101 protein-coding genes, 1 tRNA gene, 1 other RNA gene, 4 pseudogenes and 1 riboswitch (2 of these 108 only partly in view) are annotated in these 114,372 nt (G+C 56.8%); of the genes and pseudogenes, 49 read left to right on the forward strand and 58 right to left on the reverse strand.

Annotated features, from left to right (window positions below; translation table 11 throughout):
* A protein-coding gene (locus BN3796_RS04085; RefSeq protein ID WP_061707114.1) for a penicillin-binding protein activator crosses the window boundary here: on the reverse strand, positions 1–1,499 show its 5' portion. It extends 667 nt beyond the left edge of the window; only the first 1,499 of its 2,166 coding nucleotides appear in the window; its start codon is at positions 1,497–1,499; its stop codon lies beyond the left edge, outside the window.
* A 62-nt stretch (positions 1,500–1,561) separates the two neighbouring features.
* Here BN3796_RS04085 and rsmI point away from each other — a divergent pair, with 62 nt between their 5' ends.
* The gene (rsmI, locus tag BN3796_RS04090; RefSeq protein WP_061707115.1) at positions 1,562–2,425 is read left to right on the forward strand and encodes a 16S rRNA (cytidine(1402)-2'-O)-methyltransferase; all 864 of its coding nucleotides are present in this window, start codon (positions 1,562–1,564) and stop codon (positions 2,423–2,425) included.
* A 10-nt stretch (positions 2,426–2,435) separates the two neighbouring features.
* Positions 2,436–2,611, forward strand: a pseudogene (locus BN3796_RS21150) (Fic family protein); the annotation flags it as partial.
* A gap of 75 nt (positions 2,612–2,686) precedes the next feature.
* Here BN3796_RS21150 and BN3796_RS04095 read toward each other — a convergent pair.
* The 8 genes from BN3796_RS04095 to garD all read right to left on the reverse strand — a co-directional run bounded on the left by BN3796_RS04095 (position 2,687) and on the right by garD (position 10,741).
* Positions 2,687–3,460 carry a DeoR/GlpR family DNA-binding transcription regulator gene (locus BN3796_RS04095; protein WP_061707116.1) on the reverse strand — a complete coding sequence of 258 codons (774 nt, stop codon included), beginning with the start codon at positions 3,458–3,460 and terminating at the stop codon, positions 2,687–2,689.
* 110 nt (positions 3,461–3,570) lie between these two features.
* Positions 3,571–4,614 carry a galactitol-1-phosphate 5-dehydrogenase gene (gene gatD, locus BN3796_RS04100; protein ID WP_061707117.1) on the reverse strand — a complete coding sequence of 348 codons (1,044 nt, stop codon included), beginning with the start codon at positions 4,612–4,614 and terminating at the stop codon, positions 3,571–3,573.
* A 42-nt stretch (positions 4,615–4,656) separates the two neighbouring features.
* Positions 4,657–6,030, reverse strand: coding sequence for a galactitol-specific PTS transporter subunit IIC (locus BN3796_RS04105; protein WP_061707118.1), 1,374 nt, complete (start codon positions 6,028–6,030; stop codon positions 4,657–4,659).
* 4 nt (positions 6,031–6,034) lie between these two features.
* Positions 6,035–6,319: a PTS galactitol transporter subunit IIB gene (gene gatB / locus BN3796_RS04110; RefSeq protein ID WP_061707119.1), complete on the reverse strand. Its 285-nt coding sequence runs from the start codon at positions 6,317–6,319 to the stop codon at positions 6,035–6,037.
* Positions 6,320–6,345: 26 nt separating this feature from the next.
* Entirely contained in the window at positions 6,346–6,813 is a 468-nt protein-coding gene (gene gatA / locus BN3796_RS04115; RefSeq protein ID WP_061707120.1) for a PTS galactitol transporter subunit IIA, read from the reverse strand.
* A 13-nt stretch (positions 6,814–6,826) separates the two neighbouring features.
* Positions 6,827–8,098 (reverse strand): tagatose-bisphosphate aldolase subunit GatZ, encoded by a 1,272-nt coding sequence (gatZ, locus tag BN3796_RS04120; protein WP_061707548.1) that lies wholly within the window; start codon positions 8,096–8,098, stop codon positions 6,827–6,829.
* A gap of 40 nt (positions 8,099–8,138) precedes the next feature.
* On the reverse strand, positions 8,139–8,993 hold the full coding sequence (locus BN3796_RS04125) for a tagatose bisphosphate family class II aldolase (protein ID WP_061707121.1): 855 nt from the start codon (positions 8,991–8,993) through the stop codon (positions 8,139–8,141).
* A 176-nt stretch (positions 8,994–9,169) separates the two neighbouring features.
* Positions 9,170–10,741 (reverse strand): galactarate dehydratase, encoded by a 1,572-nt coding sequence (gene garD, locus BN3796_RS04130; RefSeq protein WP_061707122.1) that lies wholly within the window; start codon positions 10,739–10,741, stop codon positions 9,170–9,172.
* 397 nt (positions 10,742–11,138) lie between these two features.
* On the opposite strand from garD, the gene BN3796_RS04135 reads away from it, so the two are divergent.
* From BN3796_RS04135 to BN3796_RS04165, 7 genes are all read left to right on the forward strand, one after another.
* The gene (locus BN3796_RS04135) at positions 11,139–12,473 is read left to right on the forward strand and encodes an MFS transporter (RefSeq protein WP_061707123.1); all 1,335 of its coding nucleotides are present in this window, start codon (positions 11,139–11,141) and stop codon (positions 12,471–12,473) included.
* 15 nt (positions 12,474–12,488) lie between these two features.
* Positions 12,489–13,259, forward strand: a complete 771-nt coding sequence (gene garL / locus BN3796_RS04140) for a 2-dehydro-3-deoxyglucarate aldolase (RefSeq protein WP_061707124.1) — start codon at positions 12,489–12,491, stop codon at positions 13,257–13,259.
* A gap of 23 nt (positions 13,260–13,282) precedes the next feature.
* Positions 13,283–14,173: a 2-hydroxy-3-oxopropionate reductase gene (gene garR, locus BN3796_RS04145; RefSeq protein ID WP_061707125.1), complete on the forward strand. Its 891-nt coding sequence runs from the start codon at positions 13,283–13,285 to the stop codon at positions 14,171–14,173.
* Positions 14,174–14,233: 60 nt separating this feature from the next.
* Positions 14,234–15,379 (forward strand): glycerate 2-kinase, encoded by a 1,146-nt coding sequence (garK, locus tag BN3796_RS04150; RefSeq protein ID WP_061707126.1) that lies wholly within the window; start codon positions 14,234–14,236, stop codon positions 15,377–15,379.
* 32 nt (positions 15,380–15,411) lie between these two features.
* Positions 15,412–15,789: RNase P RNA component class A (gene rnpB, locus BN3796_RS04155), an RNA gene on the forward strand.
* A gap of 309 nt (positions 15,790–16,098) precedes the next feature.
* Positions 16,099–17,427, forward strand: a complete 1,329-nt coding sequence (locus BN3796_RS04160) for an SLC5/6 family protein (RefSeq protein WP_061707127.1) — start codon at positions 16,099–16,101, stop codon at positions 17,425–17,427.
* Positions 17,428–17,448: 21 nt separating this feature from the next.
* On the forward strand, positions 17,449–18,753 hold the full coding sequence (locus BN3796_RS04165) for an L-cysteine desulfidase family protein (RefSeq protein ID WP_061707128.1): 1,305 nt from the start codon (positions 17,449–17,451) through the stop codon (positions 18,751–18,753).
* 81 nt (positions 18,754–18,834) lie between these two features.
* Here BN3796_RS04165 and BN3796_RS04170 read toward each other — a convergent pair whose 3' ends face one another.
* Positions 18,835–19,977, reverse strand: a complete 1,143-nt coding sequence (locus tag BN3796_RS04170; protein ID WP_061706824.1) for an IS481 family transposase — start codon at positions 19,975–19,977, stop codon at positions 18,835–18,837.
* Between the two features lie 404 nt (positions 19,978–20,381).
* A complete protein-coding gene (locus BN3796_RS04175) occupies positions 20,382–21,080 on the reverse strand; it encodes a pirin family protein (RefSeq protein WP_061707129.1) in 699 nt (232 codons plus the stop codon).
* Positions 21,081–21,185: 105 nt separating this feature from the next.
* On the opposite strand from BN3796_RS04175, the gene BN3796_RS04180 reads away from it, so the two are divergent.
* Positions 21,186–22,085 (forward strand): LysR family transcriptional regulator, encoded by a 900-nt coding sequence (locus BN3796_RS04180; protein ID WP_061707130.1) that lies wholly within the window; start codon positions 21,186–21,188, stop codon positions 22,083–22,085.
* A gap of 29 nt (positions 22,086–22,114) precedes the next feature.
* Here the strand turns inward: BN3796_RS04180 and BN3796_RS04185 are convergent, their stop codons facing one another.
* The 11 genes from BN3796_RS04185 to BN3796_RS04235 all read right to left on the reverse strand — a co-directional run bounded on the left by BN3796_RS04185 (position 22,115) and on the right by BN3796_RS04235 (position 29,447).
* Positions 22,115–22,480 carry a DUF805 domain-containing protein gene (locus BN3796_RS04185; RefSeq protein ID WP_061707131.1) on the reverse strand — a complete coding sequence of 122 codons (366 nt, stop codon included), beginning with the start codon at positions 22,478–22,480 and terminating at the stop codon, positions 22,115–22,117.
* Between the two features lie 106 nt (positions 22,481–22,586).
* The gene (locus BN3796_RS04190; protein WP_061707132.1) at positions 22,587–23,573 is read right to left on the reverse strand and encodes a glutathione S-transferase family protein; all 987 of its coding nucleotides are present in this window, start codon (positions 23,571–23,573) and stop codon (positions 22,587–22,589) included.
* 70 nt (positions 23,574–23,643) lie between these two features.
* A complete protein-coding gene (locus BN3796_RS04195; protein ID WP_061707133.1) occupies positions 23,644–24,036 on the reverse strand; it encodes a DoxX family protein in 393 nt (130 codons plus the stop codon).
* A 208-nt stretch (positions 24,037–24,244) separates the two neighbouring features.
* Positions 24,245–24,541, reverse strand: coding sequence for a YqjK-like family protein (locus BN3796_RS04200; RefSeq protein WP_061707134.1), 297 nt, complete (start codon positions 24,539–24,541; stop codon positions 24,245–24,247).
* Entirely contained in the window at positions 24,538–24,936 is a 399-nt protein-coding gene (locus tag BN3796_RS04205; RefSeq protein WP_061707135.1) for a phage holin family protein, read from the reverse strand. The genes BN3796_RS04200 and BN3796_RS04205 overlap by 4 nt, the downstream gene beginning before the upstream one ends.
* A 2-nt stretch (positions 24,937–24,938) precedes the next feature.
* Positions 24,939–25,244 (reverse strand): DUF883 family protein, encoded by a 306-nt coding sequence (locus BN3796_RS04210; RefSeq protein WP_061707136.1) that lies wholly within the window; start codon positions 25,242–25,244, stop codon positions 24,939–24,941.
* A 29-nt stretch (positions 25,245–25,273) separates the two neighbouring features.
* The gene (locus BN3796_RS04215; RefSeq protein WP_061707549.1) at positions 25,274–25,642 is read right to left on the reverse strand and encodes a DUF1090 domain-containing protein; all 369 of its coding nucleotides are present in this window, start codon (positions 25,640–25,642) and stop codon (positions 25,274–25,276) included.
* Between the two features lie 151 nt (positions 25,643–25,793).
* Positions 25,794–26,177 carry an EnvZ/OmpR regulon moderator MzrA gene (gene mzrA / locus BN3796_RS04220; protein ID WP_061707137.1) on the reverse strand — a complete coding sequence of 128 codons (384 nt, stop codon included), beginning with the start codon at positions 26,175–26,177 and terminating at the stop codon, positions 25,794–25,796.
* Positions 26,177–26,839, reverse strand: coding sequence for a DedA family general envelope maintenance protein YqjA (gene yqjA / locus BN3796_RS04225; RefSeq protein ID WP_061707138.1), 663 nt, complete (start codon positions 26,837–26,839; stop codon positions 26,177–26,179). Before yqjA ends, mzrA begins: the two co-directional genes overlap by 1 nt.
* Positions 26,840–27,178: 339 nt before the next feature.
* The gene (gene exuR, locus BN3796_RS04230; RefSeq protein ID WP_061707139.1) at positions 27,179–27,955 is read right to left on the reverse strand and encodes a transcriptional regulator ExuR; all 777 of its coding nucleotides are present in this window, start codon (positions 27,953–27,955) and stop codon (positions 27,179–27,181) included.
* Positions 27,956–28,148: 193 nt separating this feature from the next.
* The gene (locus tag BN3796_RS04235) at positions 28,149–29,447 is read right to left on the reverse strand and encodes an MFS transporter (RefSeq protein WP_061707140.1); all 1,299 of its coding nucleotides are present in this window, start codon (positions 29,445–29,447) and stop codon (positions 28,149–28,151) included.
* 473 nt (positions 29,448–29,920) lie between these two features.
* On the opposite strand from BN3796_RS04235, the gene uxaC reads away from it, so the two are divergent.
* Together uxaC and BN3796_RS04245 are read left to right on the forward strand one after the other, a co-directional pair.
* Complete coding sequence (uxaC, locus tag BN3796_RS04240; RefSeq protein ID WP_061707141.1) at positions 29,921–31,333, forward strand: glucuronate isomerase; 1,413 nt, start codon at positions 29,921–29,923, stop codon at positions 31,331–31,333.
* A gap of 17 nt (positions 31,334–31,350) precedes the next feature.
* A complete protein-coding gene (locus BN3796_RS04245) occupies positions 31,351–32,838 on the forward strand; it encodes a UxaA family hydrolase (protein WP_061707142.1) in 1,488 nt (495 codons plus the stop codon).
* A 123-nt stretch (positions 32,839–32,961) separates the two neighbouring features.
* Here BN3796_RS04245 and sstT read toward each other — a convergent pair whose 3' ends face one another.
* From sstT to BN3796_RS04265, 4 genes are all read right to left on the reverse strand, one after another.
* Positions 32,962–34,203, reverse strand: coding sequence for a serine/threonine transporter SstT (gene sstT, locus BN3796_RS04250; RefSeq protein WP_061707143.1), 1,242 nt, complete (start codon positions 34,201–34,203; stop codon positions 32,962–32,964).
* A 296-nt stretch (positions 34,204–34,499) separates the two neighbouring features.
* On the reverse strand, positions 34,500–35,468 hold the full coding sequence (locus BN3796_RS04255) for a TerC family protein (RefSeq protein ID WP_061707144.1): 969 nt from the start codon (positions 35,466–35,468) through the stop codon (positions 34,500–34,502).
* Between the two features lie 274 nt (positions 35,469–35,742).
* The gene (locus BN3796_RS04260) at positions 35,743–36,741 is read right to left on the reverse strand and encodes a Gfo/Idh/MocA family protein (RefSeq protein ID WP_061707145.1); all 999 of its coding nucleotides are present in this window, start codon (positions 36,739–36,741) and stop codon (positions 35,743–35,745) included.
* A 69-nt stretch (positions 36,742–36,810) separates the two neighbouring features.
* Positions 36,811–37,314 carry a M48 metallopeptidase family protein gene (locus BN3796_RS04265; RefSeq protein WP_061707146.1) on the reverse strand — a complete coding sequence of 168 codons (504 nt, stop codon included), beginning with the start codon at positions 37,312–37,314 and terminating at the stop codon, positions 36,811–36,813.
* Positions 37,315–37,522: 208 nt separating this feature from the next.
* Here BN3796_RS04265 and rlmG point away from each other — a divergent pair, with 208 nt between their 5' ends.
* Positions 37,523–38,659, forward strand: a complete 1,137-nt coding sequence (gene rlmG, locus BN3796_RS04270) for a 23S rRNA (guanine(1835)-N(2))-methyltransferase RlmG (RefSeq protein WP_061707147.1) — start codon at positions 37,523–37,525, stop codon at positions 38,657–38,659.
* 120 nt (positions 38,660–38,779) lie between these two features.
* Here rlmG and BN3796_RS04275 read toward each other — a convergent pair whose 3' ends face one another.
* The 3 genes from BN3796_RS04275 to lsrR form a co-directional block, all read right to left on the reverse strand.
* Entirely contained in the window at positions 38,780–40,801 is a 2,022-nt protein-coding gene (locus tag BN3796_RS04275; RefSeq protein ID WP_061707148.1) for an oxidoreductase, read from the reverse strand.
* A gap of 598 nt (positions 40,802–41,399) precedes the next feature.
* Positions 41,400–42,986, reverse strand: a complete 1,587-nt coding sequence (gene lsrK / locus BN3796_RS04280) for an autoinducer-2 kinase (protein ID WP_061707149.1) — start codon at positions 42,984–42,986, stop codon at positions 41,400–41,402.
* A 36-nt stretch (positions 42,987–43,022) separates the two neighbouring features.
* Positions 43,023–43,991, reverse strand: a complete 969-nt coding sequence (gene lsrR / locus BN3796_RS04285; RefSeq protein WP_061707150.1) for a transcriptional regulator LsrR — start codon at positions 43,989–43,991, stop codon at positions 43,023–43,025.
* Between the two features lie 215 nt (positions 43,992–44,206).
* Between lsrR and lsrA the strand changes: the two genes are divergently transcribed.
* Genes lsrA through lsrG form a run of 6 tightly spaced genes read left to right on the forward strand, consistent with a single transcriptional unit; the run spans position 44,207 to position 49,893 of the window.
* Entirely contained in the window at positions 44,207–45,694 is a 1,488-nt protein-coding gene (lsrA, locus tag BN3796_RS04290; RefSeq protein WP_061707151.1) for an autoinducer 2 ABC transporter ATP-binding protein LsrA, read from the forward strand.
* Entirely contained in the window at positions 45,691–46,722 is a 1,032-nt protein-coding gene (gene lsrC / locus BN3796_RS04295) for an autoinducer 2 ABC transporter permease LsrC (protein ID WP_061707152.1), read from the forward strand. Before lsrA ends, lsrC begins: the two co-directional genes overlap by 4 nt.
* Positions 46,723–47,706, forward strand: coding sequence for an autoinducer 2 ABC transporter permease LsrD (lsrD, locus tag BN3796_RS04300; protein ID WP_061707153.1), 984 nt, complete (start codon positions 46,723–46,725; stop codon positions 47,704–47,706).
* Entirely contained in the window at positions 47,703–48,704 is a 1,002-nt protein-coding gene (lsrB, locus tag BN3796_RS04305; protein WP_061707154.1) for an autoinducer 2 ABC transporter substrate-binding protein LsrB, read from the forward strand. The genes lsrD and lsrB overlap by 4 nt, the downstream gene beginning before the upstream one ends.
* Positions 48,705–48,715: 11 nt before the next feature.
* Positions 48,716–49,603 carry a 3-hydroxy-5-phosphonooxypentane-2,4-dione thiolase gene (lsrF, locus tag BN3796_RS04310; protein WP_061707155.1) on the forward strand — a complete coding sequence of 296 codons (888 nt, stop codon included), beginning with the start codon at positions 48,716–48,718 and terminating at the stop codon, positions 49,601–49,603.
* Complete coding sequence (gene lsrG / locus BN3796_RS04315) at positions 49,600–49,893, forward strand: (4S)-4-hydroxy-5-phosphonooxypentane-2,3-dione isomerase (protein WP_061707156.1); 294 nt, start codon at positions 49,600–49,602, stop codon at positions 49,891–49,893. The genes lsrF and lsrG overlap by 4 nt, the downstream gene beginning before the upstream one ends.
* A gap of 137 nt (positions 49,894–50,030) precedes the next feature.
* On the opposite strand, the gene BN3796_RS04320 is transcribed toward lsrG, so the two are convergent.
* The gene (locus BN3796_RS04320; protein WP_061707157.1) at positions 50,031–50,720 is read right to left on the reverse strand and encodes a B3/B4 domain-containing protein; all 690 of its coding nucleotides are present in this window, start codon (positions 50,718–50,720) and stop codon (positions 50,031–50,033) included.
* A gap of 42 nt (positions 50,721–50,762) precedes the next feature.
* Between BN3796_RS04320 and BN3796_RS04325 the strand changes: the two genes are divergently transcribed.
* On the forward strand, positions 50,763–51,365 hold the full coding sequence (locus BN3796_RS04325; protein WP_061707158.1) for a helix-turn-helix domain-containing protein: 603 nt from the start codon (positions 50,763–50,765) through the stop codon (positions 51,363–51,365).
* Between the two features lie 71 nt (positions 51,366–51,436).
* Here BN3796_RS04325 and ygjG read toward each other — a convergent pair whose 3' ends face one another.
* On the reverse strand, positions 51,437–52,816 hold the full coding sequence (gene ygjG / locus BN3796_RS04330) for a putrescine aminotransferase (protein ID WP_061707159.1): 1,380 nt from the start codon (positions 52,814–52,816) through the stop codon (positions 51,437–51,439).
* A 433-nt stretch (positions 52,817–53,249) separates the two neighbouring features.
* Here ygjG and BN3796_RS04335 point away from each other — a divergent pair, with 433 nt between their 5' ends.
* Positions 53,250–54,770: a methyl-accepting chemotaxis protein gene (locus tag BN3796_RS04335; RefSeq protein WP_061707160.1), complete on the forward strand. Its 1,521-nt coding sequence runs from the start codon at positions 53,250–53,252 to the stop codon at positions 54,768–54,770.
* Between the two features lie 23 nt (positions 54,771–54,793).
* On the opposite strand, the gene BN3796_RS04340 is transcribed toward BN3796_RS04335, so the two are convergent.
* Positions 54,794–55,327 (reverse strand): PadR family transcriptional regulator, encoded by a 534-nt coding sequence (locus BN3796_RS04340; RefSeq protein WP_061707161.1) that lies wholly within the window; start codon positions 55,325–55,327, stop codon positions 54,794–54,796.
* Between the two features lie 225 nt (positions 55,328–55,552).
* On the opposite strand from BN3796_RS04340, the gene BN3796_RS04345 reads away from it, so the two are divergent.
* Complete coding sequence (locus tag BN3796_RS04345) at positions 55,553–56,308, forward strand: siderophore-interacting protein (RefSeq protein WP_061707162.1); 756 nt, start codon at positions 55,553–55,555, stop codon at positions 56,306–56,308.
* Here BN3796_RS04345 and BN3796_RS04350 read toward each other — a convergent pair whose 3' ends face one another.
* Positions 56,309–57,478 carry a DNA repair protein gene (locus BN3796_RS04350; protein ID WP_061707163.1) on the reverse strand — a complete coding sequence of 390 codons (1,170 nt, stop codon included), beginning with the start codon at positions 57,476–57,478 and terminating at the stop codon, positions 56,309–56,311.
* Positions 57,479–57,846: 368 nt separating this feature from the next.
* Here BN3796_RS04350 and BN3796_RS04355 point away from each other — a divergent pair.
* The 5 genes and pseudogenes from BN3796_RS04355 to BN3796_RS04370 form a co-directional block, all read left to right on the forward strand.
* Positions 57,847–59,372, forward strand: a pseudogene (locus tag BN3796_RS04355) (hemagglutinin repeat-containing protein); the annotation flags it as partial.
* A 308-nt stretch (positions 59,373–59,680) separates the two neighbouring features.
* Positions 59,681–59,806 (forward strand): hypothetical protein, encoded by a 126-nt coding sequence (locus tag BN3796_RS21075; RefSeq protein WP_262360309.1) that lies wholly within the window; start codon positions 59,681–59,683, stop codon positions 59,804–59,806.
* Between the two features lie 474 nt (positions 59,807–60,280).
* Positions 60,281–61,543, forward strand: a complete 1,263-nt coding sequence (locus BN3796_RS04360; protein ID WP_061707164.1) for a tetratricopeptide repeat protein — start codon at positions 60,281–60,283, stop codon at positions 61,541–61,543.
* 350 nt (positions 61,544–61,893) lie between these two features.
* Positions 61,894–62,193 carry a hypothetical protein gene (locus tag BN3796_RS04365; RefSeq protein ID WP_061707165.1) on the forward strand — a complete coding sequence of 100 codons (300 nt, stop codon included), beginning with the start codon at positions 61,894–61,896 and terminating at the stop codon, positions 62,191–62,193.
* A gap of 69 nt (positions 62,194–62,262) precedes the next feature.
* Positions 62,263–62,619, forward strand: coding sequence for a hypothetical protein (locus tag BN3796_RS04370; RefSeq protein WP_061707166.1), 357 nt, complete (start codon positions 62,263–62,265; stop codon positions 62,617–62,619).
* A gap of 27 nt (positions 62,620–62,646) precedes the next feature.
* Here the strand turns inward: BN3796_RS04370 and BN3796_RS04375 are convergent, their stop codons facing one another.
* Positions 62,647–63,375 (reverse strand): nuclease-related domain-containing protein, encoded by a 729-nt coding sequence (locus BN3796_RS04375; protein ID WP_061707167.1) that lies wholly within the window; start codon positions 63,373–63,375, stop codon positions 62,647–62,649.
* 18 nt (positions 63,376–63,393) lie between these two features.
* Here BN3796_RS04375 and BN3796_RS04380 point away from each other — a divergent pair.
* Both BN3796_RS04380 and BN3796_RS04385 read left to right on the forward strand, forming a co-directional pair.
* Positions 63,394–65,790 (forward strand): annotated as a pseudogene (locus BN3796_RS04380) (hemagglutinin repeat-containing protein); the annotation flags it as partial.
* Positions 65,791–66,174 carry a hypothetical protein gene (locus tag BN3796_RS04385; protein WP_061707168.1) on the forward strand — a complete coding sequence of 128 codons (384 nt, stop codon included), beginning with the start codon at positions 65,791–65,793 and terminating at the stop codon, positions 66,172–66,174.
* A 75-nt stretch (positions 66,175–66,249) separates the two neighbouring features.
* Here BN3796_RS04385 and BN3796_RS19935 read toward each other — a convergent pair.
* From BN3796_RS19935 to BN3796_RS04405, 3 genes and pseudogenes are all read right to left on the reverse strand, one after another.
* Positions 66,250–66,459: pseudogene (locus tag BN3796_RS19935) on the reverse strand (SymE family type I addiction module toxin); the annotation flags it as partial.
* Between the two features lie 18 nt (positions 66,460–66,477).
* Positions 66,478–67,589, reverse strand: a protein-coding gene (locus BN3796_RS04390; protein ID WP_148381728.1) for an IS3-like element ISEcl10 family transposase whose coding sequence is annotated in 2 segments (ribosomal slippage) — positions 66,478–67,328 and positions 67,328–67,589 — 1,113 coding nt in all. Because the reading frame shifts where the segments join, the coding sequence is not laid out codon by codon here.
* 301 nt (positions 67,590–67,890) lie between these two features.
* Positions 67,891–67,966, reverse strand: a tRNA-Ile gene (locus BN3796_RS04405).
* Positions 67,967–68,090: 124 nt separating this feature from the next.
* Between BN3796_RS04405 and mug the strand changes: the two genes are divergently transcribed.
* Complete coding sequence (gene mug, locus BN3796_RS04410; protein WP_061707169.1) at positions 68,091–68,597, forward strand: G/U mismatch-specific DNA glycosylase; 507 nt, start codon at positions 68,091–68,093, stop codon at positions 68,595–68,597.
* An 86-nt stretch (positions 68,598–68,683) separates the two neighbouring features.
* Here mug and rpoD read toward each other — a convergent pair whose 3' ends face one another.
* The 3 genes from rpoD to rpsU all read right to left on the reverse strand — a co-directional run bounded on the left by rpoD (position 68,684) and on the right by rpsU (position 73,051).
* A complete protein-coding gene (rpoD, locus tag BN3796_RS04415; protein WP_262360313.1) occupies positions 68,684–70,561 on the reverse strand; it encodes an RNA polymerase sigma factor RpoD in 1,878 nt (625 codons plus the stop codon).
* Positions 70,562–70,799: 238 nt separating this feature from the next.
* Entirely contained in the window at positions 70,800–72,545 is a 1,746-nt protein-coding gene (dnaG, locus tag BN3796_RS04420; RefSeq protein WP_061707171.1) for a DNA primase, read from the reverse strand.
* 290 nt (positions 72,546–72,835) lie between these two features.
* Positions 72,836–73,051 (reverse strand): 30S ribosomal protein S21, encoded by a 216-nt coding sequence (rpsU, locus tag BN3796_RS04425; RefSeq protein ID WP_001144069.1) that lies wholly within the window; start codon positions 73,049–73,051, stop codon positions 72,836–72,838.
* A 237-nt stretch (positions 73,052–73,288) separates the two neighbouring features.
* Here rpsU and tsaD point away from each other — a divergent pair, with 237 nt between their 5' ends.
* Both tsaD and BN3796_RS04435 read left to right on the forward strand, forming a co-directional pair.
* The gene (tsaD, locus tag BN3796_RS04430; RefSeq protein ID WP_061707172.1) at positions 73,289–74,302 is read left to right on the forward strand and encodes a tRNA (adenosine(37)-N6)-threonylcarbamoyltransferase complex transferase subunit TsaD; all 1,014 of its coding nucleotides are present in this window, start codon (positions 73,289–73,291) and stop codon (positions 74,300–74,302) included.
* Between the two features lie 296 nt (positions 74,303–74,598).
* Entirely contained in the window at positions 74,599–76,569 is a 1,971-nt protein-coding gene (locus BN3796_RS04435; RefSeq protein ID WP_061707173.1) for a S8 family peptidase, read from the forward strand.
* A 29-nt stretch (positions 76,570–76,598) separates the two neighbouring features.
* On the opposite strand, the gene plsY is transcribed toward BN3796_RS04435, so the two are convergent.
* Positions 76,599–77,207: a glycerol-3-phosphate 1-O-acyltransferase PlsY gene (gene plsY / locus BN3796_RS04440; RefSeq protein ID WP_061707174.1), complete on the reverse strand. Its 609-nt coding sequence runs from the start codon at positions 77,205–77,207 to the stop codon at positions 76,599–76,601.
* Positions 77,208–77,314: 107 nt separating this feature from the next.
* Here plsY and folB point away from each other — a divergent pair, with 107 nt between their 5' ends.
* Both folB and bacA read left to right on the forward strand, forming a co-directional pair.
* The gene (gene folB, locus BN3796_RS04445; protein ID WP_061707175.1) at positions 77,315–77,683 is read left to right on the forward strand and encodes a bifunctional dihydroneopterin aldolase/7,8-dihydroneopterin epimerase; all 369 of its coding nucleotides are present in this window, start codon (positions 77,315–77,317) and stop codon (positions 77,681–77,683) included.
* 106 nt (positions 77,684–77,789) lie between these two features.
* Positions 77,790–78,611, forward strand: a complete 822-nt coding sequence (gene bacA, locus BN3796_RS04450; RefSeq protein ID WP_061707176.1) for an undecaprenyl-diphosphate phosphatase — start codon at positions 77,790–77,792, stop codon at positions 78,609–78,611.
* Positions 78,612–78,621: 10 nt separating this feature from the next.
* On the opposite strand, the gene BN3796_RS04455 is transcribed toward bacA, so the two are convergent.
* Together BN3796_RS04455 and BN3796_RS04460 are read right to left on the reverse strand one after the other, a co-directional pair.
* Complete coding sequence (locus BN3796_RS04455; protein ID WP_061707177.1) at positions 78,622–79,863, reverse strand: multifunctional CCA addition/repair protein; 1,242 nt, start codon at positions 79,861–79,863, stop codon at positions 78,622–78,624.
* Positions 79,864–79,922: 59 nt separating this feature from the next.
* Entirely contained in the window at positions 79,923–80,543 is a 621-nt protein-coding gene (locus BN3796_RS04460) for a TIGR04211 family SH3 domain-containing protein (RefSeq protein WP_061707178.1), read from the reverse strand.
* Positions 80,544–80,779: 236 nt separating this feature from the next.
* On the opposite strand from BN3796_RS04460, the gene BN3796_RS04465 reads away from it, so the two are divergent.
* From BN3796_RS04465 to hldE, 3 genes are read left to right on the forward strand one after another with little or no spacing between them, the layout of a single operon-like run.
* Positions 80,780–82,081 (forward strand): CYTH domain-containing protein, encoded by a 1,302-nt coding sequence (locus BN3796_RS04465; RefSeq protein ID WP_061707179.1) that lies wholly within the window; start codon positions 80,780–80,782, stop codon positions 82,079–82,081.
* Between the two features lie 15 nt (positions 82,082–82,096).
* Positions 82,097–84,952, forward strand: a complete 2,856-nt coding sequence (glnE, locus tag BN3796_RS04470; protein ID WP_061707180.1) for a bifunctional [glutamate--ammonia ligase]-adenylyl-L-tyrosine phosphorylase/[glutamate--ammonia-ligase] adenylyltransferase — start codon at positions 82,097–82,099, stop codon at positions 84,950–84,952.
* 40 nt (positions 84,953–84,992) lie between these two features.
* The gene (hldE, locus tag BN3796_RS04475) at positions 84,993–86,423 is read left to right on the forward strand and encodes a bifunctional D-glycero-beta-D-manno-heptose-7-phosphate kinase/D-glycero-beta-D-manno-heptose 1-phosphate adenylyltransferase HldE (RefSeq protein ID WP_061707181.1); all 1,431 of its coding nucleotides are present in this window, start codon (positions 84,993–84,995) and stop codon (positions 86,421–86,423) included.
* 109 nt (positions 86,424–86,532) lie between these two features.
* On the opposite strand, the gene ubiK is transcribed toward hldE, so the two are convergent.
* Positions 86,533–86,847, reverse strand: coding sequence for a ubiquinone biosynthesis accessory factor UbiK (gene ubiK, locus BN3796_RS04480; protein ID WP_061707182.1), 315 nt, complete (start codon positions 86,845–86,847; stop codon positions 86,533–86,535).
* Between the two features lie 121 nt (positions 86,848–86,968).
* Positions 86,969–87,120, forward strand: a riboswitch (FMN riboswitch).
* A gap of 101 nt (positions 87,121–87,221) precedes the next feature.
* Here ubiK and ribB point away from each other — a divergent pair.
* Complete coding sequence (ribB, locus tag BN3796_RS04485) at positions 87,222–87,875, forward strand: 3,4-dihydroxy-2-butanone-4-phosphate synthase (protein ID WP_061707183.1); 654 nt, start codon at positions 87,222–87,224, stop codon at positions 87,873–87,875.
* A gap of 68 nt (positions 87,876–87,943) precedes the next feature.
* Here the strand turns inward: ribB and BN3796_RS04490 are convergent, their stop codons facing one another.
* The 4 genes from BN3796_RS04490 to BN3796_RS04505 all read right to left on the reverse strand — a co-directional run bounded on the left by BN3796_RS04490 (position 87,944) and on the right by BN3796_RS04505 (position 92,939).
* Positions 87,944–89,005: a fimbrial protein gene (locus tag BN3796_RS04490; protein ID WP_061707184.1), complete on the reverse strand. Its 1,062-nt coding sequence runs from the start codon at positions 89,003–89,005 to the stop codon at positions 87,944–87,946.
* 2 nt (positions 89,006–89,007) lie between these two features.
* Complete coding sequence (locus BN3796_RS04495) at positions 89,008–89,742, reverse strand: fimbrial biogenesis chaperone (RefSeq protein WP_061707185.1); 735 nt, start codon at positions 89,740–89,742, stop codon at positions 89,008–89,010.
* A 15-nt stretch (positions 89,743–89,757) separates the two neighbouring features.
* Positions 89,758–92,280: a fimbria/pilus outer membrane usher protein gene (locus BN3796_RS04500; RefSeq protein WP_061707186.1), complete on the reverse strand. Its 2,523-nt coding sequence runs from the start codon at positions 92,278–92,280 to the stop codon at positions 89,758–89,760.
* An 83-nt stretch (positions 92,281–92,363) separates the two neighbouring features.
* Entirely contained in the window at positions 92,364–92,939 is a 576-nt protein-coding gene (locus BN3796_RS04505; protein WP_061707187.1) for a fimbrial-like protein, read from the reverse strand.
* A gap of 705 nt (positions 92,940–93,644) precedes the next feature.
* Here BN3796_RS04505 and ygiD point away from each other — a divergent pair.
* Positions 93,645–94,433, forward strand: a complete 789-nt coding sequence (ygiD, locus tag BN3796_RS04510; RefSeq protein ID WP_061707188.1) for a 4,5-DOPA-extradiol-dioxygenase — start codon at positions 93,645–93,647, stop codon at positions 94,431–94,433.
* A gap of 82 nt (positions 94,434–94,515) precedes the next feature.
* On the opposite strand, the gene BN3796_RS04515 is transcribed toward ygiD, so the two are convergent.
* The 3 genes from BN3796_RS04515 to tolC all read right to left on the reverse strand — a co-directional run bounded on the left by BN3796_RS04515 (position 94,516) and on the right by tolC (position 98,030).
* On the reverse strand, positions 94,516–95,676 hold the full coding sequence (locus BN3796_RS04515; protein WP_061707189.1) for a glutathionylspermidine synthase family protein: 1,161 nt from the start codon (positions 95,674–95,676) through the stop codon (positions 94,516–94,518).
* Between the two features lie 2 nt (positions 95,677–95,678).
* The gene (locus BN3796_RS04520) at positions 95,679–96,344 is read right to left on the reverse strand and encodes a DUF1190 family protein (protein WP_061707190.1); all 666 of its coding nucleotides are present in this window, start codon (positions 96,342–96,344) and stop codon (positions 95,679–95,681) included.
* 192 nt (positions 96,345–96,536) lie between these two features.
* A complete protein-coding gene (tolC, locus tag BN3796_RS04525; protein WP_061707191.1) occupies positions 96,537–98,030 on the reverse strand; it encodes an outer membrane channel protein TolC in 1,494 nt (497 codons plus the stop codon).
* 205 nt (positions 98,031–98,235) lie between these two features.
* Here tolC and nudF point away from each other — a divergent pair, with 205 nt between their 5' ends.
* The 5 genes from nudF to parE are packed head-to-tail and all read left to right on the forward strand — an operon-like array spanning position 98,236 to position 102,644.
* Positions 98,236–98,868, forward strand: coding sequence for an ADP-ribose diphosphatase (nudF, locus tag BN3796_RS04530; RefSeq protein ID WP_061707192.1), 633 nt, complete (start codon positions 98,236–98,238; stop codon positions 98,866–98,868).
* The gene (locus BN3796_RS04535) at positions 98,865–99,287 is read left to right on the forward strand and encodes a DUF1249 family protein (protein WP_061707193.1); all 423 of its coding nucleotides are present in this window, start codon (positions 98,865–98,867) and stop codon (positions 99,285–99,287) included. The genes nudF and BN3796_RS04535 overlap by 4 nt, the downstream gene beginning before the upstream one ends.
* A 27-nt stretch (positions 99,288–99,314) precedes the next feature.
* A complete protein-coding gene (cpdA, locus tag BN3796_RS04540; protein WP_061707194.1) occupies positions 99,315–100,142 on the forward strand; it encodes a 3',5'-cyclic-AMP phosphodiesterase in 828 nt (275 codons plus the stop codon).
* Positions 100,142–100,723, forward strand: coding sequence for an esterase YqiA (yqiA, locus tag BN3796_RS04545; protein ID WP_061707195.1), 582 nt, complete (start codon positions 100,142–100,144; stop codon positions 100,721–100,723). Before cpdA ends, yqiA begins: the two co-directional genes overlap by 1 nt.
* Before the next feature lie 28 nt (positions 100,724–100,751).
* Positions 100,752–102,644 carry a DNA topoisomerase IV subunit B gene (gene parE / locus BN3796_RS04550; RefSeq protein WP_061707196.1) on the forward strand — a complete coding sequence of 631 codons (1,893 nt, stop codon included), beginning with the start codon at positions 100,752–100,754 and terminating at the stop codon, positions 102,642–102,644.
* A 111-nt stretch (positions 102,645–102,755) separates the two neighbouring features.
* Here the strand turns inward: parE and BN3796_RS04555 are convergent, their stop codons facing one another.
* Positions 102,756–103,595, reverse strand: coding sequence for a helix-turn-helix transcriptional regulator (locus BN3796_RS04555; protein ID WP_061707197.1), 840 nt, complete (start codon positions 103,593–103,595; stop codon positions 102,756–102,758).
* A gap of 166 nt (positions 103,596–103,761) precedes the next feature.
* On the opposite strand from BN3796_RS04555, the gene BN3796_RS04560 reads away from it, so the two are divergent.
* From BN3796_RS04560 to BN3796_RS04570, 3 genes are read left to right on the forward strand one after another with little or no spacing between them, the layout of a single operon-like run.
* Positions 103,762–105,579, forward strand: a complete 1,818-nt coding sequence (locus tag BN3796_RS04560) for a DUF2264 domain-containing protein (protein WP_061707198.1) — start codon at positions 103,762–103,764, stop codon at positions 105,577–105,579.
* 32 nt (positions 105,580–105,611) lie between these two features.
* The gene (locus BN3796_RS04565; RefSeq protein WP_061707199.1) at positions 105,612–106,871 is read left to right on the forward strand and encodes an oligosaccharide MFS transporter; all 1,260 of its coding nucleotides are present in this window, start codon (positions 105,612–105,614) and stop codon (positions 106,869–106,871) included.
* A 26-nt stretch (positions 106,872–106,897) separates the two neighbouring features.
* Positions 106,898–108,085, forward strand: coding sequence for a glycoside hydrolase family 88 protein (locus BN3796_RS04570; protein ID WP_061707200.1), 1,188 nt, complete (start codon positions 106,898–106,900; stop codon positions 108,083–108,085).
* A 16-nt stretch (positions 108,086–108,101) separates the two neighbouring features.
* On the opposite strand, the gene BN3796_RS04575 is transcribed toward BN3796_RS04570, so the two are convergent.
* From BN3796_RS04575 to qseB, 6 genes are all read right to left on the reverse strand, one after another.
* Positions 108,102–108,629 carry a hypothetical protein gene (locus tag BN3796_RS04575; protein ID WP_061707201.1) on the reverse strand — a complete coding sequence of 176 codons (528 nt, stop codon included), beginning with the start codon at positions 108,627–108,629 and terminating at the stop codon, positions 108,102–108,104.
* A gap of 22 nt (positions 108,630–108,651) precedes the next feature.
* Complete coding sequence (gene lysM, locus BN3796_RS04580; protein WP_061707202.1) at positions 108,652–109,092, reverse strand: peptidoglycan-binding protein LysM; 441 nt, start codon at positions 109,090–109,092, stop codon at positions 108,652–108,654.
* Between the two features lie 90 nt (positions 109,093–109,182).
* Entirely contained in the window at positions 109,183–109,497 is a 315-nt protein-coding gene (locus BN3796_RS04585; protein WP_061707203.1) for a putative quinol monooxygenase, read from the reverse strand.
* Between the two features lie 30 nt (positions 109,498–109,527).
* Complete coding sequence (locus BN3796_RS04590; RefSeq protein WP_061707204.1) at positions 109,528–110,109, reverse strand: NAD(P)H-dependent oxidoreductase; 582 nt, start codon at positions 110,107–110,109, stop codon at positions 109,528–109,530.
* A gap of 91 nt (positions 110,110–110,200) precedes the next feature.
* Complete coding sequence (qseC, locus tag BN3796_RS04595; RefSeq protein ID WP_061707205.1) at positions 110,201–111,562, reverse strand: quorum sensing histidine kinase QseC; 1,362 nt, start codon at positions 111,560–111,562, stop codon at positions 110,201–110,203.
* Positions 111,559–112,218, reverse strand: coding sequence for a quorum sensing response regulator transcription factor QseB (qseB, locus tag BN3796_RS04600; protein ID WP_061707206.1), 660 nt, complete (start codon positions 112,216–112,218; stop codon positions 111,559–111,561). The genes qseC and qseB overlap by 4 nt, the downstream gene beginning before the upstream one ends.
* 139 nt (positions 112,219–112,357) lie before the next feature.
* Between qseB and BN3796_RS04605 the strand changes: the two genes are divergently transcribed.
* Both BN3796_RS04605 and parC read left to right on the forward strand, forming a co-directional pair.
* Positions 112,358–112,765 carry a YgiW/YdeI family stress tolerance OB fold protein gene (locus tag BN3796_RS04605; protein ID WP_061707550.1) on the forward strand — a complete coding sequence of 136 codons (408 nt, stop codon included), beginning with the start codon at positions 112,358–112,360 and terminating at the stop codon, positions 112,763–112,765.
* A gap of 118 nt (positions 112,766–112,883) precedes the next feature.
* Positions 112,884–114,372, forward strand: partial view of a DNA topoisomerase IV subunit A gene (gene parC / locus BN3796_RS04610; protein WP_061707207.1) — the 5' portion only. 770 nt of this gene lie beyond the right edge of the window; only the first 1,489 of its 2,259 coding nucleotides appear in the window; its start codon is at positions 112,884–112,886; the stop codon falls past the right edge of the window.

The following is a 114,372-nucleotide window of genomic DNA, read 5'->3' on the forward strand; positions in this document are numbered from 1 at the left end:
TCGCCAAAGGAACTGCGCGGGATCAGCAACAGCGGAGCCTGTTTACCCTGATCGTGGATATGACGCGCCGCATCGCGGGCCTCATCCTCCGGGGAGAGGGCAAAATAGCAGATATTCGCCCGGTTCTGCACCTGCTCCGGCTGGTTAAGCGCCAGCACGTTTAGCGAGGTGTTGCTTTTCATCAGCGCTTCTACGTTATTTTTCAGCAGCGGGCCGACCACAATGCTGGCGCCATCCTGCTGCACCTGCGCCAGTATCTGATCGAGCGGCTGAGCGCTGGTGTCATAGATCTTCAGCTCGGCGCCCGGGCTGGCGGCGGTAACTGCCTGTGCAGGCGCTACGGACGGCTGGGAGGGCGCTGGCGTTACGGCATCGCCTGGCTGCGTCGCTGGCGCTGGCGCGGCAGGAGCGGTAGCCTCCGCTGGAGCAGCTGGAGCAGCTGGAGCAGCTGGAGCAGCTGGAGCAGCTGGAGCAGCAGCAGGCGGTGTGGTTGGGGCAGTAACCGGATTCTGGCGAGTCCCTTCCGGCGACTGGGCGGTCGTCAGATCGGCGGTTTCTGCGGCCGAGGGGCTTACCACGTCGTTGACGTTAGCCGCCTGCGCGGCCTGCTCCGGCACGGCGCTACCCGCGACGGCGGCGGTGCCGTTTTTCGCCGCTTCAAAGCCCTGGCGGATAGTACGGCCAAAGACCGCAGCCTGGCCATTTAGCGGCAGAAGTAGCGCGATTCTGGCTGTCGAGGCTGGCTTAAAGTTTTGCACGTTCGCCAGCTGCGACGGCAGCATCTTCGCTCCGGGGTTTTGCGGATAACGGGTGCGCCAGTCGCTAATCCCCGCCTTCAGCATCGCCGGATCGTTGCGGTTGTTGAACCACATCTGTTGAAGATCGATCCAGCCCTGCAGTACGTTTTCGTCGGCGTTAATGACCAGCGCCTGCGCTTGCGCCTGGGTCATGCCAGAGAGGGCCTGCCAGGTGGCGTCGATATTTTTCTGTTTCTCCGCGCCGCTCAGCAGCGGCTCCTGGGCAACCAGGGCGCGCAGCAGCGTCAGGGAAGGGCGACCCTGTTCAGCGGTAATACCCGCCTGCCAGAATCGCGCCTGCTGGTTTTTATCCAGCGCGCTGAGATCGATATCCCCAAGGGCTTTTTTGGCGCCAGCATAATCTTTCTGCGCAATTTTCAGCTCGGCATCCAGCAGCGACCGTTCACGCCGCTGGGTGTCGGTGAGATCCTGAGGTAGCTGGTTAAACAGCTCAGAAGCCTGCTGGGTTTTGCCCTCCTGGATGAGTGCACGAATGGCGAGTAATTGCCAGTTGATCCTGGTATCATCGGAACTCTGCGACATCTGTTGCAGATAAAAGCCCGAATCAGCCTGTGCCGACCCCTGCATATGGGCTGTGCTTTGGTCGGGCGCCTGGGTGCCGCAGCCGGCGAAAATCAGGGCTGCCAGCACAAGGGGAAGGCTGCGCGTGGCTTTTTTTCGTAGAAACGTTAAGGGTACCATACTGTATCCAGTGATATTTTTTACGCAATGCTCAATATTAAATCGGCAATACGGACGAAACAATGAAACAACACGAAACGGCAGAGAATTCTCAGGGCCAGCTTTATATTGTACCTACTCCTATCGGGAATTTGTCTGATATTACCCAACGTGCGCTTACCGTATTGCAAGAGGTTGATTTAATTGCCGCTGAAGATACCCGCCACACCGGTCTGCTGCTTCAGCATTTCGCTATTAACGCCCGTCTTTTCGCCCTGCACGATCACAATGAGCAACAAAAAGCCGAAACGCTGGTGGCGAAGCTAAAAGAAGGAGTGAACATCGCGCTGGTTTCCGATGCGGGTACGCCGCTGATCAACGATCCGGGCTATCATCTGGTGCGCACCTGCCGTGAAGCGGGCATCCGCGTGGTGCCGCTGCCGGGGCCGTGTGCTGCGATTGCCGCATTAAGCGCGGCGGGGCTGCCGTCCGATCGTTTCTGCTACGAAGGTTTTCTGCCCGCCAAATCGAAAGGCCGTCGCGACGTGCTTAAAGAACTGGAAGCGGAGCCGCGCACGCTTATTTTCTATGAATCCACGCACCGCCTGCTGGAAAGTCTGGAAGATATGGTGACCGTCTGGGGACCCTCCCGCTACGTGGTGCTGGCGCGCGAGCTGACCAAAACCTGGGAAACCATCCATGGTGCGCCGGTGGGCGAACTGCTGGCCTGGGTCAAGGAAGATGAGAACCGCCGTAAGGGGGAGATGGTGCTAATTGTCGAAGGCCATAAGGCGGAAGATGACGCGTTACCTGCCGATGCCCTGCGTACCCTGGCGCTGCTGCAGGCGGAACTGCCGCTCAAAAAAGCCGCCGCGCTTGCTGCCGAAATCCACGGCGTGAAGAAAAACGCCCTGTATAAGCACGCGCTGGAGCAGCAGGGGGAGTAAGAGACAGAAGCCGCTACCAGGCACCTTTCATCTCCAGCAGGCACGTTATTACCAGATTTTAGGGCAGTCGGGTTTATGCTGCAAAATATGGCCGATGCGCTGCGGGAAGGGATTCACGCGTCGTCTGTAGTGTCAGAATATATGTCGGAAGAAATGTCGGAAAAGGAAAACGCTCTTCTTGCGCTTACCCGGCCTGCAAATTACGAAAGCCAGGGGCATGCCCGATAAGCGAAGCGCTATCGGGCGATTTGAGCCAGGCAGTTAAACAACAATCAGCTCAACCGGCGTTTGATGGAGCGCTTTCCTGTCTTTCTCGACGATCCCGTCATCCGTAATCACGCAATCAATCTTCTCCATCGGCAGTACCTGGTTAAACCCACGACGGTTGAATTTGCTGGCATCCAGCACGGCGATCACTTTATGTGCGGCAGCCGCCATCACGCTGCTGATGGAGTAACCTTCATTGAAGGTGGTAATACCGTTGGTCGCGTCGATACCATCCGCGCCGACGAACATCAGGTCTGCGCTTATTCCGGTAAGCGAGCGCTCGGCGATGGTGCCATGCATGGAGTGGGTTTTGTGACGTACCGTACCGCCGCACACCACCAGCGTAATGTCTTTGTTTTCGGCGAGGGCGAATGCCGCAGGCAGACTGTTGGTGATGACCGTGATATTGGCTCTTTTGGTCAGCGCTTCGGCAATCAGCATGGTCGTGCTACCGCTGTCCAGGATGATGGTCATTCCTTCTTCAATCATCGCCACCGCGGCCTGGGCGATACGTTTTTTCGGGTCGCTGGCGAGCTGGTAACGATCTTCCAGCGTCACCTCCTGGTTTTCACTTTCCGCAAGGTTGCTGCCGGGCTTTGCCGCGCCGCCGTGAAAGCGTGTGACTAACCCCTTTTCCTCCAGCAGGCGCAGATCGGTGCGAATTGTCACTTCAGAGATACCAAACAAATTCGAAAGGTCCAGCACCATTGCGCTGCCCTGTGCGTTGACCAGGTCAACGATTTTATTTCTTCGCTCAAAAGAGTTCATATTGATTAGCCTGACAATTAACTGCCCCTATTCTAATCGAAGGTAAGCGAAAGAGGTAAGGCAATATTCGAAAGTAACTGTGAGCCAGCTCAGGTTGCTGGCTCGTAAAGTTAATCGAGGCGCAGCAATATCTTACCCTGCATGGGAGCGCCCTTCAGCGCCTGAACGGCGCGGGCAAAACTGTCGCAGTCTCCCGTATGGGCGATTAACGGGGAGAGTGTAAATTTCTTCTGTGCCAGCAGGCGGGTGGCGGTTTCCCACTCTTCGCCCGGCCACGGCGCGGAGTAATTCATCCAGCTGCCGAGCAGCGTTAGCTCTTTACGCAGGATCTGGCCGAAGGTGGCCGCGGGGAGGTGCAGGTCATGATGTAGCGTTCCCACCAGCGCCAGCTGCGCGCGGGGACCGGCGATAGTGATGGCCAGCGCGACGGTCTGCGGTGTTCCCGCCGTTTCTAACACCAACTGATCGAAGCGGCTCTCTTCCAGCATAGCGGCCATCTGCGCCACGTCTGACGTTTTGCTGTTAAGTATCCGCGTGGCTCCCAGCCTTTTTGCCAGCGTGAGTCGTTCGTCGTTGATATCGATTGCCGTGACGCTGCGGGCGCCCAGCGCGAGCGCCGACTGCATCGCCAGCAGCCCGATGGTACCTGCGCCGACGATTACCACGTTTTTGTCAGTACACCCTCCGGCGAGATGGAACGCATGCAGCCCGACAGTAATCGGTTCGATAAATGCCCCGTCCGTAATGGTCATTTCCGCTGGCAGGCGGAACAGGTTGGCGCGTTTTACCACGATAAATTCCGCATTGCCGCCATCGCTGCGGGAACCGACAAACTGATAGCGCTTGCAGAGTGAATAAAAGCCTTTTTCACACTCCGGGCAGGAAAAGCAGGGAAGTAGCGGAACGCACGCCACGGCGTCGCCGGGGCGGAGATCGGTCACATCCGCGCCGCAGGCTTCAACGTAGCCGCTAAATTCATGACCGAGCGTGATGGGGTAATAATGCGCGCCGTTGTTAAAAATTCGCGGGATATCCGAGCCGCACAGCCCGGAACAGACGACGCGCACCTGCACATCATCTGCGGCCTGGATCTGAGGAACAGGACGTTCTTCAACGCGCACGCTGCCTTCAGCGTGAATAACCACTGATTTCATTTTAGACTCCAGAGAAAGAAGGGGAGCCTGGCTCCCCTGTTGTCAGGAAAGAGGCTGGCTTTGCTGCGTGACGGCCAGTTTTTCTGCCGCCACAAAAGTGCGCGCCCGGCGCCAGGTGAGCAGGACGCCCGTAACGTAGATGGCGGCAATGACGATAAAGCCGACAACGTTTTGCCAGGTGAACAGCTCAATCAGCAGCCAGGTCACCGGGGAACCTCCCTGGTCCATGGAAGCGACCAGGCCACCCGCCTTCAGCGCGCCGGCATTCTGCGCAAGCTGGGTATGCAGCCCGATTGTCTGGGTCGCTATCCACAGCGTCATTCCCATAATGATGACCCCGGAAATCAGCGTGCGGAACAGGTTACCCTGATGCACCGCGACCGCCATCGCCACAAAGAAGCCGATGGTGGCAAGGTCGCCAAAGGGCAGCACCTTGTTGCCCGGCACCAGGACGGCAATCAGAATGGTTAAGGGGATAAAAATCAGGCTGGCGGAGACCACCGCGGTATGACCAAGCAGCAGCGCCGGATCAAGACCGATTAAAAACTCCTGGCCGCCAAATTTAGCCTGCAGGCGTTTACGCGCCTGTTTTGCGATTGGCGTCAGGCCATCCATGATCGGTTTGATGACGCGCGGCATAAGGAGCATGACCGCAGCGGTTTTCACCGCAAGCTGCAGGACGCCTTTGGCGTCGTAACCCGCCAGCAGGCCGATAACCAGACCCATAATAAAGCCGACGGTAACCGGTTCGCCGAATGGACCGAAGCGTTTTTGCACGTCGTCAGCGCTGAAATGGATACGGTTCAGGCCCGGAATTTTTTCGATAATCGTATCGACAAGCACCGCCACGGGGCCAAGGTAGGCGGAGGATCCGTGCGGAATAGCGATCCCCTCCAGGCCAAAAAATTCGCGGGTATCTTTAGCAAACCAGTCGCCCAGCTTATAGACGAAGGCGGCATGAACGACGACGCCCAGAATGCCGATCCAGTAAGAGCCGGTGGCCAGATGGAGCATCGCCCCGGTAAAGGTCATATGCCAGATATTCCAGATATCGACATTCACCACCCGTGTCGTCCGGGTGATCAGCATGACGATGTTCACCCCGATGGCAACGGGAATGGCGACCAGCGCAATCTGCGACGCCCAGGTCATGGGGGAGGAGCCCGGCCAGCCGACGTCAACCACCTGAAGGTTAATCTGGAACTGTTCCGCCATCGCTTTCGCTGCCGGACCGATGGAGTCGAGCATCAGGCCGATCACCAGCCCAATCCCGACGAAGCCAATGCCGATGTGCAGCCCTGACTTAAAGCAATCGCCCAGCTTCATCCCCAGCAACTTTGAGAAAATAATGATGACGATGGGCAGCATTACGGTAGGTCCCAGATCGAGGATATACCGCATGATTTCGGTAAACATAGCGTTATCCCTCGAGAATGGTCAGGATTTTTTGCTGCAGGGCTTCGATACCCACGCCCGAAACAAAGGGCATGCCATGTACGACGGGGATATCACCAAAGGCGCGATCGACCTTAGCGGTGGTGCAGATCAGGTCGGCACCATCCATATAGGTCTCAATTTCCGTCACCCGGCACTGCACGAGGTCGAGATCGATGTGGTGCGTTTCACACAGCTCTTTAATCTCTTCTGCCGCCATCGTGGAGGTAGCAACGGCTCCGCCGCAGGCGACAATCACTTTACGTTTCATAGGGTACTCCTGTTATTATCAGTGACTTAGATGGCTTGAGCGTAAGACTCCGGCTCAAGGATCGTATCCCGGAAGTACGCGGCAAGTTGGTCGTCAGGTACGGACAGCAGCGTTTCCAGCGTATGGGGGTTTTGCAGCTCACTAAACAGGCGGCGCAGGAGTTTGAGTTGTGCCGCCGGGTTTTCAACAATCAGCGCGATAATGAGTGAAACGGCAATCTCCTTATCATCATCAGCCTGCTGAAAATTCACCGGTTTAACCGGGCGAATAAGATAAATTGCCGGCGATCTGGCGTGTATCGCTTCACAGTGGGGGATCGCCACCGCATGCTGTTCAAGCGCGATGCCTGTAGGATAAACAAGCTCTCTTTCAGCCAGAGCGGCGGGGTAGGAGGCGTGTACAACGCCTCTTGCCAGCATCTCCTCGCCGATATGGGCCAAAGCCTGATGGCGGTTATCAAATGCAATGCCAGTACGGACAAAAAGTTGACTCATAAAAACTCCGGTATCAGCGGTTTTCAGGGGCGCAGCCGTAGCGGTAGGCGCGCAGCACATCCTGTATTTTGTCGAGAATGAGATTACGGGGCGTAGCGGCGATCTCATTTGCCGACAAACGTTCAAACTGAACGGGCATAAATTGACTGATAAGGCCCAGTGGCAGAGTGACGTCGCTGAGGTTCGCGATGAGCTTTTCCACCCCCTGGCGAATGCGCGGGTGCGGCCAGTAGTAGCGGATGCGATCGGAAAGGCTAAAGTGGATATCCACCATGGCCTGGCTCCAGGTCGGGTGATAATACTTCTTCCAGTATTCCGGCTCGTTCAGCATCACTTCGTCAATCACCTCCAGCACGTGGCTGCGGCTCTCTGGCGAAACCAGCTCATTTTCCATCTGCGCGAGGGCAAAAATGGCTTCCCGGAGCGCGAAGGTGAGCGCCGGGCCGACCTTCAGAATGGCGAAATGGTCCCGCACCAGCTCGCGATAGGCCTGGCGAGACTGGTAATCGGTTGAGTGCGCCTCGTAGACCATTGGCGTCTGGCAGATCCAGCGGGAGAGCGCCTCTGCGGCCTGCGGCTGGTAATGGATGATTTGGGTGTGATCGAACTCCACGCCCGGCTGAACCACGATAGCGATAACGCGCGTCATGGCCTCCTCAAGCCCCAGCGCCGTAAACGCCACGCGATGGGTTTCGAGCGTTAGCGCGGCATCTTCCACGCGGGTAACGTGAACGTGATGAATACTGCTGGCTTCCCCGCCCGGGACAGGCACCTCGGTACCAATTACATAAGTTAACGCCGCTTTTTGTTCAGGGGTGGCGGTCTCTTCGGCTGCCTGGCACAGGCGGGCGGCGCGCTCGGCGACGACGGCTGGAGCCAGCGGCACAGGATCGTCGGCGCAGGACATGGAGGCGTCCAGATGAATTTTGGTGAAGCCGGCGGCGACATACGCTTTGATCAGCGCGACCGCTTTCGTCATCGCCGTTTCCGCTGGTTCGTTTTGCCAGCAGTTCGGCCCCAGATGGTCGCCGCCGAGGATAAGACGATCTGCGGGAAAGCCAATCTGTTCGGCAATGTTCAGCACGAAATCGCGAAAATCAGCGGGTTTCATACCGGTATAGCCGCCGAACTGATTAACCTGGTTTGATGTCGCCTCAATCAACACCTTGTTTTGGGTATGCAGATCGAATCGCAGCGCCGCTTCAATGACCAGCGGGTGCGCCGAGCAGACAGAACAGATACCGATATGCTCTCCCGCCTTATGGCGGGCAATAATATTCTTCACCTTTTCCTCCAGGTTATCGTGAAACGCTGAGATATGATTTTTAAAGCTTTCCTTCACAGCCACAGTCCGCGATGACTTTGCGCACTACCTCTTTCATGGCGGCTTTCGCGGGCACCATATAGTGGCGCGGATCGCTGGCGTCAGGATGCGAGGCAAAATAGGTTTTCAGGGCGTCAGAGAAGGCGATTTTTAATTCAGTAGCGACGTTGACCTTGCAGATGCCAGAGCGGATCGCCCTGCTGATATCGGCGCCAGAGAGCCCCGACGCGCCATGTAAAACAAGCGGAATATCGACCTGCTGGCGGATCTGCGCCAGGCGGTCAAAGTCGAGGACCGGCGCTGCGGTATAGAGCCCGTGAGCGGTTCCAATGGCGACCGCCAGGGAGTCGATGCCGGTCAGGGCGACAAATTCCCGCGCCTGCTGCGGGCTGGTGTAGAGCGCATCTTTGCCATCAACCACCAAATCATCTTCCTGACCGCCCAGACGCCCCAGCTCGGCCTCCACGCTGACATCATAACGGTGGCAGTAATCGGTCACTTTTTTCACCAGCGCGACGTTGTCGGCGAAAGCGAGGTGGGAGCCGTCGATCATGGCGGAGCGCACGCCAGCCTTCACTTTTTGTTTGATATCGTCGAATGACTCGTGATGATCGAGATGAATAGCCAGCGGATGGTTCCAGGTTTTCGCCAGATCTCCTGCGATCGCCACAATATTGCCTGTTCCGGCATAGCTAAAGGTGCCGGCCGTGCCCGCCACAATGAGCGGAGCATGCAGCCCGGCGGAGGTTTCGACCACCACCTGTAGTGTTTCAAGATTATGAACATTGAATGCCGGGACGGCGTAACCTTCGCGCTGCGCTTTCTGTAACATCGCTTTGGTTGAAATGATGTACATCTCCCCTCCGAAACCTTTCGTTTTGTTGTTGCGAAAGAATCTATATGCTTTCGTAACGTTTTTTTGTGATTGAGCTCTGAAAAACGAAAGTTTCGAAAGGAAAAATAAGTAAGCGAAAGTTTGAAGGGTAAAAAAAAGCATGGCCGAAGCCATGCTCTAAAAAGGGGGAAGAACGATCAGGTCACCGGCGCCGGGTTAAACACCGCCAGCTGGTTATGTAATCCCCATTGATCGGAGAAGGTTTTCTTGCGTCCGCTCGCCACGTCGAGAATGAAGTGGAACAGCTTCCAGCCCACATCCTCTATGCTTTCTTCGCCCGTGGCGATGGTGCCTGCGTTGATATCCATTAAGTCGTACCAGCGGTTTGCCAGCTCGGTACGGGTCGCCATCTTGATCACCGGCACTGCCATCAGGCCATACGGCGTACCGCGCCCGGTGGTAAAGACCTGCACCGTAATGCCGGAAGCGACCTGCTGCGTGCCGCAGACGAAATCGCTGGCAGGCGTAGCGGCGTAAATCAGGCCGCGTTTTGTCGGGCGCTGACCCGGGGAGAGCACCTCCACAATCGCGCTTTTGCCCGATTTGGCAATGGAACCGAGCGCTTTTTCCACCACGTTCGCCAGGCCGCCTTTTTTATTGCCGGGGGAGGGGTTGGCGCTGCGGTCGGTTTTGCCCATGTCGAGATAGTTATCGTACCAGGCCATCTCCTCCAGTAGCCGTTTACCGACCTCTTCATTGATGGCGCGGGGGGTCAACAGATGAATCGCGTCGCGTACTTCCGTCACCTCAGAGAACATCACCGTGGCGCCGCAGCGGACCAGCAGATCCGACGCATATCCCACCGCCGGGTTAGCGGTGACGCCAGAGAAGGCGTCGCTGCCGCCGCACTGCATACCCACCACCAGCTCAGAGGCGGGGCAGGTTTCGCGCTGGCGCCGATTCAGCTTCTCGAGATGACGTCTGGCCACCTGGAGAATGTCATCCACCATCGACTTAAAGCCCACATGATGTTCATCCTGCAGGCGCACAATGCTGGCCTCCTCCACCGGAATGACCTGCACATCGTCTGTCCCCTGCAGAAGACGCTCCGGCTGCAGTTTTTCACAGCCCAGGCCAATGACCATCACTTCACCGCCAAAGTTGGGGTTAAGGGCGATGTTGTGAATGGTACGGATAGGGACAACTGCCGCCGGCGCGTTAATGGCGACGCCGCAGCCGTAGAGGTGGTTCAGCCCCACCACGCCGTCGACGTTCGGGTAGTCGGGCAGCAGGTCGCGCTCGATAAGTTTGACCACGTAATCGACCACGCCCGCCACGCAGTGGACGCTAGTGGTAATGCCGAGCAGGTTCTTGGTGCCGACGCTGCCGTCCGCGTTGCGGTAGCCTTCAAAGGTATAGCCCTCCAGCGGCGGCAGCGGCTCCGGCACGCGGGTGGCCAGCGGCAGGGTATTAAGCGGCGGCGCTTTCGGCAGCTCTACCAGCGACTCGTCAATCCAGCTGCCCTGGGGGATATCGCGCACCGCATAGCCGATCACTTCGCCATAGCGAACGATCTCGCCATGCGCCGGGATATCCGTCAGCGCCACTTTGTGCCCTTGCGGAATATGTTCAATCAGCGTCACCCCGTCAGGGAAACGCGTACCGGCGGTCAGGCCATTGTCGTTAACAATAATCGCCACATTATCGGTATCGTGCACCTTAATATAAAATGGCGTCGGTGACGTTTGTCGAATTTCGATATCGGCCATTGTCCAGTATTCTCCAGCGAAATGAGATCATAAATTCGTAAAAAAGTATTCCCGGTTTTTTATTTTTAAAATAAAACTCCGCTTAGTGATATAAAGAATGTCAGGTGTTAGCAGGGAAAAATGTGACGTCGATCACCTCTTTTGCCGCGCCCCATACGGCGTAAGCGGGTAAAGCGTAAATCTGTGTATCAGCGCCCACTGCGTTGTGCAGATGTACAAGATAAGTTGATCCAGACAGGTTATTATTGAGCTTTATCACAATGTGGCGGGCGGGCAGGATGCTTATAATAATTCAAGTTTTGGTGCATAATCGTAATCGTCTGCAATTAATAAAGTCAAAAGCACCTCTTGTTTAAAAATAATAAAAATACGCTGATGTTTTCCTGAGGACATATTTATGATGCTGGATACTGCTGTTGAATCCAAAAAGGGAATTGCAACCCGTTATCTTATATTGCTGGTGATATTTATTATTACCGCCGTGAATTATGCCGACCGCGCGACGCTCTCTATCGCCGGGACTGAGGTTGCCAAAGAGCTGCATCTCAGCGCGGTATCTATCGGCTACATCTTCTCCGCCTTCGGCTGGGCCTATCTGCTGATGCAGATCCCCGGCGGCTGGCTGCTCGACAAGTTTGGCTCGAAGAAAGTCTACGCCTTCAGCCTCTTTTTCTGGTCACTTTTCACCTTTCTGCAGGGGTTTGTCGGCTTTTTCCCGCTGGCATGGGCGGGTATCTCTATGTTCTGCATGCGCTTTATGCTGGGCTTCTCCGAAGCGCCCTCCTTTCCGGCAAATGCGCGCATCGTTGCCGCATGGTTTCCCACCAAAGAGCGCGGCACCGCATCGGCGCTTTTTAACGCGGCGCAATATTTCTCTCTCGCGCTCTTCTCGCCGCTGCTGGGCTGGCTGACCTTCGCCTGGGGCTGGGAGCACGTCTTTACCGTCATGGGGATCATCGGTTTCGCTTTAACCGCGGTGTGGGTGAAATTTATCCATAACCCGACCGACCATCCGCGGATGTCCGCCGAGGAGCTGAAATTTATCTCCGAAGGGGGCGCGGTGGTCGATATGGATCATAAAAAACCCGGCGACCAGGCTGCCAAAGGGCCGAAGCTTAACTACATCAAACAGCTGCTTACCAACCGCATGATGCTGGGCGTCTTTTTCGGCCAGTACTTTATCAACACCATCACCTGGTTCTTCCTCACCTGGTTTCCTATCTATCTGGTGCAGGAGAAGGGGATGTCGATTCTGAAAGTGGGGCTGGCCGCCTCTATCCCGGCGCTGTGCGGCTTTGCGGGCGGTGTGCTGGGGGGCGTCTTCTCCGATCATCTGATAAAGCGTGGCACCTCCACCACCCTGGCGCGTAAGCTGCCCATCGTGCTCGGGATGCTGCTGGCTTCCACCATTATCCTGTGCAACTACACCGATAACACCGTGCTGGTGGTGGCGCTGATGGCGCTGGCCTTTTTCGGCAAGGGCTTTGGCGCGCTGGGCTGGCCCGTTATCTCCGATACGGCGCCGAGAGAGATTATCGGCCTGTGCGGCGGTGTTTTTAACGTATTCGGCAACGTCGCCTCTATCGTCACGCCGCTGGTTATTGGCTATCTGGTGAGCGAGCTGCACTCATTTAACGCGGCGCTGATCTTTGTTGGCTGTTCAGCGCTAATGGCAATGGTGTGCTACCTCTTCGTGGTAGGCGACATCAAACGTATGGAATTGCAGAAATAAGCAAAGGTAACAGTCATGAGTAACGATATTTTCCCGAACAAATTTAAAGCAGCCCTTGCGGCAAAACAGGTTCAGATTGGCTGCTGGTCGGCGCTGGCGAACCCTATCAGCACCGAAGTGCTCGGGCTGGCAGGTTTTGACTGGCTGGTGCTGGATGGCGAACATGCGCCAAACGACGTCACCACCCTTATTCCGCAGCTGATGGCTCTGAAAGGCAGCACCAGCGCGCCGGTGGTACGCGTGCCGACCAACGACCCGGTCATCATCAAACGGATGCTGGATATCGGCTTTTATAACTTCCTGATCCCGTTTGTGGAGAGCGAAGAGGAAGCGGTGCAGGCGGTAGCCTCTACCCGTTACCCGCCGGAAGGCATCCGCGGCGTTTCCGTTTCCCACCGCGCCAACATGTTTGGCACCGTGCCGGACTACTTCGCCCAATCGAACAAGAACATCACCATCCTTGTGCAAATCGAAAGCCAGAAAGGGGTGGATAGCGTGGATGCCATCGCGGCGACGTCCGGCGTGGACGGCATCTTCGTCGGCCCAAGCGACCTGGCCGCCGCGTTAGGTCATCTGGGCAATGCGAACCATCCAGAGGTTCAGAGTGCCATTCAGCACATTTTTGCGCGTGCCAAAGCACACGGTAAGCCGAGCGGCATTCTGGCGCCGGTGGAAGCCGATGCGCGCCGCTACCTTGAGTGGGGCGCCACCTTTGTGGCCGTCGGCAGCGACCTGGGCGTGTTCCGCTCCGCTACGCAAAAACTAGCTGATTCTTTTAAAAAATAACCCGCGAGACAGAGAGACGAATTATGACGATTAAAGTTGGTTTTATTGGCCTGGGCATTATGGGCAAACCGATGAGCAAAAACCTGATCAAAGCAGGTTACTCGCTGGTGGTTTCCGACCGTAATCCTGAATCTGTCGGCGAGATCATTGCCGCTGGCGCTGAAACCGCCTCCACGCCAAAAGCCATTGCCGAACAGTGCGACGTGATCATCACCATGTTGCCTAACTCGCCGCATGTAAAAGAGGTCGCGCTGGGTGAAAACGGCATTATCGAAGGGGCAAAACCGGGCCTGGTACTGATCGACATGAGCTCCATCGCGCCGCTGGCGAGCCGCGAAATCAGCGACGCGCTGAAGGCGAAAGGGGTTGAGATGCTGGATGCGCCGGTAAGCGGCGGCGAACCTAAAGCGATCGACGGCACGCTCTCCGTGATGGTTGGCGGCGATAAAGCGGTTTTCGACAAGTACTACGATCTGATGAAAGCGATGGCGGGCTCGGTGGTTCACACCGGCGACATCGGCGCGGGCAACGTTACCAAGCTGGCAAACCAGGTGATTGTGGCGCTGAACATCGCGGCCATGTCCGAAGCGCTGACGCTGGCAACCAAAGCGGGCGTGAACCCGGATCTGGTCTATCAGGCGATCCGTGGCGGTCTGGCAGGCAGCACCGTGCTGGATGCGAAAGCGCCTATGGTAATGGATCGTAACTTCAAGCCGGGCTTCCGTATCGATCTGCACATTAAAGATCTGGCTAACGCGCTCGATACCTCTCACGGCGTGGGCGCGCAGCTGCCGCTGACCGCCGCGGTGATGGAGATGATGCAGGCGCTACGTGCTGATGGCCTGGGCACCGCCGACCACAGCGCGCTGGCGTGCTACTACGAAAAACTGGCGAAAGTGGAAGTTTCTCGCTAACAGACACGGGCGCAGCGATGCGCCCGGAATTTATGCCGCGTGCAGTAACAGGCTATAACTATGAAAATCGTAATCGCTCCTGACTCGTATAAAGAGAGCCTGTCTGCCGCCGAGGTAGCGCAGGCGATTGAAAAAGGATTTCGGGAAATTTTTCCTGATGCAGACTATGTTTCTGTTCCGGTGGCCGATGGCGGTGAAGGAACAGTCGAAGCGATGATTGCCGCGACCCGTGGCAAGCGACAGCTGGCCGAAGTGACCGGCCCGCTGGGAGAGAAGGTCAACGCCTGCTGGGGCATTTCAGGCGATGGCAAGACGGCGTTTATCGAAATGGCGGCGGCCAGCGGGCTGGCGCTGGTTCCTCCGGCTCTGCGTAACCCTTTGTTGACGACTTCACGCGGCACTGGCGAACTAATTCTTGATGCGCTGGATAAAGGGGCGCGCAACATCGTCATCGGCATCGGCGGTAGCGCCACCAACGACGGCGGGGCCGGGATGGTACAGGCGCTGGGCGCGCGGCTGTGCGATGCCAACGGCACCGAGATCGGCAGCGGCGGCGGCAGTTTAAACAGCCTGAACGCCATCGATATTTCCGGGCTGGACCCTCGTCTTAAAGAGTGTACCATCCGCGTGGCTTGCGACGTCACCAATCCCCTGACCGGCGATAATGGCGCCTCCCGCATCTTCGGGCCGCAGAAAGGGGCGACCGAAGCGCTTATCGTCGAGCTGGATCGTAATCTGGCGCATTACGCGGAGGTGATTAAAAAATCCCTGCGTATTGATGTCAAAAATGCCCCCGGCTCCGGCGCGGCGGGCGGAATGGGGGCCGCGCTAATGGCTTTTCTCGGGGCGGAACTGCGCAGCGGCGTGGAAATTGTCACCCAGGCGCTGAATCTGGAAGAGCATATTCATGACTGCACCCTGGTGATTACCGGTGAAGGGCGTATCGACAGCCAGAGCATTCATGGCAAGGTCCCGGTTGGCGTGGCGAACGTGGCGAAAAAATACCACAAGCCGGTGATCGGCGTGGCGGGTAGCCTGGCGCGCGACGTCGGCGTGGTGCACCAGCACGGGATTGACGCGGTGTTCAGCGTACTGACCACCATCACCACGCTGGAAGAGGCGTTTCGCGGCGCGTTCGACAATATTTATCGCGCCTCGCGCAACATCGCCGCGGCGCTGCAGATGGGGATGCGCATCCAGGGATGACATTGGTGCGTAAACCCTCTATACTGCGCGCCGAAGCTGACCAGACAGTCGCCGCTTCGTCGTCGTCCTCCTTCGGGGGAGACGGGCGGAGGGGAGGAAAGTCCGGGCTCCATAGGGCAGGGTGCCAGGTAACGCCTGGGGGGGAAACCCACGACCAGTGCAACAGAGAGCAAACCGCCGATGGCCCACGCAAGTGGGATCAGGTAAGGGTGAAAGGGTGCGGTAAGAGCGCACCGCGCGGCTGGTAACAGTCCGTGGCACGGTAAACTCCACCCGGAGCAAGGCCAAATAGGGGTTCGCATGGTACGGCCCGTACTGAACCCGGGTAGGCTGCTTGAGCCAGTGAGCGATTGCTGGCCTAGATGAATGACTGTCCACGACAGAACCCGGCTTATCGGTCAGCTTCAACTTTTTCTAAACCCCGCCTCTGGCGGGGTTTTTGCTTTGTAGCCTCTGCCCCTTTCGGCACGGTTTTTCTCCTGAAATTGTGTTTTTTGACCGCCGTCACTTTTAGAAAACCCTTCTCATAAAAAGGTCTCTTCCTGGATTTATTTCTCTCTCGTCAGAATACCCTTACTTATTTTGTGAGTTTTTTCTCCTTCCTTATCGGTATGATGTTTTTTACAACAATAACAATCACCTGCGCAGGGAATGCTCATTATCGCTGGTGAGCGGAAAAGCAAAAACTGTGGTTATCCTACAAAATAAGCGAGTAATACATGGAAACGTTATCTGACAATGATGTTGTGACCGCTTCTGCAGCGGCAAGGCGTGCGGGGATGAGTGAAAGCGAGTGGCGGGAGGCGATCAAATTTGATAGCACCGACACCGGCTGGGTGATCATGAGTATCGGGATGGCTATCGGCGCGGGGATCGTTTTTCTCCCGGTCCAGGTAGGGCTGATGGGGATGTGGGTGTTTTTACTCTCCTCGGTGATTGGCTATCCGGCAATGTATCTTTTTCAGCGTCTGTTTATTAACACCCTGGCGGAGTCGCCGGAATGCAAAGATTACCCCAGCGTCATCAGCGGTTATCTGGGCAAAAACTGGGGCATTCTGTTGGGCGCGCTCTATTTTGTGATGCTGGTGATCTGGATGTTTGTCTACTCCACCGCCATCACCAACGACAGCGCCTCATACCTGCATACTTTTGGCTTCACCGAGGGACTGCTTTCGGATAATCCTTTTTACGGGTTATTGCTGATCTGCATTCTGGTGGCGATCTCGTCGCGTGGCGAAAAGCTGCTGTTTAAAGTCTCCAGCCTGATGGTGCTGACCAAGCTTTTTGTGGTGGCGGCGCTGGGTCTGTCGATGATTGGGCTGTGGCATCTGAGCAACGTGGGCATGCTGCCGCCGGTTGGCCTGCTGATTAAGAACGCCATTATCACGCTGCCATTCACGCTGACCTCGATTCTCTTTATCCAGACGCTCAGTCCGATGGTGATCTCCTACCGCTCGCGGGAAAAGTCTGTAGAGGTGGCGCGTCATAAGGCGCTGCGGGCGATGAACATTGCCTTTGGCATTCTGTTTGTCACCGTCTTTTTCTACGCGGTTTCCTTCACGCTGGCGATGGGCCATGACGAGGCGGTAAAAGCGTACGAACAAAACATCTCCGCGCTGGCGATTGCGGCGCAGTTTATCAGCGGCGACGGCGCAGGCTGGGTGAAGATCGTCAGCGTTATTCTGAATATCTTTGCCGTGATGACCGCCTTCTTCGGCGTCTACCTCGGTTTTCGCGAGGCGACGCAGGGTATCGTCATGAACCTGCTGCGCCGCCGTTTTGCGGCTGAAAAGATCAATGAACGTCTGGTGCAGCGCGGCATCATGCTGTTCGCCATTCTGCTGGCCTGGAGCGCTATCGTGCTGAATGCGCCGGTGCTGAGCTTTACCTCTATCTGTAGCCCTATCTTCGGCATGGTGGGTTGTTTAATTCCCGCATGGCTGGTCTGCAAGGTTCCGGCGCTGCACAAATACAAAGGCGTATCCCTGGTGATCATCATCATCACCGGCCTGCTGCTGTGCGTTTCTCCTTTCCTGGCATTTTCGTGAGATATCAATAAGGACGTAGCGATGTCTGAACAACTTACTCCATTATGGAAACACTTTATCCAGGCGGTCGAGGAAGAGGTGAAGCCTGCGCTGGGATGTACGGAGCCGGTTTCGCTGGCGCTGGCCTGCGCGATAGCTGCAGAACAGCTGCCGGGAGAGGTGACGCGCATTGAGGCCTGGGTGTCGCCCAACCTGATGAAAAACGGGCTGGGCGTAACCGTGCCTGGCACCGGTATGGTGGGGCTGCCGATTGCGGCGGCGCTGGGGGCCATCGGCGGCAACCCGCATGGGGGGCTGGAGGTGCTTAAAGGCGTCCCGGCTGATGCAATCGCCCGCGCCAAAGCGATGCTGGCAGAGGGCAAGGTGCAGGTGGGTCTGCAGGAGCCGTGCGACGAGATCCTCTACTCCCGCGCCTGCGTGTATGCGGGCGAGGCGTCGGCGAGCGTTACGATCGCGGGCGGGCATACCCGGGTGGTACAAATCATGCGCCAGGGAGAGTGCTGTTTTGAGCTTAACGAGCAGCCGCAGGGGGAGGAGGTCGATCCGCTGGCGGTGATGTCCCACACGTCGCTCGCGCAGATCTTCGACTTTGCGGAGCAGGTACCGTTTTCCGCGATTCGCTTTATCCTGGAGGCGGCACGTCTGAACGACGCACTCTCCCGGGAAGGGCTGAAAGGTAACTGGGGGCTACATATCGGCGCCACGCTGGTAAGACAGCGCGAGCGCGGATTTATCGCCAGCGATCTGGGTTCGGAGATTCTGGTACGCACCAGCGCCGCCTCGGATGCGCGCATGGGTGGCGCGACGCTGCCTGCGATGAGCAATTCCGGCTCGGGCAACCAGGGGATCGCCGCCACGCTGCCTGTGCTGGTGGTGGCGGAGCATCTGCAGGCCGGGGAGGAGAAGCTGGCGCGGGCGCTCATGCTATCGCATCTCACCGCTATCTATATTCACTATCAGCTTCCCCGCCTGTCGGCGCTCTGCGCGGCCACAACGGCGGCGATGGGAGCGGCGGCGGGTATGGCGTGGCTGCTGGATGGTCGCTATGAGACGATCGCGATGGCGATAAGCAGCATGATCGGCGACGTCAGCGGAATGATCTGCGACGGAGCGGCAAATAGCTGCGCGATGAAGGTCTCTACCAGCGTGGGTAGCGCCTGGAAAGCGGTGATGATGGCGCTGGATAATAGCGCCGTGACCGGCAACGAAGGGATCGTGGCGAACGATGTCGAGCAGTCTATTGCAAACCTGTGCGCGCTGGCATGCGGGTCGATGCAGGCGACGGATCGGCAGATTATCGAGATTATGGCGAGTAAGGCGCGCTGACGTTCCCCTCACCCTAACCCTCTCCCCTTGTACAGTCCGGGGACATGGTAGACAGATGTTCGGGGACATGGTGAACACTTTTTAACATCCCTTACCCATGGTGATCGACTTTTTCTTCAGGTCGATCACCCCCACTTTCGTGCTGTACCACCAGACTTCATAACAGCCGTCCTCCTGCGTTTCCTTCAGCCCCACACGCTCTCCCCTGAAGGCCTTGCCTGCGTTCAGACTGAGACCCTTTATGCTCAGCTTCCCGCTGATATCCACCTTCCTCACCATCACCCCTTCGTCATATTCCGGCGGCATGACGGTGGCGCTGTACTGACGGGCGGACGGCTGATAGCGCGAGGCCGGCACCGCCATACCCAGCGCCTCGTGCGGACGCTCAAGGTTATAGACAGCCCGCCACTGGTCGAACGCCCGCTGCAGCCCGCTGCTGTCGGCGAACCATCTTCCCTGCAGGAGTTCCGCCTTCAGGCTGCGGTGAAAACGCTCCAGCTTGCCCTGGGTCTGTGGATGATAAGGCCGGGAGTGACCGACACGGATACCCAGACGCATCAGCCACAGCTCCGGCCCCGTCCAGCTGCCGGTGGTGTCGCCCCACGGCGCGCCGTTGTCCATGGTCATCCGGTCCGGCAGACCGTAGTGTTCAAAGACCCTGACGAGCTGCCGCTGTACGGTCTCACGCCGTTCATCCCCGCAGTGCGCCAGACACAGGGAGAACCGGGAGTGGTCGTCCAGCAGGGTGAGCGGATGGCAGCGGCCGCCGCCAAAGGGAAAATGGCCCTTGAAATCCATCTGCCAGAGCCGGTTCGGGGCGGAGTGTTCGAAGCGGCCGGTAGCCGGTATGCCGGGAGGCATACCGGGCAGCAGGCCGTGACGGGCCATCAGGCTGTGAACGGTGCTGAAGGCGGGCATGGGATGCCCGCGGTCCTCCAGCCAGCGCTTAATCTTGCGCGCGCCCCAGCGTTCATGGCGGGCATGGGCCATACGCAGCAGGTCAGTGATGCCGTCCGGTGAACGGTTCGGGGAGTGATGCGGCGTGCGCGGCCGGTCCTGAAGCCCGGCTGCGCCGTCTTCAGCCCAGCGGCGAAGCCACTTGTAGCCGGTGGCCGGTGAAATGCCGTAGTGGCGGCAGAGTGAACGGATGTTCGCCCCGTCCTGCGAGGCGAACAAAACAAACTCAGTACGTAATGACATGGTATCTCTCGCATCCCAGGGCATAAGCGGCTCCATAAACGGGTTCTTATGCCTCAGTTGTAAGTGTCTACCATGTCTCCGAACAAGTGTTCACTATGTCCCCGGACTGTACACCCCTTAGGGGAGAGGGAACTGTTAGTTGCTCGCTGCCGGGCCAGGCTGAAGTCCTTCTTTTCTCCCTCTCCCCGTAGGGGAGAGGGAATGGTTCGTTGCTCGCTGCCGGGCCGTGCTGAAGTCCTTCTTTTCCCCCTCACCCCGTAGGGGAGAAGGAACGGTTAGCTGCTCGCTGCCGGCCCGGGCTGAAGTCCTTCTTTTCCCCTTACCCCGTAGGGGAGAGGGAACGGTTAGTAGCTCGCTGCCTGACCGGGCTGAAGTTCTTCTTTCTCCCTCTCCCCTCTGGGGAGAGGGCCGGGGTGAGGGGGAACTCACTACACAGGTAAATCAATCAGCAACGCCCGCAGAGGGGACTCCGCCACCAGCGTAAGATGCGCTTCGTCGCGAATAAACGCCCCGTCGCCGCAGGTCAGCGCCTCTTTCTCTTCTTTTTCGGTCTGCGCATGAACCGAGCCGTGAATCGATTGCAGGTAGGCGCTCGGGCCATGCAGCCGGAAGCTCGCTTTTTCTCCTTTCTGCAGCTCGATGTGATAAATCCATACCTGCTGGCGCAGCTGCAGGCTCGCCTGCGCGCCGTCCGGCGTGGCAATAAGCTGTTGGTTACCGTTAAGCTTCAGCATCTGCACCGCCGGATTCTCCCGCTGGGGACAGGCATCCAGCCAGAGCTGCATACGGGTTAACGTCTTGTCTTTGCTGATATTATGCTCGCTATAGCTAATACCCGGCTGGGTGGAGATTAACAGCGCGTCTCCCGCCTTTGCCTGAACATGGTTGCCCTCGCTGTCGCGGTACTCCGCTTCCCCTTCCAGAATCAGGTTAAGGATATCCACCTTCGGATAGGTGCGCGGCTGGAACGAGGCGCCGGGAGCCAGCACTTCCTGGTTAAGCACGCGCAGGGAGGCATAGCCCAGCAGTTTAGGGTCAAAGTAGTGTCCAAAGGAGAAGGTGTAGCGCGCCTGCAGCCATCCAAAATCGGCCTGCCCGCACTGTTTCGCTGTTCTTGTCGTAATCATAAAACTTGACCTCTTTTTACACTAAAACAATGGTAAGGGTATGGACGCTGCATTGTTAGCCAGATATTCTGCCCGGTATGTTCAAATTTCCTGAATGAGCACGCTATGGCTAAAGAGAGAGCATTGACGCTGGAGGCGCTTCGCGTCATGGACGCCATCGATCGGCGCGGCAGTTTTGCCGCCGCGGCGGATGAACTGGGGCGCGTGCCGTCTGCCCTGAGCTACACCATGCAGAAGCTGGAAGAGGAGCTGGACGTGGTGCTGTTCGACCGTTCCGGTCATCGAACGAAATTCACCAACGTCGGACGTATGCTGCTGGAGCGTGGCCGCGTGCTGCTGGAGGCCGCCGATAAGCTCACCACCGACGCCGAAGCGCTGGCGCGCGGCTGGGAGACGCACCTGACGCTGGTGGCCGAGGCGCTGGTGCCGTCAGAGGCGCTCTTCCCGCTGGTCCCCCGACTGGCGGAGAAGGCCAACACCCAGCTGTCGATTATCACCGAGGTGCTCGCCGGCGCCTGGGAGCGGCTGGAAACGGGCAGGGCCGATATCGTTATCGCTCCGGACATGCACTTTCGCTCTTCGTCGGAAATTAACTCCCGCAAGCTCTACAGCATAATGAATGTGTACGTGGCTGCGCCGGATCATCCGATTCATCAGGAGCCGGAGCCGCTCTCCGAAGTGACCCGCGTGAAATATCGCGGCGTGGCGGTGGCGGATACCGCCCGGGAACGCCCGGTGTTAACGGTACAGCTGCTGGATAAGCAGCCCCGCCTCACCGTCACCTCGCTTGAAGATAAGCGGCAGGCGCTGATGGCCGGGCTGGGGGTTGCGACCATGCCTTATCCCTTCGTGGAAAAAGATATCGCCGAAGGGCGGCTGCGCGTGGTGAGTCCGGAATATACCAGTGAAGTGGATATTATTATGGCCTGGCGCCGCGACAGCATGGGTGAAGCTAAGTCCTGGTGCCTGCGTGAGATCCCGAAACTTTTTGCCCAGCGCCAGTAAGTTACCCGGCGCTTAGCGCCGGGTCACGATCAGTTTTCGCGCTTTGGATCGGGGCCAAAGCGGTTTTCGCCTTCATTACCTTTCTGGCAGTAAAACGCCAGCAGAATCAGCCAGCCGATAACCGGAATCAACGTCAGCAGCAGCCACCATGCTGAACGATCGGTATCGTGCAGCCGACGGAACTGCACCGCCCACGTGGGCAGTAACACCAGCAGACCATAAATTGTGGTTAAGACCCCTTCGCCGCCCGTGCGCTCCCAGCCCAGCAGCTTATCGAGCACCGCCAGTACAAAGGTGAGAATGATGTTTACCAGAAAGAACATCCAATACTCTTTGCGGCGGGCGCGACCGCGAAAGCCAACATAATTGCGTAGTGCTTTAAAATACCAGTCCATTTGCCTTGCCTCGATAACAGGTCAATCACTTGTTTTTTAAGGGATCGAGGTAAGAATAGCTTTATCTGATGAATTAAAAAAGGGCATCTATTGATGCCCTGAATATTTAGCCGAAGCGAACGTCGCGTCCGTGAGGCTCATCGAGATCCTGCCATGGCCCGATCGAAATAATACCCGTCGGGTTGATGGTCTTATGGCTGCGGAAGTAGTGGTGGCGAATATGGTCAAAGTTGACCGTTTCGGCAATACCCTCCATCTGGTAAATATCGCGCATGAAGCCATGCAGGTTCAGGTAGTCGCTGATGCGATGCTTGTCGCACTTAAAGTGGGTGACATAGACCGGATCGAAACGGATCAGCGTTGTCCACAGGCGGATGTCCGCCTCGGTCAGGGTGTCGCCCGTCAGGTAGCGGTGCTGGCCGAGGATCTGCTCCAGGCGATCCAGGGATTCAAAAACCTTCGTTACCGCCTCGTCATAGGCCTGCTGGCTGGTTGCGAAACCGGCCTTGTAGACGCCATTATTGACGTTGTCGTAGATCCAGCCGTTCAGCTCGTCGATCTTTTCGCGCAGCGCTGGCGGATAAAAATCTCCGGCGCGGGCGCCGTGGGCGTCGAAGGCGGTATTAAACATGCGGATAATCTCCGCCGACTCGTTGCTGACGATGGTCTGGTTTTTTTTGTCCCACAGTACCGGAACCGTAACGCGGCCGGTGTAGTGCGGATCGGCACGCAGATAAAGCTGGTAAAGAAAATCGTGATGATAAAGCTCATCGCCGGTAGCGGCCGGAAAATCGCTGTCAAAACTCCAGCCGTTTTCCATCATCAGCGGGTTAACCACGGAGACGGGGATCAGCGACTCCAGCCCCTTCAGTTTACGGACAATCAGCGTCCGGTGCGCCCAGGGGCAGGCGAGGGAGACATAGAGGTGGTAGCGATCTTTTTCAGCGGCAAACCCGCCTTCGCCACTCGGTCCCGGCGCGCCGTCGGCGGTGAGCCAGTTACGAAAGGCGGATGCGGAGCGTTTGAAACGCCCTCCGGTGGATTTAGTGTCATACCAGACGTCCTGCCAGACGCCATCAACAAGCTGTCCCATGATTACTCCTCCAGATGGCAAAAGCGAGGATCGCTCCTCGCTCGAATTTATTCAGTATAGAACAGCGGGCTTACCACTTTTTGTTCAGCACGCGGTCAAGGCTGTAGGCGCCCGGGCCGATGAGCGCCAGCAGCAGGAAGCCGCCCGCCATAGTCAGGTTTTTCATAAACATCAGCGAGTTCACCCCTTCCGCAAAGTTGCTGTGGAAGATAAAGGCCGTCAGCAGGGTAAAGACGGCGGTAAAAATCGCGGTGGTACGGGTGAGGAAACCGAACAGAATCGCCAGACCGCCGCCAAATTCAAGCAGGATAGTCAGCGGCAGCATAAAGCCCGGTACGCCCATCGCTTCCATATATTGCTGCGTACCCGCGTAATTGCTGATTTTGCCCCAGCCGGCAACGATAAACAGGATTGGCATCAGGATACGTGCCACCAGAACCCCAACATCTTCTAATTTTTTCATTTTACTCTCCAGGAAAACAATAAGGTTGCTATGCGTTAATTGTTAGCAAAAAGGCTTAGTTACGCGCATTTGCTGTTGATGGAGAGGATAATAGACGTGGCGCTGGAGGATTGTTAGCAAGGAAAACTGTCAAAGTTCTTCAAAGATATTGAGGAAGGGAAAACAGGAGACGGCCTGCGCATAACGCAGGCCGGTTCGTCGCAGGATATTAACGCAACTGCTGTTGGGTCACCGTCGCTTTGACCAGGCGCCAGGCGCTCCAGATGCCCAGCCCGCGTTTACCCCAGCGGATAAGCATATTGGGATGCCGGACGGTCCAGATTGCCATGAGGCTACTGCCAACCAGCGCCCAGGATCGCAAGCTGAGAAAGGTGTTCCAGCCGCGGTCATAAGAGCGGGTGGCCTCCAGCCAGTCCCGGCGGCTGGCGGCGAGATCGAGCCGCTGCTGCTGGATCTCGCTGAGCAGCCAGGCTTTTCGCTGCTGAAGTTCCTTTTTACTGCTCACGATTTATCATCCTCCAGCAGTGCCCGATCGTTAGCCAGCTCTTTGCGCGTATGGCGTAAAAGCGTGGACTGACGCGCTTTGCGCATCGTCCAGAGGCCGCCAATCAGCGCGGCAACCAGCAATACGACGGTCGTGGCAATGATCGCGTTCAGACGGTACTGAGGATCGATAGCCCAGATAATCAGGACCATCAGGCTCATCAGGCCAAACGCGGCGAACAACATAGTGAGGCCCAGCATCAGCAGCATCTGGAAAAGATTGGCTTTCTCCTCTTCCAGCTCTACAACTGCCAGGCGTACTCGCGTTTCGGCAATCCCGACCAGCGTAGTAACAATCCGCTGACCGATGCCGAGGACGTTTTTAGCAGGCCCTTGTGCGTGACGAGGATCTTCCATAATCAACGACGCGTCAGAAGAACGCCCAGCATCAGGCCAACGGCCGCGCCAATACCGACGCCTGCCCACGGGTTGTCGCGCACATACTCGTCGGCGCGAGCAGCCGCTTCACGCGTCTGTTTCGCCAGCGCTTCGCCCGATTCACCCAGACGGTAACGGCTCTCTTTCAGCGCGCTTTCCGCTTTGCTGCGCAGCTTGCTCAGCTCTTCCTTGGACTTATCGGTGGAGGAGTTCAGCACCTCTTCCAGGGTGTCTGCCAGCGACTTCAGCTCGGTGCGCAGGTACTCAGATTGGTTATCTTTTGACATGATTCTCTCCTGTTGAGACTTCCGTTAACTCAATAATCGCGGGACTCCAGCGCTTTTAACTCTTCCTGCGCCTCTTGCAGCTTTCTTTCACGTTTAGAAATCTTATCCGCATCACCGTCCTGCTTCGCTTCCTGCAAATCGTCACGGCGCTCAGCGATCTCCGCTTCCTGCTTTTCGATCTTCTTCTGATGCTCGGCGCGGAGCCTGTCGTCCGTGCAGTTAGCCCTCACTTCGCTTAGCGCTTTTTTCAGCCCCTCGATACGGGACTGGTTGTTATGCTTTTCGGCATAGCTGATTTCGCGCTGGATATCCTGTTCCTTCTCCTGACAAAGCGAGTTAGCGAATGAGGCCGAGCTGACGCAAAGCAGGGCCAGAGCCAGTGTGATGCGGTAATTCATAAAGAAACCTTCCATTGTGTAACGGCAGAGATAACTCTTGCCGTGTTTCCAGAGTCTTACGGAGTCGGTCTGACGGGGCTCCGCATACCTAAGCATAGTAAGTAAACGGAAGAATCACCAAAGTCGGTGAAAAGATTCAGAATCCTGGAAATTAACCCAGTCGATGCGATGAGTCGCGCAGGCGGTTGAGCCATATTCCGGCCTGACTTTCATCGTCCTGCTGGGCGATGATATAGCCGCGCGGCAGGGAGCGGTCGAGCACCTCTTTAGCCGCGGCGCTTTGGCTACGCGAATCAAATTTGATCAGCAGGACATCATCCTGCGGCGTAATGCTTTTAAAGTGAATGCCATGCGCATCCAGATGATGGAGGATGGAGAAGCCATCCGGAACGCTGGCGCCCTGGTTAAGCGAACGGATCGCCAGGGTGGACTCCTTCTGCTGTACCGCTTGCCAGACCATAATCAGCAGACAGAGCGTTAGAAGGGCAACCATCGCACAGGCGGTGCGACGCAGGGCGACAGGCGAAAGGGCCATTAGCTGCGCGCCCCGTGCTTTTTCTTCCACAACACCACCAGCGAGCCAATCAGGCCAAACACCAGCAGCACCACCGGCAGCAGCATCAGGCAGGACATCAGCTGATCCTCATACTTAAGGAAGACCGGCGTTTTGCCCAGCATATAGCCCAGGGAGGTGAGGATCAGCACCCACAGCAGCCCGCTCATCCAGTTGAAGAACTGAAAGCGCGTGCTGCTCAGGCCGGAAAGCCCCGCGATGGTAGGTAGCAGGGTGCGTACAAATGCGATAAAACGGCCAATCAGCAGGGCGGAGAGGCCATGTTTATGGAAGAGATGATGCGCGCGCTGATGATAGTGCGCCGGCAGATGTGAAAGCCAGTTCTGCACGATGCGCGTATTGCCGAGCCAACGGCCCTGAATATAGCTCACCCAACAGCCCAGGCTGGCGGCAATCGTCAGCAACAAGACCGTCTGTGGGAAGGCCATCGCCCCTTTAGCGCACAATACCCCTACCAGCACAAGCAGGCTATCCCCGGGGAGAAACGCGGCGGGGAGCAGGCCGTTCTCAAGGAACAGAATCATGAACAGGACAAAATAGAGCATGCCAATCATGGAAGGATTGGCCAGCGTTTCGAAATCCTGAGCCCATAAGGCGTTAAGTAATTGAGTCAAAAGTTCCATTCACTATTCCTGGACATCGGTTAACGTCACGCCAGTTATCCGGGGTAAAAACAGCACGGCGCAGTCGACGATCGCGATTGCGCGCGGGCACAAAGCTTGCCAGAACCGTCCATGTAACAGGCTATGTTAGCAAGTACCAACTTACGATGATGCAGTTTGCATCCAATTGTAACAAACGCACGCGTATTACGTACAGAAATTGCGAAACGTTGGGAAAGATGATTTTGGCTTATCGAGTGGAAAAGTGGCGAGGGTATTTACAAAGGCTGACACTCTAGAGATTTGCTTACGCCTTCCGGCGCACAGGCGCAGCGAAGCGCCTGCCAGCGGGGTAAGGCGCTATTTTGTCTGGCCGACTGCCGTATCGAGATGAACCACCGGATTTTCAGCAAAAAGATAGCGGTCAGCGTTAAATTCAAAGTCGTCGCTGGTTTCGTTGAAGAGCATCAGTTTGGTGTTCTCCAGATGCTGCCACATCGCCAGTTTGGCGCCGTGTGGATCTTTGCGAATCAGCGCTTTAAGGATCTGGTCATGATCGTCGCACCAGTTATCAACGGTACGTAAATCGATATGATCGTGCAGTTTTTTCCAGTAGGGGTTATGGACGCGCTGAGTCCACATTTTTTCTACAATAGCCGCCAGCGCGGAGTTCTGGGTAGCGAGGGCGACCTGCACGTGAAATTGTAAGTCCCATTCGGAGTCGCGGAAGCACTTCTCTTTACGCGCTTTTTCCTGGATCTCCATGAGCTTCATAATATCCTGCTTGGTCACCTGGGTGGCGGCAAACTCGGCAATGTTGCTCTCGATTAACTGGCGCGCCTGCAGCAATTCAAACGGACCGTAGCTGGCGAACTCCAGGTTTTCATCCGGGGCGGCGGCGTTTTTAGGCTGGCTGGAGATGACGTGAATGCCGGAACCTTTGCGCACCTCAACGTACCCTTCCACCTCAAGCATGATAATGGCTTCACGAACCACCGTTCTGCTGACGTGCTTTTCATCGGCAATAAAACGCTCTGCGGGCAGTTTGTCACCCACAAGATAAACGCCTTGCTCGATGCGATCTTTCAGCTCAGCGGCAAGTTGCTGATATAAACGGCGTGATTCAGTGATTTCCATATGCGCTCCAGGCAGGTACGGCGTAGTATTTGTTATACCACTTTTGCTGGCAACTCTCCACATTAAGGGGGCAAAAAAGCCGCCCGCAGGCGGCTTTCGTGCTCTTTATTGCCGGGTGGCGCTACGCTTACCGGGCTAGCAAAAACGTAGGCCGGGTAAGGCGAAGCCGCCACCAGGCATACCAATTCCAACGCTAGCTTTGTATTGCCGGTCCTCCCAGGGAGTCGTTCTCCAGCTCCGCTGCCGGTTTGTTTTTCAGCACAGTCCAGATTACCAGCGCCCCCAGCAGGTCAAACACCGCCAGCACAGCGAAGAGCGGGCTGAAGCCGATAGTGTCGGCCAGCGCGCCAACCACCAGCGCAAACATAGTGCTTGCCATCCATGCTGCCATGCCGGTCAGACCGTTGGCGGTCGCCACTTCGTTACGACCAAATACGTCAGAGGAGAGCGTAATCAGCGCGCCGGAGAGAGCCTGGTGGGCAAAGCCGCCGATGCAGAGCAGGGCGATAGCGACGTAAGGGCTGGTGAACAGACCGATCATGCCTGGGCCAATCATCAGCAGCGCACCCATGGTCACCACCAGCTTACGGGAGACGATCAGGTTCACGCCAAACCAGCGCTGGAACAGCGGCGGCAGATATCCCCCCACCACGCAGCCGAGGTCGGCGAAGAGCATCGGCATCCAGGCGAACATAGCGATCTCTTTCAGGTTAAAGCCATACACTTTAAACATGAACAGCGGGATCCAGGCGTTGAAAGTCCCCCACGCCGGCTCTGCCAGGAAGCGCGGCAGGGCGATACCCCAGAACTGGCGGGTGCCAAGGATCTGCCAGACGGACATTTTTTTGCCGTTGTTGGTCTGATGCTGAGCTTCCTGACCGTTGATGATGTAGTCGCGCTCTTCGTCAGAGAGTTTTTTCTGGTCACGCGGATGTTTGTAGAAGATAAGCCAGGCCATCGCCCATATGAAGCTCAGTACACCGGAGATGATAAAGGCCATCTCCCAGCTGTGCATCACAATCGCCCAGACCACCAGCGGCGGAGCAATCATCGCACCGATAGAGGAGCCCACGTTAAAATAGCCGACCGCGATAGAACGCTCTTTCGCCGGGAACCACTCGGAGCTGGCCTTCAGGCCCGCCGGGATCATCGCCGCTTCCGCCGCGCCGACCGCGCCGCGCGCCAGCGCCAGACCGCCCCAGCTACCTGCCAGCGCGGTAGCGCCGCAGAAGACAGCCCAGGTGACGGCAAAGAAGGCATAACCGATTTTCGTGCCGAGAATATCAAGAACATAGCCCGCTACCGGCTGCATAACGGTATAGGCAGCGGAGTAGGCCGCAATAATGTAAGAGTATTGCTGGGTTGAAATGTGGAGTTCTTCCATCAGCGTTGGCGCAGCCGCCGCTACCGTGTTACGCGTCAGGTAGCCCAGCACGGTGCCGAGCGTCACCAGTGCGATCATGTACCAACGTAACCCTTTAATTTTACGCATTTAAAACCTCATCGTTATGTTATCCCCGCGCCAGGGCGCGATAACATCTCAACCGTCAACCGGAGGATGTTTCGTAACGGGAGGGGCGTAACCGGGAACGACTCCCGGAACGGCCCGAACCTTGCCATAATTCATTCTGATTAAGCGGTATCCGTACCGAAAAACCCGGTGATAAGTCACCGGCAATACATTCCGTCGTCTTATAAATGGCGACGGCGGAAAGATAACTTGTCATACAACTTTAAAAGGTGAGTGACATCACAAAAGTGTGAATCTTTGTGTGGTCATTATTTACGCCAGAAGAAGCCAGGAATGGCGCGGTCTGCAGCGGTGTTTACCACTTTGAGGGTAATTTTTTTGTCGACGTTTATTGATCTAACTCACGAAAAAAAGTTCAGACGCTGGAAATTGGTGTGATAACTTTGCAGCATCTGAACATAGCTTCCTGACGCTTTGCTTTGAGGAAAACGATAATGACGCCGTTTATGACTGAAGATTTCCTGTTAGATACCGAATTTGCTCGCCGTTTGTACCATGACTACGCAAAAGACCAGCCGATTTTCGACTATCACTGCCATTTACCGCCGCAGCAGGTTGCCGAAAATTATCGCTTCAAAAACCTGTATGACATCTGGCTGAAGGGTGACCACTACAAATGGCGCGCCATGCGTACCAACGGCGTAGCCGAACGCCTCTGCACTGGTGACGCGACCGATCGCGAGAAGTTTGACGCCTGGGCCGCCACCGTTCCGCATACCATCGGTAACCCGTTATACCACTGGACGCATCTCGAACTGCGCCGTCCGTTCGGTATCACCGGCAAGCTGCTCTCTCCTGCCACCGCGGATGAGATCTGGAACCAGTGCAACGAGCTGCTGGCCCAGGAGCAGTTCTCCGCGCGCGGCATCATGAAGCAGATGAACGTGAAGATGGTGGGAACCACCGACGATCCGATCGACTCGCTGGAGCATCATGCGGCGGTGGCTAAAGATGGCACCTTCGATATCAAAGTGCTGCCGAGCTGGCGCCCGGATAAAGCCTTCAACATCGAACTGGCGACCTTTAACGACTACATGGTGAAGCTGGGTGAAGTCTCCGATACCGATATCCGCCGTTTTGCCGACCTGCAGTCCGCGCTGACCAAACGTCTGGATCACTTTGCGGCCCACGGCTGTAAAGTCTCTGACCACGCGCTGGATGTGGTGCTCTTCGCCGAGGCGACCGATGCCGAACTGGATGCGATCCTCGCGCGTCGTCTGGCGGGTGAAACCCTGAGCGAGCACGAAGTGGCGCAGTTCAAAACCGCGGTGCTGGTATTCCTCGGCGCGGAATATGCCCGCCGCGGCTGGGTGCAGCAGTATCACATCGGCGCGCTGCGCAACAACAACCTGCGTCAGTTTAAGCTGCTGGGGCCGGACGTGGGCTTTGACTCCATCAACGATCGTCCGATGGCGGAAGAGTTATCCAAATTACTGAGCAAGCAGAACGAAGAGAACCTGCTGCCGAAAACCATCCTCTACTGCCTGAACCCGCGCGACAACGAGGTGCTGGGCACCATGATCGGCAACTTCCAGGGCGAAGGTATGCCTGGCAAGATGCAGTTTGGCTCCGGCTGGTGGTTCAACGATCAGAAAGACGGGATGGAGCGTCAGATGACGCAGCTGGCGCAACTGGGTCTGTTAAGCCGTTTTGTGGGCATGCTGACCGACAGCCGTAGCTTCCTTTCATATACACGCCATGAATATTTCCGCCGCATCCTCTGCCAGATGATTGGCCGCTGGGTCGCTGCGGGCGAAGCGCCGGCGGATATCCAGCTGCTGGGCGAAATGGTGAAAAACATCTGCTTTAACAATGCGCGCGACTACTTCGCCATTGAACTGAACTAAGGCCGTTTGAGGTTGATATGCAATACATCAAGATCCATTCGCTCGATAACGTCGCGGTAGCGCTGGCGGATCTGCCTGAAGACGCGGAAGTGACCGTTGAAAACCAGTCGGTAACGCTCAAACAGCCGGTTGGACGCGGCCACAAGTTCGCGCTGATCCCCATCGCTAAAGGGGAGAATGTGGTGAAGTATGGTTTACCTATCGGGCATGCGCTGGCCGATATTGCCCCGGGTGAATATATTCATTCCCATAATACCCGCACCAATCTCAGCGATCTGGACGAGTACAGCTATCAACCCGATTTTCAGCCTGATGAAGAGCAGCCGGCCGATCGCGAGGTGCAGATCTACCGCCGCGCCAACGGTGAGGTGGGGATCCGCAATGAGATCTGGATCCTGCCGACCGTGGGCTGCGTCAACGGTATCGCACGTCAGATCCAGAGCCGTTTTCTGAAAGAGACCCACGATGCCGAAGGTACCGACGGCGTGCATCTTTTCAGCCACACCTACGGCTGCTCGCAGCTCGGCGACGATCACATTAATACCCGCACCATGCTGCAAAACATGGTGCGTCACCCCAACGCGGGAGCGGTGCTGGTGATTGGCCTGGGCTGTGAAAACAACCAGGTGGATGCGTTTCGCGAGACGCTGGGGGAGTTTGATCCTTCCCGCGTCCATTTCATGATCTGCCAGCACCAGGATGACGAGGTGGAGGCGGGACTGGAGCATCTGCGTCAGCTTTATGAGGTGATGCGTCACGATAAGCGCGAGCCGGGCAAGCTGAGCGAACTGAAGTTCGGCCTGGAGTGCGGCGGTTCCGACGGCCTCTCCGGCATCACCGCCAACCCGATGCTGGGGCGTTTTTCCGATTACGTCATCGCCAATGGCGGCACTACCGTACTGACCGAAGTGCCGGAGATGTTTGGCGCGGAACGTATTCTGATGAGCCACTGCCGGGATGAAGAGACCTTTGAAAAGACGGTGACGATGGTCAACGACTTCAAGCAGTACTTTATCGCCCACAACCAGCCGATTTACGAAAACCCATCGCCGGGTAACAAGGCGGGGGGGATCACCACCCTTGAGGAGAAATCCCTCGGTTGTACCCAGAAGGCGGGCGCAAGTCAGGTGGTGGATGTGCTGCGCTACGGCGAGCGGCTGAAAACGCACGGTCTGAACCTGCTGAGCGCGCCGGGCAACGACGCGGTCGCCACCAGCGCGCTGGCGGGAGCTGGCTGCCATATGGTGCTCTTCAGTACCGGGCGCGGTACTCCTTACGGCGGCTTTGTACCGACGGTGAAAATTGCCACCAACAGCGAGCTGGCGGCGAAGAAGAAGCACTGGATCGATTTCGATGCGGGGCAGCTGATTCACGGTAAAGCGATGCCGCAGCTGCTGACGGAGTTTGTGGACACAATCGTGGAATTTGCCAACGGCAGGCAGACCTGTAACGAGAAGAACGACTTCCGCGAGCTGGCAATCTTTAAGAGTGGTGTAACGCTTTAAAGATGGTGCGGGCTGATGCCCTCACCCCGGCCCTCTCCCACGGGGAGAGGGTGCAAACACTAAAAACGGCAACCAAAGGTTGCCGTTTTGCTTTTACCCTGTAGCCGCCACCGGGCCTTTCTTTTATCCGCGCAGGGCGTTCTTCGCCAGACGCGCATCTTCCGCCTGGCATGCCGCCGCGGTAAAGAGCACATCGGTAGAGGAGTTCAGCGCGGTTTCACAGGAGTCCTGCAGTACGCCGATAATAAAGCCGACCGCAACGACCTGCATCGCAATCTCATTCGGAATACCGAACATATTACAGGCCAGCGGGATCAGCAGCAGCGAACCGCCCGCCACGCCGGACGCGCCGCAGGCGCACAGCGAGGCAACTACGCTCAGCAGCAGCGCGGTCGGCAGATCTACCGCAATCCCCAGAGTATGCACCGCCGCCAGCGTCAGCACGGTAATGGTGATCGCCGCGCCCGCCATGTTGACCGTCGCCCCCAGCGGGATCGAGACGGAGTAGGTATCGCGATCCAGATTCAGTTTCTCCGCCAGCGCCATGTTTACCGGAATGTTCGCCGCCGAGCTGCGGGTGAAGAAGGCATAGACGCCGCTTTCACGCAGGCAGGTCAGCACCAGCGGGTAAGGGTTACGGCGAATCTGCCAGAAGACCAGCAGCGGGTTAATCACCAGCGCCACCAGCAGCATACAACCGATCAGCACTAACAGTAACTGCGCATAGCCCCACAGGGTGTCGAAGCCGGTGGTAGCGAGCGTGGAAGAGACCAGGCCGAAGATACCGATCGGCGCAAAGCGGATAACCAGCTTCACCATAAAGGTCACCGCGTTGGACATATCGTTGACCAGGTTTTTGGTGGTTTCATTACCGTGGCGCAGCGCAAAACCGAGCCCAATCGCCCAGACCAGAATGCCGATATAGTTCGCGTTCAGCAACGCATCAATCGGGTTGGCTACCATGCTCAGCAGCAGGCCACGCAGTACTTCTACAATGCCGGACGGCGGCGTGATGTCGCCCGCGGCGCTGGTGAGGTGCAGTGAAGAGGGAAACAGGAAGCTAAAGACCACCGCGGTCAGCGCAGCAGAAAATGTTCCCAGCAGGTAAAGAACCAGAATAGGACGGATGTTGGTTTTTTGACCATGCTGGTGGTTGGCGATAGAGGCCATCACCAGCATCAGCACCAGTACCGGCGCTACTGCTTTCAGCGCGCCGACGAACAGCGTACCGAGCAAGCCCACGGCGATAGCGGCAGGTTTAGAGATCCAGGCCAGCAGGATCCCCAGCACCAGGCCCACCAGTATTTGCTTAACAAGACTTCCCTGCGCCAGACGCGCAAACAGACCCGTTGATTGTCGACTCATACAAAATTCCTAAGTGAAATTGCGTTCCATCCTGGATGTGCTCTTAGTCACATTTATGTCAGGATGTAAATAAATGTTTGCCTGTTCAGTATTAGGGAAAGCGGGTACGGAGGGAAGCGTAAAATGCTGGATTTTACGTGTTGCGTCATATTTTTTAACTTTTGCTTCACAAGGAATGGCGGTGTTGATGATGCCGGGTGGCGCTACGCTTACCCGACCTACGCATTATGTCGGTGATGCCGGGTGGCGCTGCGCTTACCCGGCCTACAGATTGTACCGACGCGGCCGGGCAAGAATTAACTTACCTGCTGCTTCTTATCATTTCGGTGGTTAACCCACGCGTTAACAATAAGCGTCAGCGCCAGAATACCAAACACCACGCCCAGCGAGATGGCGATCGGGATGTGGTAGAAGTCGACAATCAGCATCTTAATACCGATAAAGACCAGAATCACCGACAGGCCATACTTCAGCATCGAGAAGCGCTCCGCCACGCCCGCCAGCAGGAAGTACATGGCGCGCAGGCCGAGGATGGCAAACAGGTTTGAGGTCAGCACGATGAACGGGTCGGTGGTCACCGCGAAGATCGCCGGGATACTGTCCACGGCGAAAATCACGTCGCTCAGCTCAACCAGAATCAGCACCAGCAGCAGCGGTGTGGCGAACAGCAGGCCGTTTTTACGCACGAAGAAATGTTCGTTCTCAATGGTATCGGTCATACGCAGGTGGCCGCGCAGCCACTTGACCAGCGGTTTTTCGCCAATGCCGGTTTCGTCCTCTTTCGCCAGCGCCATCTTCACGCCGGTAAAGAGCAGGAAGGCGCCAAAGACGTAGAGCAGCCATTCGAACTGGGTAATCAGCCAGCTGCCGGTGAAGATCATGATGGTACGCAGGACGATCGCCCCCAGCACGCCATAGACCAGCACGCGACGCTGGAGCGCAGCGGGAACCGCGAAATAGCTGAACAGCATCAGCCAGACAAAGACGTTATCCACCGCCAGCGCTTTTTCAATCAGATAGCCGGTGAGGAAGGCCAGCGCCTGCGGATCGGCAACCGCGCGTCCTTCGGTTGAAGCGAGATACCACCAGAAGGCGGCGCAAAAGAGCAGGGAGAGCGTAACCCACACCAGCGACCAGGCGGCCGCCTGCTTCATGGTCATGCCGTGCGCGCCGCGACGGCCCTGCAAAAAGAGGTCGATCGCCAGCATGATGATGACCACCACTGCGAATCCGCCCCACAGCATCGGAGTGCCGACAGTATTCATACCAGATTCCTTACATAAAAAACAAAAACGGCTAAGGTCGAAAGACGATAGCCGTTGCGTTTTCTATGCGCAGACCTCGCCTTCCGGCAAGGTCTCACTTACAACAAAAAAAGAATACGCGACGTATTCCTTTTTGGTTGCCCGGCGACCGGATGCGGTTTTGCACGCATCGTAATGACGATCCACCGGCAAGGAAGTTACTCCCCTTTGCAGGTAACAAAATATGTCAAAATGGGCATTTCGTCAACGCCCGACAGTTTCTCATTACGCAGTTTTACGCGGGGATTTCTCTGCTCACGCCGTCGGCGGGAAACACTACGCCAGTCTGACGACGGATCTCCGTTTGCAGCTTCGCCGTGGCGCGGCTTACCGCCAGCCCCGGATGATTCACTTCCCCCGTCTCAACCAGACGGGCGAACACCTCTGCCTCATAGAGCATAGTATTAATATGCTGAGGCTGGGTGAGCTCCTGCGGTTTACCGCCGCGCGGCACGAAGCTGAGCTTCTGGCACTCGGAGATTTTCTCAATCACCAGCGACCCCGCTTCGCCCTGGATTTCGCTTGGCAGCACCGAGTCGCTTACCTTGGAGTGCTGGAGCGTTACGCTAAAGTCGCCGTAGTCGAGCAACACCACCCCGTGTGCGTCCACGCCGCTCTCCAGCAGGCTGGCGGTGGCCGTCACGCCGTGCGGCTCGCCCCACAGGGCGACCGCCGAGGCCAGACAGTAAAAGCCGATATCCATAATCGAGCCGTTGGAGAAGGCGGGATTAAAGGTGTTCGGGTTTTCGCCGTCCAGATAGCGCTGATAGCGGGAGGAGTACTGGCAATAGTTGATAAACGCTTTACGCACCTTGCCAAGCTTCGGCAACGACTGCTGGAGCAGCAGGAAATTAGGCAGGCTGGCGGTTTTGAACGCCTCAAACAGCACCACCTGATTCTCCCGCGCCAGCGCAATCGCCGCCTCGACCTCCTGAATATTGGAGGCCAGCGGTTTTTCGCAAATGACATGCTTTTTGTGCTTAAGAAACAGCGCCGTTTGCGCGAAGTGCAGGGAGTTGGGGCTGGCGATATAGACCGCGTCGATGGCATCGCTTTGCGCCATCGCCTCCAGCGAGGTAAAGAGATGCTCGACGGGGTAGTCGTTAGCAAAGCTCTGCGCCTGCTCCAGGCTGCGGGAATAGACCGCGGTGAGTTTGAATTTGCCGGTTTCATGGGCGGCATCGACGAACTGGCGCGTGATCCAGTTCGTACCAATGACAGCGAAACGTATCATATAGCGTTGCGTACTCCGTAACAGGAACCTTCTGCCACTGTAGCACGTCAGAATGACAAATCGAGTGCGTTACCGCGCATTCTGCTTTGACGATAAATGCGTTAGCCACAGCCGGGTATCAAACTCCAGCTGATGGTAGTGCGGCTCCATATGGCAGCAGAGAGAATAGAAGGCTTTGTTATGCTCTTTCTCTTTCAGGTGCGCCAGCTCATGTACCACGATCATCCGCAAAAAGGGTTCCGGCGCGTTACGGAATACCGTTGCCACGCGGATCTCCGCTTTGGCCTTCAGCTTACCGCCCTGCACGCGGGAGATGGCGGTATGCAGGCCGAGGGCGTTATTCAGCACGTGGATCTTGTTGTCGTACATCACCTTATTGATCGGCGGCGCGCTTTTGAGGAACCGGCTTTTCAGATCCTGCGTATACTGCCAGAGCGCCTTATCGGTAGTGAAATCATGCGCATCGGGGTAGCGTTTTTGCAGTACCGCGCCGAGCTTCTCCCCGACTATCAGATCGCGAACCTGGGAAAGTAAATGTTCCGGGTAGCCCTGGAGATAAGTAAGTTGGTTCATTAACGCCCCAAATCGACAATAAAACGGGTATACCCTTCATCCTTCACGTTGTCTCTGCGTTGGCTGCGTCTGCTCACCCCAGCCACTTACTTGTGTAAGCTCCCGGGGATTCTCAGACTTGCCGCCTTGATACAACTTGAATGATTTTGGGTATATACTCACGCACCCTTTTCAGGGATACGCCAAATTTTACCATTCAGGAGGGCCGATGAGCCACTTAGACAACGGTTTCCGTTCACTCAACCTTAAACGTTTCCCGGAAACGGACGACGTTAACCCGCTTCAGGCGTGGGAAGCGGCGGATGAATATCTGCTGCAACAGTTGGATGAGACTGAAATCAGCGGGCCGGTTCTGATCCTGAATGACGCGTTTGGCGCGCTGGCCTGCGCGCTGGCGGAACATACGCCTTACAGCATCGGTGATTCCTACCTGAGCGAGCTGGCGACACGTGAAAACCTGCGCCATAACGACATTGAAGAATCCAGCGTGAAGTTCCTCGACAGCACTGCGGACTACCCGCAGGCGCCAGGCGTGGTGCTGATTAAAGTGCCCAAAACCATGGCGCTGCTGGAGCAGCAGCTGCGCGCGCTGCGTAAAGTGGTGACGCCGGATACGCGTATTATCGCGGGTGCGAAGGCGCGTGATATCCATACCTCGACGCTGGAGCTGTTCGAGAAAGTACTCGGTCCGACCACCACCACGCTTGCCTGGAAAAAAGCACGCCTGATCAACTGTACGTTTAGCGCACCGGAGCTGGCCGACGCGCCAGAGACCCTGAGCTGGAAACTGGAAGGCACCGACTGGACCATCCACAACCACGCGAACGTTTTCTCGCGCACCGGTCTGGATATCGGCGCGCGTTTCTTTATGGAACATCTGCCGGAAAATCTGGAAGGGGAGATTGTCGATCTGGGCTGCGGTAACGGCGTGATTGGCCTGACGCTGCTGGCGAAGAACCCGGAGGCCAGCGTGGTGTTTAGCGACGAATCGCCGATGGCGGTGGCTTCCAGCCGTCTGAACGTGGAAACCAACCTGCCGGAGGCGCTGGATCGCTGCGAGTTTATGATCAACAACGCGCTCTCTGGCGTAGAGCCTTTCCGCTTCAACGCCGTGTTCTGCAACCCGCCGTTCCACCAGAAGCACGCCCTGACCGATAATGTTGCATGGGAGATGTTCCACCACGCGCGCCGCTGCCTGAAAATTAACGGCGAGCTGTACATCGTGGCCAACCGCCACCTGGATTACTTCCACAAGCTGAAGAAGATTTTCGGTAACTGCGTCACCATTGCGACGAATAACAAGTTTGTGGTGCTGAAATCGGTGAAGCTGGGACGTCGCCGGTAAGATTGGGTATGTGCGGCCTGATGCCCTCACCCCAACCCTCTCCCCACAGGAGAGGGAGCAAACACTAAAAACGGCAACGGGGTTGCCGTTTTGCTTTTACCCTGGCCGCCCGGCAATGTTCTAAATCTCCAGAGCTAATTTCGTCCCCTGCGCAATTGCCCGCCGCGCATCCAGCTCCAGCGCCACGTCGCACCCGCCAATAAGATGGACCGGTTTACCCGCCGCGCGCAGCGGATCGGCCAGATCCTGTCTCGGCTCCTGGCCGGCGCAGAGGATCACATTGTCCACCGCTAATAGCTGCGGCTCGCCGCCGATCGAGATGTGCAGCCCTTCGTCGTCAATTTTCTGATAGCTCACCCCCGGGATCATCTTTACGCCACGCGCGAGCAGGGTGGCGCGGTGGATCCAGCCGGTGGTTTTACCCAGCCCTTCGCCCGGCTTGCTCGCTTTACGCTGGAGCATCACAATCTGGCGCGGGCTTTTCGGCAGTTGTGGCCCTTCCGGTCGCAGCCCACCCGGCTGGTTCAGGCTGGTGTCGATTCCCCACTCCACGCAAAATTCCGCGATATTCTGGCTGGTGGCTTCCCCGGGCTGACTTAAATAAATAGCCGTATCAAAGCCGATCCCGCCGCAGCCGACGATCGCCACCTTTTCGCCAACCGGCGCTTTGTCGCGTAAAACATCCAGATAGGTCAGCACTTTCGGATGATCGACGCCCGCGATCTCCGGGATTCTGGGGACGATCCCGCAGGCGAGGATCGTTTCGTCATATGACGCCAGACTCCCGGCCGTGACCGGGGTATTCAGCCGCAGATCCACCCCCGTCACCGCGATCATCCGGCGGTAGTAGCGCAGCGTCTCGTAAAACTCCTCTTTACCGGGGATCTGTTTGGCGATATTAAATTGCCCGCCAATCTCCGCGCTGGCGTCGAAGAGCGTAACCGCGTGGCCGCGCGCGGCGGCATTCACCGCAAAGGCAAGCCCCGCCGGGCCTGCGCCTACCACCGCCAGACGCTTTTTCTGCGCTGCCGGCAGAATGGGCATTTTGGTTTCATGGCAGGCGCGGGGGTTCACCAGGCAGGAGGTTACTTTTCCGGCGAAGATCTGATCCAGGCAGGCCTGGTTGCAGCCGATGCAGGTATTGATCTCATCGGCGCGATCGCTTTGCGCTTTGGAGAGCAGTTCGGCATCCGCGAGGAACGGACGCGCCATCGAGACCATATCGGCATCGCCGCGAGAGATCACATCTTCCGCTACCTGCGGATCGTTGATGCGGTTAGTGGTGACCAGCGGAACGGACACTTTGCCTTTCAGCCTGCGCGTTACCCAGCTGAACGCCGCGCGCGGCACCGGCGTGGCGATGGTGGGGATGCGCGCTTCGTGCCAGCCAATCCCGGTGTTGATGATGGTGGCGCCCGCCGTTTCGATCGCCTGCGCCAGCTGTACCGTCTCTTCGAAAGTGCTGCCGCCTTCGACCAGATCCAGCATCGATAGCCGGTAGATAATAATAAAATCGCTTCCGACGCGTTCGCGCACCGCGCGCACCACCTCCAGGGCAAAGCGCTGGCGCCGCGCCACGTCGCCACCCCATTCATCCTCCCGGTGGTTGGTGCGGGCGGTGAGAAATTCGTTGATCAGGTAACCTTCCGACCCCATCACCTCTACGCCGTCGTAGCCTGCTTCGCGCGCCAGCGCGGCGCAGCGGGCAAAATCGTCGATCAGCGTCAGGATCTCGTCGTGAGTCAGTTCGTGCGGCGTAAAACGGTTGATCGGCGCCTGAAGGGGCGAGGGGGCGACCAGCTGCGGCTGATAGCTGTAGCGCCCGGTATGGAGGATCTGCAGGGCGATCTTGCCCCCTTCTTTATGGACCGCGTCGGTGACGATGCGGTGGTGCGGTAGCTGGCTGGCATCATTTAATACCGCGCCGCCCTGCATCGTGACGCCTGATGGAGCAGGGGCCACGCCGCCGGTGACAATCAGCGCCACCCCGTGACGCGCGCGTTCGGCATAGAAGGCCGCCAGCCGCTCAGGGCCGTCCGGGCGCTCCTCCAGGCCGGTATGCATGGAACCCATCAGGACGCGGTTTTTGAGGGTGGTAAAACCGAGATCGAGCGGGGCGAAAAGCGACGGGTAGCGGCTCATAAGCTCTTCCAGTGTAAAATTATTGTTATGTGGTCGGATGAGTTACTAATTTAGCCAGCGGCGAAAGAAAGGTAAAAGCGGGTTTGAATGATTGTGATAGATCTCAAAGAACTTCCCCTCACCCCGGCCCTCTCCCCGGAGGGGAGAGGGAGAAAAGCCGCACGGAGCGGTTTCCGCTCCCCTGTGGGACGAGGGAGAAAGGTTGCACGGAACGGTTCCCGCTCCCCTGTGGGACGAGGGAGAAAAGCCGCACGGAGCGGTTTCCGCTCCCCTGTGGGACGAGGGAGAAAGATTGCACGGAACGGTTCCCGCTCCCCTGTGGGACGAGGGAGAAAGGTTGCACAGAACAGTCCCCGCTCCCCTGTGGGGAGAGGGAGAAAGGTTGCACGGAGCGGTTCCCGCTCCCCTGTGGGGCAAGGGAGAAAGATTGCACGGAGCGGTTCCCGCTCCCCTGTGGGTGAGGGAGAAAGATTGCACGGAGCGGTTTCCGCTCCCCTGTGGGGCGAGGGAGAAAGATTGCTCGAAACAGTCCCCGCTCCCCTGTGGGGAGAGGTAGAAAGGTGCACGGAACAGTCCCCTCTCCCCTATGGGGAGAGGGTTAGGGTGAGGGGCGAGTCTCGCGCACCAGGCCCGGCGCCTGCCACATCGACGTGGTCAGCCCGCTGTCCACCAGCCCAAGCTGGTCGGCGTAGACCGCCTGCCACTTCTGCATCATCCCCGCATAAAGCTCGCGGTGCTCCGGGTTAGGCGTGAACTCCCGGCTCCACTTCACCAGCTTTTCACCCGCAGACGCCATATCCCCATACAGCCCGGCGCCCGTTCCGGCGGCTATCGCACAGCCCAGCGCGGTCGCCTCTTTTACCTCCGGCACCCGTACCGTCAGGCCGGTAACGTCGCTTAAGATCTGGCTCCAGAGCGCCCCTTTCGCGCCGCCTCCCGCAAAAACCAGGCTGTCAAACGTCACGCCGGAGAAGCGCGAAATCTGCGCCAGGTTGCAGGCCGAGACGATCGCCGCATTCTCTTCCAGCGCGCGAAACAGCGTCGCTTTGTTGCACTTTTCCGGGTCGATGGAGAGGTTAATAAACGACGGCGCGGCGTGGTACCACTGACTGAAGTGCATCGCGTCGGAGAAAATCGGCATCACGCCGTGGGAGCCCGCCGGGACGCGGCTCGCCATCTCCTCCAGCAGAGAGTAGGCGTCCATCCCCATCCGCCCGGCGATAAGCTTCTCCTCCGCGCAGAAGGCATCGCGGAACCAGCGCATCGTCAGTCCGGTAAAGAAGCTGATTGACTCCGCCTGCGCCATGCCGGGGATCACATGTGGATTGACGCGAATGTTCATCTCCGGGTCGGTACGCACCTGCGGCAGATTGACCACCTGCTGCCAGAAGGTACCCCCCAGCACCGCGGTTTGTCCGGCGCGAACCACCCCCAGCCCCAGGCAGCCGAGCTGTACGTCGCCGCCGCCCATCACCACAGGCGTACCTTCGCGCAGCCCGCTCTGCTGTGCGGCTTCATGGGTGACTGCTCCCAGTACGGTGCCGGTCTCTTTCACCGGAGAGAGAATGTCGGCGCGCAGTCCGGCCATATCCAGCAGCGCCGGGCGCCAGTCGCGAGTGAAGAGATCGAGCATCCCCGTGGTGCCCGCATTGGAAGGATCGACCGCCAGCTCGCCGGAGAGCTTCGCGGCCAGCCAGTCGCCAATCATGGTGATGGTCGCGGCGTTGCGATAGATATCGGGGCGGTGGTGCGCCAGCCAGAGCAGGCGCGGCATGGCGCTGAGAGCCAGGGTTTGACCCGAGACCTCATAAACCTCCGACTCAAAGCGGTAGTCGTGGATCTCTTTAAGCTCCGCCACCTCGCGGCTGGCGCGAGCGTCGACGTTGGCGCAGGCCCAGATCGCTTCGCCGTTGCGATCGTAAAGCACGATCCCTTCGCGCATCGAACAGCAGGCGACGGACTGGATATCCGCCGCGCAAAGACGCGCACGCTCCAGCGCCTGGTGAATACACCGGCAGGCCAGCTGCCAGTTGGTGTTGAGATCAAACTCCATTGAGCCGGGAACATTCTCCACGCTCAGGTGTGTCCACTCCGCCTGGCCCGCCGCGATCTGGTTGCCCTCTAAATCGAAAATAACGGCGCGAACGCTGCCTGTCCCTGCATCTAACGCTAAAAGGTAACTCATGAGCTTGCCTCGTTGTTAGCGCGGGCAGACAGGCGCTCAGTTCGCCAGAGCCAGCACCGCGCGGGCTGTCGTCTCTTCCGTCACCAGGCCATTGATACGGCGACCTTTCAGTGCGGCATAAATCGCATCGGCTTTCTCTTCACCGCCAGCCACGCCGACGATAACGGGTAACTGCGCCAGCTCATCCAGCGTGACGCCAAGCAGTTCCCGGTGAATTTCCAGCTCCTCCACGCACTCTCCCTCGCTATTCAGGAAGTAGCCGAGGATATCGCCCACCGCCCCCTTGCGGGCGTACATCAGCTGTTCCCCTTCGCTGATATAGCCTGAACGCAGAATGGTGGCGTCCCGGCGCTGGTTGACGGAGCCAATCCCCACCACCGCCACATCGGCGGCAGTGGCGGCGAGGATCACGTCGCGTACGCTGGTTTCGCGCTTTAAGATCCCGGCCACCTCTGCGGAGGAGACGCGAAGCGGGGCGGGGATCATGCTGACGCTGCAGGCCGCATCCAGCTGACCGATACCGGTCATATAGGGCCCCACGCCGCCGGAGAGCGTCACCAGACGAACCTGCTGCGAGCTGATAAAGCCGCTTAAGTGCTGCAGGCAGCTCATGGTGGTTTCACCAAATCCCACCGCCAGCAGCTGGCCCGGCTCCAGCACCCCCATCAGGGACTGCGCCGCGCCAATGCCCAGCCGCACGCTCATCGACGGGGTGTTCAGCGCCGGCAGCACCCGCACCAGCTTCAGACCAAAGCGCTGCTGTAGCGCCGTCTCCAGCGCGAGGCAACCCTCATAGCGGGAGTTGATCTGTACGCGGATGACGCCCGACTGACGCCCTTTCTCCAGCAGGCGGGAGATCTTGAGGCGCGGCAGGCCGAGCCGTTCGCCAATGTCGTTCTGGGTCAGGCCGTCGTGGTAGTAACACCACGCCACCCGCGCCACCAGCTCCTCTTCCGCCAGCGCCAGACCGGCGAAGCGTCCCTCTTCAGTACGTTTATCGCTCATATTTGAACTCTTATAAAAATTTAGAACATATGTTCGTAAGGGCCGAAAAAGAAAATGTGAGCCACGCGGCAAAACCGATCTTTTTGCACAGCTCCCTTTTATTCGGATCTTAATCGATAAAACTGTGATCCCTGCACGGTTGTAAATATAGTTCACCGTCTACGCTTTTGAACATTATTAAATCTAAAAATCATTTGTTCAACAGCGGAGCGATGATGAGACCCTTAATTGAAGCGCGAGGCATCCATAAACAGTTCTCCGGCGTCCCGGTGCTCAAGGGCATCGACTTTACGCTGCGGGCCGGAGAGGTGCACGCCCTGATGGGCGGCAACGGCGCGGGTAAATCGACGCTGATGAAAATTATTGCCGGCGTGGAGTCGCCGGACAGCGGAGAGCTTAACGTAGCGGGGAAGGCTTTTTCCCGCCTGCGGCCCGGCCAGGCCCATCAGCTGGGGATCTATCTGGTGCCGCAGGAGCCGATGCTCTTTCCGAATCTCAGCGTGCGGGAAAATATTCTTTTTCGCCTGCCGCGGGAGAAGGGGCTGGAAAAGCGGCTGGCAGACAAACTGCAGCAGCTGCAGTGTCAGCTCCATCTGGATGCGGCCGCCAGTACGCTGGAGGTGGCGGATCAGCAGATGGTGGAGATCCTGCGCGGGCTGATGCGCGAGGCATCCATCCTGATCCTCGACGAGCCGACCGCCTCGCTCACCCCCGGCGAGACCGAGCGTCTCTTCCGCCAGATCCGCGCGTTACAGGGGGCCGGCGTGGGGATCGTCTTTATCTCCCATAAGCTGCCTGAAATCCGTCAGCTGGCCGACAGCGTCTCGGTGATGCGCGACGGCGCGGTGGTGCTGAGTGGGGAAACCGCCCGCTTCGACGATAACGCGCTGATCGCCGCCATGACCCCGGTCAGCCGCGAGCAGGGGCTCAGCGACACGCAAAAGCTCTGGCTGGCGTTGCCGGGCAATCGCCGTACCCAGCCGCAGGATTTCCCGGTGCTGCGGGTGGAAGATCTCACCGGGGAGGGGTTCATCGATCTTAACCTGGAGATCTACGCCGGGGAGATCGTCGGGCTGGCCGGACTGGTGGGCTCCGGGCGTACCGAATTTGCCGAAACGCTCTACGGCCTGCGCCCCTCGCGTGGCGGGCGGATCTGGCTGGAAAACCAGGAGATCGGCGCCGATCCCGTCGCCGCGCGGCTAAATAAGGGGCTTATTTACCTCCCGGAAGATCGTCAGGTTTCCGGTATGTTTCTTGATGCGCCGATCCGCTGGAACACGGTGGCGCTTAACGAGCCGTCGCTGTGGCAACAGCGCAAGCGCGAGGCGGCGGTTGTGGAGCGCTATCACCGGGCGCTGGGGATCAAGCTTAACCATCCCGATCAAACCGTGCGCACTCTCTCCGGCGGCAACCAGCAGAAGGTGCTGCTGGCGCGTTGTCTGGAGGCCAACCCGCTGCTGCTGATTGTGGATGAGCCGACGCGCGGCGTGGATGTCGCCGCCCGGGCCGATATCTACCAGCTTCTGAAAAGCGTGGCCGCGCAAAACGTGGCGGTGCTGATGATCTCCAGCGACATGGATGAATTTCCCGGTCTCGCCGATCGCGTGGTTGTGATGCATCAGGGACGACTCAGCGGCGAACTGCCGCGCCACGCCGTCAGCCTCGACAGAATGATGACGCTCGCCTTTGGAGGGCAACCATGAGGAGCTTACTGAAAAACCGCGAGCTGAGTGCCTTTCTCGCGATCCTGGCGCTGTTTGGTGTGCTGGTGGTACTTAACCCGGCCTACCTGAGCCTGCAGACGCTGGGGATGATCTTCGCCAGCTCGCAAATTCTGATCCTGCTGGCGATCGGCGCCGCGCTGGTGATGCTGACGCGCAATATCGACGTCTCCGTCGGCTCAACGGTGGGGCTCTGCGCCATCGCGGTGGGAGTGGCGTTGAACAGCGGCTACAGCCTGCCGCTGGCGATGGGGTTTGCGCTGGCGGTCGGCGCACTGGCGGGGGCGTTTAACGGTCTGCTGGTGGTGGGGCTGCGCATTCCGGCGATTGTCGCCACGCTGGGTACGCTGGGGCTTTATCGCGGGGCGATGCTGCTCTGGACCGGCGGCAAGTGGATTGAGGGGCTTCCGCCATCGCTGAAATCACTCTCCGAACCGGTCGCCCTCGGCATCTCGCCGCTCGGCATCATGGTGCTCTGCCTGGCGGCAGGGGGGGCATGGCTGCTGGCGCGTACCGCCTTTGGCCGCGACTTTTACGCGGTGGGTGATAATCTCGCCGCCGCGCGTCAGCTTGGCGTGGCGGTGAACCGCACCCGCCTTATCGCCTTTACCCTCAACGGCATGCTGGCCGCCTGCGCCGGGATCGTCTTTGCCTCGCAGATCGGTTTTGTCCCTAACCAGACCGGCAGCGGTCTGGAGATGAAGGCCATCGCCGCCTGCGTGCTCGGCGGCATTTCGCTGCTGGGGGGGACCGGCACGCTGATCGGCGCGCTGCTGGGCGCCTTCTTCCTGACCCAAATCGACACCGTGCTGGTGCTCTTTAAGCTTCCGGCCTGGTGGAACGACTTTATCGCCGGGCTGGTGCTGCTGGGGGTACTGGTGCTGGACGGACGGCTGCGCCAGGCGCTGGCGCGTCACCAGCGGGCGCTGAAGTACGGCCGCTTTCAGCCGGGCAACAAAGGGGGAAAACATGTCACCCCGTTTCCAAAACGCAACAAAGAGGTGGCGTAAATGAGGCTCAACTGGGAAAGCGCGCTGCTGATTTTGCTGGTGCTGGAGATTTTATTATTCGGCGCCATGAACCCGCGGATGCTTGATATCAACATGCTGCTCTTCAGCACCAGCGACTTTATTTGTATCGGCATCGTGGCTCTGCCGCTTACGCTCGTGATCATCAGCGGTGGGATCGATATTTCGCTTGGTTCCACCATCGGCCTGTGCGCCATTGCGCTGGGGGTGATGATGCAGGCGGGGTGGCCCATGACGATCGCCATTCCGCTGACGCTGCTGCTCGGTCTGCTGTGCGGGCTGCTGAACGCGGCGCTGATCCACTATACCGGCATTAGCCCGCTGGTGATTACCCTCGGCACGCTCTACCTCTACGGCGGCGCGGCGCTGCTGCTCTCCGGGATGGCGGGGGCGACGGGCTATGAGGGCATCGGCGGCTTCCCGGACAGCTTTACCGCCTTCGCCAGTCTCACTCTGTTCGGGCTGCCGATCCCGCTGGTGCTTTTCGGGGTCATTACGCTCTTTTTCTGGCTGATTACCCACCGCGGGCGCTTTGGCCGCCACCTCTTTTTGATCGGGCAAAACCCGCGTGCGGCGCGTTACGCGGCGCTGTCGGTCAATGGCATGCCCTACGCCCTCTATGGCCTGGTGGGGCTGGCGTCGGCGGTGGCCGCGCTGGTGATGGTCTCTTATTTCGGCTCGGCGCGTTCCGATCTGGGGCGCGATTTACTGATGCCTGCGCTCACCGCCGCGGTGCTCGGCGGGGCGAATATCTATGGCGGATCCGGTTCGGTTATCGGTACGGCGCTGGCGGCGCTGCTGGTGGGGTATCTGCAACAGGGTCTGCAAATGGTCGGCATCCCCAACCAGGTGTCGAGCGCGCTGTCAGGGGCGCTGCTGGTGGTGGTGGTGATGGGACGCTCGCTAACTCTGCACCGTGAATGGGTGCGTACATTCTTCCTCAGACATACCCGGAGCATAAGATGAAAACAAAACTGATCGTGCTGGCGATGGCGTTAAGCGTGGCGTCGGCGCAGGCGGCGGAGCGCATCGCCTTTATCCCGAAGCTGGTGGGGGTGGGCTTTTTCACCAGCGGCGGCAATGGCGCGAAAGAGGCGGGCAAGCAGCTGGGGGTGGATGTCACCTATGATGGTCCCACCGAGCCGAGCGTCTCCGGCCAGGTACAGCTGATCAATAACTTCGTCAACCAGGGTTATAACGCCATTATCGTCTCCGCCGTCTCGCCGGATGGCCTCTGCCCGGCGCTGAAGCGCGCCATGCAGCGCGGCGTGAAGATTCTCACCTGGGATTCCGACACCAAACCGGAGTGCCGCAGCATCTACATTAACCAGGGGACCCCGCAGCAGCTCGGCGGCCTGCTGGTGGATATGGCCGGGAAGCAGGTCACCAAACCCAACGCCAAAGTGGCGTTCTTCTACTCCAGCCCCACCGTCACCGACCAGAACCAGTGGGTAAAAGAGGCGAAGGCCAAAATCGAGAAAGATCATCCGCAGTGGCAGATCGTTACCACCCAGTTTGGCTATAACGACGCCACTAAATCGCTGCAAACCGCCGAGGGGATCTTAAAAGCGTATCCGGACCTGGATGCGATCATCGCCCCGGACGCCAACGCCCTGCCGGCGGCGGCGCAGGCGGCGGAGAACCTCAAGCGGGAAGGGGTGGCGATTGTCGGTTTTAGCACGCCGAACGTGATGCGTCCCTACGTGGAGCGCGGCACGGTGAAAGCCTTCGGCCTGTGGGACGTGGTGCAGCAGGGCAACATCGCGGTCAATGTCGCCAGCACGTTGTTGAAAAAGGGCGATCTTAACGTGGGTGACAGCGTGGAGGTGAAGGGTATCGGCACGCTGAAGGTGGAGCCGAACAGCGTCCAGGGCTACCAGTATGAGGCGAAAGGCAACGGCATCGTGCTACTGCCGGAGCGCGTGGTATTCACCAAAGAAAATATCGACAAATATGACTTCTGACGGGGGAGAGAATGGCTGATTTAGACGACATCAAAGAGGGCAAGAATTTTGGCATCGGCACGCCGCAGCAGAATGTGCCCTATACCCTGAAGGGCTGTGGCTCGCTGGACTGGGGGATGCAGTCAAGGCTGGCGCGCATCTTTAACCCGCAGAGCAACCGCACGGTAATGCTGGCCTTCGATCACGGTTATTTCCAGGGGCCAACCACCGGGCTGGAGCGTATCGATCTCTCCATTGCACCGCTGTTTGGCGAAACCGATGTGCTGATGTGTACCCGCGGTATTCTCAGGAGCCAGGTGCCCGCCGCTACCAACAAACCGGTGGTGCTGCGCGCCTCTGGCGGTAACTCGATTCTGGGGGAGTTGTCGAATGAGTGCGTGGCGGTGGCGATGGAGGATGCCCTGCGCCTGAATGCTTGCGCGGTGGCGGCGCAGGTCTATATCGGCAGCCCGAATGAGCATCAGTCCATCAACAATATTATTAAGCTGGTGGATGCGGGCACCCGCTACGGCATCCCGACGCTGGCGGTGACCGGCGTCGGTAAAGAGATGGCCCGCGACGCGCGCTATTTTTCCCTCGCCAGCCGTATCGCCGCTGAGATGGGAGCGCAATTCGTCAAAACCTACTACGTGGATGAGGGCTTTGAAAAAGTGACCGCCAGCTGCCCGGTGCCGATTGTCATTGCAGGCGGCAAAAAGTTGCCGGAACATGAGGCGCTGGAGATGTGTTTCCGGGCCATCGATCAGGGGGCTTCCGGCGTGGATATGGGACGCAATATCTTCCAGTCCAGCGCGCCGCTCGCCATGCTGAAAGCGGTGAAAAAGGTGGTTCACGAGAAGATGAGCGCCCGCGAGGCGTATCAGTTCTGGCAGGAAGAGAAACAGGGAGAGATCAAATGAACGTGACGCTGGTGGAGATCAATATCAAACCGGAGCGGGTGGAGGAGTTTCTGGAGGTGTTCCGCGCCAACCACGAAGGGGCGATTCAGGAACCGGGCAACCTGCGCTTCGACGTGTTGCAGGACCCGGAGGTGAACACCCGCTTCTTTATCTATGAGGCCTACCAGGATGATGCGGCGGTGCTGGCGCATAAGCAGACGCCGCACTATCTCGCCTGCGTGGAGAAGCTCGAAGAGCTGATGTCGGAGCCGCGCAAAAAACGCAGCTTTGTGGGGTTGTTGCCCGAGTAACGGATTGCCCGGTGGCGCTGCGCTTACCGGGCCTACGGGGACGATGTTGTGTTGATTTTGTAGGCCGGGTAAGCGTTAGCGCCACCCGGCGATGTTCACCCTGTAGGCCCGGTAAGCGCAGCGCCACCGGGCGATGTTCAGACCAGTTCCAGCAATTGCATCCGCGCCGTTGCACCCGGCATCAGCCGTTGCAGGTTGCTGACCAGCTCATCCCCGGCTTCCTGCAACGCCGCTAAAGGCATGGCGGGCAGACTTTCAAGAATAAACCACATGGTTTTCGCCTTGCTGTCCAGACGCGTGCGTACCCCTTGCCGCCAGTTCCAGCGCCGACAGGTGACGCCGAGGTCGTCGCGCCAGATAACCTCGCCCGGCTCCGGGTATTCCACCACCGGCTGTCCCTCTTTGAAGGTATCAAACGGCTCGCTGCCGTCCGCCAGCGTCAGTTGCGGCGTACCGGAATAGGCCGCAAGATTCTCCCCACCCACCGGGATGGCGTAGCGGATGCTGATGGCATTATAGATATCCACCACCGGATCGAGCGGTGGCAGCGAACCCTCTTTTATCACACGTTTCCGCAGGGCGGATGCCGAGCAGGGCGTGCGTTTCGGTTTTGCGCCGAAGGCCTTAAATACATTATCCCACTCATCGAGATGCGCCTGCGCCCAGGGAACATCATCATTTAACATCTGCTGACAAGCCTGCGCCAGTACGGCAGAAGCAACCTCTGGATGGGTAATCGGCGCAGCTGCAACCAGAATGCTCAGTGCCCGAAACCCGGGCGCGATCCCTTTAAGGCGGGGATCGATTGACGGCGTAACGAGAGACATAAATAATCCTGTATCGACTGTTTTATACCATGGTAGTGACCAATGACTGAAAAAGTCAATATAATGACTGCGCAGGGAGCCGATATTGCCCAGGTAAGCCTGGCCGTGGCAAACCGCATCCGCAGCTGGCGAAAAGAGAAAAAGCTGTCGCTGGACGAGCTTTCCCGCCGCGCCAGCGTCAGCAAAGGGATGCTGGTGGAGATCGAAAAAGGAGCCGCCAATCCCAGCATCGCGATCTTATGCAAACTGGCCGCCGCACTTGGCGTGTCGGTGGCGGATATCGTCAACGTCTCCAGCGAGCCGTTAGTGCATCTTATTGAAAAAGAGGCGATCCCGGTTCTGTGGCAGGGCGATGAGGGCGGATGCGCACGCCTGCTGGCGGGTACCGCTGGCCCGGACATGATCGAGCTTTGGCAGTGGGAGATGTATCCCGGTGAGCGTTTTACTTCTCCGGGACATCCGGCGGGAACGTTCGAGCTACTGCACGTGAACGAAGGCGTTTTGACTCTGACGGTGGACGAGACGGTGACGCAGGTTAACGCTGGCATGTCGGCGGTCGCGAAAACCGAAGCGGCGCATGGCTATGCGAATGAAGGTCAGCATGTGCTGCGGTTCACTATGACCGTGGCGGAATTTCATCGCTAAAAAAGCCGCCCGGTGCTACGCAACCTTGAGGATTTTCCAGGCCGGGCAAGCGCAGCGCCGCCCGGCGCTAATTACGCCTCTTCCACGCTCACCCGCAGGGCCGCCAGCGCCTTACGAGCCGCTTTCAGCACCTGCTCGCACTGCTCCACCGTCAGCGTCAGCGGCGGTTCAATACGAATGGTTTTCGCGTTATTCAGCGTGCCAGCCACCAGCACCTTCTGGCGGAACATTTCGCTGGCGAAGCTGTAGCCGATTTCGTTATCGACAAACTCAATCGCCATCAGCATCCCTTTGCCGCGCGCCTCCTGCACCAGGTCCGGGTATTCACGTCCCAGCTGGCGGAAGCCGTCCAGCAGCATGTCACCTTTCTGCTCCGCCTGAGCAGGCAGATTCTGCTCCAGCAGCACATTGATGGTCGCCAGCGCCGCCGCGCAGGCCAGCGGGTTGCCGCCAAAGGTAGTGGTATGCAGGAACGGGTTGTCGAAGAGTACGGAGAATACCTCTTCGGTCGCCACCGTGGCGCCAATCGGCATCACCCCGCCACCCAGCGCTTTGGCCAGGCAGAGGATGTCCGGCTGAACGTTCTCATGCTCGCAGGCGAACATCCGCCCGGTGCGTCCCATCCCGGTCTGCACCTCATCCAGAATCAGCAGGGCGCCGAACTCGTCGCAGAGCTGCCGGACGGCAGGCAGGTAGCCCTGCGGCGGCAGGATAACCCCGCCTTCGCCCTGGATGGGCTCCAGGATCACCGCCGCCACATCATCGCCGGTTTTGCGACATTCGCTAAGCTGGGCGCGCATCGCGTTGATATCGCCAAACGGCACGTGACGAAAGCCCGGCAGCAGCGGCATGAAGGGTTTGCGGAAGGTCGATTTTGCCGTTGCGGAGAGCGCCCCCAGCGATTTGCCGTGAAAGGCGCCGCTGGTGGCGATAAAGGTAAATTTACCGCGCGGCGACTGGTACGCTTTGGCGAGCTTGATGGCCGCCTCCACCGACTCCGTACCGCTGTTGCAAAAGAAGCTGTATTTCAGTTTACCTGGGGTCAGGGCGGCCAGGGTTTTCGCCAGCATGGCGCGCAGCGGATCCAGCAGTTCCTGACTGTGAAGCGGTTGTTTTGCGAGCTGATTTTCTACGGCGGAAACCACTACTGGATTACGGTGCCCCACGTTAAAAATGCCAAAGCCACCCAGACAATCAATAAATTCCTGACCCTGTGTGTCGACAAGCGTATTCAGACCTCCCGCCTGCCACTCTACGGCTCCGTAATCCCCGCCTGCGGTAACAGATTTTCGATACTCTAAAAATCCCGGATTCACATGCTCTTTAAAGTAATCAATCACCTCTCGGTTAAGTTGTTTCATCTCCTCATTATCAAGTGTTCGCTTCTCAATGAGATTCAGGGCGTGCGCTGTACAGGCAAGTGCCGATGCGCTGGAAGGTAACCTGTTCAAAATGTGCTCCAGGGGATGGCGTATCACATGATACTGAACTAAGTATTGCAGGGATTACGCCACTTCCGATGGGGCAGAAGAAATCGGGATAAACGCCAGGTTAAAACGAGAGTGCGCAAAATTTAATCACGCAGGCGCAGAGGAAAACGCGCGCCGCTGCCGGGCCAGGAAGGCGGGATTGACCCGCGAACGGGCCTGCTGCACCAGCAGGGTGCAGGTTATTATTTAAGTGATGCTTAACTATTTATATCCTACAGCTAATATCATTCCTAAACTATTAAAAATCAATGCATTAGAAAGGCGTACTTTACGTGCGGTTTAGTCGCGATCTGCGATCTCTATCAAATTTCACATCTAAAGATAAATTCTTTACCGCCGACAAATCTTATATCCACAAAATTAACACTTATATAACCTGCAAGGGATGCCCGGAATGTCCTCTCAACCGTCAGTGACTCAGAATGAATATCCGCTGGATGACGATACCACCCTCATGTCCACTACCGACACCCAGAGCTACCTGACCCACGTTAACGATACCTTTATCAAGGTCAGCGGCTTTACCCTGGCGGAGATGACAGGCCAGCCCCATAACCTGGTGCGTCATCCCGATATGCCGAAAGCGGCCTTTGCCGATATGTGGTACACCCTGCAACAGGGGGAGCCGTGGAGCGGCATCGTGAAAAACCGGCGTAAAAATGGCGATCACTACTGGGTGCGCGCCAATGCGGTGCCGATGGTGCGAAACGGCCAGACGACGGGCTATATGTCCATTCGTACCCGCGCGACGCGCGAGGAGATTGCGGCTGCCGAGGCGCTTTACCCGGCGCTGGATAAGAAAAACGCCGCCAGGCGGCTGCATAAGGGGCTGGTGGTGCGCAGGGGCGCGTTCGGGAAGCTGGCGTCCATGCCGCTGCGCTGGCGCGTGCGCGGCGTCATGGCGGTGCTGTTTATGGCAGTGGCCGCCTCGCTGCTTATCAGCGAGGGGGGCGGATGGGCTCTGGGGACCAGCGCGGTGGTTTTTTTGCTCGGCACGCTGCTCTTTGAGCAGCAGATTGTTCACCCGGTGGAGAATGTGGCGCAGCAGGCGCTGAAGGTGGCGACCGGGGAATGCAACAGCGTGGCGCACCTGAAGCGCAGCGACGAGCTGGGGCTGACCCTGCGTGCGGTCGGGCAGTTAGGGCTGATGTGCCGCTGGCTGATTAACGATGTTTCCAGCCAGGTGGTGAGCGTACGTAACGGCAGCGACACGCTGGCAAAAGGCAATGAGGATCTTAACGACCGCACCCGTCAGACGGTGGCAAACGTGCAGCAGACCGTCGCCACCATGAACCAGATGGCAGCCTCGGTGCAGAGCAATTCAGAAACCGCGGCGGCGGCGGATAAACTCTCCATGGCGGCGAGCGGAGCGGCGACCCAGGGAGGGAACGCGATGCAGGTTGTGGTCAAAACCATGGATGAGATTGCCGACAGCACCCAGAGGATCGGCTCCATCACCAGACTGATTAACGATATCGCCTTCCAGACCAATATTCTGGCGCTCAACGCGGCGGTGGAGGCGGCACGCGCGGGTGAACAGGGGAAAGGTTTTGCGGTGGTGGCGGGGGAAGTGCGCCATCTGGCAAGCCGTAGCGCCAGCGCGGCAAACGATATTCGTAAGCTTATCGACGCCAGCGCCAGTAAGGTGCAGTCCGGCACCAGCCAGGTTCATGCGGCGGGCGTGACGATGGATAATATTGTCGAACAGGTGCAGAACGTAACGCGCCTGATCGCCCAGATTAGCCACTCCACCGCCGAACAGGCGACCGGCCTTTCGGATCTGACCCGCGCGGTGGCCGAGCTGGACGATATCACCCAGAAAAATGCCGATCTGGTGGAAGAGAGCGCCCGCGTCTCGGCGATGGTGAAACAGCGCGCCGGGCGGTTACAGGACGCGGTTACCGTGCTTCATTAAAGGCTGTTCGCGGCGCGTCGGGCTTACTCCATCTGGGAGATCTCCAGCGCCGCGCGGTCAATCACGCCGATAATCTTTTTAAGCTGCGTATCGTTAATTTCGCCCTGGTTGACCTTCAGATCCAGTACCGCCTTAAAGTTATCCAGCGCCCGCTTCATCTGCGGGTTTTTGCGCAGGTTAAAACCTACGCAGCGGGCCTTAATCCGCGCCTGGATCATCGCCAGCGGTTGCTCATTTTCCGCCAGCCAGCGCTCGCCCGCCCCGGTAATGGCGATCTTCTTGCGTCCGTTCGCCTCTTCGGTGATGGTGATAAACGCCTGATCCTGCAAAAAATCGAGCGTGGGGTAGATCACGCCGGGGCTGGGGGTGTAGTTGCCCTGAGTCATATTTTCGATAGCTTTGATCAGCTCGTAGCCGTGGCTGGCGTTCCGGGTCAGGATCGACAGGATGACCAGCCGCAGCTCGCCATGCCCGAAAAATCGCTGACGGCGCCCGCCGCCATGATGTCCGCCGCATCCGTGGTGCTCTTGCTCAAACATATCGTGTGGCTTTCGCATAATTTCCTCCATAATTTGATATATCTAATTTATATCTAAATGAACGATTAATGCAAACATGCCGACCAGTTAAAGTATAAGTAATTGATTAATAATACTATTTAAGGAGAGAGATTAAACGGTATCGGCTATATCAAAAAAGATCTTGCATTCTTCGTTGTTAGCAATCATTATCATTTAGAAGTGATTTAGATATATCGTAACTCCATTCACGAAGGCATAACTATGAGATACCCACAGCGCGTGCGCAATGAGCTGCGCTTTCGCGAACTGACCGTACTCCGCACAGAGCGGATCGGCGCTGGCTTTCAGCGTATTGTTTTAGGTGGCGAGGCGCTGGAGGGCTTTAGCTCCCGCGGTTTCGACGATCACACCAAGGTCTTTTTCCCGGCCCCCGGCTCCACCTTTGTACCGCCGGTTGTCACCGAAGAGGGCATCGAGTGGGGCGACGCCGTGCGTCCTCCGTCGCGCGACTATACGCCGCTCTACGACGAGGCGCGTCATGAGCTGTCGCTCGATTTCTTCATTCATGCGGGCGGAGTGGCGAGCAGCTGGGCGCTGCAGGCGAAGGCGGGGGATACGCTGACCATCGGCGGGCCGCGAGGTTCGCTGGTGGTGCCAGAAGATTACGCCTGGCAGCTGTACGTGTGTGACGAGTCGGGCATGCCCGCGCTGCGCCGCCGTCTGGAAGCCATCGCAAAACTGTCGGTGCGTCCGGACATTCACGCCATCGTCACCGTGGGCGATGCGTCGTACAAAGACTATCTGGCGCACCTGAGCGAGTTCAACATCACCTGGGCGATCGGCCACAGCGAACAGACTGTGGCGGACCATCTGGCAGCGCTAACCGTACCGGAAGAGGATTACTTCATCTGGCTCACCGGAGAAGGGAAAGTGGTAAAAAATCTGAGCCGCCAGTTTGAAACCGATGCGATTGACCAGCAGCTAGTGCGCGCCAGCGCGTACTGGCACGCCAAATAATCAGGCTGCGGGATCCAGCTGCGCTTCGCTCACCTGATGTTCGAGCGAGGCGCATATCTCTTTTAGCGCTTTCTCCTGCTGGGCAAAGTAGGCTTCCATATTGCTGAGCGATGATACAAGCAGCCAGGATTCCTCCTTCTCAAGCTCGGCCAGCTCGTTCACAAGGGTGTCGATTTGCTCACGTACCTGCGCCATCTTTTTGCGAATACGCTCCAGGTCATTCAGCCTGTCGCTCGCCATCATTGGCTCGAAGCCCTGTTGCAGGCGGGCAACCAGCGAGCGAATGGCCTTTACGTCGCCGCGCTGTTTGGCCTGGTTGAGTTGCACCATCATCCTGTTGGCCTCTTCTTTTAAATCATCGGCAACCAGATCCGGATGGCAGAGCTTGCTCGCCTGGCGCCACAGGCGCTTCAGTTCGTTCCGATCCTCTTCGGAGAGCGCTTTGCCTTTACGCAGGCGCACTTCGGCATCGTGGTGCTGCTCGCGATACTTCTCATACTCTTCGTTAGCCTCATCGCGGGCCTGACGCGCGGGCTCTTCTGCACGCGTTAATCCGTTCTCCAGTTCCAGCGCTTCGGCCAGCAGGTTGGCAATCAGATTACTTTGCTGCTGAAGATGCTTGCGTGCCTCTGCCGCCTGAACGGAATCGGCAGGTAGCTCGCGCCAGCGTTGCGTGAGCGTCGACAGCACCTCCACGGCCTGCGCCATATAACGCTGGCAGCGGCGGTAATCCTCCTCGCGGCGACGCGCCTCCGCCTGCTGACGGCGCAGCTTAAGCTCTGCCAGCGTCTTACGGAGCTGCAGGATCTGCTGCATCAGCGGCCCCAGGCGCGAAAAATAGAGATCGTTAAAGTCGTCCAGCTGCTGTGCCCGCGCGTTGCGTCGGTCAATCAGATCGCGCAGGCGCGCTTCCAGCGCTTTTAGCTCCAGTTTACTGGCCGCCAGCTGCGGGTCGCGCCACGGGGTCACGGCGCGCTGGCTTTGCAGCCAGCCGGTGATGGCACGCAGGGCAACGGTGTAATTTTTTTGCTCAAGCGCCACGACGATGGTCAGCAGTTCATCGTCAAATACTTCATCTTTAAGGCGTTTCAGCTGGCTCTGGATGATGTCGTCATCTTCCAGCTCAATGGCATTCTTAATGATTTCTAGCCGTTTAATCGGTGTGCTCATGATGCCTTTCGCTTTGGCGCTTAAGTGTTTGAGATAAGGTTAATTGTTGTAAAAGCTACTGGAAATAATACACATGGATGATGATCGGCGCGACGGGGGATTTCTTTAATATTCCCCCGGATTGGAACCCTGCAAAAATCTGAAAAATGGGCCAGAAATAACATTATTTCTTTATGGATATTTACACTATTTACTTTTTGAAATAGTTTGCTCGTTTTTTAACAGTCAGGTTTGCAAACGGACTTTGAGCGGAGAGTAAATAGTGTTAGGGAAAATATCAGCAAGCACGCTGCTGGCAGCCGTTCTGTTACTGGCGCCAGGAATCACACTCGCCGCCCTGTTATCACCGGCCGACCGCAATACCATCCAGCAGCAACAGCCTGAGCAACCTCAACGCCGGGCTGAACCTGAGCGCGCTGGGGGACATCAACAACATCAACTCCACCATCAGCGGTAAAACGATAGGGCTGGAGAGCGTCACGGGCAGCATTAACAACGTTACCCGCGCACAGCAGTGGAACATTGACGCCACGAATCACGCGGGTAGCCTCCACTTCGGTGGCAATGATGTGGGCAGGGCGGCCTCCATCACCGCCACCGACGGGCTGACGATGCGCGCCGGACAGGATATCAACGTGACCGGCGCAAACGTGTCGGCGGGCGGCAGCCTGGCCATGGCGGCGGGGAATGATATCAACATCACCGCCAACGAGATTGCTCAGAGTGAAGGTCGCTCAGGATTTCGTCAGACGACCACGGAGACGGCGTCCGTTACGCATCAGGGCGGTACCCTGAGCGCGGGCGGCGACCTCACCCTGCAGGCGGGTAACGACGTGAATGCCCGGGTGGCGGCGATGGCGGCAGAAGGAGATGTGGGCATTCAGGCCGGTCGGGATGTGAACCTGCTGGCGGAAGCGTCAACGGAAAGCTCCAGCAGCCAGGCGAAGAAAAAACCGCCATTGATGAATCTGTTCGCCAGCAGGGTACGGAGATTGCCAGCGGCGGCAATACGGTGATCCTCGCAGGGCGCGACGTAACCGCGCAGGCGGCAGAGGTTACAGCGCAGGGCGCTATTGGCGTGGCGGCAGGTCGCGACGTAAACCTGACGACGGCGACGGAGAGCGATTACCGCTATAGGGAACAAACCAAAACCAGCAGCGGATTCCTGAGCAAAAAGACCACCCAAACCATTGAGGAAGACAGCGCGACGCGGGAGAAAGGCTCTCTGCTGAGCGGCGACAACGTGACGGTCTCGGCGGGTAACAACCTGCGGGTGTTAGGTTCGGCAGTCGCCGGAGACGGCGATGTGGCTCTTTCCGCAGGCAACAATGTGGAGATCGTGGCGGCGACCAACACCGACACCTCCTGGCGCTTTAAGGAGACCAAAAAGTCCGGCCTGATGGGCACGGGCGGCATCGGCTTCACCATAGGCAGCAGCAAGTCCACCCACGATCTTCGCGAGCAGGGCACGACGCAGAGCGAGAGCTTCAGCACCGTCGGCTCGACGGACGGCAGCGTCAGCATTACGGCGGGCAAACAGGCGCATATTGGCGGGGCGGATATCATCGCGCAGAAGGATATCAGCCTCACCGGCGACAGCGTGGTGATTGAGCCGGGGCATGACAAACGCACCCGCGATGAGAAATTTGAGCAGAAGAGCAGCGGGCTGACGGTGGCACTGTCCGGGGCGGCGGGGAGTGCGGTGAACAGTGCGGTGCAGACGGCACGCGACGCGAAAGGCGAGAGCGATGACCGCCTTGCGTCGCTGAAAGCCACCAAAGCGGCACTGTCAGGCGTTCAGGCGTCGCAGGGTGCGGAAATGGCGCAGATTAACGGCGATCCCAACAGCGGTATCGCCTCGCTCCGGCGAAACGACGATAGAGTGGCCAGAAGCAAGAAAAGCCGCTCTTTATCCACAAACTCTCCATAAGCTGGTGCCAGGGGACCCGGGCGATAATAGCCAGCAATAGAATAGCGCCCGTCCGTTCTGACGGCATGAATCAGTTTTGCAGCCGATCCTGATATCTGTACCCGCATCCGAAAGAGAAAGAGCGGGTCCGGCTGGGCCGTTCTTGATTTCCTCACTTTTTACCCTGTTTTTCAGATGTTTTTACCGGCCAAAACGGACAGGTCACTCTGACGCTCCAGGTATGATCAGCCTGTCTTTTTTTGCTGAGCACCTAAACGTAAAGGAGAAGGAATATGAGTCACCCTGCACATGACCCGTCCGGATTTACCGCCACGACAGTCAGCGAAGAAAAGATGGCGTTAAGAACCCTAATAGGCGATATCGTGGGCCGTTACCGCAGCTGGATAGGGCATGCTTAAGCCCAGGCTCACTGGATGTAAGGTGTTGCCAGCCACCGGCACTCGTGATGAACCCGGGGACAAATGCTAAACGAACGGGTACCAGCGACATCGCACCCGGACAACACTATCTCGATCCCACCACTCGCCCGGGTGTGAGTGAAAATCAAATCCTTCGCTTTTAACACTTAAAGCATCTGATTCAGCATTGGTCCGGTCTAAATATCTGTTCCCTTCTTGTCCGGGCCCGGCACCCGGACTATAGGGCATGCGCTCTGCTCCGCCCCACCTGCCGCCAACCTGTCTTATAAAGGCACAATACGGTTGATACCGTTTAAATCCGAAGACTACGGAAACAAAGAAATGAGAGTACATAAGAAGCGCCTCTTGGTAACCTGCATAAAAAACTGACACTTTTACCGAAATGAAGTAACCTTTACACTTCACCAATGCCCCTTTCTAACACTGCAATCACACGACTAAGCCCGGAAAGATATGAAATTCATTTACCCCACATCATTGCTTATTCTGTCTCTATTTCTAAGTTCTGGTTTAGCGCGTGCTGATGGTAATACATCTCTTTTGGAATCTGCGGCAGGTGGAGACACCATGGCGCAACGTGATTTAGGCATAAATTATTTAGAAGGTATAAATGGCTACGAAAAAAATTATACTGAAGCGAATAAATGGCTCGCTTCAGCTGTATCAAAGGGAGATAAACCCGCCTCTCATGCACTCGCGATAATGTATACCTTTGGGTATGGCGTCGATAAAGATTACTTTAAGGCTGAAAAATTATATATAGAGGCTGGTGATGCGGTAAATGGTGCATCTTATAACAATCTTGGGGCCTTCTATGAAAGAGGACTGGTCGGAAAACCAGACCCGGTTTTAGCAGATAAATATCTTAAACTGGCTGCGTCTGCCGGTAACCCGGACGCTATGTATTATTTAGGTTCTAGATATCAATATGGGAAAGGAGTTCGCAGAGATTATAAAAAAAGCTTTTCACTATATAAAAAAGCAGCAGATAAAGGCTACGTACAAGCTATGTTTGCCTTGGCTACATTGTACGATGATGGGATTGGAGTTAAAAAAGACGATAAAGAGGCCGTAAAATGGTATAAAAAGGCTGCTGATCTTGGTGATGTTTACGCCATGAATAATCTTGGTCACATGTTGATGCACGGAGAGGGGATTAAAAAAGATTATGCCTCTGCACGCGCTTATCTTGAAAAGGCGAAAGATAAAGGTGACACTTCAGCCATGGCAAATCTAGGTTATATATATTTAAACGGCTTAGGTGTTAAAAAAAACTACCAGAAAGCAAGCGAGCTTTACCAGGAGTCCTGTGATAAAGGTGAAAAGACGGGTTGCGATACCGTGAAGGAGATGAAAAACAAGGGAACTTATCGAGCTACGTTAAAACAGCCAAAAGAGAAAAAACATAGTAAGAGACTTGTTGCAACATCAATAGATGAAGGAGTTAACGCTACCTTCATCTGGCAAGGTGACGATGCCAGTTTTAAAGCCAATAATCAACAAATTGACTGCGCTTTCCTAGAAGATCATTCAGAAGAAAAAGGTAATTTGGCAACGGCCTTCGTCTGTACAGACAATGTACAGATTCTCCTGAAGCAATTCAAGGACAGCAAAAACGCATACCTCGCAGTTATGACGGATAATTTTAAGACGGAGGTAAAGAAGTTCTCGGTTAACGTTTATCTTACTGAAAAACAAACAAACAAACTAAAGTAGGTAGTGAGTTCAAGTTGTCAGGTACTCGTTCAGCCCAGTCAGGGAAGGGCGCCGGGGCGGGCTACCAAAGGAAATCTTTTTCGATCCGCGCTTATAGTGGCAGGGTTTTATTGTAGAGCCCGGCGACCGGGACAGCTGGTGGTGTGTATCTGAAGGATCTTGAATCAGGCTGAAGAAGAAAAAGTTACTTTTCACCTTCGGCTAACGCATCCGGAGAAAAACGTCTATTCTGACGTCACGGAACAGATAGAGCTTTTGCCAGACTGGTAGGAACCGACGATTTTGCCTGCACAGCCTCTGTTTGGGGCTAAACGTCATCAGTTATAATAGACACATACAAAGGGGGCATTATGGATACTTTTTTATACGTGCTTTTGGGTTGGATTGTGCTGCTTTATGTGGCGAATAAATTGCGCTCCAGACGTAAACCCAAAACAGTAAAAATCATGGTTAAACGTAACGGAAATTATCAGGAAGTGGATGCAATCCTGCTCGCACCGTCCATAAAAATGACCGAAAAGGATAATGAAAGCAATTATGAGTTCTCTCTTAAAAGTTCCGGGGGAGATCCATACACCATGCAAAATTATAATGAACCATGGGCCATTGCTTTGCGAGAATTGGATAATTCAAAAGATTTAATTAAATAAGGCCAGCTTTATATCTGAATATTTATGCAGGTCGTCAGTAATAATTTCACTCTTAGAAAGGAGGTTTAAATGGCAAGTGCAGGCTATACCAGGACCATTTACCGGTCTGAAGAGGTGGTACCTTTCCGACGTCCTGAAGGGGATCTGGACAGCCGATATATGCCGCAGGTCTATGCCCTGGTCCGTAACTGGGCGAGTAATCCTGCGGAGTATGGTGAAGGTGTTCTGGCAACATACCGACAGCCGGTAGTAAACCTGGGTTATCAGGTAAAAGGGACGCGTATTGTTTTATGTCTGGTGCCAATAGAAAGCGAACCCGATGATGTTGTCATGACAGAAACCACGTTATGGCCGTCACTCACGATTGGGGAAGTCATGCGAACGTTACAGGAGGCATGGCAAAATATTCCTGTTTTGAATCCCTGAAAAGCCCCGCGTAAGCAGGGCTTTTTTTCACTTCACCTTAAGAAACATGGTATGCCAGATATACCTGATAAATTTCAGAGCCCGATAAGTCACACTCTGCGCAAAGGGCATGGGTTTTTTATATTTGGTCGTGACGTGATGGATATGATGCAGATCGGTGTAGAGACCTGGCGACTTCCGCTTTGATTTAAGCTCAGCATGAATATGACGAACGCATTCTGGATGGATCACATTCATACCCCGTCTTTCCTTTACCTTATGTATAAACTCATCAGTTCCCATACATAACCAGTCAGGTTTCTCCCCCTTAAATTTACAGGGGCCGTTAATGATTACGACGTTAATACACTGAATATCGGCGGCTTTCAAAGTTTCCTGAATGGCTTTGATATGACCGTAATTCTGCCTGAAAGGGTTCTGTAGCCTTAGGCTTCTTACGTGAGTCCACTTACGCCAGTGGCTATCTTCCAGAGTCCCGTAAAGTGCCCCGACGTAATCTTTTTGCTCAATGACATATAACCCGTGGGAAGCGATGAGCACATGGTCAATTTGGGTTGTACCTCTTTTATGAACCGGTAATGTCAGGTCGCTCAGCAACCCTTCTGCGTCGTCAGGCAGGCCAGCTTTAATTTTCTTCACTGTACGCCCTTCATTGATAGCCGAGGACTGTAAATCAAGCAGACAGTAAAGCACTATGAGGATCAGCAACATAATGCCTGTAACGACAACTCGCCAGAGGGTCAGAAGGGTATCCATGTTATCTCACTGAGGGGTATCGGCGGCAGCCAGCTTAAGGCGGGCGGCGACACCGCTCTTGTCGCAGCGAACGACATTGTGCTGGGCGGCGCGGCCAGCACGCAGCAGACGACAGGAAAGAACAGCAGCAGCGGTGGCGGTGCAGGCGTCAGCATTGGCGGCGGCAAGAGCGGTTACGGCATCGGCGTGTTTGCGAATGTGAATGCTTCGAAAGGCAGTGAAAAGGGTGACGGTACGGCCTGGACTGAAACCACGCTCGACAGCGGCGGGACGGTCTCCATGACCAGCGGTCGGGACGCCATTCTGAACGGCGCGCAGGTGAGTGGCGATAAAATCGTTGCGGATATAGGGCACGACCTGTGGATGAGCAGCCAGCAGGACAGCAACGATTATAAATCGACGCAGAGCAGTACGGCGGCAGGCGGCAGCTTCTCGTTCGGCAGCATGACGGGGTCCGGCTACATCAGCGCCAGCCAGGACAAAATGAAGAGCACGTATGACTCGGTGCAGGAGCAGACAGGGCTCTTCGCGGGCGACGGTGGTTTTGATGTGACGGTAGGACGCCACACGCAGCTTGACGGTGCGGTGATTGCCTCGACTGCGACGGCGGGCAAAAACAGTCTCGATACGGGCACGCTGGGCTTCCGGGATATCCACAACGAGGCGGATTACAAAGTCAGCCACAGCGGCGCCAGCCTCAGCGGTGGCGGTGACTTTGGCGGTGATGCATTCAGGGGCAACCTGCCGGGCGGCGTGGTATCGGCAGCGGGCAGCAGCGGTCATGCGGAAGGCACGACGCAGGCGGCGGTGGGCGAGGGTAACATCACCATCCGTGATGCCGCGAACCAGCAGCAGGATGTGACCAGCCTGAGCCGGGACACAGCACACGCAAACGACAGCATCAGCCCGATATTTGACAAGGAGAAGGAGCAGCAGCGGCTTGCGCAGGTGAGCGCCATCAGCGATATCGGCGGACAGGTGGCAGACATCGCCAGAACGCAGGGCGAGCTGAATGCGCTGGAGGAGGCGCGTAAGGCGCACCCTGACCTGACAGTTGAGCAGCTGAAAGAGACACAGACGTACCGGGATGAGCAGGCGAAGTTTGGTACGGGCAGCACCATTCAGCGTGGCATTCAGGCGGCAACGGCAGCGCTTCAGGGGCTGGCAGGCGGAGATATCGCCGGTGCGCTGGCAGGAGCCTCGGCACCGGAACTGGCGCATCTGCTGAAACCGACGGAGGATAATCCGGCGATCAACACCATTGCGCACGCGATACTGGGCGGCGCGGTGGCGGCGCTGCAGGGGAACAGTGCAGCGGCGGGTGCGGCCGGAGCGGCTACGGGGGAACTGGCTGCGCGTGCAATCATGGCGGCGATGTATCCGGGCAAAGCGGTGAGTGACCTGAGCGAGGAGCAGAAGCAGACGGTCAGCACGCTGGCGACGATATCGGCAGGGATGGCTGGCGGACTGGCGGGAGACAGTACGGGGTCAGCGGCTGCCGGGGGGCAGGCCGGGAAGAATGCGGTTGAGAATAACTATCTGAGCGTGTCGGAGAAGACGGCGCTCGAGATAGCGAAACAAAAACTCAACAGTAACGACCCGGCTGAACGCGAAAAAGCACAGCAGACTATCAATGATCTACGTGAAAAAGATATAGCTAGTGATAAGAAAGTTATTGATGCCTGCAGTAACGGTGCGGCAGGGAGTGCGGCCTGTGCGAGTGCGCGGCTGGAGGTCATAGCGGCTAAAGATGAATATGAAACAGGGCCGTATAACTCGAAGGTTAGCCAGCAATACGCAGATGCTTACGGGCAGATAGTGAACCTGCTGAATATCACCAGTGTTGATACTCAGAATCAACAGCAGGTGAAGGATGCTATGGTAAACTATGCCATGGTGCAGTTTGGTGTCGATAAGGTGACGGCGGAGAACTATGTCGAAACCTATGACGGGATGAAGACGGTGGCGGCATCAATGACGCCTTTGTTGGGGGCCGCCGCCGTCAGTAAGATCGATTCCATTGTGGCTAATTATTCAAAAGCCAATCAGTTATCGACAGGAACCGTTTTCGACTCAATCAAGGCAACACAGCCAGTGCATCCAGGATCTGTAATTCCTCAATCATTTGAAATGTCTTTACCAAATGGACAAAAAATATGGGTGCATGGTAATGCTACAGAACATATGGCTGAATATGCGGCATCAAAAGCTGTGATACATACGCCTGAAGCAGTGCGTCTTGCCAGTCAAGAGGAATTGCGTAGTTTTCAAGCTGCTGTGAACACGGCAACTAAAACTAATATGCCATATGGAGAACGAATTACGGTTGATGGCTGGCAGCTAGAAATTAAGCCGCCTCGTATTGATGGAGAATTGCCGACAATAATTCATGCACGTTATTTAGGGTCTCATTAAATGGATATAGAAATTACTAATCCTGTAAATATTAAGCTGGACGTTATTGAGCTTGATGAGCATGTTCCTTCCTTAAAGTTTAACGTCTCAATTTCAGTTGAGAAGTTTGGTTATAAGGCTGAGGTTAATGCTCACTACTGGATAGAGTGTCAGTGCTTTGACCAGTTTGTTAGCTATATGAACTGTGGTGAACTTGCCATCCTCAAGGATATGAACGACGGTTTTGAGTTAGTTTTGAATCCAGTCGCTGGTGAGCTGAATTGGTCATGTATGAAGGAAGATATCAATGGTGGTATCTCCCTATCAAAAGGAAGTGAAAAGCTTGATGATGCTGCCAGGCAATCGATATTACGTGCTTTTAACGATTATCCTAAATGGTGGTAGCTATTGCAGAGATCCCGGCCACTGAGCAGGGATCTTTTTACCTATCAGCGTTTAATCCTACTCTTCATGTAGCCACTAATGCTGGAGGCCGGTATCGTTCAGCGCCCCCGGAAACTCCTTAATCCACTGGTTCATCTTCTTCTTGTTGAAGTGGGCGACGCTTAAACCCTCGGCGCAGCCCCATAGTTTGCGGCTGTTCTGGGTGGTGATGACAATGCAGTCGGGCATCACGCGGATCTTGATCGGCATCCCGTCAGTAAACCCGGCCTGTGAGATCCACTTGCCCTTGTAAATAGACCCGTTTTAGTTCCAGGCATTTTTTGAGATCCCGGCCAAATGATTGTGTTGCCGATATTCCTCCGGCGTCATATTGTTCAGTGATTCATGAGGGCGTTCACAGTTATATTCTGACACCCATCTTTCCGTGATTTCCCGCACTTCATTCAGCGTTCTGAACAGATAAAAATCGAGTATTTCTGTACGATATGTCCTGTTAAAACGCTCAATAAAAGCGTTCTGTGTCGGCTTACCCGGCTGGATAAACTCCAGCTTTACTGCATGTTTCTCTGCCCATTCAGCCAGTGCCAGCGAGATAAATTCCGGTCCATTATCCATGCGTAGCATGAGCGGATAGCCGCGATTTGCCGCGATCCTGTCGAGCACACGGACCACTCGCGGAGCTGGCAGATTCAGATCTATTTCAATCGACAACGCCTCACGGTTAAAGTCATCAACGACATTGAACGTGCGAAAACGACGGCCACAGACCAGGGCATCATGCATAAAATCGACAGACCAACTCTGGTTCAGCGCTTCCGGTGTGGCCAGTGGCGAGGGATTACGCACCGGCAGCCGTTGTTTACCCTTACGGCGAAAATTCAGCTTCAGCAAACAATAAATACGATGGATCCTTTTGTGATTCCACGCGTATCCCTGCCGCCGCAGAACCTGGAAAAGTTTTGGAAAACCGTATCGTGGGTATCGTTCAGCTGCCGCCTGCAATGCGGTAATAACGGGTTCATCACGCGTGGTATCCGGACGGTAATGATAAACCGTTCTGCTCAGATTGAGACTCCGACAGGCCTGACGGATACTGAGTCCGAATGCCGTTATCAGATGAGTGACCAGCTCACGCTTAAAGGCTGGTTTTAAAGCTTTTTTTCGATAACGTCTTTCAGCGCCCGGTTCTCAAGGCTCAGGTCGGCAAACATTTGTTTGAGGCGTCGGTTCTCGTCCTCAAGCTCCTTGATCTTTTTAATATCAGAAGCTTCCATACCGCCGTATTTAGACTTCCAGTTGTAGTAAGTCGCTTCAGAGATACCGGCCTCCCGGCAGACATCCTTAACCGTTCGTCCGGCTTCAACCGACTTAATCACGGCGATGATCTGATGCTCAGTAAAACGGGCTTTACGCATAGCGATCTCCTTTGTTGGCAGATTGATTATGCCGGAGGATCTCTAAATGTGAATGGCACGATTATGCGGGATACTTACACCCTGGAGCGGGATGTAGTTGTGTTGTGCGCGATCGTAAAACTCGCAGCGGGTAAAGGCTGCGGAATTTTTCTTTCCATTTTCCTCTAACTCATCGTTTGAAAAGTTGGTGCGTTGGTATGTATTGGCTAAGTCATGCGACACTTTTGCAACACAACGGAAGAAAATAGTTAGTTTTATAAGGATTGGTGATGGATAGGTTTTTGATAATAAAGAGAAAATTTGGTGGCCCCTGCTGGACTTGAACCAGCGACCAAGCGATTATGAGTCGCCTGCTCTAACCACTGAGCTAAGGGGCCGTGGCGGTGAATTATAAAGTAACTCCCCGCCGCAATCCAGACATTCAAACCTGCCTGCTGTTTTTATAAACAATTCATAATCAATCCCTTATACTTCTATTACGATCTATCGATGGGAGGAAACATGATTAAGGATATTCTTGCGCCGGGCCTGCGGGTGGTGTTCTGCGGGATCAATCCGGGTAAATCATCGGCACACACGGGATTTCACTTTGCCCATCCGGGTAACCGCTTCTGGAAGGTCATCTATCAGGCGGGTTTTACCGATCGACTGCTAAAGCCGGAAGAGGAGCAGCATCTGCTCGATACGCGCTGCGGGATCACTATGCTGGTGGAGCGGCCTACGGTACAGGCAAGCGAGATTGATCTGCATGAGCTGCGCAGCGGCGGGCGGGAGCTGATTAAGAAGATAGAGGATTATCAGCCAGATGCGCTGGCGGTGCTGGGTAAGAAAGCCTACGAGCAGGCGTTCAGCCAGCGTGGAGTGCACTGGGGAAAGCAAAAAATCACCATTGGCGCGACCCAGGTCTGGGTGCTGCCTAACCCAAGCGGGCTTAACCGGGCCACCATGGATAAGCTGGTAGAGGCCTATCGGGAGCTGGATGAGGCGCTTATGGTTCGGGGCCGCTAGGAGAAGGCTCCTTGCACTTAAACCGCAGTCGGAAGATAGAGATAAAAAAAGCTCCCGGTTGGGAGCTTTTTTAATGGCAGGAGCGATTAATCGTCCAGGAAGCTACGCAGCACTTCAGAGCGGCTCGGGTGACGCAGCTTGCGCAGCGCCTTCGCTTCGATCTGACGGATACGTTCGCGGGTAACGTCGAACTGTTTACCCACTTCTTCCAGCGTGTGGTCGGTGTTCATATCAATACCGAAACGCATACGCAGCACTTTCGCTTCACGGGCGGTCAGGCCAGCCAGCACGTCGTGGGTCGCGGCACGCAGGCTCTCGGTAGTGGCAGAGTCCAGCGGCAGCTCGAGGGTGGTATCCTCGATGAAATCCCCCAGATGCGAATCTTCGTCGTCGCCGATCGGCGTCTCCATGGAGATAGGCTCTTTGGCGATTTTCAGCACCTTACGGATCTTGTCTTCCGGCATCAGCATGCGCTCGGCCAGCTCTTCCGGCGTCGGCTCGCGACCCATCTCCTGCAGCATCTGGCGGGAGATACGGTTGAGCTTGTTGATGGTCTCAATCATATGCACCGGAATACGGATGGTGCGCGCCTGGTCTGCGATGGAGCGGGTGATCGCCTGACGGATCCACCAGGTTGCATAGGTGGAGAACTTGTAACCACGACGGTATTCAAACTTATCCACCGCCTTCATCAGACCGATGTTACCTTCCTGAATCAGATCCAGGAACTGCAGGCCGCGGTTGGTGTACTTCTTAGCGATAGAGATAACCAGACGCAGGTTCGCTTCAACCATCTCTTTCTTCGCACGGCGCGCTTTCGCTTCGCCGATAGACATGCGACGGTTGATATCTTTTACCTGCTCGATGGTCAGGCCGGTCTCTTCTTCAATCTGCTGCAGCTTTTGCAGGCTGCGGTGCACATCTTCAGAGACGTCGTGCAGTTTTTCCGACCACGGCTTGTTCATAGCGATCGCCGCGTTGAACCAGGTCTCGCTGGTTTCGTTGCCGGTGAAGAGGGTGATGAAGTTCTTCTTCGGCATTTTGCACTGCTCAACGCACAGCTTCATGATGATGCGTTCCTGGGTGCGCACGCGATCCATCATGACGCGCATGCTGTTTACCAGGTAGTCGAACTGTTTTGGCACCAGACGGAACTGCTTAAACACCTCAGAGAGCTTCAGGATCTCTTCCTGTGCGGCGGCGTGGCTGCGGCCTTTCGCTTTGATGATGTCGCGGGTGACAATGTACTGCGCGCGCAGTTCAGCGAACTTCTCGCGGGCCAGTTCAGGGTCGATGCTGTTATCATCGTCGCTGCTGTCGTCATCGCCATCTTCGTCATCTTCATCTTCGTCATCGTCCATCTCTTCCTGAGAGAGTTCGGAACCGACGTGAGTGGCGGTGGGGGCCAGATCTTCTTCCGCGTTCGGGTCAACAAAACCGGTGATCAGATCGGAAAGACGCGCCTCTTCCGCTTCGACGCGATCGTACTGCTCCAGCAGATAGGTGATCGCTTCCGGGTATTCGGCGACGGAGCACTGAACCTGGTTGATCCCATCTTCGATGCGTTTTGCGATGTCGATTTCGCCTTCGCGGGTCAACAGTTCAACGGTGCCCATTTCACGCATGTACATGCGAACCGGGTCAGTGGTACGCCCGATTTCAGATTCAACGCTGGAGAGAACCTGTGCGGCAGCTTCTTCCGCATCTTCATCAGTGTTGTTGGAGGTTTCAGCCAGCAACAGATCATCGGCATCCGGTGCTTCTTCCATCACCTGAATGCCCATGTCATTGATCATTTGGATGATATCTTCGATCTGATCGGAATCGACGATATCTTCCGGCAGATGGTCATTGACCTCGGCATAGGTCAGATAGCCTTGCTCCTTACCGCGTTGGACAAGAAGTTTCAGCTGTGACTGCGGGTTTTGCTCCATAAGACGGTATCCACACTTATTTCGTTTGATTGGTGTCGGCGGTGCTGCTGCCAACCTTTAAAGCGAGGGCGTACTTTTATTCTTGCCGCTGCCTCTCAGTGCGGCTTCCGGGGGCTTCCCGAACGATACTCGGCACTTAAGCCGTTAAATTGGTCATCTTTCAGGTTGTCTCTGCGTTAGCGGCGTTATCGAATCCTGGTCATGTACTTATCCACGCCCCGGGGATCCGTCTCTTGCTGCTCTGATACAACCTGAATGATTTTTTCGTTTATTTCTTCGCCAGCTCCTGATTGATCATCCAGAGCTCCCGGCGCTCTTCGCTGCTTAAACCGTGGGTGCGCTCGCGAGCAATTAACTCTTCCTGGCGCAGCTCAAGCATCGAATCAAACATATGGTTAAGCGAGTCGGTGAAGGTTTTTTCAGCAATCTCTTTATCTGCTATATCGTCCCACATCGACAGTTTTTCAAGGGTTGCAGCCTCTTTTGTGCCGCGATAATGCTCTAACAGTTGCCCGGTGGTCAGACCTGGCTGTGACAAACAAGTGTTGACCAGTTCTGCAAATAAGCCAAGTCCAGGCAGCTTTTCGTAATTCAAACCGGCCAGGGAGGGTACCTGCGGCGCCAGCTCCGGGTTTTGAATCAGCAGTCCTATCAGTATACGCATGGTCGTGCGTTTTAGCTGTGGCGCGGGGCGAGCCGCACCGGCATCGGTCTGTTTTGGCATTAACCGTTCAAGCTGGCTGTCATCCAGAATCCCCAGCTTGTTACCCAACTCCTGACGCAAATAGATGCGCAGCGTCTCCCCTGGCACCTGGCTTATTAACGGCAGCGCCAGGGTACTGAGCTGCGCGCGACCATCCGGCGTACTCAAATCGACCTGCGGCAGCAGGCTGTTAAACAGAAACGTGGAGAGCGGCTGAGCCTGCTCCATCCGCGCTTCAAACGCCGCTTTGCCCTCTTTGCGCACCAGCGTATCCGGGTCCTCGCCGTCGGGCAGGAACATAAAGCGTAGCTGACGCCCGTCGGTCATATAGGGCAGCGCCGTCTCCAGCGCGCGCCAGGCGGCATCCCGTCCGGCGCGATCCCCGTCATAACAACAAATGACATTGTTGGTGACGCGAAACAGCAGCTGAATATGATCGGCGGTCGTCGAGGTACCCAGCGAGGCGACAGCATAGTTAATGCCATATTGCGCCAGCGCGACCACGTCCATATACCCTTCGACAACCAGTAAGCGCGGGGGTTCAGCGTTATCCTGCTGCGCTTCATAAAGGCCGTAAAGCTGGCGGCCCTTATGGAAAATATCGGTTTCCGGGGAGTTGAGGTACTTCGGCAGGGCGTCGCCCAGCACGCGACCACCAAAACCGATCACCCGGCCTCGCTTGTCGCGAATGGGGAACATCACCCGTTCGCGGAAGCGGTCATAGCTTCTTCCCTGGTCATTGGTGACCAGCATGCCCGCATCGATCAGCGACTGACGATTTTCGCTATTGCCGCCAAAACGCTTTAAGACGTTATCCCAGCCGGGAGGGGCATAACCAATGGCGAAACGGGCAATCACGTCGTCGCTCAGTCCACGCTGGGTCAGATAGCGACGCGCAGGCTCTGCGGAAGCCTGATTCAGGGACTGTTGGTAAAACGCGTTCAGGCCATCCATCAGCTGATAGAGATTTTGCCGCTGATGGCGCTCTATCTGGGTAGGCCCGCTGCCTGCTTCATAGGGCACGTCGAGGTTGTGCATGGCCGCCAGCTCCTCGACGGTTTCAACGAACTCGAGCTTGTCGTAGTTCATCAAAAAGTCGATGGCGTTGCCGTGCGCGCCGCAGCCGAAGCAGTGGTAAAACTGTTTTTCACCGTTTACGGTGAAAGAGGGGGTTTTTTCGTTATGGAACGGACAGCAGGCGTGATAGTTCTTGCCCTGCTTTTTGAGCTTTACCCGCGCGTCGATAAGATCGACGATATCGGTCCTCGCAAGCAGATCATTGATGAATACACGTGGGATTCGTCCAGCCATAGGCCCCGTCGTTACACTTTTTTCAAACTGTCTCTGCGTTCGTTCACCCCTGCCACTTACTCAGGTAAGCTGGGGGCACCACGCATCTGCCGCGTGACCCGGCCTGCAGCCTCACCCCTTCGGGGAGAGCGCTTGCGCTGTTCAAAACGCTGACGCATTTTGTGATTCAGTATGAATGATTCGTGTAAATGCTGATTCATAAACGAAAACAAGCCGCGCATTCCTTCCGGAAGCACGGCCTTACGACTACTACTTCTGTCTGTTAACTGAGGACGTCGGTCCTCAATAGATTAGTACAGACGAGTACGGCGTGCGTTTTCGCGAGCCAGTTTCTTCGCGTGACGTTTCACTGCAGAAGCTTTAGCGCGCTTACGTTCGGTAGTCGGTTTTTCATAGAACTCACGACGACGAACTTCCGCCAGAACACCTGCTTTTTCGCAGGAACGCTTGAAGCGACGCAGAGCTACGTCGAACGGCTCGTTTTCACGTACTTTAATTACCGGCATGTGCCTCTCACCTTTGATTAAATCGGTTTGCCGCTGGCATCAACGCCAGCTTATTTCAAAATGGTGCGGAATTTTACTGCAATTGCTGCTGCTTTGTAAAGCACCGCGGCCGCTTTTGAAAGGGACTTTTATAAGGGTGAGGAGTATACACGAGCGGAACTCCAGGGGCGAACAAAGTTTTACATCAACCCGCATTGGTCCTACACTGCGCGGTATTAAAGCGAGGTAAAACAAGTCATGCGTGTACTGGGAATTGAAACATCCTGCGATGAAACCGGCATCGCCATTTACGACGACGAAAAAGGGCTGTTAGCTAACCAGCTGTACAGCCAGATAAAACTGCACGCCGACTACGGCGGCGTCGTACCGGAACTGGCTTCCCGCGACCATGTGCGTAAAACGGTTCCGCTTATCCAGGCGGCGCTGAAAGAGGCGGGTCTCACGGCGCAAGAGATCGATGCGGTGGCCTATACCGCCGGCCCTGGGCTGGTAGGGGCTCTGCTGGTCGGGGCGACGGTAGGCCGCGCGCTGGCGTTCGCGTGGGATGTGCCGGCTATCCCGGTTCACCATATGGAAGGGCATCTGCTGGCGCCGATGCTGGAGGAGAATCCGCCGGAATTTCCTTTCGTGGCGCTGCTGGTCTCCGGCGGTCATACGCAGCTCATAAGCGTCACCGGCATTGGCGAGTACGAACTGTTGGGCGAATCCATTGATGATGCCGCGGGCGAAGCGTTTGATAAAACTGCCAAGCTGCTGGGGCTCGATTATCCCGGCGGGCCGATGCTCTCTAAGCTTGCTTCGCAGGGAACGGAAGGGCGTTTTCACTTTCCGCGCCCGATGACCGATCGTCCAGGGCTCGATTTTAGCTTCTCCGGCCTGAAAACGTTCGCGGCCAATACCATTCGTAATAATGACGACAGCGACCAGACCCGCGCCGATATCGCTCGCGCCTTTGAGGATGCGGTGGTCGATACGCTGATGATCAAGTGCAAACGCGCACTGGATCAGACCGGCTTTAAGCGTCTGGTGATGGCGGGCGGCGTGAGCGCTAACCGTACGCTGCGGGCGAAGCTTGCTGAGATGATGCAAAAGCGTCGCGGCGAAGTCTTTTACGCTCGCCCGGAGTTTTGTACCGATAATGGCGCGATGATCGCCTATGCGGGCATGGTGCGTCTGAAGGCTGACGCCACGGCGGATCTGAGCGTTTCCGTGCGTCCACGCTGGCCGCTGGCGGAGCTGCCTGCCGCCTGACCCGCCTCCCCGGAGGGCATTCCCGCCTTCCGGGGCATATTTTCCGTTTATTTCTTAACTACAAATCATATTCAGTAAAATTAAATAATCCGCAGCTTACCCTCAATAACGGTTATTTTTTTAAGATATTTTTATTCGCCCCGCTCCTTGCTCCTGCCCAGATTAATTGTTTTCAATAAAGCCCCCAGACCAGAATTGTTCTTTTTCGGAAATCAGACTTTCTTAATGGGCAGGGCGGATTTTAAAACACTCCGTATAGCGAATGATAAAATATGTCATGAAGGAACGTTGGCTAAATGAAAAAAAGTCTACTCTCGTTATTAATCTGTGCCACAGTATCGTGTTCGGCTTATGCCGAAACGTTAACTCACGTGGAATATGCGCATGACGGCATAACCTACGATGCTATTGTAGTAAAACTTAAGCCTGTCAAACCATTATTGAAATCCACCGGCGGCACGACGGCGAATACGCTCACGCTCAGCGAGCCGTCGCTGGTGCCTTCCACGATGTTCCGCCCAACCCTGCTTCGCGGCTCAGAGGCCAGCGAAATGGCACAGCTCAACACCCGTTATGGTTTCGACCGTTACTTGCGTATTACGCTGCCGGAAGGCCGAAGCCAGGATAAAGATTATATTAACCAGGTGATTGCGGAGATTGAACAAAAGCCAAATGTTGAGACGGTCTATCCCGAATCATTACCGGTATCGCTGGAAGAATATCGCCATTCTGATAGCTTCGCTCCGCCAAAGCTAAAATCCACTATTAACCAAAATCTTGGGGCAGCCGCCGTACCCGATTTTCGTCATCTGCAGGACTATTTAAAATCGCCGACCGAAAAACGACAGGGGTATTTCCTTGGCGGTGTGAATCGCGACAGCGTCAATCAATATGCGGGGAATGACGGCGCGGGCGTCACTATAGTTTCCGAAGAAAACTGCGCGTGGAACCCTGCTCATATTAACCTGCCGCCGATCGCGTTCAGCCAGGGAAATAAGCAATGGCAGAGTTGCGGTAATCATGACTCTGCTTCGGTAGGGATCATGGCCGCCCGGGATATTGGCGCAGGCGTTAAAGGGCTGGCCTGGAACACGCGGGTGGGTTTTGCCTCCTGGCAGGTCAATAATCTGTACAACACGATTCCGCTGCTAAAAGCGGGTGACGTGTTACAGATGGGCATGCAGACCGGCGGCGGGGAAGTGACGGGCTGTAAAAGCGAATGTTATATGCCGCAGGAATCGGCGCAAGCTTATTATGATCTTATCAAGGCGCTGACTGACAAAGGAGTGTATGTCATCGAGGCGGCAGGTAACGGCAATATTAACCTCGATAACCCGGTCTTTAACGGTAAGTTCGATGTAAACGTCCGTGATTCCGGCGCAATTCTCGCCGGAGCCGCCTGCGCGAAAGAGGGCAAAAGGGCATATTTCAGCACCTATGGCTCGCGTGTTACCAGCGCCTCATGGGGCTGCTGGGATGTCGTCAGCACCGGTTACGGCGATCTCTGGCAAAACGGCGTGAACAATTATACCAATACCTTTGCAGGCACTTCGTCGGCGAACCCCATCATTGCCGGAGTTGTGGCGAGCCTGTCGGGTATTGCCAAAGCCAACGGCATTACCGTGACGCCGCTACAGATGCGCCAGATTTTGCAGGAGACCGGTACGCCGCTGGCAGGTAATGAATCCGCGAAGATCGGCACCCAGCCGGATATGGAGCGGGCAGTGGCGAAAATCATGGCGCTGAAGGACGGCGATTCAACGGCGCCAGCGCCCACGGCGGAGGCTGGTGCGGATAAATCTATGGTCTCTTCTGCCAATAGCGTTACCACCTGGCCGCTGGATGGCAGCAAGAGCCTGAACGTGAAATCCTTTAGCTGGCGCATCAGTAAAGGGGGCGATAAGTTTGGCCTGCAGGCGAAACAGAATGGCGCGCTGGTGGAAAGCGTTGAGGCGCCGCAGGCCTGGGCGGTAATTCCGGCCAATGCCGAAGGGGATGTCACGTATACGCTGACCACTACCGGAGCGGACGGGCGTACCGCGCAGGACAGCGTGACCCTTCACGTCAGTAAGCCGAACGCACCCGCGACGGATGTTCCCGCCTATAGCGCAAGAACCGTCTATTCGAAAAACTGCACCAAAGTCGCTTACGGCGGCAAGATCTGGCAAAACCAGTGGTATGTCAACTCAGGACAGGAAACGCCGGGGACCGGCGGTCAGTGGGGAGCGTGGCGTGAAGTGGGCGCCTCAAACAACAGCTGTCGATAATCTCAGGCCTGGCGCAACGCCAGGCTTTTTTATGACTTCTTCTTTTTACGCAGCTTCGTCCAGATCTTCGTCTCCTGCCGACGCCACAGACGCTGAATATTATCGTGATGGCGCAGAAGAATGAGGCAGGAGAGCATCGACACCGGAAAGGTGAATTGGGGCTTAAACCACCAGACGTAAAATGGCGCGATAAGCGCGCTCACGATCGCGCCAAGCGAAGAGTAGCCGCTCAGCAGAACCGTTAACAGCCAGGTGCCCGCCATCACGCCGGTTAAATCCCAGCCGATGGGCGCAATCGCGCCAAACGCGGTGGCAACCCCTTTGCCGCCTTTAAAATTAAAAAAGACCGGCCAGATATGGCCGAGGCAGGCGGCAATAGCGATTAAACCCAGCCAGAACGGGGTGACGCCTAGCGCCCACGCGCCCCAGACGGGCAACATTCCTTTCAGCACGTCAAAAATCAGAACCGCTACGGCTGCTCCTTTGCCGCCAATTCGTAGTACATTGGTCGCCCCCGGATTGCCGGAACCACTTTCGCGTGGGTCAGGTAACCTGGCCAGTCGGCAGACCAGAATGGCGCTGGAGATTGAGCCGCAAAGGTAGGCGAGGAGAATCATTCCAGGCGCGATTGCACTCATAACGCTGTTCCGTTTTGAAAATGTATCTGTATTCTCTGCATCTGTGGATAATACGCATAATTCGCCGGAAGTGGTATCCGGTTTAGCCAAAAAGCAGGCAGGGCGTGATGGACATAGTATTTATAGAGCAACTTTCGGTAATCACCACAATTGGTGTTTACGACTGGGAACAGACCATTGAACAGAAGCTGGTGTTCGATATCGAAATGGGCTGGGATAATCGCGCGGCGGCCAAAAGCGACGACGTGAATGATTGCCTGAGCTATGCCGATGTCAGCGAAGCGGTGGTCAGCCATGTTGAAGGCCAGCGGTTTGCCCTGGTGGAACGCGTGGCGGAAGAGGTGGCGGAACTGCTGCTTAGCCGCTTTAACTCACCCTGGGTGCGCATCAAGGTAAGCAAGCCGGGAGCCGTGGCGCGAGCGGCTAACGTGGGCGTGGTTATCGAGCGTAGCCAAAATCTTAAAGGGAACATTTAACGTCATCATAATTAAACCATTTCCTGATATATCGGTCTTAAAGCTGTATCTTTCGCGGTTGCCGGGGGGCATACCGTTTTTTTATGTCTTTTTAGGGGTTTATTAGATGAGCGATATACACTCGCTGCTGGTCGCGGCCATATTGGGTGTGGTCGAAGGATTGACGGAATTTTTACCCGTTTCCAGTACTGGCCACATGATCATTGTGGGACATCTGCTGGGCTTTGAAGGCGAAACGGCGAAAACCTTTGAAGTGGTAATTCAGCTGGGTTCGATCCTGGCCGTAGTGGTGATGTTCTGGCGTCGCCTGTTTGGCCTGATCGGCATCCATTTTGGCCGTCCGCTGCAGCGCGAAGGGGAAGGAAAAGGGCGCCTGACGCTGATTCATATCCTGCTTGGCATGATCCCGGCGGTGGTGCTGGGGCTGATTTTCCACGATACCATCAAATCGCTCTTTAACCCGATCAACGTGATGTATGCGCTGGTGGTGGGCGGCCTGCTGCTGATCGCCGCCGAGTGCCTGAAGCCGAAGGAGCCGCGCGCGCCGGGGCTAGACGATATGACTTACCGTCAGGCCTTTATGATTGGCTGCTTCCAGTGTCTGGCGCTCTGGCCGGGCTTTTCCCGTTCGGGCGCGACCATCTCCGGCGGGATGCTGATGGGCGTAAGCCGTTACGCCGCCTCCGAGTTCTCTTTCCTGCTGGCGGTGCCGATGATGATGGGCGCTACTGCGCTGGATCTCTATAAAAGCATCGGCTTTCTGACCACCGGGGATATTCCGATGTTTGCGGTGGGTTTTGTCACCGCCTTTATCGTCGCGCTGATCGCCATCAAAACCTTCCTGCATCTGATCAAGCGTATCTCGTTTATCCCGTTCGCCATCTACCGCTTTATTGTTGCGGCGGCGGTCTATCTGGTCTTTTATTGACCGACAGCCCTCAGCCTTTCGGCTGGGGGCAACGCCTCTCCTTCCACTCCGCTACCGCCTGAACCCTGCGTCGGGTCAGCTCTTCGCGGATTTCCGGCCCCTTAAAGCCCGCGTCGACCACCGCTTTAGTCGGCACCGCTCTGGCGATTTCCCACGCCTCGCGCAGCAAACGTCCCTGCGGATAGTCGCTGGCCTCAAAGCCGGTGCGCCCGCGCACGTCCGCTTCGCTGGTCAGCGCGATCTGCCCGACGCGCTGGGGTTTGCGCCAGGCGTCGATATTATCGAACAGCCGAACAATGGTCGCCGGTTTCAGGATGGGGAAGGTGTGGATCAGATCGTGGAACTCCGCCACCAGCTTCGCCAGATCGCGAATGTCGTTCGGCACGCGCAGCCGCTGGCAGACCTGCTCCACCAGTTTTACCCCCGCCGGACCGTGTCCGTGGTGGCGCGGCCAGAGCGCTTTCGGCGTCAGCCCTTTGCCGAGATCGTGGCATAGCGTGGCGAAACGCACATCTACCTCCGGGCTCAGCATGGCCGCCATACCGAGCGTCATCAGCGTATGAACGCCGGTGTCGATCTCCGGGTGCCACTTTTCCGGGGCGGGGACGCCGAACAGCGCATCCACCTCCGGGAAGAGAACCTTTAGCGCGCCGCAGTCGCGCAGCGTCTGAAAGTAGACCTGCGGGTTACGGGTGGACAGCGCGTTTTCCGTCTCCTTCCAGACCCGCTCCGGCGTGAGATGTTCCAGCTCGCCCGCGCGGGTCATGTCACGCATCAGCGCCATGGTCTCATCGGCGATGCGAAAGCTCAGGTGCGCGTAGCGGGCGGCAAAACGCGCCACGCGCAGCACGCGCAGCGGATCTTCAGAAAAGGCGGGGGAGATGTGGCGTAGCAGGCGGTTTTGCAGATCCTGCCGGCCGCCGTAAGGATCGACAATCTCCCCGGCATCGTCCTGCGCCAGCGCGTTAATGGTGAGATCGCGACGCAGCAGATCCTGCTCCAGGGTAACGTCCGGCGCGCTGTAACAGGTAAAGCCGGTATAACCGGAGCCCGATTTGCGCTCGGTGCGCGCCAGGGCATACTCTTCGTGGCTTTGCGGGTGAAGAAACACGGGAAAATCGCGGCCTACCTGCTGGTAGCCCGCGTCGAGCATTCTCTGGGGCGTGGCGCCAACCACCACCCAGTCCCTGTCTTTGACCGGCAGACCTAACAACGCATCACGAACCGCACCACCGACCAGATAAATCTTCACGCATCTACTCCCTATTCATGTTTCACAGGATGATACGTAAGTCTGGCAGACAAGGCGAATTAGTTCATCCAGCGATCTTTACGTTTGCGGCTGGGGATCATGTGCGGCAGCACCAGACCCAGAAGCAGGCCGAGACCCAGTACGCCGCCGCCATACATAAACCACTGCATGATGATGGTGCGCTGCTTATCGTCAAGCTGCAGGTTTGCGGCGTTCACCTTCTTCTGCGCCACAATCAGCTCGTTTTTCAGCTTCTGGTTCTGCTCTTTCAGGCCGTTGATCACCCCGTCGCTCTGCGACACCTTTTTCTGCATATCGGCGGTACGCTGGTTCCAGGTGGCGTCGATATTGTTCAGCTTGTCGGTAAGGGTTTTCACCTGATTTTCCAGTTCCGGCACGCGGGTGCGCAGGCTGGGTTCGTTGCTCAGCTCTTTCAACGGGATCCAGGCGGTACGCCCGGAGCTGTCGCGAACCTGGCCATAGCTGGTGTTTTCATTGGTTTGTAACAGGGTGACTTCCTCGCCGGCATTAACCGTACCCACGAGGCGATAATTATCTCCGGGGCCGCTGCGTACCCAGGTATTCAGTTCGTCAGAAACGTAACGTTTTTCTTCAGCGTGGACCGCAGTCGCGGCGCTTAAAGCGAGAAAAGTGAGTCCAATCAGGCGTAATTTAGGCATATCAGTCGTTATTTTGATAAAAAGTGGAACGATAGTAGTGGCAACAGTGTCTCCACGCAAAGCATTCGTCAGCAATCGGAATCATCTGTGTCGTCCTGGCACTACTCTGAACTTTTACGCCCGTCAAATTGCTCATTGCGTGGCAATTTGGCGCAAAATACTATCTACTGACAGGTAAATGGCGAGGAAGTTCGCCTTCATTGACGCGGCTGTGACGCAACCATAAGTACAAGGCTATGGCTCAAGAAATCGAATTAAAATTTATCGTTGAAAATGAGAGCGTCGAGGCGTTACGTCACGCGCTCGACACCTTCTCCGGCGAGCACCACGATCCGGTGCAACTGCTCAATATCTACTACGAAACACCCGATAACTGGCTGCGCCGCCACGACCGGGGGCTGCGCATCCGCGGGGCGGACGGGCGCTACGAGATGACGATGAAAATCGGCGGGCGCGTGGTGGGCGGGCTGCATCAGCGCCCGGAATATAATGTGGCGCTCGATAAGCCGGAACTCGATCTGACGCGTCTGCCGGCGGAGGTGTGGCCGGAGGGCGCATTGCCGCAGGGGCTATCGGAAGCCGTTCGCCCGCTCTTCAGCACCGATTTCTGGCGTGAAAAGTGGCTGGTTAACGAAGGCAATAGTCGTGTTGAAATTGCGCTGGATCGCGGCGAAGTGAAGGCCGGCGAGCTGGCGGAACCGATCTGCGAGCTGGAGCTGGAATTGCTGGAGGGCGAGGCGGCCGATCTGCTGAAGCTGGCGCGCAGGCTGGTGAGCCAGTCGGGTTTGCGTCAGGGCAGCCTGAGCAAAGCGGCGCGCGGCTACCATCTGGCTGCTGGCAACGCGCCGCGCGCGATTAAACCTACCCCAGTGCTGCACGTTGCGCCAAAGGCCAGCGTGGAACAGGGGCTGGAAGCCGCTCTGGAGCTGGCCCTGAGCCAGTGGCAATATCACGAAGAGCTATGGTTGCGCGGCCATGAAGAGGCGAAAGCCCCTGTTCTGGCCGCCATCGGTCTGGTGCGCCATACCCTGACCCTGTTTGGCGGCATCGTGCCGAGAAAAGCGAGCGCTCGCTTACGCGATCTTCTGACCCAGACGGAAGCGCTGATGGCGACGGAGGTTTCAGCTCCCACCGCCGTCTACAGCCCGCAAACCGCCGCGGCGAAGCTGGCACTGACCGAGTTTCTGGTTACCCGCGGCTGGCAAAACTTCCTTGATGAGCGGGCGAAGGCCAAAATCGGCGAGTCGTTTAAGCGCTTTGCCGATATTCACCTCTCCCGTCACGCCGCCGAGCTGAAAAAGGAGTTTGCTTATCCGCTGGGCGATCGCTATGCCGATCGGCTTATCCGTCTCAAACGCGACATCGACAGCGTAATGCTGCTGGCAGGCGCCTACGATGGCCCGCAGGCGCGGGCGTGGCTGGAAAACTGGCAGGGTCTGCGTGACGCGATAGAGACGCGCCAGCGTATTGAAATTGAACATTTCCGCAATGAGGCGATCTGCCAGACGCCGTTCTGGCTGCACAGCGGGAAACGTTAACCCGGGGAATCTGACATGCCGCTTTCTTCAGCGCTTCAGCAACAGTGGCAGACGGTATGCGACCGCCTGCCGGAATCATTACCCGCCTCGTCGTTAAGTGAAGAGGCGCAGCAAGTACTGACTTTTAGTGATTTTGTGCAGGAGAGTATTACCGCCCATCCCGACTGGCTGGCAGCGCTGGAAATGTCGCCGCCGCAGGCTGACGAGTGGCGTCACTATCCGCTGTGGCTGAAGGAGGCGCTAAGCGAGGTTACCGACGAGCCGACGCTGCTGCGCGTGCTGCGCCAGTTCCGTCGCCGGATGATGGTGCGTATCGCCTGGGCCCAGGCGCTGCGGCTGAACGATGATGAAAGTACCCTGCAGCAGCTAAGCAGCCTGGCGCAGACGCTCATCGTGGCGGCCCGCGACTGGCTCTACGACGCCTGCTGTAAAGAGTGGGGCACGCCGTGCAGCGAGGCGGGTGTGCCGCAGCCGCTTTTGATTCTGGGTATGGGCAAGCTTGGCGGCGGTGAACTGAATTTTTCCTCCGATATCGACCTTATCTTCGCCTGGCCGGAAAAAGGGAGCACCCGCGGCGGACGCCGGGAGCTGGACAATGCCCAGTTCTTCACCCGTCTCGGCCAGCGGCTGATTAAAGCGCTGGATCAGCCCACCCAGGACGGCTTTGTCTACCGCGTGGATATGCGTCTGCGTCCGTTCGGCGACAGCGGCCCGCTGGTGCTGAGCTTTGCCGCGCTCGAGGATTATTACCAGGAGCAGGGGCGCGACTGGGAGCGCTACGCCATGGTTAAAGCGCAGATCATGGGCGATGACGGCGGGGAGTATGCCAGCGAGCTGCGGGCCATGCTGCGCCCGTTCGTCTTTCGTCGCTATATCGACTTCAGCGTGATCCAGTCCCTGCGCAATATGAAAGGGATGATCGCCCGCGAAGTGCGGCGGCGCGGTCTGAAGGACAATATCAAGCTCGGCGCGGGCGGCATCCGCGAAATCGAATTTATCGTGCAGGTGTTTCAGCTGATTCGCGGCGGACGCGAGCCGTCGCTACAGTCCCGCTCGCTGCTGCCCACGCTTGTGGCCATCGATCAGCTGCATCTCCTGCCGGAAGGGGATGCGCAGACGCTGCGCGAGGCCTATCTCTTTTTGCGTCGTCTGGAAAATCTTCTGCAAAGCATTAACGATGAGCAAACCCAGACCCTGCCCGCTGACGAGCTGAACCGCGCGCGGCTGGCGTGGGGAATGGGGATGGACGACTGGGCGGCGCTGACCGAAAGGCTCGCCGCCCACATGGGGAGCGTTCGCCGTATCTTCAACGAGCTTATCGGCGACGATGAAGGCGAGAGCCAGGAAGATGCCCTGTCGGAAAACTGGCGCGAGCTGTGGCAGGATGCGCTCCAGGAAGATGACACGACGCCGGTGCTGGCGCACCTGAGCGACGACGATCGTCGCCGGGTGGTGGCGCTGATCGCTGATTTTCGTAAAGAGCTGGACCGGCGCACCATCGGCCCGCGCGGCCGCCAGGTGCTGGATCATCTGATGCCGCACCTGTTGAGCGATGTCTGCTCCCGCCCCGACGCCCCGGTGCCGCTGTCACGTCTGACGCCGCTGCTGGCGGGCATTATCACCCGCACCACCTATCTGGAGCTGTTAAGCGAGTTTCCCGGCGCGCTTAAACATCTCATCTCCCTCTGCGCCGCCTCGCCGATGGTGGCGAGCCAGCTGGCGCGCTATCCGCTGCTGCTGGACGAGCTGCTCGACCCCAACACTCTCTACCAGCCGACAGCGACCGACGCTTATCGCGACGAGCTGCGCCAGTATCTGCTGCGTGTACCGGAAGAGGATGAGGAGCAGCAGCTGGAGGCGCTGCGTCAGTTCAAGCAGGCGCAGCTGCTGCGCGTGGCGGCGGCCGATATTGCCGGGACGCTGCCGGTAATGAAAGTAAGCGATCACTTAACCTGGCTTGCAGAGGCGATCATCGATGCGGTAGTGCAGCAGGCGTGGGGGCAGATGGTGGCGCGCTACGGTCAGCCGACCCATCTGGCGGATCGGGAAGGGCGTGGCTTTGCCGTGGTGGGTTACGGCAAGCTGGGGGGCTGGGAGCTGGGCTATAGCTCCGATCTGGATCTGATCTTCCTGCACGATTGCCCGGCGGACGTTATGACCGACGGCGAGCGGGAAATCGACGGACGCCAGTTCTACCTGCGTCTGGCCCAGCGCATCATGCACCTCTTCAGCACCCGCACCTCCTCGGGCATTCTTTACGAGGTGGATGCGCGTCTGCGACCCTCCGGGGCGGCGGGCATGCTGGTAACCTCTGTCGAGGCGTTTAGAGACTATCAGCAAAACGAAGCCTGGACCTGGGAACATCAGGCGCTGGTGCGCGCCCGTGTGGTCTACGGCGATCCGCAGTTAAAAGCGCAGTTCGACGCGGTGCGCCGGGACATATTGACCGCTACGCGCGAGGGCGACGCGCTACAGACTGAAGTGCGGGAGATGCGCGAGAAAATGCGCGCGCATCTGGGGAACAAGCATCGCGATCGCTTTGATATTAAAGCGGACGAAGGCGGGATCACCGATATCGAATTTATCACCCAGTATCTGGTGCTGCGCCACGCCCATGACAGGCCGAAGCTGACCCGCTGGTCCGATAATGTGCGCATTCTGGAGCTGCTGGCGCAGAACGGGATTATGGACGAACAGGAGGCGCAGGCGCTAACCCGCGCGTACACCACGCTTCGCGACGCGCTGCACCATCTGGCGCTGCAGGAGGCGCCTGGACACGTGGCGCAGGATGGCTTTAGCGCCGAGCGCGAGCAGGTGCGCGCCAGCTGGCAGAAGTGGCTGGTGGAGCCGTGCGTAAGTGAACAAGTGTGATATTATCGCGCGCAAATTGTGAATCTTTCTGGAGTCAGGAATGAAAGTAACACTGCCAGAGTTTGAACGTGCTGGAGTTTTGGTTGTTGGTGATGTGATGCTGGATCGCTACTGGTATGGGCCGACCAGCCGTATCTCCCCGGAAGCGCCGGTACCGGTGGTGAAGGTTGAAACCATCGAGGAGCGTCCCGGCGGCGCGGCGAACGTGGCAATGAACATCGCTTCCCTGGGCGCCCATTCGCGTCTGGTGGGGCTGACCGGCATCGACGATGCGGCGCGTGCCCTGAGCAAGTCGCTGGCTGACGTGAACGTAAAATGCGACTTCGTTTCTGTGCCGACCCATCCCACGATCACCAAGCTGCGCGTGCTCTCCCGAAACCAGCAGCTTATTCGCCTCGACTTTGAAGAGGGGTTTGCAGGCGTCGATCCCGAGCCGCTGCACGAGCGGATTAACCAGGCGCTGGGCTCTATTGGGGCGCTGGTGCTCTCTGACTATGCCAAAGGGGCGCTTACCAGCGTACAGCAGATGATTCAGCTGGCGCGCGGGGCAAATGTCCCGGTGCTGATCGACCCGAAAGGCACCGACTTTGAACGCTACCGTGGCGCGACGCTGCTGACGCCAAACCTTTCTGAGTTTGAAGCGGTGGCGGGCAAGTGTAAAACCGAAGAGGAGCTGGTTGAGCGCGGCATGAAAATCATCGCTGATTTCGAGCTGTCTGCGCTTTTGGTGACCCGCTCCGAACAGGGCATGACGCTCCTGCAGCCGGGCAAAGCGCCGCTGCATATGCCGACCCAGGCGCAGGAAGTTTACGACGTGACCGGGGCAGGCGATACGGTGATTGGCGTGCTGGCGGCGACGCTGGCGGCAGGTAATTCGCTGGAAGAGGCTTGTTACTTTGCTAACGCGGCGGCGGGCGTGGTCGTCGGCAAGCTGGGTACCTCCACCGTTTCGCCCATTGAGCTGGAAAACGCGGTGCGTGGCCGTGCCGATACCGGCTTTGGCGTGATGACCGAGGATGAGCTGAAGGTGGCCGTGGCCGCGGCGCGCAAGCGTGGCGAGAAGGTGGTTATGACCAACGGCGTGTTCGATATCCTGCACGCGGGCCATGTCTCTTACCTGGCGAACGCCCGTAAACTGGGCGATCGCCTGATCGTGGCGGTTAACAGCGATGCCTCCACCAAGCGTCTGAAAGGCGACTCTCGCCCGGTGAATCCCCTGGAGCAGCGCATGATTGTGCTCGGCGCGCTGGAGGCGGTGGACTGGGTGGTCTCGTTTGAAGAAGATACGCCGCAGCGTCTGATTGCCGGTATTCTGCCGGATCTGCTGGTAAAAGGCGGGGATTATAAGCCGGAGCAGATCGCGGGCAGCGAAGAGGTCTGGGCCAATGGCGGCGAGGTGATGGTGCTCAATTTTGAAGATGGTTGCTCCACCACCAATATCATCAAAAAGATCCAGAAAAACAGTCAGTAAAAAAACGGGCCAGTTGGCCCGTTTTTCATGTCGGATGGCCGCTGCGCCTTACCCGACCTGTGTGTTCTGCCTCTTTCTGCAGGCCCGGTAAGCGTAGCGTCGCCGGGCCTTACTGTTGAGGTTGATCGTCGATCGGCGGGATGGCCGGCGCAGGCGTCACTTCAGAAGGCAGATCCGCAGGCGCGTTACGGTTTTCCAGATCGTTCAGGCGTTGCTCCAGCAGCGCCAGCTTTTCGCGGGTGCGCAGCAGCACCTGTGTCTGTACGTCAAACTCTTCACGGCTTACCAGGTCAAGGCGCGAAAGCTGTCCCTGCAGAACCTGGCGGATCTTTTTCTCTACATCATCACCAAACTCGCGAATACCCTTCGGCATGGACTCATGAACCTGGCGTGCAATCTGCTCAATTTTTTTCGGGTCGATCATTGTGGTTTCCCTTGTTCTAAAGGTGTTAACAATTATTGTAGCGCGTTACGCCTTTACATAAACCAGAATTGTTTGAAGCTTATGCATTGCCCACGATAATCAATAGCGTTATAGTTATCTCGCTTATTCTCAGGGCGGGGCGAAATTCCCCACCGGCGGTAAATCAGCCATTGCGCTGAAAGCCCGCGAGCGCTTTGGAGTAAAATTCAAAGGTCAGCAGATCCGGTGTAATTCCGGGGCCGACGGTTAAAGTCCGGATGGGAGAGAGTAACCGGTCGGGCATGGCCCGCTCACGTTATCTTTTTGCCGCTTATACGGCGCTCCTAAGACTGCCCTGATTCTGGTAACCATAAAGTTAATGAGGTTTTTTTACCATGAATCAGACGCTCCTTTCCTCTTTTGGCACTGCTGTTGAACGTGTTGAACATGCGCTGGCCGCCCTGCGTGAAGGCCGCGGCGTGATGGTGCTTGATGACGAAAACCGTGAAAACGAAGGCGATATGATTTTCGCTGCCGAAACCATGACCGTTGAGCAGATGGCGCTCACCATTCGTCACGGCAGCGGCATTGTCTGCCTCTGCATCACGGAAGACCGCCGTAAACAGCTCGACCTGCCAATGATGGTCGAAAATAACACCAGCGCGTTTGGCACCGGTTTTACCGTAACCATCGAAGCGGCGCACGGCGTTACCACTGGCGTATCGGCGGCGGACCGTATTACCACCGTTCGCGCGGCGATTGCCGACGACGCGAAACCAGCCGATCTGCACCGTCCCGGCCACGTTTTCCCGCTGCGCGCGCAGCCGGGCGGCGTACTGACCCGTGGCGGTCACACCGAAGCGACTATCGATCTGGTAACGCTGGCAGGCTTTAAGCCCGCGGGCGTACTGTGTGAGCTGACCAATGACGACGGTACAATGGCGCGCGCGCCGGAGTGCATCGTCTTTGCCCGTCAGCACAACATGCCGGTTGTGACCATCGAAGATCTGGTGGAGTACCGCCAGGCGCACGAGCGCAAAGCCAGCTAAAAGTGCTGATGTGAAAAAGCCGGGGAAACCCGGCTTTTTTGTCTCTGACGCTTGTTAACCTTGTACCGTTACTGATAGTTAATTTTGACAATAATATCTTTGCTGAACGGTCCCATCCGGAGGACTTCTCCGGGCTTTCGGGTTAATTCGGCAGTGTACTGATGCGTTATGGTCGTGACCGCACTGTCAGGATAATAAGTGGCGAAAGGCAGATACTGGTTGTAAGTCACATTGCCCTCTTTCTTATCAACGAGGCGCATAAGTAACCCATTTTCCATATCCAGATGCGTATCATCATAGAGCGTATCCGTAGTGTAGAAACTGGTTGTAACGTCAAATTGCTCCGAGCACCCGGCACTCTCATCCTTGATGGTTGATATGCTGAAAGGGGATTTAATCGTCCCGGCATCAAGCGCATGTTCGGTAAACTGACCAAAGTTAACGATCTGGTTATCTGGATAAATCCTGATATTTACCGAGCAATCCAGGAAGTGAATATTGGAGAGGCCGTCAACGTTATAATGCAAGTTTTTGGCGTTGCTGAGCCTGTTGATTCCACCTGCGCCGTCAAACGTCAATACCGTGACCGCGGGGAAGGTGAACTCAATTCTCTCCTTCGGGACCATTTTTAATTTAACATAGAGACGAAAACGTGCTGTAAACGTTACGTTCTTTTGAATTACCGATCCATTGCAGGCGGCATGCGTGTAGCTTTTATCGAAGTCATCCATCTTATCCAGACAGGCGCCGGTATCAATTTTTATATCAGGGATATCATAGTCTACGCCGTTATATGTCACGCCAAACGCCAGATAGGGATTATTAGTTATAAGGCTGTCGGTGTTGTGAAAACTGTCAAGAATGTAGGCATGAATGTTTTCGCTCCAGGGATCCTGTTGAACCGATTTGGTATGGTCGCGTGAGGCATTATCGCAGTAAACCGTCACCAACAAATCGCCACTTTCCCAGATTTTTTGTCCCGTTGGGGCGTTGGCTGGCACGGTAAACCAGGGCAACGTTGTGGTGACCACATTTGCACCGCCTTTAGCATCTTTGTAGCAGTCCAGCGCCCAGACAGAGGAAGAGAAGAGAGATAAAAGGGCGATAACAGCAAAATAGATTTTTTTCATCATTATCCTTTATTCACCGGCTTGCTCTGACAAGTGAGTTGTACTGCATTGCAGCTCACTTTAAACATTTCCAGTCCGCCATAGTCGCCGATGTAACCGATTTGAAATTCCGCAGGTAAATTTGCGAGTTTCTGGCTGGCTTCAGCGAAAGGCGCAATCATCACGCTCTCCGCCCCCGGCAGTAACGTTTTGCCGTTCAGGCCGATATATCCCACGGTGATGTAGTACGGGCTGCCGTTTTTAAAAATCAGATTGCTGTCAGAGCGGGAGAGGGTCACTTTATCCAGAGGAAGATACTGACCCTCTTTGAGTTCAATGGCTTTGGGGCGCCAGAAGAGCTTCAGACGACTTTGCATTGCGATCTGCATGACGTTCTGCTGTTCCGCTTTGGGGGGGATTTCCCGTACGTTGTAATAGAACAATGATTCCCGATCGGCGGGGAGCTGAGTAAGACGCTGCTGCGCCATCAGACGCACCTGTGCCTGCTCATCCGGCTCTATACGCAGCAGTGGCGGAACGGGGGAGATAAACTCACGTGTCTTTTTGCCGTGTATATCTTCGATCCAGGATTGGGCAAGGTAAGGATCGGTTTTACTCTGATTTGTGAGCCTCACCGAAACGCTTTTTGCTGAAGCGTTGAAAATAATGCGAGTTCTGTCCGGCGACACGGTGGCATGCGCCAGCCCGCTGAGGCTCATCAGACAGAGAAGTCCTTTTGTAACGAAAGAGAGATTCATTTTATTCATCCTGAATTAATGCACTGTTTTACAAGGTAATAAAATAGCGGTGCCGCTAAGGTTGCTCTGGTTTGGCGGTGTAATTTCGCACGTTTTATCAGCCCAGGTCAGGCGTAGCGTACTGTCATCCTGTATGCCGCTAAGGTAAACAAATCCTTCCTCGGCAATCAGGCCGACTTCTCTGCCGGAGGCCTTGTCCACGACGCTAATACCCAGCGGCGGGTAGTGACCGTTTTCCTGCTGCACGATGCCGACGATCTGATAGCCTTTGGTGGCATTGAGTTTGCTATAGCCAATGGCGCCTTCGGTCATTGTGGTTCGGATAACGGAGTTTTCGATATCCACGCCATCCGGAAGGGTGTTGCTATTCACCCGGATGGTTGAGGTTATATAGTTGGACAATGAAGGCACCACAGCGATACCAAAGGCGTTGGTGCGGGTGCGTGAGCTATTGACCTCAATTCCCTCCACGCCATCGGCATCCACCATCATGCGCGCGTTATTGGCCGGACTGTAATCATGCAGCGACATACCGTGGCGCGTTGCGGTGAGCGAACCATTCCAGCCAGCGCTGATGGAGCGGTATTGGTTGGGCTGCACGCTGCCGTTCATATTCAAACGGCCATACGGTGAATAATGCTGATATCCGCCGCGAAGCGAAGGCTCTCCGTGACGTAAGTCTTCTTCAGTGGTCGATGCCGACAGATTCCATGTGTTGTTACGATCGGATGAGTCGTAATACGACGCCATATGAGACGCGCTATTACCGCCAGAGCGCTGATAGCTGTACATGAGGTTGCGGCTCTGCTCCAGCGGAAGAGTAAGCGAGAAGAAAACCTGATTTTCGCTGCTGTCGTCCCAGCGGATCCGGCTCAGGGCCAGCGAAGCGGATATTCCCCTGAACGGGCCAATATCAAAATTACGGCTTATCGAGAAAGAGTAATTCGTGTTGCTACTATTATCCCAGTAGGTGTTACGGGTGATGTTGAGATAGCTGTTGAGCGACAGGGATTCAAGATACTGGTTAAAGGAGACGACATAGCTCTCTTTTTCATTGGTTGTTGAATCGTCACCCTCCCGGCTGGCAAGGTATTCGCTCATGGAGACGTATTCTTTGTCCGAGAAACGATACCCCGCGAAGGTAATTTGGCTGCCGGTTTCCTCGAAGCGCTTGGCATAGTTCACGCGATAGCTGAAACCACGCTGTTTTTCATCTTTTTCCTGACGCAGCGTGGCCTCCGCTTCCGTCACGTCAAAGGATAACGAACCAAAGGAATCCATGTTAAAGCCGATCCCGGAGGTCACGGCATGATAGTCATCCGCCGTCAGCATGGTGCCGCCATAAAGGGAGACCTTGCTTAACCAGCCCCAGGAGAGCTCGCCGGTAAAAAACAGGGGATTATTAACATCGTTATGACCCGTTTCGGTCGGCTTTCCAACAGAAGTTTTATAACGTACCTGGCCTTTGCGGGTCAGGAAAGGAATGGAGGATGAACCAACCTGGAAAGTGGATTTGCGCCCGTCTTCTTCTTCCACCACCACGTCCAGCTGCCCCTGATAGGTTTCACCCAGATCGGTAATCGTAAAAGGGCCAGGCGCGACGGTAGTTTGATACAGAATACGGCCCGACTGGGAAACGGTCACTTTCGCATTGGTTTGCGCAATGCCGGTAATTTGTGGGGCGTAGCCTTGCAGATCGGGCGGCAGCATACTTTCATCGCTCTCCAGCGACGCGCCGCTAAAGTGGAAAGTATCAAAAATATCAGAGCTCAAATCATATTGCCCCAGCGTCAATTTTGACGACAGGGAAGGAAGAGGGCGATAGAGATAGGTTCGTGCCAGGCTGCTGTCGCTGCCTGTAGACTTGCCGTTACGAAAGTCCTGGTTATATTGATAATCTGAACGTAAACGCCATGCGCCCAGGTTGAACCCGAGCGTACCATAGGCGCTAATATTCTGGCTGTCCTCCCCTCCCTGAGGATTATACTGGCTCGCATAGAGATTATAATCGAGCAAAACGCCTGCGATGCCCTGATCCCAGAATTCCGGCGGCGTCCAGTTCCGTGCCTGGTATTTCATCCAGGCCTGCGGGACGGTAATGGAGAGAACCATGGTGCCCTTATTCAGCGCAAAAAGCAGTTCTGGCTTTGCAGCTAAATCCAGACACTTGCCGTTCGGTAAATAGCGGAGTTCCGATATAAAGTCTGGATCCAGGCCGAAACGGGTCAGGTGCTCTGCATTGACACAAAGCAGCGAACCGCTTTCGCCTTCCGTAGCGATCCATTCCATCATCAGCGGTTGAGGCAAGGTGTTTTTATTTACCTGCACGCTAACCAGGTATTGGCCTGGTGTGATATGTCCCTTCTTTTTAAACTGGGAAATATCAATATTGTTACGATCCTCCACATCAATCATATCAGTGTTAAATTCAACCGCAGCTACGGGAAGCACGAAGAGCGCCGAGCACAAGGATGCACTCAGCGTATGCCTAATCAGAGCAGAGAATTTTGCGAGTCGAAATGCTGAATGATTGAACATAAATCCTTTTCACTCATATAAAATAATACGTAAAAGCCGATGAATCCTTCATCGGCTGGTATTACAGGCGAGTAACAACGGAATTATTTGTAATCCAGAACGTAATTCGCTTGCGCCTGAACGTTACCCGGAGTCGCTGTCTTACCACTCAACGGCTCCATACGCGCTTTAAAATTCAGCTCCTGATAGGAACTCGTTGTCGGGAAAAAGACCTCAATTGGGCTACCTAACGTCACCATATTGCTGCCGCTATCCAGCAGACGAACGCCTACGCCAGTTGCGCCGCCAATGTTGCCGTCCAGGGTGTTTTTCATCAGGCTGGTATCAGTGGTGTCGGTGCTGGCGGAGGTAAAGGTTACCTTCACTTTATCGACGGTGGTTGTTGAGCCTTCGGTAGTAGTGGAAAGAATACAGTCCTGAAGATGGATGGTCACATCAACGGGCAGCGACTTTTTACCGCTGTTCAATACGCTGTCCGCAACTTCGCCTAAATTAATGGTCTGGTTTTCATCACCTGGAGTGATGGAGCAGGGTGCGCTGATGACTTCACCCGTGAAAGTGAGCTTACCTGAACCCTGGTTATCTTCCGCAGAAGCAGTAAATGCCAGAGTTGAAAGCAGCGCTGTGGTAGCGGCTGCCAGGATCGTCTTGTTAAACATAAAGCTATAATCCTTTATAGAGGGAGTATGATGCATTAACGAGATAATTAACGTCATAAAGTTTTTGCATTTAAGCGCGGTACTATATATCAATCACAATATAATTTATCTCGTTAGTAATTCTTCATGGGGTCTTTAATTTTTCTAAGTTGATACGTTTTATTTATGGGTGACAGTGGAGCGGTCTATTTGGTCAGGAAGAGGCTTAATACTTGTTTTACTAAAAATTCCTCCATTTTTTATGTATCTTTTAGCGATGACTGCCGGAAAAGTCATTTATTTAAATGATGTATCCTGGCTGGAGTTCATAGTTTCAATAATATGAATGTCCAGTGCCTATAAATGTGCCTAATAAATAATTCGCGGTATGGAAATAATAATGAAGATAATTTATAAGGCGTACATATATATTGCCTTGATTCTGATGTTGTAATAACACAGAAAAAGTTCGGTTGCGGACATTTCACGCGGCCCGCCTTCAGACGTTTCCGCCATATCGGATATACCGATCCGAAAGAATTGCTTTGCGCCGGCAGGACCGCCAGGTTCTGCTCATCTGTGATGAACAAAGCGAGGCGGCAGGGCGACTTAAACTTCTACATTCAAATTTCCTGATGATCTTCTTCACGCTTCTCCGGGTTCATCTGCAGCGGAATGCGCGTAGTGTAGAACCCTAAAACTGACACCCTCCGTAAGGATATCATCATGAGCGCTTCCCGTATGCCAGCACTCTTTTTAGGCCATGGCAGCCCGATGAACGTGCTGGAAGATAACGTCTATACCCGCGTCTGGCGCCAGCTGGGAGAGACATTGCCGCGACCGAAAGCGATTGTGGCCATCTCTGCGCACTGGTATACGCGCGGCACGGGCGTCACCGCCATGGCTGCGCCAAAAACCATCCACGATTTCGGCGGTTTTCCGCAGGCGCTGTATGACACGCACTATCCGGCCCCCGGTTCGCCCGCGCTGGCGCAGCGGCTGGTGGAGCTGCTCTCCCCTGTACCGGTGGTGCTGGATAACGAGGCCTGGGGTTTTGATCATGGCTCATGGGGCGTGCTAATAAAGATCTATCCGCAGGCGGATATTCCGATGGTGCAGCTGAGCATCGACCGTAACCAGCCCGCGGCCTGGCACCTGGAGATGGGCCGTAAGCTTGCCGCCCTGCGTGAAGAGGGCGTTATGCTGGTGGCAAGCGGCAACGTGGTGCACAACCTTCGCGCGGCCCGCTGGCAGGGGGAGAATATTCCCTATCCGTGGGCCACATCGTTCAATGATTTTGTCAAAGCGAATCTTACCTGGCAGGGTGAGGCAGCGGCGCATCCGCTGGTGAACTACCTCGACCACGAGGGCGGGGCGCTGGCGAACCCGACGCCGGAACACTATCTGCCGCTGCTTTACGCCCTGGGAACATGGGATGGTAAAGAGCCGGTGACTATTCCGGTGGATGGCATTGAGATGGGGAGTCTGAGTATGCTGTCGGTGCAGGTGGGATAACAACATGCCCGGTGGCGGCTTCGCCTTACCCGGCCTACATGTCGAGCGTAGGCCCGGTAAGCGTAGCGCCGCCGGACAAGTCTTATTCAATAAAAATATGTGGATAGAAGCGTGACAGATCCTGAGTGATCAGCGCCCGATCTTCACGAATCCCGATCCCGGCAGGCTGATCGTTGATGAGCCAGCTACCAATCAGGGTATAGCTGTCGCCAAACTTCGGCAGCGGATGGAACTGCTGCACGATCATTCCTTCTTCACCATATGGACCCTCTACCGCCTCGAGCGTTTTGCCGTTTTCAATAATGGAGACGTTGGCCCCTTCGCGGGAGAAGATCGGCTTCATTACATACTTCTCCATCGGCGGATGGTCATCTTCCGCAAAGTACGCCGGCAGCAGGTTAGGGTGATCCGGGAACATCCCCCACAGCATTGGCAGCAGCGCCTTGTTGGAGATAATGCTTTTCCAGGCCGGTTCCAGCCAGCGAACGCCCGCATCCTCCAGCTTGGTGGAGAACATTTCGCGCAGCATATACTCCCACGGATAGAGCTTGAAGAGATTGCTGATGACCTGATCCTGCAGGTCGGTGAACTGACCTTTTTCGCCAAGCCCGATATCTTCGATATAGAGGAACTCGGTGGCTACTTCCGCTTCTGCGGCACAATCCTGCAGATACTGTACCGTACCGCGATCTTCCACCGTGTCGCGACAGCAGGCGAGATGGAGCAGATTAAAACCGTGCTGCTCGCGCAGTTCGGCGAACCGTTCGATTAGCTTCTCCTGCAGGCTGTTGAACTGGTCGCTCCCTGTTGGCAGCTTGCCCGCAGCAAGCTGATCTTCCAGCCAGATCCACTGGAAAAAGGCCGCTTCGTACAGCGAGGTGGGGGTGTCGGCGTTATTCTCCAGCAGCTTAGGCTCGCCGGTGCCGTCCCACGCCAGGTCGAGGCGGGAATAGAGCGAAGGCTGGTGCGTTTTCCAGGACTGGCGGACAAAGCCCCAGGTGTGTTTCGGAATGCGGAATTTGGTCATCAGCGCGTCGCTGTCGATCACCTTTTCCACGACCTTCAGGCACATCTGATGCAGCTCAGCGGTGACCGCCTCCAGCTTTTCAACCTGGGCAAGGGTGAGCTTGTAATAGGCATCTTCACACCAGTACGGCTCGCCATACATGGTGTGAAAATTGAAGCCATATTCGGTCGCTTTTTCGCGCCAGTCCGGGCGCTCAACAATCTCAATTCGTTCCATATTTAGCCGCCCATTGAGCGCGAAGAGGTACCTGCAGCGCTACGCTGCATGGTCGATTGCTTCGCCACCGACTCGCCAAAGCCACCGCGGGTGACGGTGCTGGTAGTAGCCGGTTTCGGCGCCATAGCGGTTTTCGGAACGGTCGTGGTACGGCCAGGCGTAGCCGCACCATAGCTTTTACCACTGGCGTCGGTATATTTCCCGTAGGCAGGGCTGTTAGGGTTTTTAGAGCTGAACAGCGGCTGCTGCTGATAGCCCGCGCCGCCGCCCATCAGACGGCCCATCATATAGCCCGCCATGAGCGGCATCCAGAAGCTGCCGCTGGACTGCGCCTGCGCCTGGTTTTCCGGCGCGGTGCCAGCCTGAGCTGGCGTCTGCTGGCACTGACCTTCACCAAACTCAGCCACACAATCTTCACGGGTGGCATATTTCGGCGCGGTGCGCTCCGCCTCTTTCAGGGCGTTGTTGTAGGCGGTGGTGCATTCTGCGCTTTTGCCGGTGGCCGCCGCGCAGTCGTCCGCGTTCTGATACATTGAAACCGTTTCGTCGCTTTGCTCACAGCCCGCCAGCATAAAGACGGCAGTGACCGCCAGCGCGACGGGAGTAAGATGACGGGCGTTCCAGCTTTTACGGAACGTCGCGTGATTAATGGATCTTGTCCGTTTCATTTTTGTCTTCCAGGACCAGGGGTAATAACGCTCAGGATAGAGGATGAGTGGTCGAAAATGAAGCGAAGAACGGGCTAAACAGGGGGATCTTTACGTTGGCTTACGTTGGGGAGTGATTTTGCGCAGAATGGCGCTGCGCTTACCCGGCCTGCGGTGAAGCAGGCCCGATAAGCGAAGCGCTATTGGCAGGACTTAATGACGGAACGGATTGCTGCCGCTGCGGGCTGGCGTAGTGGTACGCGCCGCGGTTGGCTGTGCGGCAGGCATGGTCGCGTTACCGTTAGCGGTATTGCCGGTGAAGTTATCCACGGCGGCATCCTGCTGCGGATTTTCCGGGGCGACGCTTTCCGGTGAGGTCGGCACCGCCTGGCCCAGCGTATTATTGAGCGCCACCAGATCCTGCTCGTTCAGCGTACCGAGCGCAGATTTGATGTTCAGCAGGTTAATCAGGTAGCTGTAACGGGCGCTGGAGAGCTGTTGTTTCGCTTCATACAGCGTGGTGGTGGCGTCCAGCACGTCAACGATGGTACGGGTACCGACGGAATAACCCGCTTCGTTCGCATCCAGAGAACTCTGCGCAGAGACAACCGCCTGTTTGTAGGCGTTAATGCTGCTGATGGAAGCGTTGACGTTATTAAAGGAAGAACGCACGGTCTGCACAACGTTGCGGTGCGCGGTTTCTAACTGCTCGCTGGCACCCACAAAATTATACTGCGCCTGCTTCACCTGCGAGTTAACCAGCCCGCCCTGGTAGATCGGCAGGGAGAAGCTCAGGCCCACTTTATTCTGGCCCATGTTGCTGTCGTCATACTGGCCGGAGTTGGTTTTCGAGCCGCTGTAGCTGGTGTCAGAGACGCCGGTCGACGCGGTTAAATCCAGGGTAGGCAGATGGCCATCCTGCGCCAGACGAATCTGCTCGCGCGCCAGATCCTGGCTTAAACGCGCCTGCAGCAGCGTCAGGTTGCGGTTTTCCGCCTCTTTCAGCAGGGCGTTAACCGGCTGCGGCTTATCGGTTTTGAAGCTCTCCACGTTGAGAGAGGCCAGCTCAGGATAGTAGTTGCCGGTGATCTGGCGCAGGTTTTCCACCGCGTTGTCCAGATCGTTGCGGGCGGTCACTTCGTTTGCCAGTACGGTATCGTACTGTGAACGGGCGTTCTGCACGTCGGTGATAGCAACCAGACCCACGTTAAAACGCTGGGTGGTTTGATCGAGCTGACGATAGATGGCCTGTTTCTGCGCTTCGGTAAAGGCCAGCGTATCAATGGCGCTCAGCACCTGGAAATAGGCCTGCGCGGTATTCAGAATCAGGGTCTGCTGGTCGGCCTGGTAGGTGACGTCCTGAATGCCTGCGGATTTTTCCTGCAGGGAGAGCGTGCGCCATTTGGACATATCAAACAAGGTTTGCGTCAGCTGCAGCGAGGCGCTGGTGGCGTTGGAGTTCACACCATTTGCATCGCGGAATCCATTGCTGTATGTATAATCAGCACCTAAGCCCAACTGCGGCAGCAGCGGACTACGCGCTTCGTTAATCTTTTCAAACGCGGCATCACGATCGGCGGCTGATCTACGCAGTTCAGGGTTACTCAGACGAGCCTGTTGATACACTTGCAACAGGTTCTCTGCCTGGCTCATTGCGCTGAAGCCCGTCAGGCTCAGACCGATAAGGATGGGGAGCAATTTCTTCATTTGCATTCCTTGTTGTGAAGCAGTTTTAGCGCGTGTCTAATTTAAAAAAATAATCGCCGATTCTAACAGAATCTTCCACACCAAAAGGTTGGCGTTACGTGCCATCTGGCGGTAATTTGCACCAATCTATCATATAGCCTGTGAAACGGCAGCCAAACGGGGTTGAAATTCATTATTTCATCACGATTGATACCAGGATACCGTCATGCAAAAACCAGAAAAGACGCCAGTGACCTTCGCCAAAAACGATGTAGAAATTATTGCACGAGAAACGCTTTATAGCGGTTTTTTTTCGCTCGAACTTTACCGTTTCAGGCATCGCCTGTTTAACGGCGAAATGAGCGGCGAAGTCCGGCGCGAAATTTTTGAGCGCGGCCATGCGGCGGTGTTGCTACCCTATGACCCCGAGCGTGATGAAGTGGTGCTGGTGGAGCAGATCCGCATCGCGTCATATGAGACCAGCTCCACGCCGTGGCTGCTGGAGATGGTCGCGGGAATGATTGAAGAGGGGGAAACGCCGGAAGAGGTGGCCCGGCGGGAAGCGCAAGAGGAGGCCGGACTGACGGTCGGGCGCACGCGGCCGGTGCTGAGCTTTCTGGCGAGCCCTGGCGGAACCAGTGAACGTTCGTCTATTCTGGTGGGCGAAGTGGACGCCACGACCGCGGAAGGTATTCACGGTCTGGCAGATGAAAACGAAGACATTCGTGTTCATGTGGTAAGTCGGGAACTGGCTTACCAGTGGGTAGAAGAGGGGAAAATCGACAACGCGGCGTCAGTCATCGCTCTGCAATGGCTACAGCTGCACTATCAAAAGTTACGAGACGAGTGGAAAAAATGAAGCGTTATACACCTGACTTCCCAGAAATGATGCGTCTGTGCGAGACCAATTTCGCACAATTACGCCGCCTGCTGCCGCGTGAGGACGCGCCCGGCGAAACGGTAAGCTATCAGGTGAGCAATGCGCAGTATCGGTTAACGATCGTCGAATCAACGCGTTACACAACGCTGGTTGAGATCGAGCAGACGGCTCCGGCGGTAAGTTACTGGAGCCTGCCGTCGATGACGGTGCGCCTGTATCATGACGCGATGGTGGCTGAAGTGTGTTCAAGTCAGCAGATCTTTCGCTTCAAAGCGCGGTATGATTACCCTAATAAAAAGTTGCATCAACGCGACGAAAAGCATCAAATTAACCAGTTTCTGGCCGACTGGCTAAGATATTTTTTAGCACATGGAGCAATGGCGATTCCGGTTTGTTAGCGTCATAAACCTACCTAAGGACACCATTTGGAAAGCCTGTTGAACCTGACTGTTGCTGGTGGGGCGCCAGTCAGGATATTACAAATCACCGATACCCACCTGTTTGCTGAAAAGCATGAAACGCTGCTGGGGGTTAATACCTGGGAGAGCTATCAGGCCGTACTCGCCGCTATCCACGCTGAAAAGCGCGAGTATGATCTGATTGCCGCCACGGGCGATTTAGCGCAGGACCAGACCGCTGCAGCCTATCAGCATTTCGCTGAGGGAATCGCGACCTTTTCGGTACCTTGCGTCTGGCTGCCGGGCAATCATGATTTTCAGCCAGCCATGTATAGCGCGCTGCAGGAGGCGGGGATCTCTCCGGCCAAACGCATCCTGGCAGGCGACCGGTGGCAAATTCTGTTGCTCGACAGTCAGGTATTCGGCGTGCCGCACGGCGAACTCAGCGAGTTTCAGCTCGAGTGGCTGGAACAAAAGCTGAATGACGAGCCTGAGCGCCATACGCTGCTGCTGCTGCATCACCATCCGCTTCCGGCGGGCTGCAGCTGGCTCGATCAACACAGCCTGCGTAACTCAGCCGCGCTGGATCAGGTGCTGCTGAAATTCCCGCACGTGAAAAATCTGCTGTGCGGACATATTCATCAGGAGCAGGATCTCGACTGGAATGGGCGCCGTCTGCTGGCGACCCCGTCAACCTGCGTGCAGTTTAAGCCCCACTGCGCTAACTTTACCTTAGATACCATCGCCCCGGGCTGGCGCTGGCTGGAACTACACGCCGATGGCTCGCTGACCACCGAGGTCTGCCGTCTGGAAGGGGTGCAGTTCCGTCCGGATACGGCCTCCGAAGGATATTGATGTCAACGCTTCTCTATCTTCACGGCTTTAACAGTTCGCCGCGCTCCGCCAAAGCGACGCAGTTTCGCCAGTGGCTGAGCCTCCATCATCCGGAGATCGAGATGATCGTCCCGCAGCTGCCGCCCTATCCGGCGGAGGCGGCGGAGATGCTGGAGTCCATCGTGCTTAATCACGGCGGCGCGCCGTTAGGTATCGTGGGCTCGTCGCTGGGGGGATATTACGCCACCTGGCTGTCGCAATGTTTTATGTTGCCTGCGGTGGTGGTCAATCCGGCGGTACGCCCGTTTGAACTGCTGACGGACTTTCTCGGCCAGAACGAGAACCCCTACACCGGGCAGCAATATGTGCTAGAGTCACGCCATATTTACGATCTTAAAGTTATGCAGGTCGACCCGCTGGAAGCGCCGGATCTGATCTGGCTGCTGCAACAGACGGGCGATGAAGTGCTGGATTACCGCCAGGCTGTGGCTTATTACGCCCTTTGCCGTCAGACTGTGGAGGAGGGAGGTAATCATGCCTTCACGGGCTTTGAGAATCATTTCACCCCGATTGTCGACTTTCTTGGACTGCACAATCTCTGACAATCACTGCGAATCGCTAGTTTAAATCATGACGCAAACCTATAACGCTGATGCCATCGAAGTACTGACCGGGCTTGAGCCGGTTCGCCGCCGTCCTGGCATGTACACCGATACGACGCGCCCAAACCACCTGGGCCAGGAAGTAATTGATAACAGCGTGGATGAAGCGCTGGCGGGCCATGCTAAACGCGTTGAGGTGATCCTTCACGCCGACCAGTCGCTGGAAGTGATCGACGACGGGCGCGGCATGCCCGTGGATATTCACCCGGAAGAGGGTGTACCGGCGGTGGAGTTGATCCTCTGTCGTCTGCACGCGGGCGGCAAGTTCTCCAATAAAAACTACCAGTTCTCCGGCGGCCTGCACGGGGTGGGGATCTCGGTGGTGAACGCCCTCTCCAGACGCGTGGAAGTGAACGTCCGTCGCGACGGGCAGGTGTATAACATCGCGTTCGAAAACGGCGAAAAAGTGCAGGATCTGCAGGTTGTCGGTAGCTGCGGCAAACGCAATACCGGCACCAGCGTCCACTTCTGGCCGGACGCGAGCTTCTTTGACAGTCCGCGTTTTTCCGTCTCCCGCCTGACGCACCTGCTGAAAGCGAAAGCGGTTCTTTGCCCGGGCGTGGAGATTGTCTTTAAGGATAAGGTCAATAATACCGAGCAGAGCTGGCGCTATGAAGATGGCCTGAACGACTATCTGAGCGAAGCGGTGAACGGCCTGCCGCTGCTGCCGGAAAAACCGTTCGTGGGCACCTTCGAGGGCGATACCGAGGCGGTGGACTGGGCGCTGCTCTGGCTGCCGGAAGGGGGCGAGCTGCTGACTGAAAGCTACGTCAACCTGATCCCGACCATGCTCGGCGGCACCCACGTTAACGGCCTGCGCCAGGGGCTGCTGGACGCCATGCGCGAGTTCTGCGAATACCGCAACATCCTGCCGCGCGGCGTGAAGCTTTCGGCGGAAGATATCTGGGATCGCTGCGCCTACGTGCTCTCGGTGAAGATGCAGGATCCGCAGTTCGCCGGGCAGACCAAAGAGCGTCTGTCGTCGCGCCAGTGCGCGGCATTTGTTTCCGGCGTGGTGAAAGATGCCTTCAGCCTGTGGCTGAACCAGAACGTGCAGGCGGCGGAGATGCTGGCCGAGATGGCGATCTCCAGCGCCCAGCGCCGACTGCGAGCGGCGAAAAAAGTGGTGCGTAAAAAGCTCACCAGCGGCCCGGCGTTGCCCGGCAAGCTGGCGGACTGTACCGCGCAAGATCTTAACCGCACCGAACTCTTCCTGGTGGAAGGGGATTCGGCGGGTGGATCGGCCAAACAGGCGCGCGATCGCGAATATCAGGCGATCATGCCGCTGAAGGGTAAGATCCTGAATACCTGGGAGGTGTCGTCCGATGAGGTGCTGGCCTCCCAGGAAGTACACGATATCTCTGTGGCGATCGGCATCGATCCCGATAGCGAAGATTTAAGCCAGCTGCGCTACGGCAAGATCTGTATTCTCGCGGATGCGGATTCCGACGGTCTGCACATCGCCACGCTGCTCTGCGCGCTGTTTGTGAAGCACTTCCGGGCGCTGGTGAAAAACGGTCATGTCTACGTGGCGCTGCCGCCGCTCTACCGTATCGATCTGGGTAAAGAGGTCTATTACGCCCTGACGGAAGAGGAGAAAGCGGGCGTGCTGGAGCAGCTCAAACGCAAGAAGGGCAAGCCGAACGTGCAGCGCTTTAAAGGGCTGGGCGAGATGAACCCGATGCAGCTGCGTGAAACGACCCTTGATCCTAACACCCGTCGTCTGGTGCAGCTCACCATCAGCGACGAGGATGAGCAGCAGACCACCGCCATGATGGATATGCTGCTGGCCAAGAAGCGCTCAGAAGACCGACGCAACTGGCTGCAGGAGAAAGGCGATATGGCGGATATCGAAGCCTGATTGATAAGCCCTGCTATGCAGGGTTTTTTTTGCGCCTTGCTTTGTTCCGCCGGGTGGCGCTTCGCTTACCCGGCCTGCGTTCGGGGTCATTGCTGCCCGGGGGCGCTATGTTCACCCGGCTGAATGGTTCTTCCGGTACTGCAATGGCGTTTCGCCAATCCCTGTTCTGAAGGCGCTGATAAACCAGGTGACGTCGGAAAACCCCACCTGTGTGGCGATCTCACGCACGCTGGCGTCGCTGTGCAGCAGGCTCTCGCATGCTTTTCGCAGCCGCAGCGTGTTGAGATAGTGATGAATTTTCTCCCCGGTTTCGGCATGAAATTTTCGCGATACGTAGCTGCGTGATTTCCCCAGCTCCTGCGCCAGCGCGTCCAGCCGGAACTTCTCCTGATAGTGCTCGTCGAGCCAGAACATCACCTGGCTGGCAATCCCGCTCTCGCTTTCCGGCTCGCCGCTGTTGCTGTCGGGCAGCATGGCGAACAGGCTAATCAGCAGGCTGGCGACGCTCTCGCTGTTCAGCGGCGCGGCGTAACAGCGAAACAGGTGATCGAGATGGGCGTGAAGCGGGGCGACGTCCGTAACCCAGGCTTCCCCGCCGCGCGCAGCGAGACGACCCAGACGCTGCTGCGCCCGGGGAAAATCCCGTAGCGCCTTCATCACGGCGTGATGATCGAGGTGAATAATGGTGCGCCGGTAAATCGCCTCCGCCTGCGGATCAACCATCACCTTATGCAGGGTAAAGGGAGGGAAGAAAAAGAGCCGCCCCGGCCGCATGGTGTAGTGGCGGTTATCGACCATCGCGACGCCAAATCCCTCCTCCACATAGAGGATCTCCAGGCACTGGTGCCAGTGGTGATAGCGTACGGTATTGGCGAACAGCCGGCTAAACGACGCGATGGTATCGTTTAAGGCGATCGGCTCCAGATAGTCGGACGTGGGCAGGCTGCGCATAGTGCAATAGAACTCAACTTTTTCCCCTCTGTCGCTATTTATAAACCACCTTTTTAAATTTTCTCAACTACAGGTTTATGCATCTCTCACGGCTGTGAGCTGGCTAACATTTCTTCGGCTTACAGATTCACTATGCTTTGCCGCACGGAATGACGAGGGCGACGCTATGCTTGCGGCAAATCAGGAAAAATCAAATCCGTTGTCTACCCGACAGGAGGTAGCGGCGGCGTTAAACGGACTGCTGGAGGCGCTGGACAACCAGTTTCCGGCGGGCAGTTCACGCTTTTCGCTGGGGGATACCTGCGCGCACTACGCCACGGATATCGCCCGGATGGAGGGATTATCCCGCGCGCTGTGGGGGCTGTTCCCGCTTATGGCCGCAGGCGACGAGGAGAGCTGGAGCGATAAATATATCGCGGCGATTGTCCGGGGAACCGATCCGCACGACGCGGGTTACTGGGGCGACACCGGCCCTTACGATCAACGGCTGGTAGAGATGGCCGCTTACGGCCTGGGGCTGGCGCTGTTACAGGATAAACTCACCGCCCGTTTCAGCGAGCGGGAGCTAAATAATCTGCATGCCTGGCTCGACCAGATCACCGACGCGGTGATGCCGGACAGCAACTGGAACTATTTCGCTATCATGGTTCAGCTTGGCTTTAAGCGCGCCGGACTGCCCTTTGACCAGGCGGCGATCGATCGCCGTTTCGCCATGATGGAGGCCTACTATCTCGGTGACGGCTGGTACTCCGATGGTCCCGGGCGGCCGAAGGATTATTACATTTCGATGGCCTTCCACTTCTATGGGCTTATCTACGCCACGCTCTCCGGCGACGAGGCGCGGGCGGAGGTTTTGCGTGAGCGCGCCCGTCTCTTTGCCGCCGATTTTATCTATATGTCCGCCGCCGACGGCGCCTCGGTGCCCTTTGGCCGCAGCCTGACCTACCGCTTCGCGATGGTCGCCTTCTGGAGCGCGGTGGCCTTCTCCGGCTTAGCGGTATTCACGCCGGGTATCGTCAAGGGCATTATCCTGCGCCATCTGCGCTGGTGGCAGAAACAGCCGATAACCGATCGCGACGGTATCCTGACGCTCGGTTTCGCCTGTCCGAATCTGGCGATGTGCGAGGATTACAACTCGCCCGGCTCGCCCTACTGGGCGCTGAAAACCTTTCTGATCCTCGCCCTGCCACAGACGCACGAATTTTGGCAGGCGCAGGAGGCGCCGTTGCCCGCGCTGGCCGGGACGCGCGTTATTCCCCACGCTCAGCAGATCCTGATGCATGATGCGGGCTCGCAGCACGTCACGCTGCTCACCGCCGGACAGCTGGAGCTGAACAACTACGTCAACACCGAGGCGAAATACACCAAATTCGCCTACTCCAGCCGCTTTGGTTTCACCATCGAGCGCGGGCGCTACGGCCTGAAGCACGCCGCCTGCGACAACATGCTGCTGCTGGCGGAGGGGGATAACTACTTTCGCGGCCGCCGGGAGTGTGACGCGGTGCGCGTGGATGAAAATTACCTCTTCTCGCGCTGGTCGCCGTGGCGGGATGTGCATATCGACAGCTGGCAGATCCCGTTTGGCGAGTGGCATCTGCGGCTGCACCGCGTGAACAGCGCCCGCCGCCTGCAGACGGTGGAGGGGGGCTTCGCGACACTCAAAACCGAGCCGCAGATTCGGGGGCAGGGCTGTTTCCTGCTGGCTGACAACGGCAGCAGCGCGATTGTCGATCTCTCGCCTGAGCTGAGGCGCCAGCCGCAGAGCGTGATCACGCCGCCGAACAGCAGCATTATGTTCGCCGCCTGCGCCACCATTCCGCTGTTGAGCGGTGAGATCCCACCGGGGGAGAGCTGGCTTTGCTGCGCAGTTGCCGCCTCCGGCGCGCGGGATATTACAGCACCACCACCAGGGCTCACGCTTTCTCACGGTCAGGTCGTGATTAACGATCCGGCCAGCGAACGTCAGCTGTCGTTCTCCCTGTAAAAACCCAGACCCTACATGTCGGCGAGGATGATATGAAATCCACCAGCAGAACCGAATATTACAAAATCAGCAGCTTTATCTTTCTCTACTTCTTCACCTGGTCAGCCAGTATTGGCCTGCTGGCCATCTGGCTGGGGCAAAAGACGAACCTGAGCGGCTCGGTGATCGGCACCGTCTTTGCCGTCAACGGCATTTTTTCGGTGATATTAAAGCCGATCTACGGCTATATCCTCGACAAGCTCGGTATGAGCAAGTACTTGCTCTATTTTGTGGTGGCGATGTCGGCCCTGATGGCGCCGTTTTTTATCTACGTTTACCAGCCGCTGCTGATCTCCAGCACCTGGATCGGGATTATCGTCGGCGCGCTCTATTTAAGCATTGCCTGGTATGCGGGCGTGGCGGCGTGCGAATCCTACTCCGATCGCTACAGCCGTCTGAACGGCATGGAGTTTGGCCAGATCCGCATGTGGGGCTCCCTCGGCTGGGCGGTGGCTTCCTCTTTCTCCGGCCTGCTCTTTAACCTCTCGCCAGCCTACAACTTTATTATGGGCAGCGTGGCCTCGGTGATCATGCTCATCGTGCTGCTGAGCCTGAAAGTTAACACCCAAAGCGCCCACGCCAGCGAGGTGCTGACCAAAGAGAAAATCGCCCCGGCGGACGTTTACGCTCTGCTGCGCAGCCGTAAATTCTGGGCCTTCTGCCTCTATGTGGCGGGCGTGGCGTGGATGATGTTTATCGCCGAGCAGCAGTTCTCCCGCTACTTTGTCACCTTCTTTGCCGATATCCACCAGGGGAACGCGGTCTTTGGCTATCTGGGCACCGTCCAGTCGGGGATGGAGTTCGTCATGTACATGGTGATCCCCATCTTTGTGAACTTTATTGGCGCCAAGCGCGGCCTGCTGATAGTGGGAATGCTGGTAGGGGCACGCCTGATTATCTCCGGTATCTGCGATTCGCACCTGCTGATCTCCGTGCTGAAACCGCTCTACGGGCTGGAGATCTGCCTGCTGCTGGTGTCGGTATTCAAATATATCGCCGAGCATTTCGATAAGCGCGTTAACGCCACTATGTACCTGCTGGGCTATCAGGCGATGCTTTACGTCGGCAACGTGGTGGTCTCTTCTCCAGCGGGCTATCTCTACGACCGCATCGGCTTTGAGCAGACCTACATCATCATGGGCGCCACGGCACTGACCTTTACCCTTATCTCTGCTTTCACGCTCTCCGCCTGCCAGAGCAAATGGCGCAGCGCAGGCGCGCTGAACGTGGCGGAGCAGCAGCCATCCCGATAATGCGTTGTCCAAGAAGGAACCGAACTATGTTAAGTCGTATCACTGAGGAACGTCTGGCTGAGATCCCCGTGCCCGTCGACGATCGCGCGTTTTGCGACGATCTCTGCGCGGCCCGCGAGCACGTCCTCGAGCTGATTAGCCGTCATTTAACCGCCTTCGGCGACAAATTCCCGGCGGAAACCTGCCAGCAGGGTTTCTATCCGCTGACGGAGAACGTGGAGTGGACCACCAGCTTCTGGACCGGGCAGCTTTGGCTGGCCTGGGAGATGAGCGGCGAAGAGAAATTCCGCGCGATGGCGGAGAAGCATGTGCGCTCGTTTGGCCTGCGTATTGCCGGACGCCAGGATACCAATACCCACGATCTCGGCTTTTTATATACGCTCTCCTGCGTGGCGGCCTGGCGTCTGACCGGCAACCGCGAGGCGCGCGGCTTTTCCCTGCTGGCGGCGGAGGCGCTGCTGGAACGCTTCCACGAAAAAGCGCAGATCATTCAGGCCTGGGGCGATCTGAACGATCCCGCGCAGGCCGGGCGGATGATCATCGACTGCAATATGAACCTGCCCTTGCTCTACTGGGCCACGGAGCAGACGGGCGATCCGCGCTTCGCCCGCGCCGCCCGCGCCCACGTGATGCAGGCGGCGAAATACCTGATCCGCGAGGATGCCTCCACCTTCCACACCTACTATATGGATGTGGTCACCGGCGCGCCGCGCTACGGCAATACCCAGCAGGGCTACGCGGATGACTCTTGCTGGTCGCGCGGGCAGGCGTGGGGGATCTACGGCTTTATGCTGAGCTATCTCTACACCGGCGACGACACGCTGGTGGCGCTCTCAAAACGGCTGGCGAACTATTTCCTGAATCGCCTGCCGGAGGATTATGTCTGTCACTGGGATCTGGCGCTGGTGGGAACCGACGCGCTGCGCGACTCATCCTCCGCCGCCATCGCCGTCTGCGGTCTGCTGGAGCTGGTGAAACAGTTGCCTGTCACCGATCCCGACCGGGCGCGCTATCTCGCCTGGGCGAAAGGGATAATGTCCTCGCTCACAAGGCACTATCTGGTGGGTAAAGAGGAGAGGGGCACCGGGGTTCTCAAACACTCGGTTTATCATCTGGCCAGCAACAAAGGGGTGGATGAGTGCGCCAGCTGGGGAGATTACTTCTACGTTGAGGCGCTGGTGCGCTTCACGCAGAGCTGGAAACTTTACTGGTAAAAAAGCGCGGAGTGGATCACCACCCCAGCACTTCCCTGATGACCCGGCGGTAGGGGGTCGCGATCTGTGCCGGCACGCGATCAAAGTAATCCCGCGCGTGGCTGCGCGTCTCACCGCTGAGGCTGTCCAGATAGACAATCGCCTCCTCCACGGTGGGAACGCGGCCCTCCAGCGAGGCGCTGCGGGGCGGAAGCCCGGTCCAGATCAGCGCATCGATACCTTTTTCTGCCGCCCAGGCGGCGAGGAGGCCCGCGTTGCACCCGGTAATCAACAGCGAGCCGATGCCGTCGCAGCGCGACGCGGGGATCGCTTCCCGCTCACGCAGCGCCTCACAGGCCTGGCTTAACGAATCCACGTTGAGCCAGGCCCAGAGCACCGGTACTGCCGGGGCATTCATACAGAGCGCGGTGGCCAGCTCGCCGCCATCGCTGACCCGGCAAAACTCGACGGGCAGCAAAGGCCCGTCGGGTTGCCAGTCGCCGGCAACCGGCAGCGGGCCACTTTTCCAGATGAGCGAGCCCCAGCCCAGAGACGCTATTTTCATTCAGTAGTCTCTGACGTTAAGGTTACGCTTTAGGGATACGCAGCGTCTGACCGGGATAGATTTTGTCAGGGCTGGAGAGCATCGGGCGGTTAGCCTCGAAGATTTTGTTGTACTGGTTGGGATCGCCATACACGGTTTTGGAGATAGCGCTCAGGGTGTCGCCCGATTTTACGGTGTAGTAAGTGGCTTCATCTTTGGCGTCCGTGGCGGTGATATTATTTTCCACCTCGCTGACCCCGGCGATGTTACCGACCGCGACCTGGATCTTCTCTTTCTGCTCCTGGGTCAGGCCGTCGCCGGTGACGCTGGCTTTCCCGTCGGTCACGTTAACCTGAACTTTTTCAGCGCCGGGGATATTCAGTTTCTTGAGATGTTCGGTGACTTTCTCGCTCTGGCCCTTATGGTCCGTCAGGTTATCCCAGAGTTTTTCGCCTGCTTCTTTCACAAAGTTAAAAATACCCATTCCATCCTCCTGTTTAACATGAAGTCAGAATAAGCATAGCAGGTATAAGAATTTCCCCCTTCGGATGAAGGGGGAGAAGAGCAGAAAAGCTTACAGCGCCTGTTCCAGGATGCGGATGTGGGTCTCCAGCACGTCGCCTTTCACCGCGTCGCTCCACGCTTTCATATGAGGCGTTTGCAGGTGCGCCTCCAGGTGTGCGACGGTTTCCCACTGTTCAACCATCACGATAGAGTCCGGCGCGGTGGCCTGAAAGCTGACGCCTGCGGCGGTGTCCACCATCGGCGCATAGCCGTGACAGCCCTCTTCCTGCAGGACGGTCGGGATAATTTTCGCAAACTGGTCCAGTACCGCCTGGCGGTGATGTTGTCCTGGACGGGTGCGGATTTCAGCAATAATGGTAAGCATGGTTAACTCCTTCTAATTCCAGGCTACCAGTTAAGCAAAAATTTCTGCGAGATGCTTGCGATATTCTGCGATATAACGCTCCACGTCCGGCATTTTAATCACGTCGTTAACGATAAAGGTCGGCAGCGGCGTCATCGCCAGGAACTGGTTGGCCTTATGGAAAGGCAGGTAGGCCCCGTCTACGCCCACCCCTTCGAAGAACTGATCGCTTTCGGTAAACGCCTCCAGCGGCGCGTTCCAGGTGAGCGACAGCATATATTTTTTACCGTGCAGCAGCCCGCCGGAGCCATATTTTTTGGAGGCGTCAGAACGGGTGCGGCCGTCGCTGGCGTACAGCGTGCCGTGGCCTTCGGTAAAGACATCATCCATGTATTTTTTCACGGTCCACGGCGCGCCCATCCACCAGCCTGGCATCTGCCAGATAATGACGTCGGCCCAGACGAAGTTCTGCACTTCCGCTTTGATGTCGTAGTCGCTGTCGGCGCGCACCACTTTAACATCATGTCCGGCGTCGCGCAGAAAGCCATCCGCGACCTCGGTCAGGGTGTCATTCAGCTGGCCGTTAGAGTGGGCAAACTGTTTTGCCCCATTGATAATCAAAATTTTGCTCATTTTTTGTCCTCACTTATCAGCGTCTGGGCAGCATTCTACGCGCGCGAGCGCTGCGTTAAAATGAGCAAAATGTGCAAAGTCTTTTGCTTTTTTAGCAATAATTGCCTGACCAGCCGATGCGTGCCGTAAACCCACCCTTCGGCGCATTCTCCAGCCGAAGCGTCATCTGGTGCAGGGCGGCGATGCGTTTAACGATGGAGAGCCCCAGCCCGCTGCCGGCAACCTCCTGGCCTGGCGGGCGATAAAAACGCTCGCCGACCCGCGCCAGCGCATCCGGGGGAAGGCCCGGCCCGTTATCCTGTACGGTGAAATGGCCTTCTTCCAGCGTCACTTCAACGGTACTGCCGCGCGGGCTATAGCGAACCGCGTTGTCCAGCAGGTTACGCACCAGCAGGCCAAGCAGCAGCGGCTGGCCCTTACGCACCACCTGCGGCGCGTGAATATGGAGTCGCACCTCAATGCCCGCCCGCTGCGCCGCCGGGTAGATATCCATCACGCCCGACTGCAACAGATCGGCCATCGCAACGGGCTCGATATCCTGCAGGTTATCCAGTGAGTCGAGGCGGGAAAGGGTCAACAGCTGATCCACCAGCCGCGAGGCGCGGTCGATGCCCGCATGCAACTGCGCCAGCGCTTTATCCCGGGCGACAGCATCGTCGGCGCAGAGCTGCGCCACGTCGGTCTGCACCTTCAGCGCCGCGAGCGGGCTGCGCAGCTCGTGGGCGGCATCGGAGGTAAAACGACGTTCGCGATTCATCATCTCCCGGGTGCGGACAAAGAGATGGTTAAGCGCATCAAGCAGCGGGCGAACCTCCGGCGGGACGTCGGAATCGAGCCTGTTAGTGGCATCTGGCGAGCGGTTGCGCAGCGCCTGCGCCAGCCGCTTCAATGGCATCAGTTCCCGGTTCAGCAGCACAATCAGCGCGATCAGCATCAAAGGCAGCGCCACCAGCCACGGAGTGAGCTGGGAGGCAACGATATCCAGCGCCATCTCCTCCCGGTACTCCAGCTCCTGGCCGACCACCACCCGGTAACGCCCGTCCGGGGAGGTGAGCCAGATGAAGCGCCACGCGTCGTTATCCCCCGTAAGTTCGCCGTTGGTAAAGCCGTCCCGCCGGTAGCGATAAGGGATATCGCGACCCTGATCGCCGTCGTTCAGTACCATCCTGCCGGCGGTGCTGTAGATTGCGAAGGTCAGCGCATCGTCATCCAGCTTGCCGTGCTTCGCCTTCTCAGGCAGGTTACGCATGCGGGCGGAGGCGTGGTTTTCATCCAGCTCAAGGGTGAGCAGACGTTTGGCGAATAACATCTGCTGGGTGTCGAACAATTTATCGACCTTATGGGCGGTCTGCTGCCAGGCGACCAGACTTGCCGCGAACCAGGCGGCAAAGGCGAGCAGCAGAAAAAGTAAGGTGAGCCGCAGCTTCAGGCTCAGGCGTTGCGTCAGTTTCATGCGTCACCAAGGATGTAGCCGATACCATGCACGGTACGGATAAAATCGGCGCCGAGCTTGCGGCGCAGGTGGTGGATATGCACCTCCACCGCGTTGCTGGAGATCTCTTCATCCCAGTTGTAGAGCTTCTCTTCAATAAGCTTACGCGGCAGCACGCGGCCCTGATTGCGCAGCAGTAGCTCCAGCAGGGCGAACTCCTTTGGCTTAAGCGTGAGCGCCTCGCCATCCAGCGTGGCGACAGAGCCTGTGGGATCAAGCGTGACCCGGCCATGGCGCAGCTCGCTGCGCGCCTGTCCGTGACTGCGGCGCATCAGCGCTTCAAGGCGCGCCGCCACCTCAATCAGCGCAAAGGGCTTGCAAAGATAATCATCAGCCCCGAGCCGCAGCCCCTCCACCCGCTGACTGAGCGCATCCCGGGCGGTGAGGATCAGCACCGGCTCGCTGCGCCCCGCGTCGCGCCACTCCCGCAGCACCGCCAGGCCATCTTCGCCGGGCAGGGTAAGATCCAACACCACCGCGTCATAAGGGGCGCTATAGAGTGCCGCTTTCCCGCTCCTGCCATCGGTAAACCAGTCCACGCAAAAGCCCATTTTGCTTAAGCCCGTCTTGATGCCATCGCCGATGAGCCGATCGTCCTCTACCAGTAAAATCCGCATTGTCACCTCCTTGCCGCGCCAGTAAACCTTCTCTCACCGCCCCCTGTACAGTAAAAATAAATAAATTTTCTCCTTAAGAAGTTGTTAAGGATTACCCTGTTTAATGGACGGTGAAACCACATTAAAGGGAGAGAAAAAGATGAAAAAATTTGCTGCCGCTGCCGCCATCATGATGATGACCACTGCGCCACTTTTTGCCGCTCAGGGCGGATTTAACGGCCCGTCAGCCACCCAGAGCCAGAGCCAGACCCAGACCCAGCAGGGCGGTTTTGTGGATAACAACGCCAGCCTCACCACGGCGGCGAAGGTAAAAGATCTCAAAGACGACAGCTGGGTGAAGCTTCGCGGTAATATCACCGAACGCCTCTCCGACGATCGCTACACCTTCCGCGACGAGAGCGGCACGGTGAACGTCGAGATCGACCACAAACGCTGGAACGGCCAGACCATCACCCCGCAGGACAAAGTGGAGATCCAGGGGAAAGTGGACAAAGAGTGGAACGAGTTTGAAATCGATGTGAAGCAGGTTAATAAGCTGAACAAGTGATATGGAAAGGGCCGGGCAACCGGCCCTTTTTCTCTGTGACTCAACTCGCCAGATAGGGTAGTATCTGCGGCAATATTGCCTGCAATAAACAGGTTTCTGAGTTGAGGAATCACACTTAATGAGCGATATGGCAGAGCGCCTCGCGCTACATGAATTCACGGAAAACGCCTACCTGAACTATTCCATGTACGTCATCATGGACAGGGCGTTGCCGTTTATCGGTGATGGCCTGAAACCGGTGCAGCGGCGCATTGTTTACGCAATGTCCGAGCTGGGGCTCAGCGCCAGCGCCAAGTTTAAAAAATCCGCCCGTACCGTGGGCGACGTGCTCGGTAAATATCACCCGCACGGTGACAGCGCCTGTTATGAAGCGATGGTGCTGATGGCGCAGCCATTCTCCTACCGCTATCCGCTGGTGGATGGCCAGGGGAACTGGGGGGCGCCGGACGATCCGAAATCGTTCGCCGCGATGCGTTACACCGAATCGCGCCTCTCTAAATATGCTGAAGTGCTGCTGGGCGAACTGGGGCAGGGGACCGTGGAGTGGGTGCCAAACTTTGACGGCACGCTCCAGGAGCCGAAGATGCTGCCCGCGCGCCTGCCGAACATTCTGCTGAACGGCACCACCGGAATCGCGGTAGGGATGGCGACTGACATTCCGCCGCATAACCTGCGCGAAGTGGCGCAGGCGGCGATGAAGCTGATTGAACAGCCGAAAACCACCCTCGACGAACTGCTGGATATCGTGCAGGGGCCGGACTACCCGACCGAGGCGGAGATCATCACCTCGCGCGCGGAGATCCGCAAAATCTACGAGAACGGCCGCGGCTCCGTGCGTATGCGCGCCGTCTGGAAGAAAGAGGATGGCGCGGTGGTGATTACCGCCCTGCCGCACCAGGTTTCCGGCGCCCGCGTGCTGGAGCAGATCGCCAGCCAGATGCGCAATAAAAAGCTGCCGATGGTAGATGACCTGCGTGATGAGTCCGACCACGAGAACCCGACCCGTCTGGTGATTGTGCCGCGCTCCAACCGCGTGGACATGGATCAGGTGATGAATCACCTCTTCGCCACCACCGATCTGGAAAAGAGCTACCGCATCAACCTGAACATGATTGGGCTGGATGGCCGTCCGGCGGTGAAAAACCTGCTGGAGATCCTCACCGAATGGCTGGCGTTCCGCCGCGACACCGTGCGTCGTCGCCTGAACTACCGCCTGGAGAAAGTGCTCAAGCGGTTACACATCCTCGAAGGTTTGCTGGTCGCGTTCCTCAATATCGACGATGTGATCCACATCATTCGTACCGAGGATGAGCCGAAGCCGGTGCTGATGTCGCGTTTCGGCATCAGCGAAACCCAGGCCGAAGCGATTCTGGAGCTGAAGCTGCGCCATCTCGCCAAACTGGAAGAGGTGAAGATCCGCGGTGAACAGAAAGAGCTGGAGAAAGAGCGCGACCAGATTCAGGCGATCCTCGCCTCTGAACGCAAGATGAATACCCTGCTCAAGAAAGAGCTGCAGGCGGATGCCGACGCCTATGGCGACGACCGCCGTTCACCGCTGCAGGAGCGCGAAGAGGCGAAGGCGATGAACGAGCACGATATGCTGCCGT

It is taken from the genome of Pseudenterobacter timonensis, assembly GCF_900021175.1.
GTDB lineage: Bacteria > Pseudomonadota > Gammaproteobacteria > Enterobacterales > Enterobacteriaceae > Enterobacter > Enterobacter timonensis.

What these genes read in the sequence shown, in the direction of transcription:
- rsmI (WP_061707115.1), top strand. Translation starts at nt 1,562, where the DNA reads ATGAAACAACACGAAACGGCAGAGAATTCTCAGGGCCAGCTTTATATT.
- BN3796_RS04095 (WP_061707116.1), bottom strand. Translation starts at nt 3,460, where the DNA reads ATGAACTCTTTTGAGCGAAGAAATAAAATCGTTGACCTGGTCAACGCA.
- gatD (WP_061707117.1), bottom strand. Translation starts at nt 4,614, where the DNA reads ATGAAATCAGTGGTTATTCACGCTGAAGGCAGCGTGCGCGTTGAAGAA.
- BN3796_RS04105 (WP_061707118.1), bottom strand. Translation starts at nt 6,030, where the DNA reads ATGTTTACCGAAATCATGCGGTATATCCTCGATCTGGGACCTACCGTA.
- gatB (WP_061707119.1), bottom strand. Translation starts at nt 6,319, where the DNA reads ATGAAACGTAAAGTGATTGTCGCCTGCGGCGGAGCCGTTGCTACCTCC.
- gatA (WP_061707120.1), bottom strand. Translation starts at nt 6,813, where the DNA reads ATGAGTCAACTTTTTGTCCGTACTGGCATTGCATTTGATAACCGCCAT.
- BN3796_RS04125 (WP_061707121.1), bottom strand. Translation starts at nt 8,993, where the DNA reads ATGTACATCATTTCAACCAAAGCGATGTTACAGAAAGCGCAGCGCGAA.
- garD (WP_061707122.1), bottom strand. Translation starts at nt 10,741, where the DNA reads ATGGCCGATATCGAAATTCGACAAACGTCACCGACGCCATTTTATATT.
- BN3796_RS04135 (WP_061707123.1), top strand. Translation starts at nt 11,139, where the DNA reads ATGATGCTGGATACTGCTGTTGAATCCAAAAAGGGAATTGCAACCCGT.
- garL (WP_061707124.1), top strand. Translation starts at nt 12,489, where the DNA reads ATGAGTAACGATATTTTCCCGAACAAATTTAAAGCAGCCCTTGCGGCA.
- garR (WP_061707125.1), top strand. Translation starts at nt 13,283, where the DNA reads ATGACGATTAAAGTTGGTTTTATTGGCCTGGGCATTATGGGCAAACCG.
- garK (WP_061707126.1), top strand. Translation starts at nt 14,234, where the DNA reads ATGAAAATCGTAATCGCTCCTGACTCGTATAAAGAGAGCCTGTCTGCC.
- BN3796_RS04160 (WP_061707127.1), top strand. Translation starts at nt 16,099, where the DNA reads ATGGAAACGTTATCTGACAATGATGTTGTGACCGCTTCTGCAGCGGCA.
- BN3796_RS04165 (WP_061707128.1), top strand. Translation starts at nt 17,449, where the DNA reads ATGTCTGAACAACTTACTCCATTATGGAAACACTTTATCCAGGCGGTC.
- BN3796_RS04170 (WP_061706824.1), bottom strand. Translation starts at nt 19,977, where the DNA reads ATGCCCTGGGATGCGAGAGATACCATGTCATTACGTACTGAGTTTGTT.
- BN3796_RS04175 (WP_061707129.1), bottom strand. Translation starts at nt 21,080, where the DNA reads ATGATTACGACAAGAACAGCGAAACAGTGCGGGCAGGCCGATTTTGGA.
- BN3796_RS04180 (WP_061707130.1), top strand. Translation starts at nt 21,186, where the DNA reads ATGGCTAAAGAGAGAGCATTGACGCTGGAGGCGCTTCGCGTCATGGAC.
- BN3796_RS04185 (WP_061707131.1), bottom strand. Translation starts at nt 22,480, where the DNA reads ATGGACTGGTATTTTAAAGCACTACGCAATTATGTTGGCTTTCGCGGT.
- BN3796_RS04190 (WP_061707132.1), bottom strand. Translation starts at nt 23,573, where the DNA reads ATGGGACAGCTTGTTGATGGCGTCTGGCAGGACGTCTGGTATGACACT.
- BN3796_RS04195 (WP_061707133.1), bottom strand. Translation starts at nt 24,036, where the DNA reads ATGAAAAAATTAGAAGATGTTGGGGTTCTGGTGGCACGTATCCTGATG.
- BN3796_RS04205 (WP_061707135.1), bottom strand. Translation starts at nt 24,936, where the DNA reads ATGGAAGATCCTCGTCACGCACAAGGGCCTGCTAAAAACGTCCTCGGC.
- BN3796_RS04210 (WP_061707136.1), bottom strand. Translation starts at nt 25,244, where the DNA reads ATGTCAAAAGATAACCAATCTGAGTACCTGCGCACCGAGCTGAAGTCG.
- BN3796_RS04215 (WP_061707549.1), bottom strand. Translation starts at nt 25,642, where the DNA reads ATGAATTACCGCATCACACTGGCTCTGGCCCTGCTTTGCGTCAGCTCG.
- mzrA (WP_061707137.1), bottom strand. Translation starts at nt 26,177, where the DNA reads ATGGCCCTTTCGCCTGTCGCCCTGCGTCGCACCGCCTGTGCGATGGTT.
- yqjA (WP_061707138.1), bottom strand. Translation starts at nt 26,839, where the DNA reads ATGGAACTTTTGACTCAATTACTTAACGCCTTATGGGCTCAGGATTTC.
- exuR (WP_061707139.1), bottom strand. Translation starts at nt 27,955, where the DNA reads ATGGAAATCACTGAATCACGCCGTTTATATCAGCAACTTGCCGCTGAG.
- BN3796_RS04235 (WP_061707140.1), bottom strand. Translation starts at nt 29,447, where the DNA reads ATGCGTAAAATTAAAGGGTTACGTTGGTACATGATCGCACTGGTGACG.
- uxaC (WP_061707141.1), top strand. Translation starts at nt 29,921, where the DNA reads ATGACGCCGTTTATGACTGAAGATTTCCTGTTAGATACCGAATTTGCT.
- BN3796_RS04245 (WP_061707142.1), top strand. Translation starts at nt 31,351, where the DNA reads ATGCAATACATCAAGATCCATTCGCTCGATAACGTCGCGGTAGCGCTG.
- sstT (WP_061707143.1), bottom strand. Translation starts at nt 34,203, where the DNA reads ATGAGTCGACAATCAACGGGTCTGTTTGCGCGTCTGGCGCAGGGAAGT.
- BN3796_RS04255 (WP_061707144.1), bottom strand. Translation starts at nt 35,468, where the DNA reads ATGAATACTGTCGGCACTCCGATGCTGTGGGGCGGATTCGCAGTGGTG.
- BN3796_RS04260 (WP_061707145.1), bottom strand. Translation starts at nt 36,741, where the DNA reads ATGATACGTTTCGCTGTCATTGGTACGAACTGGATCACGCGCCAGTTC.
- BN3796_RS04265 (WP_061707146.1), bottom strand. Translation starts at nt 37,314, where the DNA reads ATGAACCAACTTACTTATCTCCAGGGCTACCCGGAACATTTACTTTCC.
- rlmG (WP_061707147.1), top strand. Translation starts at nt 37,523, where the DNA reads ATGAGCCACTTAGACAACGGTTTCCGTTCACTCAACCTTAAACGTTTC.
- BN3796_RS04275 (WP_061707148.1), bottom strand. Translation starts at nt 40,801, where the DNA reads ATGAGCCGCTACCCGTCGCTTTTCGCCCCGCTCGATCTCGGTTTTACC.
- lsrK (WP_061707149.1), bottom strand. Translation starts at nt 42,986, where the DNA reads ATGAGTTACCTTTTAGCGTTAGATGCAGGGACAGGCAGCGTTCGCGCC.
- lsrR (WP_061707150.1), bottom strand. Translation starts at nt 43,991, where the DNA reads ATGAGCGATAAACGTACTGAAGAGGGACGCTTCGCCGGTCTGGCGCTG.
- lsrA (WP_061707151.1), top strand. Translation starts at nt 44,207, where the DNA reads ATGAGACCCTTAATTGAAGCGCGAGGCATCCATAAACAGTTCTCCGGC.
- lsrC (WP_061707152.1), top strand. Translation starts at nt 45,691, where the DNA reads ATGAGGAGCTTACTGAAAAACCGCGAGCTGAGTGCCTTTCTCGCGATC.
- lsrD (WP_061707153.1), top strand. Translation starts at nt 46,723, where the DNA reads ATGAGGCTCAACTGGGAAAGCGCGCTGCTGATTTTGCTGGTGCTGGAG.
- lsrB (WP_061707154.1), top strand. Translation starts at nt 47,703, where the DNA reads ATGAAAACAAAACTGATCGTGCTGGCGATGGCGTTAAGCGTGGCGTCG.
- lsrF (WP_061707155.1), top strand. Translation starts at nt 48,716, where the DNA reads ATGGCTGATTTAGACGACATCAAAGAGGGCAAGAATTTTGGCATCGGC.
- lsrG (WP_061707156.1), top strand. Translation starts at nt 49,600, where the DNA reads ATGAACGTGACGCTGGTGGAGATCAATATCAAACCGGAGCGGGTGGAG.
- BN3796_RS04320 (WP_061707157.1), bottom strand. Translation starts at nt 50,720, where the DNA reads ATGTCTCTCGTTACGCCGTCAATCGATCCCCGCCTTAAAGGGATCGCG.
- BN3796_RS04325 (WP_061707158.1), top strand. Translation starts at nt 50,763, where the DNA reads ATGACTGAAAAAGTCAATATAATGACTGCGCAGGGAGCCGATATTGCC.
- BN3796_RS04335 (WP_061707160.1), top strand. Translation starts at nt 53,250, where the DNA reads ATGTCCTCTCAACCGTCAGTGACTCAGAATGAATATCCGCTGGATGAC.
- BN3796_RS04340 (WP_061707161.1), bottom strand. Translation starts at nt 55,327, where the DNA reads ATGCGAAAGCCACACGATATGTTTGAGCAAGAGCACCACGGATGCGGC.
- BN3796_RS04345 (WP_061707162.1), top strand. Translation starts at nt 55,553, where the DNA reads ATGAGATACCCACAGCGCGTGCGCAATGAGCTGCGCTTTCGCGAACTG.
- BN3796_RS04350 (WP_061707163.1), bottom strand. Translation starts at nt 57,478, where the DNA reads ATGAGCACACCGATTAAACGGCTAGAAATCATTAAGAATGCCATTGAG.
- BN3796_RS21075 (WP_262360309.1), top strand. Translation starts at nt 59,681, where the DNA reads ATGAGTCACCCTGCACATGACCCGTCCGGATTTACCGCCACGACAGTC.
- BN3796_RS04360 (WP_061707164.1), top strand. Translation starts at nt 60,281, where the DNA reads ATGAAATTCATTTACCCCACATCATTGCTTATTCTGTCTCTATTTCTA.
- BN3796_RS04365 (WP_061707165.1), top strand. Translation starts at nt 61,894, where the DNA reads ATGGATACTTTTTTATACGTGCTTTTGGGTTGGATTGTGCTGCTTTAT.
- BN3796_RS04370 (WP_061707166.1), top strand. Translation starts at nt 62,263, where the DNA reads ATGGCAAGTGCAGGCTATACCAGGACCATTTACCGGTCTGAAGAGGTG.
- BN3796_RS04375 (WP_061707167.1), bottom strand. Translation starts at nt 63,375, where the DNA reads ATGGATACCCTTCTGACCCTCTGGCGAGTTGTCGTTACAGGCATTATG.
- BN3796_RS04385 (WP_061707168.1), top strand. Translation starts at nt 65,791, where the DNA reads ATGGATATAGAAATTACTAATCCTGTAAATATTAAGCTGGACGTTATT.
- mug (WP_061707169.1), top strand. Translation starts at nt 68,091, where the DNA reads ATGATTAAGGATATTCTTGCGCCGGGCCTGCGGGTGGTGTTCTGCGGG.
- dnaG (WP_061707171.1), bottom strand. Translation starts at nt 72,545, where the DNA reads ATGGCTGGACGAATCCCACGTGTATTCATCAATGATCTGCTTGCGAGG.
- rpsU (WP_001144069.1), bottom strand. Translation starts at nt 73,051, where the DNA reads ATGCCGGTAATTAAAGTACGTGAAAACGAGCCGTTCGACGTAGCTCTG.
- tsaD (WP_061707172.1), top strand. Translation starts at nt 73,289, where the DNA reads ATGCGTGTACTGGGAATTGAAACATCCTGCGATGAAACCGGCATCGCC.
- BN3796_RS04435 (WP_061707173.1), top strand. Translation starts at nt 74,599, where the DNA reads ATGAAAAAAAGTCTACTCTCGTTATTAATCTGTGCCACAGTATCGTGT.
- plsY (WP_061707174.1), bottom strand. Translation starts at nt 77,207, where the DNA reads ATGAGTGCAATCGCGCCTGGAATGATTCTCCTCGCCTACCTTTGCGGC.
- folB (WP_061707175.1), top strand. Translation starts at nt 77,315, where the DNA reads ATGGACATAGTATTTATAGAGCAACTTTCGGTAATCACCACAATTGGT.
- bacA (WP_061707176.1), top strand. Translation starts at nt 77,790, where the DNA reads ATGAGCGATATACACTCGCTGCTGGTCGCGGCCATATTGGGTGTGGTC.
- BN3796_RS04460 (WP_061707178.1), bottom strand. Translation starts at nt 80,543, where the DNA reads ATGCCTAAATTACGCCTGATTGGACTCACTTTTCTCGCTTTAAGCGCC.
- BN3796_RS04465 (WP_061707179.1), top strand. Translation starts at nt 80,780, where the DNA reads ATGGCTCAAGAAATCGAATTAAAATTTATCGTTGAAAATGAGAGCGTC.
- glnE (WP_061707180.1), top strand. Translation starts at nt 82,097, where the DNA reads ATGCCGCTTTCTTCAGCGCTTCAGCAACAGTGGCAGACGGTATGCGAC.
- hldE (WP_061707181.1), top strand. Translation starts at nt 84,993, where the DNA reads ATGAAAGTAACACTGCCAGAGTTTGAACGTGCTGGAGTTTTGGTTGTT.
- ubiK (WP_061707182.1), bottom strand. Translation starts at nt 86,847, where the DNA reads ATGATCGACCCGAAAAAAATTGAGCAGATTGCACGCCAGGTTCATGAG.
- ribB (WP_061707183.1), top strand. Translation starts at nt 87,222, where the DNA reads ATGAATCAGACGCTCCTTTCCTCTTTTGGCACTGCTGTTGAACGTGTT.
- BN3796_RS04490 (WP_061707184.1), bottom strand. Translation starts at nt 89,005, where the DNA reads ATGAAAAAAATCTATTTTGCTGTTATCGCCCTTTTATCTCTCTTCTCT.
- BN3796_RS04495 (WP_061707185.1), bottom strand. Translation starts at nt 89,742, where the DNA reads ATGAATCTCTCTTTCGTTACAAAAGGACTTCTCTGTCTGATGAGCCTC.
- BN3796_RS04500 (WP_061707186.1), bottom strand. Translation starts at nt 92,280, where the DNA reads ATGTTCAATCATTCAGCATTTCGACTCGCAAAATTCTCTGCTCTGATT.
- BN3796_RS04505 (WP_061707187.1), bottom strand. Translation starts at nt 92,939, where the DNA reads ATGTTTAACAAGACGATCCTGGCAGCCGCTACCACAGCGCTGCTTTCA.
- ygiD (WP_061707188.1), top strand. Translation starts at nt 93,645, where the DNA reads ATGAGCGCTTCCCGTATGCCAGCACTCTTTTTAGGCCATGGCAGCCCG.
- BN3796_RS04515 (WP_061707189.1), bottom strand. Translation starts at nt 95,676, where the DNA reads ATGGAACGAATTGAGATTGTTGAGCGCCCGGACTGGCGCGAAAAAGCG.
- BN3796_RS04520 (WP_061707190.1), bottom strand. Translation starts at nt 96,344, where the DNA reads ATGAAACGGACAAGATCCATTAATCACGCGACGTTCCGTAAAAGCTGG.
- tolC (WP_061707191.1), bottom strand. Translation starts at nt 98,030, where the DNA reads ATGAAGAAATTGCTCCCCATCCTTATCGGTCTGAGCCTGACGGGCTTC.
- nudF (WP_061707192.1), top strand. Translation starts at nt 98,236, where the DNA reads ATGCAAAAACCAGAAAAGACGCCAGTGACCTTCGCCAAAAACGATGTA.
- BN3796_RS04535 (WP_061707193.1), top strand. Translation starts at nt 98,865, where the DNA reads ATGAAGCGTTATACACCTGACTTCCCAGAAATGATGCGTCTGTGCGAG.
- yqiA (WP_061707195.1), top strand. Translation starts at nt 100,142, where the DNA reads ATGTCAACGCTTCTCTATCTTCACGGCTTTAACAGTTCGCCGCGCTCC.
- parE (WP_061707196.1), top strand. Translation starts at nt 100,752, where the DNA reads ATGACGCAAACCTATAACGCTGATGCCATCGAAGTACTGACCGGGCTT.
- BN3796_RS04555 (WP_061707197.1), bottom strand. Translation starts at nt 103,595, where the DNA reads ATGCGCAGCCTGCCCACGTCCGACTATCTGGAGCCGATCGCCTTAAAC.
- BN3796_RS04560 (WP_061707198.1), top strand. Translation starts at nt 103,762, where the DNA reads ATGCTTGCGGCAAATCAGGAAAAATCAAATCCGTTGTCTACCCGACAG.
- BN3796_RS04565 (WP_061707199.1), top strand. Translation starts at nt 105,612, where the DNA reads ATGAAATCCACCAGCAGAACCGAATATTACAAAATCAGCAGCTTTATC.
- BN3796_RS04570 (WP_061707200.1), top strand. Translation starts at nt 106,898, where the DNA reads ATGTTAAGTCGTATCACTGAGGAACGTCTGGCTGAGATCCCCGTGCCC.
- BN3796_RS04575 (WP_061707201.1), bottom strand. Translation starts at nt 108,629, where the DNA reads ATGAAAATAGCGTCTCTGGGCTGGGGCTCGCTCATCTGGAAAAGTGGC.
- lysM (WP_061707202.1), bottom strand. Translation starts at nt 109,092, where the DNA reads ATGGGTATTTTTAACTTTGTGAAAGAAGCAGGCGAAAAACTCTGGGAT.
- BN3796_RS04585 (WP_061707203.1), bottom strand. Translation starts at nt 109,497, where the DNA reads ATGCTTACCATTATTGCTGAAATCCGCACCCGTCCAGGACAACATCAC.
- BN3796_RS04590 (WP_061707204.1), bottom strand. Translation starts at nt 110,109, where the DNA reads ATGAGCAAAATTTTGATTATCAATGGGGCAAAACAGTTTGCCCACTCT.
- qseC (WP_061707205.1), bottom strand. Translation starts at nt 111,562, where the DNA reads ATGAAACTGACGCAACGCCTGAGCCTGAAGCTGCGGCTCACCTTACTT.
- qseB (WP_061707206.1), bottom strand. Translation starts at nt 112,218, where the DNA reads ATGCGGATTTTACTGGTAGAGGACGATCGGCTCATCGGCGATGGCATC.
- BN3796_RS04605 (WP_061707550.1), top strand. Translation starts at nt 112,358, where the DNA reads ATGAAAAAATTTGCTGCCGCTGCCGCCATCATGATGATGACCACTGCG.